General features: G+C 71.1%; 91 protein-coding genes and 2 pseudogenes (1 of these 93 running past the window's edge). 25 read left to right on the plus strand and 68 right to left on the minus strand.

The window, feature by feature from the left end:
• On the plus strand, positions 1–1,975 hold a 1,975-nt coding region (locus RM704_RS12305), incomplete at its 5' end, for a MinD/ParA family ATP-binding protein (protein WP_438828911.1).
• Positions 1,976–2,123: 148 nt separating this feature from the next.
• Here RM704_RS12305 and RM704_RS12310 read toward each other — a convergent pair.
• The 9 genes from RM704_RS12310 to rimP all read right to left on the minus strand — a co-directional run bounded on the left by RM704_RS12310 (position 2,124) and on the right by rimP (position 15,220).
• Positions 2,124–3,143: a bifunctional riboflavin kinase/FAD synthetase gene (locus RM704_RS12310; RefSeq protein WP_052146214.1), complete on the minus strand. Its 1,020-nt coding sequence runs from the start codon at positions 3,141–3,143 to the stop codon at positions 2,124–2,126.
• Positions 3,144–3,299: 156 nt separating this feature from the next.
• Positions 3,300–7,715, minus strand: a complete 4,416-nt coding sequence (locus RM704_RS12315; RefSeq protein WP_052146215.1) for a trypsin-like peptidase domain-containing protein — start codon at positions 7,713–7,715, stop codon at positions 3,300–3,302.
• Positions 7,716–8,067: 352 nt separating this feature from the next.
• Positions 8,068–8,982, minus strand: a complete 915-nt coding sequence (gene truB, locus RM704_RS12320; protein WP_033529290.1) for a tRNA pseudouridine(55) synthase TruB — start codon at positions 8,980–8,982, stop codon at positions 8,068–8,070.
• Entirely contained in the window at positions 8,979–9,437 is a 459-nt protein-coding gene (gene rbfA / locus RM704_RS12325) for a 30S ribosome-binding factor RbfA (protein ID WP_033529291.1), read from the minus strand. The genes truB and rbfA overlap by 4 nt, the downstream gene beginning before the upstream one ends.
• Positions 9,438–9,499: 62 nt before the next feature.
• Positions 9,500–9,793, minus strand: coding sequence for a DUF503 domain-containing protein (locus tag RM704_RS12330; RefSeq protein ID WP_013000329.1), 294 nt, complete (start codon positions 9,791–9,793; stop codon positions 9,500–9,502).
• 236 nt (positions 9,794–10,029) lie between these two features.
• The gene (gene infB, locus RM704_RS12335) at positions 10,030–13,164 is read right to left on the minus strand and encodes a translation initiation factor IF-2 (RefSeq protein ID WP_311590541.1); all 3,135 of its coding nucleotides are present in this window, start codon (positions 13,162–13,164) and stop codon (positions 10,030–10,032) included.
• Positions 13,165–13,311: 147 nt separating this feature from the next.
• On the minus strand, positions 13,312–13,608 hold the full coding sequence (locus RM704_RS12340) for a YlxR family protein (RefSeq protein ID WP_192829639.1): 297 nt from the start codon (positions 13,606–13,608) through the stop codon (positions 13,312–13,314).
• A 113-nt stretch (positions 13,609–13,721) separates the two neighbouring features.
• A complete protein-coding gene (nusA, locus tag RM704_RS12345; RefSeq protein ID WP_033527005.1) occupies positions 13,722–14,708 on the minus strand; it encodes a transcription termination factor NusA in 987 nt (328 codons plus the stop codon).
• A 2-nt stretch (positions 14,709–14,710) separates the two neighbouring features.
• A complete protein-coding gene (gene rimP, locus RM704_RS12350) occupies positions 14,711–15,220 on the minus strand; it encodes a ribosome maturation factor RimP (RefSeq protein ID WP_033527004.1) in 510 nt (169 codons plus the stop codon).
• A 275-nt stretch (positions 15,221–15,495) separates the two neighbouring features.
• Between rimP and RM704_RS12355 the strand changes: the two genes are divergently transcribed.
• The 3 genes from RM704_RS12355 to RM704_RS12365 are packed head-to-tail and all read left to right on the plus strand — an operon-like array spanning position 15,496 to position 17,448.
• On the plus strand, positions 15,496–16,035 hold the full coding sequence (locus tag RM704_RS12355) for a hypothetical protein (RefSeq protein ID WP_438828912.1): 540 nt from the start codon (positions 15,496–15,498) through the stop codon (positions 16,033–16,035).
• Positions 16,032–16,487: a ferritin-like domain-containing protein gene (locus tag RM704_RS12360; protein ID WP_033527002.1), complete on the plus strand. Its 456-nt coding sequence runs from the start codon at positions 16,032–16,034 to the stop codon at positions 16,485–16,487. The genes RM704_RS12355 and RM704_RS12360 overlap by 4 nt, the downstream gene beginning before the upstream one ends.
• A gap of 28 nt (positions 16,488–16,515) precedes the next feature.
• Entirely contained in the window at positions 16,516–17,448 is a 933-nt protein-coding gene (locus tag RM704_RS12365; RefSeq protein ID WP_033527001.1) for an aminoglycoside phosphotransferase family protein, read from the plus strand.
• Here RM704_RS12365 and RM704_RS12370 read toward each other — a convergent pair.
• The 8 genes from RM704_RS12370 to dxr form a co-directional block, all read right to left on the minus strand.
• Positions 17,445–18,326: an FAD:protein FMN transferase gene (locus tag RM704_RS12370; protein WP_311590543.1), complete on the minus strand. Its 882-nt coding sequence runs from the start codon at positions 18,324–18,326 to the stop codon at positions 17,445–17,447. The genes RM704_RS12365 and RM704_RS12370 overlap by 4 nt on opposite strands.
• Positions 18,327–18,536: 210 nt before the next feature.
• Positions 18,537–18,884 (minus strand): hypothetical protein, encoded by a 348-nt coding sequence (locus tag RM704_RS12375; RefSeq protein WP_157856681.1) that lies wholly within the window; start codon positions 18,882–18,884, stop codon positions 18,537–18,539.
• Between the two features lie 119 nt (positions 18,885–19,003).
• Positions 19,004–20,710 carry a proline--tRNA ligase gene (locus RM704_RS12380; protein WP_033526999.1) on the minus strand — a complete coding sequence of 569 codons (1,707 nt, stop codon included), beginning with the start codon at positions 20,708–20,710 and terminating at the stop codon, positions 19,004–19,006.
• 100 nt (positions 20,711–20,810) lie between these two features.
• The gene (locus RM704_RS12385) at positions 20,811–21,341 is read right to left on the minus strand and encodes a GNAT family N-acetyltransferase (protein ID WP_033526998.1); all 531 of its coding nucleotides are present in this window, start codon (positions 21,339–21,341) and stop codon (positions 20,811–20,813) included.
• 99 nt (positions 21,342–21,440) lie between these two features.
• Positions 21,441–22,295 (minus strand): GNAT family N-acetyltransferase, encoded by an 855-nt coding sequence (locus RM704_RS12390; RefSeq protein WP_033526997.1) that lies wholly within the window; start codon positions 22,293–22,295, stop codon positions 21,441–21,443.
• A 204-nt stretch (positions 22,296–22,499) separates the two neighbouring features.
• Complete coding sequence (gene ispG, locus RM704_RS12395; RefSeq protein ID WP_033526996.1) at positions 22,500–23,657, minus strand: flavodoxin-dependent (E)-4-hydroxy-3-methylbut-2-enyl-diphosphate synthase; 1,158 nt, start codon at positions 23,655–23,657, stop codon at positions 22,500–22,502.
• Between the two features lie 158 nt (positions 23,658–23,815).
• Positions 23,816–25,120: a M50 family metallopeptidase gene (locus RM704_RS12400; protein ID WP_033526995.1), complete on the minus strand. Its 1,305-nt coding sequence runs from the start codon at positions 25,118–25,120 to the stop codon at positions 23,816–23,818.
• The gene (gene dxr, locus RM704_RS12405) at positions 25,117–26,391 is read right to left on the minus strand and encodes a 1-deoxy-D-xylulose-5-phosphate reductoisomerase (protein WP_033526994.1); all 1,275 of its coding nucleotides are present in this window, start codon (positions 26,389–26,391) and stop codon (positions 25,117–25,119) included. Before dxr ends, RM704_RS12400 begins: the two co-directional genes overlap by 4 nt.
• A 191-nt stretch (positions 26,392–26,582) precedes the next feature.
• Between dxr and RM704_RS12410 the strand changes: the two genes are divergently transcribed.
• On the plus strand, positions 26,583–27,038 hold the full coding sequence (locus RM704_RS12410; protein WP_033526993.1) for a lamin tail domain-containing protein: 456 nt from the start codon (positions 26,583–26,585) through the stop codon (positions 27,036–27,038).
• 58 nt (positions 27,039–27,096) lie between these two features.
• On the opposite strand, the gene RM704_RS12415 is transcribed toward RM704_RS12410, so the two are convergent.
• Together RM704_RS12415 and RM704_RS12420 are read right to left on the minus strand one after the other, a co-directional pair.
• Positions 27,097–29,037, minus strand: a complete 1,941-nt coding sequence (locus tag RM704_RS12415; protein WP_033526992.1) for an acyl-CoA dehydrogenase family protein — start codon at positions 29,035–29,037, stop codon at positions 27,097–27,099.
• Between the two features lie 186 nt (positions 29,038–29,223).
• Positions 29,224–30,033, minus strand: a complete 810-nt coding sequence (locus tag RM704_RS12420; protein WP_033526991.1) for a GH12 family glycosyl hydrolase domain-containing protein — start codon at positions 30,031–30,033, stop codon at positions 29,224–29,226.
• Positions 30,034–30,342: 309 nt separating this feature from the next.
• Between RM704_RS12420 and RM704_RS12425 the strand changes: the two genes are divergently transcribed.
• The 4 genes from RM704_RS12425 (at position 30,343) to RM704_RS12440 (ending at position 36,235) form a co-directional block, all read left to right on the plus strand.
• Positions 30,343–31,356, plus strand: a complete 1,014-nt coding sequence (locus RM704_RS12425; RefSeq protein ID WP_033526990.1) for a LacI family DNA-binding transcriptional regulator — start codon at positions 30,343–30,345, stop codon at positions 31,354–31,356.
• 154 nt (positions 31,357–31,510) lie between these two features.
• The gene (locus tag RM704_RS12430) at positions 31,511–33,562 is read left to right on the plus strand and encodes a glycoside hydrolase family 31 protein (protein WP_033526989.1); all 2,052 of its coding nucleotides are present in this window, start codon (positions 31,511–31,513) and stop codon (positions 33,560–33,562) included.
• 230 nt (positions 33,563–33,792) lie between these two features.
• Positions 33,793–34,965, plus strand: coding sequence for an AI-2E family transporter (locus tag RM704_RS12435; protein WP_438828913.1), 1,173 nt, complete (start codon positions 33,793–33,795; stop codon positions 34,963–34,965).
• 64 nt (positions 34,966–35,029) lie between these two features.
• Positions 35,030–36,235, plus strand: a complete 1,206-nt coding sequence (locus RM704_RS12440) for a sulfotransferase family protein (protein ID WP_033526988.1) — start codon at positions 35,030–35,032, stop codon at positions 36,233–36,235.
• 74 nt (positions 36,236–36,309) lie between these two features.
• On the opposite strand, the gene RM704_RS12445 is transcribed toward RM704_RS12440, so the two are convergent.
• The 5 genes from RM704_RS12445 to RM704_RS12465 form a co-directional block, all read right to left on the minus strand.
• On the minus strand, positions 36,310–38,781 hold the full coding sequence (locus RM704_RS12445) for a CBM35 domain-containing protein (protein WP_033526987.1): 2,472 nt from the start codon (positions 38,779–38,781) through the stop codon (positions 36,310–36,312).
• A gap of 112 nt (positions 38,782–38,893) precedes the next feature.
• Positions 38,894–39,709 (minus strand): carbohydrate ABC transporter permease, encoded by an 816-nt coding sequence (locus tag RM704_RS12450; protein WP_052145991.1) that lies wholly within the window; start codon positions 39,707–39,709, stop codon positions 38,894–38,896.
• 8 nt (positions 39,710–39,717) lie between these two features.
• Entirely contained in the window at positions 39,718–40,641 is a 924-nt protein-coding gene (locus RM704_RS12455) for a carbohydrate ABC transporter permease (protein WP_033526985.1), read from the minus strand.
• A 25-nt stretch (positions 40,642–40,666) separates the two neighbouring features.
• On the minus strand, positions 40,667–41,995 hold the full coding sequence (locus tag RM704_RS12460; protein WP_033526984.1) for an ABC transporter substrate-binding protein: 1,329 nt from the start codon (positions 41,993–41,995) through the stop codon (positions 40,667–40,669).
• A 127-nt stretch (positions 41,996–42,122) separates the two neighbouring features.
• Positions 42,123–43,160 carry a LacI family DNA-binding transcriptional regulator gene (locus RM704_RS12465; protein WP_052145984.1) on the minus strand — a complete coding sequence of 346 codons (1,038 nt, stop codon included), beginning with the start codon at positions 43,158–43,160 and terminating at the stop codon, positions 42,123–42,125.
• A gap of 324 nt (positions 43,161–43,484) precedes the next feature.
• On the opposite strand from RM704_RS12465, the gene RM704_RS12470 reads away from it, so the two are divergent.
• Positions 43,485–45,854, plus strand: a complete 2,370-nt coding sequence (locus tag RM704_RS12470; protein ID WP_037657639.1) for a glycoside hydrolase family 36 protein — start codon at positions 43,485–43,487, stop codon at positions 45,852–45,854.
• Between the two features lie 375 nt (positions 45,855–46,229).
• Here RM704_RS12470 and RM704_RS12475 read toward each other — a convergent pair whose 3' ends face one another.
• The 6 genes from RM704_RS12475 to RM704_RS12500 all read right to left on the minus strand — a co-directional run bounded on the left by RM704_RS12475 (position 46,230) and on the right by RM704_RS12500 (position 55,297).
• Complete coding sequence (locus tag RM704_RS12475; RefSeq protein WP_033526982.1) at positions 46,230–46,964, minus strand: glycoside hydrolase family 12 protein; 735 nt, start codon at positions 46,962–46,964, stop codon at positions 46,230–46,232.
• Between the two features lie 147 nt (positions 46,965–47,111).
• Positions 47,112–49,112, minus strand: coding sequence for a beta-galactosidase (locus RM704_RS12480; RefSeq protein WP_033526981.1), 2,001 nt, complete (start codon positions 49,110–49,112; stop codon positions 47,112–47,114).
• Positions 49,112–51,343: an exo-alpha-sialidase gene (locus RM704_RS12485; RefSeq protein ID WP_033526980.1), complete on the minus strand. Its 2,232-nt coding sequence runs from the start codon at positions 51,341–51,343 to the stop codon at positions 49,112–49,114. Before RM704_RS12485 ends, RM704_RS12480 begins: the two co-directional genes overlap by 1 nt.
• 224 nt (positions 51,344–51,567) lie before the next feature.
• On the minus strand, positions 51,568–52,539 hold the full coding sequence (locus tag RM704_RS12490; RefSeq protein ID WP_033526979.1) for a carbohydrate ABC transporter permease: 972 nt from the start codon (positions 52,537–52,539) through the stop codon (positions 51,568–51,570).
• Complete coding sequence (locus RM704_RS12495) at positions 52,536–53,585, minus strand: ABC transporter permease (RefSeq protein ID WP_033526978.1); 1,050 nt, start codon at positions 53,583–53,585, stop codon at positions 52,536–52,538. The genes RM704_RS12490 and RM704_RS12495 overlap by 4 nt, the downstream gene beginning before the upstream one ends.
• Positions 53,586–53,611: 26 nt before the next feature.
• The gene (locus RM704_RS12500; RefSeq protein ID WP_033526977.1) at positions 53,612–55,297 is read right to left on the minus strand and encodes a twin-arginine translocation signal domain-containing protein; all 1,686 of its coding nucleotides are present in this window, start codon (positions 55,295–55,297) and stop codon (positions 53,612–53,614) included.
• A gap of 385 nt (positions 55,298–55,682) precedes the next feature.
• On the opposite strand from RM704_RS12500, the gene RM704_RS12505 reads away from it, so the two are divergent.
• Positions 55,683–58,535, plus strand: coding sequence for a glycoside hydrolase family 3 C-terminal domain-containing protein (locus RM704_RS12505; protein ID WP_033526976.1), 2,853 nt, complete (start codon positions 55,683–55,685; stop codon positions 58,533–58,535).
• A gap of 168 nt (positions 58,536–58,703) precedes the next feature.
• Here the strand turns inward: RM704_RS12505 and RM704_RS12510 are convergent, their stop codons facing one another.
• Together RM704_RS12510 and RM704_RS12515 are read right to left on the minus strand one after the other, a co-directional pair.
• Positions 58,704–60,200: an aldehyde dehydrogenase family protein gene (locus tag RM704_RS12510; RefSeq protein ID WP_033526975.1), complete on the minus strand. Its 1,497-nt coding sequence runs from the start codon at positions 60,198–60,200 to the stop codon at positions 58,704–58,706.
• 235 nt (positions 60,201–60,435) lie between these two features.
• Entirely contained in the window at positions 60,436–60,882 is a 447-nt protein-coding gene (locus RM704_RS12515; RefSeq protein ID WP_033526974.1) for an anthrone oxygenase family protein, read from the minus strand.
• Between the two features lie 90 nt (positions 60,883–60,972).
• Here RM704_RS12515 and RM704_RS12520 point away from each other — a divergent pair, with 90 nt between their 5' ends.
• Entirely contained in the window at positions 60,973–61,551 is a 579-nt protein-coding gene (locus RM704_RS12520; RefSeq protein WP_033526973.1) for a TetR/AcrR family transcriptional regulator, read from the plus strand.
• A gap of 193 nt (positions 61,552–61,744) precedes the next feature.
• Here the strand turns inward: RM704_RS12520 and RM704_RS12525 are convergent, their stop codons facing one another.
• A complete protein-coding gene (locus tag RM704_RS12525) occupies positions 61,745–63,640 on the minus strand; it encodes a PucR family transcriptional regulator (RefSeq protein ID WP_033526972.1) in 1,896 nt (631 codons plus the stop codon).
• 173 nt (positions 63,641–63,813) lie between these two features.
• Positions 63,814–65,961, minus strand: coding sequence for a hypothetical protein (locus RM704_RS12530; RefSeq protein ID WP_033526971.1), 2,148 nt, complete (start codon positions 65,959–65,961; stop codon positions 63,814–63,816).
• 272 nt (positions 65,962–66,233) lie between these two features.
• Between RM704_RS12530 and gabT the strand changes: the two genes are divergently transcribed.
• Positions 66,234–67,568, plus strand: a complete 1,335-nt coding sequence (gene gabT / locus RM704_RS12535) for a 4-aminobutyrate--2-oxoglutarate transaminase (protein WP_033526970.1) — start codon at positions 66,234–66,236, stop codon at positions 67,566–67,568.
• 233 nt (positions 67,569–67,801) lie between these two features.
• Positions 67,802–68,645 (plus strand): annotated as a pseudogene (locus RM704_RS12540) (phosphatase PAP2 family protein).
• Between the two features lie 111 nt (positions 68,646–68,756).
• Here RM704_RS12540 and RM704_RS12545 read toward each other — a convergent pair.
• The 7 genes from RM704_RS12545 to RM704_RS12575 form a co-directional block, all read right to left on the minus strand.
• Positions 68,757–69,209 carry a hypothetical protein gene (locus RM704_RS12545; protein WP_033526968.1) on the minus strand — a complete coding sequence of 151 codons (453 nt, stop codon included), beginning with the start codon at positions 69,207–69,209 and terminating at the stop codon, positions 68,757–68,759.
• A 198-nt stretch (positions 69,210–69,407) separates the two neighbouring features.
• Entirely contained in the window at positions 69,408–70,826 is a 1,419-nt protein-coding gene (locus tag RM704_RS12550; RefSeq protein WP_033526967.1) for an NAD(P)/FAD-dependent oxidoreductase, read from the minus strand.
• Between the two features lie 38 nt (positions 70,827–70,864).
• A complete protein-coding gene (locus RM704_RS12555) occupies positions 70,865–71,665 on the minus strand; it encodes an ABC transporter permease (RefSeq protein WP_033526966.1) in 801 nt (266 codons plus the stop codon).
• The gene (locus RM704_RS12560; RefSeq protein ID WP_033526965.1) at positions 71,666–72,601 is read right to left on the minus strand and encodes an ABC transporter permease; all 936 of its coding nucleotides are present in this window, start codon (positions 72,599–72,601) and stop codon (positions 71,666–71,668) included.
• A complete protein-coding gene (locus RM704_RS12565; protein ID WP_033526964.1) occupies positions 72,601–73,773 on the minus strand; it encodes an ABC transporter ATP-binding protein in 1,173 nt (390 codons plus the stop codon). The genes RM704_RS12560 and RM704_RS12565 overlap by 1 nt, the downstream gene beginning before the upstream one ends.
• Before the next feature lie 8 nt (positions 73,774–73,781).
• Positions 73,782–75,026, minus strand: a complete 1,245-nt coding sequence (locus RM704_RS12570) for a polyamine ABC transporter substrate-binding protein (RefSeq protein ID WP_033526963.1) — start codon at positions 75,024–75,026, stop codon at positions 73,782–73,784.
• Between the two features lie 83 nt (positions 75,027–75,109).
• On the minus strand, positions 75,110–76,645 hold the full coding sequence (locus RM704_RS12575; protein ID WP_033526962.1) for a gamma-aminobutyraldehyde dehydrogenase: 1,536 nt from the start codon (positions 76,643–76,645) through the stop codon (positions 75,110–75,112).
• A 211-nt stretch (positions 76,646–76,856) separates the two neighbouring features.
• Here RM704_RS12575 and ybiA point away from each other — a divergent pair, with 211 nt between their 5' ends.
• A complete protein-coding gene (gene ybiA / locus RM704_RS12580) occupies positions 76,857–77,423 on the plus strand; it encodes a riboflavin biosynthesis intermediates N-glycosidase (RefSeq protein ID WP_192829638.1) in 567 nt (188 codons plus the stop codon).
• Between the two features lie 66 nt (positions 77,424–77,489).
• On the opposite strand, the gene RM704_RS12585 is transcribed toward ybiA, so the two are convergent.
• Positions 77,490–78,890 (minus strand): DUF4190 domain-containing protein, encoded by a 1,401-nt coding sequence (locus RM704_RS12585; protein WP_311590550.1) that lies wholly within the window; start codon positions 78,888–78,890, stop codon positions 77,490–77,492.
• A 206-nt stretch (positions 78,891–79,096) separates the two neighbouring features.
• On the opposite strand from RM704_RS12585, the gene RM704_RS12590 reads away from it, so the two are divergent.
• Together RM704_RS12590 and RM704_RS12595 are read left to right on the plus strand one after the other, a co-directional pair.
• Positions 79,097–80,200, plus strand: coding sequence for an adenosine deaminase (locus tag RM704_RS12590; protein WP_033526960.1), 1,104 nt, complete (start codon positions 79,097–79,099; stop codon positions 80,198–80,200).
• Between the two features lie 26 nt (positions 80,201–80,226).
• Complete coding sequence (locus RM704_RS12595; RefSeq protein WP_033526959.1) at positions 80,227–80,931, plus strand: glycerophosphodiester phosphodiesterase; 705 nt, start codon at positions 80,227–80,229, stop codon at positions 80,929–80,931.
• Between the two features lie 71 nt (positions 80,932–81,002).
• Here the strand turns inward: RM704_RS12595 and RM704_RS12600 are convergent, their stop codons facing one another.
• The 4 genes from RM704_RS12600 to RM704_RS12615 form a co-directional block, all read right to left on the minus strand.
• Positions 81,003–82,700 carry a sigma-70 family RNA polymerase sigma factor gene (locus RM704_RS12600; RefSeq protein WP_033526958.1) on the minus strand — a complete coding sequence of 566 codons (1,698 nt, stop codon included), beginning with the start codon at positions 82,698–82,700 and terminating at the stop codon, positions 81,003–81,005.
• A 157-nt stretch (positions 82,701–82,857) separates the two neighbouring features.
• Complete coding sequence (locus RM704_RS12605) at positions 82,858–83,403, minus strand: hypothetical protein (protein ID WP_033526957.1); 546 nt, start codon at positions 83,401–83,403, stop codon at positions 82,858–82,860.
• Between the two features lie 83 nt (positions 83,404–83,486).
• Positions 83,487–84,146: a YceI family protein gene (locus RM704_RS12610; protein ID WP_033526956.1), complete on the minus strand. Its 660-nt coding sequence runs from the start codon at positions 84,144–84,146 to the stop codon at positions 83,487–83,489.
• A gap of 338 nt (positions 84,147–84,484) precedes the next feature.
• A complete protein-coding gene (locus RM704_RS12615; protein WP_033526955.1) occupies positions 84,485–85,921 on the minus strand; it encodes a gamma-aminobutyraldehyde dehydrogenase in 1,437 nt (478 codons plus the stop codon).
• A gap of 174 nt (positions 85,922–86,095) precedes the next feature.
• On the opposite strand from RM704_RS12615, the gene RM704_RS12620 reads away from it, so the two are divergent.
• The 7 genes and pseudogenes from RM704_RS12620 to RM704_RS12650 all read left to right on the plus strand — a co-directional run bounded on the left by RM704_RS12620 (position 86,096) and on the right by RM704_RS12650 (position 93,449).
• Positions 86,096–86,611, plus strand: coding sequence for an Lrp/AsnC family transcriptional regulator (locus RM704_RS12620; RefSeq protein ID WP_078937084.1), 516 nt, complete (start codon positions 86,096–86,098; stop codon positions 86,609–86,611).
• A gap of 19 nt (positions 86,612–86,630) precedes the next feature.
• Positions 86,631–87,995 carry an aspartate aminotransferase family protein gene (locus tag RM704_RS12625; protein WP_033526953.1) on the plus strand — a complete coding sequence of 455 codons (1,365 nt, stop codon included), beginning with the start codon at positions 86,631–86,633 and terminating at the stop codon, positions 87,993–87,995.
• A 215-nt stretch (positions 87,996–88,210) separates the two neighbouring features.
• Positions 88,211–88,924, plus strand: a pseudogene (locus RM704_RS12630) (ABC transporter ATP-binding protein); the annotation flags it as partial.
• Positions 88,925–89,544: 620 nt separating this feature from the next.
• On the plus strand, positions 89,545–90,834 hold the full coding sequence (locus tag RM704_RS12635) for a hypothetical protein (RefSeq protein WP_033526952.1): 1,290 nt from the start codon (positions 89,545–89,547) through the stop codon (positions 90,832–90,834).
• Between the two features lie 109 nt (positions 90,835–90,943).
• Positions 90,944–91,351, plus strand: a complete 408-nt coding sequence (locus RM704_RS12640; RefSeq protein WP_033526951.1) for a VOC family protein — start codon at positions 90,944–90,946, stop codon at positions 91,349–91,351.
• Between the two features lie 100 nt (positions 91,352–91,451).
• A complete protein-coding gene (locus tag RM704_RS12645; protein WP_033526950.1) occupies positions 91,452–92,597 on the plus strand; it encodes an LOG family protein in 1,146 nt (381 codons plus the stop codon).
• Between the two features lie 105 nt (positions 92,598–92,702).
• On the plus strand, positions 92,703–93,449 hold the full coding sequence (locus RM704_RS12650; RefSeq protein ID WP_033526949.1) for an LAETG motif-containing sortase-dependent surface protein: 747 nt from the start codon (positions 92,703–92,705) through the stop codon (positions 93,447–93,449).
• 72 nt (positions 93,450–93,521) lie between these two features.
• On the opposite strand, the gene RM704_RS12655 is transcribed toward RM704_RS12650, so the two are convergent.
• From RM704_RS12655 to rpsB, 10 genes are all read right to left on the minus strand, one after another.
• Entirely contained in the window at positions 93,522–94,337 is an 816-nt protein-coding gene (locus tag RM704_RS12655) for a maleylpyruvate isomerase family mycothiol-dependent enzyme (protein ID WP_033526948.1), read from the minus strand.
• An 11-nt stretch (positions 94,338–94,348) separates the two neighbouring features.
• A complete protein-coding gene (locus tag RM704_RS12660; protein WP_033526947.1) occupies positions 94,349–95,383 on the minus strand; it encodes an ABC transporter ATP-binding protein in 1,035 nt (344 codons plus the stop codon).
• Positions 95,383–96,981, minus strand: coding sequence for an ABC transporter permease (locus tag RM704_RS12665; RefSeq protein WP_033526946.1), 1,599 nt, complete (start codon positions 96,979–96,981; stop codon positions 95,383–95,385). Before RM704_RS12665 ends, RM704_RS12660 begins: the two co-directional genes overlap by 1 nt.
• A 116-nt stretch (positions 96,982–97,097) precedes the next feature.
• Positions 97,098–98,192, minus strand: a complete 1,095-nt coding sequence (locus RM704_RS12670) for a thiamine ABC transporter substrate-binding protein (protein WP_078937083.1) — start codon at positions 98,190–98,192, stop codon at positions 97,098–97,100.
• 214 nt (positions 98,193–98,406) lie between these two features.
• On the minus strand, positions 98,407–99,513 hold the full coding sequence (rlmN, locus tag RM704_RS12675; protein WP_033526944.1) for a dual-specificity RNA methyltransferase RlmN: 1,107 nt from the start codon (positions 99,511–99,513) through the stop codon (positions 98,407–98,409).
• Between the two features lie 194 nt (positions 99,514–99,707).
• A complete protein-coding gene (locus RM704_RS12680) occupies positions 99,708–100,826 on the minus strand; it encodes a phosphatidate cytidylyltransferase (protein WP_107072268.1) in 1,119 nt (372 codons plus the stop codon).
• Positions 100,826–101,383 (minus strand): ribosome recycling factor, encoded by a 558-nt coding sequence (gene frr, locus RM704_RS12685; protein ID WP_033526942.1) that lies wholly within the window; start codon positions 101,381–101,383, stop codon positions 100,826–100,828. Before frr ends, RM704_RS12680 begins: the two co-directional genes overlap by 1 nt.
• 155 nt (positions 101,384–101,538) lie before the next feature.
• Positions 101,539–102,297 carry a UMP kinase gene (gene pyrH / locus RM704_RS12690; RefSeq protein WP_033526941.1) on the minus strand — a complete coding sequence of 253 codons (759 nt, stop codon included), beginning with the start codon at positions 102,295–102,297 and terminating at the stop codon, positions 101,539–101,541.
• A gap of 195 nt (positions 102,298–102,492) precedes the next feature.
• Entirely contained in the window at positions 102,493–103,329 is an 837-nt protein-coding gene (gene tsf / locus RM704_RS12695) for a translation elongation factor Ts (protein ID WP_033526940.1), read from the minus strand.
• 159 nt (positions 103,330–103,488) lie between these two features.
• On the minus strand, positions 103,489–104,415 hold the full coding sequence (rpsB, locus tag RM704_RS12700; RefSeq protein ID WP_033526939.1) for a 30S ribosomal protein S2: 927 nt from the start codon (positions 104,413–104,415) through the stop codon (positions 103,489–103,491).
• A 283-nt stretch (positions 104,416–104,698) separates the two neighbouring features.
• On the opposite strand from rpsB, the gene RM704_RS12705 reads away from it, so the two are divergent.
• On the plus strand, positions 104,699–105,313 hold the full coding sequence (locus RM704_RS12705; protein ID WP_033526938.1) for a murein hydrolase activator EnvC family protein: 615 nt from the start codon (positions 104,699–104,701) through the stop codon (positions 105,311–105,313).
• Positions 105,314–105,383: 70 nt separating this feature from the next.
• Here RM704_RS12705 and RM704_RS12710 read toward each other — a convergent pair whose 3' ends face one another.
• From RM704_RS12710 to rplS, 12 genes are all read right to left on the minus strand, one after another.
• The gene (locus RM704_RS12710) at positions 105,384–105,941 is read right to left on the minus strand and encodes a TetR/AcrR family transcriptional regulator (protein ID WP_033526937.1); all 558 of its coding nucleotides are present in this window, start codon (positions 105,939–105,941) and stop codon (positions 105,384–105,386) included.
• Positions 105,942–106,106: 165 nt separating this feature from the next.
• Entirely contained in the window at positions 106,107–106,943 is an 837-nt protein-coding gene (whiG, locus tag RM704_RS12715) for an RNA polymerase sigma factor WhiG (RefSeq protein ID WP_033526936.1), read from the minus strand.
• Between the two features lie 272 nt (positions 106,944–107,215).
• Positions 107,216–108,379: a DNA-processing protein DprA gene (gene dprA / locus RM704_RS12720; RefSeq protein ID WP_033526935.1), complete on the minus strand. Its 1,164-nt coding sequence runs from the start codon at positions 108,377–108,379 to the stop codon at positions 107,216–107,218.
• 29 nt (positions 108,380–108,408) lie between these two features.
• Entirely contained in the window at positions 108,409–110,031 is a 1,623-nt protein-coding gene (locus RM704_RS12725; protein ID WP_033526934.1) for a YifB family Mg chelatase-like AAA ATPase, read from the minus strand.
• Entirely contained in the window at positions 110,031–110,456 is a 426-nt protein-coding gene (locus tag RM704_RS12730) for a YraN family protein (protein WP_033526933.1), read from the minus strand. The genes RM704_RS12725 and RM704_RS12730 overlap by 1 nt, the downstream gene beginning before the upstream one ends.
• 129 nt (positions 110,457–110,585) lie before the next feature.
• Positions 110,586–110,894, minus strand: coding sequence for a DUF2469 domain-containing protein (locus tag RM704_RS12735; protein ID WP_005311352.1), 309 nt, complete (start codon positions 110,892–110,894; stop codon positions 110,586–110,588).
• 56 nt (positions 110,895–110,950) lie between these two features.
• On the minus strand, positions 110,951–111,490 hold the full coding sequence (locus RM704_RS12740; RefSeq protein ID WP_033526932.1) for an NUDIX hydrolase: 540 nt from the start codon (positions 111,488–111,490) through the stop codon (positions 110,951–110,953).
• Positions 111,480–112,226, minus strand: a complete 747-nt coding sequence (lepB, locus tag RM704_RS12745) for a signal peptidase I (RefSeq protein WP_033526931.1) — start codon at positions 112,224–112,226, stop codon at positions 111,480–111,482. The genes RM704_RS12740 and lepB (RM704_RS12745) overlap by 11 nt, the downstream gene beginning before the upstream one ends.
• Before the next feature lie 80 nt (positions 112,227–112,306).
• Positions 112,307–113,203, minus strand: a complete 897-nt coding sequence (lepB, locus tag RM704_RS12750) for a signal peptidase I (protein ID WP_033526930.1) — start codon at positions 113,201–113,203, stop codon at positions 112,307–112,309.
• Positions 113,169–114,308, minus strand: coding sequence for a signal peptidase I (gene lepB / locus RM704_RS12755; RefSeq protein ID WP_033527026.1), 1,140 nt, complete (start codon positions 114,306–114,308; stop codon positions 113,169–113,171). The genes lepB (RM704_RS12750) and lepB (RM704_RS12755) overlap by 35 nt, the downstream gene beginning before the upstream one ends.
• Entirely contained in the window at positions 114,301–115,029 is a 729-nt protein-coding gene (gene lepB, locus RM704_RS12760) for a signal peptidase I (RefSeq protein WP_033526929.1), read from the minus strand. The genes lepB (RM704_RS12755) and lepB (RM704_RS12760) overlap by 8 nt, the downstream gene beginning before the upstream one ends.
• 57 nt (positions 115,030–115,086) lie before the next feature.
• Positions 115,087–115,343 carry the 3' portion of a 50S ribosomal protein L19 gene (gene rplS / locus RM704_RS12765; RefSeq protein ID WP_033526928.1) on the minus strand. The gene runs 94 nt beyond the window's last position, so 257 of the gene's 351 nt are visible here — the last part of the coding sequence; its start codon lies off the right edge, out of view — the gene reads right to left on this strand; its stop codon occupies positions 115,087–115,089.

Consider the following 115,343-nt stretch of genomic DNA (forward strand, 5'->3'; position numbering starts at 1 on the left):
CCCCCAACAGAGCGGCTACGGCTTCCCCCAACCCCCCGCTCAGCCGGCCCAGCCGGTACAGGGGGAGCACCAGGGACAGGCCGAGCACCCCGGCCACCCGGGTCAGCCGGTCACCCCCCATCCCGCCGCGGCGCCCCCGGCTCAGCCCACTCCCGGTTACGGCTTCCCGCCCACCGGCGCACCCGTCCCCCCGCAGGCACCCATCCCCCAACAGAGCGGCTACGGCTTCCCCCAACCCCCCGCCCAACCAGATCAGTCGGGACAGCCGGGGCAGCCGGGGCAGCCGGGGCAGCCGGGGCAGCCGGGGCAGCCGGCACCCCCCGGTGCCCCCGTGCCTCAGCAGCACGGCTACGGCTTTCCTCAAGGGGCGGCCCAGCCCGGCCCCCAGTACCCCCCGGCCCCCCAGACCGGCTACGGGTTCCCGCCCTCGGCCGCTCAGGCGCCGACTCCTCCGGGCCCGCCCAACTCCCCCGCGCCTCAGGGTGGTTATGGATTCCCCCAGCCCCCTGCTCAACCAGGTCAGCCGGGGCACCCGGGCCATCCCGGTCAACCCCAACCCCCCTTCCCCGGTCAGCCCGGAGACCCGGGGCAGCAGGCCCACTCCGGTCACCCGGGACACCCCGGTCAGCCCGGCCAGCCCGGTGGGCAGCCCCAGCCCCCCGCCCCCATCGACCCCCGCACCGGCACCGCCTGGCCGCAGCCCGTGCAGCACGACCACCGGCAGCCCACCAACCCGGGCGTGGCGCCCCTCGGTTACACGGCGGCCGTGGAGTTGTCGTCGGACCGGCTGCTGAACAGCAAGAAGCAGAAGCAGAAGAGCAGCCGTCCGTCCTCGGGGGGCGGGCTGTTCAAGCTGGGCGGCAAGAAGGAGGAGGCCGAGCGGCAGCGGAAGCTGGAGCTGATCAGGACGCCGGTGCTGTCCTGCTACCGCATCGCGGTCATCAGCCTCAAGGGCGGCGTGGGCAAGACGACGACCACCACGGCCCTCGGCTCGACCCTCGCCACCGAGCGGCAGGACAAGATCCTCGCGATCGACGCCAACCCGGACGCCGGCACGCTCGGCCGTCGTGTGCGGCGCGAGACCGGGGCGACCATCCGTGACCTCGTCCAGGCGATCCCGTACCTCCACTCGTACATGGACATCCGGCGGTTCACCTCGCAGGCGGCCTCCGGACTGGAGATCATCGCCAACGACGTGGACCCCGCCGTCTCCACGACGTTCAACGACGAGGACTACCGGCGTGCGATCGACATCCTCGGCAAGCAGTACCCGATCATCCTCACCGACTCGGGCACCGGTCTGCTCTACAGCGCGATGCGCGGGGTGCTCGACCTCGCCGACCAGCTGATCATCATCTCGACGCCGTCCGTGGACGGTGCGAGCAGCGCCAGTACGACACTGGACTGGCTCTCCGCGCACGGGTACCAGGATCTCGTGGCACGTTCCATCACGGTCATCTCGGGAGTGCGCGAGACCGGCAAGATGATCAAGGTGGAGGACATCGTCTCCCACTTCGAGACGCGCTGCCGGGGTGTCGTCGTCGTGCCGTTCGACGAACACCTCTCCGCGGGTGCCGAGTTGGATCTCGACATGATGCGGCCGAAGGTTCGGGAGGCGTACTTCACGCTCGCCGCGATGGTCGCCGAGGACATCGCCCGTCATCAGCAGTCGCACGGTCTGTGGACCTCGGACGGCAACCCGCCGCCGGTCGTCGCCCCGCCGATGCCGGGTCAGCAGGCTCCCGCTCAGCAGCCGTACCCGCCGCAGTATCAGCAACATCCGCAGCAAGGGCAGCCGGGCCAGCAGGGCCAGCAGCCGTATCCCGGTCAGCCCTACCCGGGGCAGCCGGCACCCGGGCAGGCCCCCCAGCCCTACGGTCACCCCGGCCAGCCCGCACCCGGGCAGCCGTATCCGCCGCACCAGGGGCAGCCGCAGCAGGGGCAGCCCCACCCGCCGGCACCGCCCCAGCAGTAGCCCGCACGACAGCCGGCTGCACGCGGAACACAGCACGGCGGCACGGCTGAGGCCCGTACCCTTCACCGATCGTGAAGGGTACGGGCCTCAGTCCATGCAGGGCTCGGGGCGGGCGGGCAGCCTCGGGGCGGGCGGGCAGGCCTCGGAGCTACCGAGGCTGCTTCCCCTCGTCGCCCCCATCGCCCCCGTCGCCTTCTTTGCCGCGCTCGCCGCGCTCGCCGCTCTCGTACGCGGCGATCAGCTCTCGACACCTCTTCACGTCCTCGCCCATCGCCACCAGGAGCGCCTCCAGCGACTCGAACTTCGCCTGGCCGCGCACGAAGGCGAGGAAGTCGACGGCGACGTGGAGGCCGTAGAGGTCGAGGCCGACGCGGTCGATGGCATAGGCCTCGACCGTGCGCTCGGTGCCGTCGAACTGCGGGTTGGTGCCGACGGAGATCGCGGCGGGCATGGCCTCGTCGGCGACGTGCAGCCAGCCGGCGTAGACACCGTCGGCGGGGATCGCGGTGTGCGGGAGGGTCTCGACGTTGGCCGTCGGGAAGCCCAGCTCACGGCCGCGCTGGGCGCCGCGTACGACGACGCCCTCGACACGGTGGGGACGGCCGAGGATCTCGCGCGCGCCCTCGACATCGCCCTCGCCGACCAGCCGTCGGGTCAGGGTCGAGGAGAACGGCTGACCGCCGCCCGCCTCGCCGGTGACGAACAGGTCGACCACCTCGACCTCGAAGTCGTACGTCTTGCCCTGCTCGGCCAGGAACGCCACGTCTCCGGCGGCCTTGTGGCCGAAGCGGAAGTTGGGGCCCTCGACGACGGCCTTGGCGCGGAGCTTGTCGACCAGCACCTTGACGACGAAGTCGGCCGGGGACAGCCGCGAGAACTCGGTCGTGAAGGGCAGGATCAGGACCGCGTCCACCCCCAGCTCGGCCATCAGTTCGGCACGACGGTGGTGCGGGGCGAGCAACGGAGGATGCGTACCGGGGCGCAACACCTCGCTGGGGTGCGGGTCGAAGGTGACGGCAACGGCGGGAACGCCCAGCTCACGCGCGCGTTCCACGGCGTGCCGGAGGATCAGCTGGTGCCCGCGGTGCACCCCGTCGAAGGAACCGATGGTGACGACGCTGCGCCCCCAGTCCTCGGGGATGTCCTCCAAACCACGCCAGCGCTGCACTGTGACCGCTCCTCGTCGAACCCGTGTCCGTATTGACGCCTAACCCTTGCGCAGGTCTAAGGGTGCCATGCCCGATGCTCTCCGCTCGCATCGGCATCCGGGCTGTGACCCTGAGCACGGGATCCGGCCCCTCGCCCCGGCACGCCTCGTCCCTCCTCACGCGGGCACCCGCACACCCGGCACCCCCGCCAGGTTCTCGATCATCCGACGGGTGCTGGGACCGACCACCGCCGCCCACTCCTGGGGCGTACCGCTGAGCCAGCCGGCCACCAGCTCCGCGAACCCGGGGACGTGGCGGGCCAGGTCGACGAGTGCCCAGTCGAATCGGGTGGCCCCGTCGGGCGTGCGGACCAGCAGCAGGCCGATGCGGTGAACCAGCACCCGGACGTCCGTGCCCGCGCTCGTACCCGCCATGCCCACGCTCGTACCCGCCGCGCCCGCGACGACCGCCCGCAGCAGCGCGTCCAGGACGGACGGGTCCCGCTCGGTCGCCGTCAGCAGATCGAGCAGTTCGCGGCGCAGCGGGCGGGAGACGGGGGTGCCCGGTTCGGCGAAGACAGCCGCGAGGGCCGCGCGCACCTGGACGGGGCCGTCGACGATGAGCCCGCTGACCAGGGGGAACAGTACGGCGCGGGTGCCCGGACCGTGTTCCAGTCTGCGGTCGACGTACACGGCGACATGCCCGGCCACCTCGGGGCGCAGGGCGACGACCTCCCGTACGAGCGTGGTGACGCGGCGCGCGAGGCCGGGCGTGGTGACCTCGGCGAGCGTGCGCAGGGCCTCCCCGTCCGAGCCCTCGGCGCCGGGCGTGCGCAGCCGCGCGCGGAAGGCGGCGAGGACCGGGTCCGGGTCGGTGGCGAGTGCGGTGACCACGGCGCTCGCGGGCAGCTGCGGGTCACCGGCCGCGAAGCGTTCCAGCGCCTGCGGCAGATACCGCGGCCTGGTCTGCGGATCCCGTACGAGCAGGGCCAGGGCGCCGCTGTGCAGGGTGACGTCGGCGGGGCGGCCCAGCAGGGCGAGTGCCGCGTAGCGCAGGAGTTCACGGTCGGCCTCCGTGCGCACGTGCGGAGCGGTCCGCAGCCCGTACGCGAGCCCCGCGACCCGCCGGGCCGGACGCTCGTCGTGCGCCCACCGGTCGACGGCCCGGCACACCGCCGAGGGCTCCTCCTCGGACAGCACGGCGAGGAGTTCGTCGCCACGCCGGTGCGCGCTGTCGACGAGTGCCTCGGTCAGGTCGTCCAGGGCGCACCGCCGATGGGTGTGCAGCAGCGCCTGCGCGGCCGTCGCCACGGTGGCGTCCGGGGTCGCGACCAACGGGGTGTCGTCGGCGAACCAGCGGGTGAGCAGCGGTTGTACGGCGACGGGGGCGGCCGACAACAGCCGGGAGACCGCGTCCAGATAGCGGGGCCCCTCGCCGGTGGCCGGGTCGGCGACGACCAGGCGTCGCAGCAGGTCGAACCGTTCCGCCTCGGGCAGGGGCAGCGAGGCCCAGAAGTCCGGCCCGAACTCGGCCGGCACCCCTCGGCCCTGGGCACGCCAGGCGCCGATCCGCTCGGTGAGGAACCGCAGCACCCTGGTGTACGGCGTCGCGTCGGGCACCCGGAGCAGGACCTCGGCCAGGAGACGGGTGGCCCACCAGGTGGGGTCGTCGGGGGCGGGGGCGCCCGGGGGCAGCAGGGCGTCCAGGGCGTCGAGCAACTCCTCCAGACGTCCGGCGAGTTCGGTGGGGCCCTGTTGTCGGCCGAGGAGGAGCAGGGCGTGGACGACGGGGCCGATGCGATGGCGCGGCACGGGGAGGTCGCGGGTGGCCCGGCGGGCCTGCCTGCGCACGCGCGCCTCCGGGGGCATCGTGCCCCAGCCCCGCCGTGACTCGGCCTGGGCGACCCAGCCGCGGTGGACGAGCGCGTGCAGGGCGGCGTCGAGGTCCAGGTGTGCGCCCTGGATCCAGTCGGCCAGCTCCTCGTGGGCGAAGCGGTAGCCGTCGCCGGCCGGGACGAGCAGGCCCTCGGTGAGCACGGCCGAGGCCCAGCCGGTGGTGCCACCGAGCCGCCGTCCCGGCACCGGCCCCCACGGGAACACGGCCTCGAACGCCGCCCGGTCCAACTCCCCCTGTCCGGGGCCGAGGCACCGCCGGGCCGCCTCGTGCACCTGTCCCGAAACCTGTGCCGCCAGCCGCCGCACGCCCGCCCCGCGCACCCCGTTCACCGCGGCGAGCCGCACGGCGATCCGCAGACACATCAGATCCAGGTAGGCGGCCAACACCTCGTCCCTGCCGGGGCGGCCCGAGGGGGTGGGGGATGCGGTGGGACCCGAGGTGTGCGGGGTCGGGCCGGGGGCGTAGGCGGTCGGGCCGGAGGAGGACGGTCCCGGGCCGGTGGGTCGCTTCGCCCGGCCGTGCGGGTGTCCGCCCGTGTCCGGTGCCCCGGGAGCGGACGGAGCGGAGGCGCCGCCGGGGGTGGCGGCGGTCGGGGTGGTGCGCCCGGTGGAAGGGATGTCGGCCCCGTCCTGCGGGGTGTCGGGCCCGCCGCATCGCGGTTCACTCGGTCCCCGGTCCTCCGGGCCCCGGTTTCCCGGGCCGCAGCGCCCCTGCTCCTGCGGTCCCCAGCCCTCCCGGCCCGCCGCCTGCGGTCCCCACCCGTCCCGGCCCCGGTCCTCCGGGCCCCGGTCGCCACGGCCCTGACCCTCCGGCCCGGGGCCGCCCGGCACCCGGCCCTCCGGCTCCTCGTCGGTCCGGCCCGCCCCAGTGGCCCCTGCCATGTGCCCGTCGGGCGGTCCGGCGGAGGCGCCATCCTCGCCGGGCCGGCCGTTCGAGGGGTCAGGCAGTGCCGCTCGGACCTCGGACAGGAGTCGCAGGGTGAGGGGGTGCCGGGCGTCCTCGGTGGTGAGCGTGTCCTCGGGGATCCCGTACCGCAGGCGGGCCCGCCGGGCCTCGCTCTCGGTCAGGTCGCCCAGGCGCACGCAGGCCGGCAGCGGCGGCCCCTGGGCGCCGGGAGCCTCCCCATGGAGCAGTTCGGCGGGGAAGTGCGCCCCGGCCCACTCCCAGTACTCGGCGCGGCAGGCCACCACGAGCCGAGCCCCGTTCGCCCGCAGCCACTCGACCGTCCCCGCGGTCCACTCGGCCAGCCGGTGCGCGAGCGTCGGCGGCATCTCCTCGGGCCCGTCGAGCAGCAACAGCAGCGGCCGTCCCTCCGCCCCCGCGAGCCGCGCGAGCCGTTCCGGCCGGATGTCCCCCAACTCGCCCTGGTAGCGACCCGGCAGCCACGCCCGCCCGCCCCCGGCTGCCCGATCGTCCGAAGCACCAGCACCGCCCGAGGAATCCTCACCGCCACAAGCACCCGCGGAGGCGGCGAAAGCGGCCGAGAAGTCCGTCGCGGCCCACGCAGCCGACGCGGCGCCCCCGTCCGCCGCCCCGGTCCCGTCCGCCACCCCGGCCCCGTCGGCGGCCGAGGCTCGTCCCGCGCCAGAGCCAGTGCTCCTGTCAGGCCCCCCGGATCCTCGCGCCGCCGCCTCCCGCTCCCCTGTGGAACCGCCCGCGTCCGCCCCCTCCGAGGAGGCCGACACGGACGCCGCCACGATCCGTCCCGCCCGTTCCAGGGCACGTCGGGCCGCGTCCGCCACGGAGGTGTCGTCGGAGAGGAGGTCGGCGCCGCGGAGCCAGAGGGTGGGGGCGGGGGCCGGGCCGCGGCCGCGTCGGGCGGCGAGGGCGGCCAGTTCCGTCGTACGGCCGCTGCCGGGCGGGCCGACCAGAGCGAGAACGGCGGCGGGGCCCTCGGAGAAGGCGCTGAACTCCCTGACGACATCGACCCGTTCGACCGGATCGGCGTCGGCCGCCGCCATGGCTCCGGCGCCCGCCCCCGGCCCGTCCGAGCCCACCGTCGTGGCCGTGAGCTCCAGCACCCCCGCCAGGTTCAGATCCGTTCGGTACGCCGGCACGGTCGCCGCGTTGCGTGCGAGCAGCTCGGCCAGCGGCTGCTCGGCCCGCCACCCCCGCAGGGGTACGGCGAAGCCCGTGGCCCGGTGCTGTGCCTCCAGGGCCGTGCCGAGGACGCCCACCACGGCCCCCGTGATCATGTCGAGCACGGGGCCCCCGGCCGCGCCCCCACCCAGCCGCAACGCGTCGCTCCCCGCAGTACCGATCGCCAACTCCAGGGCGCCGCGCAGCAGATGGAAACCGTCGGTCGCGGTGTACGTGACGTCCGCCGTACCCAGCACCCGTGCCTCGCGCCAGCCGCCGGCCGCGATACGGACGTACGCGCCCGTCTCGACCTCGTCCCGCAGGGCGAAGGGCAGCGGGTCCACGCACAGCCCCTGGGTGCGGATGAGCGCGAGATCGAGGGCGGGCAGCGGCGTGACCGCGTCGGACGTCACCACACAGACACGGTCGCCGGTGGCGCGCACCACGATCCGGGCCAGCCCGTCCACCGCCTCGTGGCTGGTGACGACCGTGCCGTGGTGGTCGGCGACGAACCCCGTACCGCGTGGTCGTCCCGCCAGATCGCCGACCCGCACCAGGACTTCGTCCCGCGCCGCCCGGCGGCCGTCGTCGGTTGCCCGACGGCCCCGTACCGCCATGTCCTGACCTCCCCGTCGTACCTGTGTTCCGACGGTAGGCACGTGAAGATCAGCGGAACAGATCGCGCGACGAACGCGCCCCCTTCCGCTCCCTCGGTTCACTCCGAGCGCCTGCACGAAGGGGTGAATAGCCCCGGGCAGATGGATACACCTCTGGGTGGGGGAACCGAGGGGGGACCGTGGAGCGGCGGGAACAGCGACCCCGTGACCGCCGCTCCACGCTCGACCGGGTGGACCATGTCGTGTCGGGTGCCCCTGCGGCACCGGCCGGGCCAAATGACCCCCGAGCCCCGGCCCCCCCCCCAGCCCTCGCCTGACGACGCGGGTCGGTGCTGCGGTGCCCGCCTCGGGGTCAGCCGAAGACGGCCAGGCTCTTCGCCTTGCCCTTCTGGCTTTCGACCAGGGCCAGGAAGCGGCCCGTGGGGTCGAAGACGGCCGTGGCGCCCCGGTCCGCGTACTCCTCGGGCATGTCCAGGCGGACCCCGTTCAGCAGGAGCCGGGCGCGCCTGTCGTCCACGTCCCAGCGGGGGAACGCGGCCGCGGCGGCTTCGGCGACCGGCATGACGGTCAGCTCCTGCTGGAGCTGGTCGAGGGTCCGCGCGGAGTCCAGCTTGTACGGGCCGACGCGGGTCCGGCGCAGCGCGGTGAGGTGGCCACCGACACCCAGTCCCGCACCCAGATCGCGGGCGAGGGCGCGGATGTAGGTCCCGGAGGAGCACACCACCGACACCACCAGGTCGACGACGGGGGTGCCGTCCTCGGCGACGGCCTCGCGGACGTCGTACACGGCGAAGGAGGAGATGGTGACGGGCCGGGCGGGAATCTCGAAGTCCTCACCGTCGCGGGCCCGCTTGTACGACCGCACGCCGTCGATCTTGATGGCGCTGACCTTGGACGGCACCTGCATGATCCGGCCGGTCAGCTCGGCCACACCGGCGTCGACCGCGTCCCGGGTGACCTTCGACGCGTCGACCGACGCCGTGATCTCGCCCTCGGCGTCGTCGGTGACCGTCGTCTGTCCGAGCCGGACGGTTCCGAGGTACTCCTTCTCCGTGAGCGCGAGGTGACCGAGCAGCTTGGTCGCCTTCTCCACCCCCAGGACGAGCACTCCGGTGGCCATGGGGTCCAGCGTCCCCGCGTGCCCGACCCGTCGGGTCCGGGCGATGCCCCGCATCTTGGCGACGACATCGTGCGAAGTGAAGCCCGACGGCTTGTCGACGATGACAAGGCCGTCGGGCGTGGTGTTCTTCTGGCGCTGCTGGGTCATTCGGCGGCGGCATCCTCGTCGGCGTCGTCCTCGTCGCCAGGCTTGCGGTAGGGGTCGGCCTCACCGGCGTACTTGGCCCCCGAGGCGCTCTCGCGCACCGCGGCGTCCGAGGCCCGCGCCTTGTCGAGGAGGTCGTCGATGGTCTTGGCGGTGTCCGGGAGGGCGTCGGCCACGAAGGTGAGGGTCGGCGTGAACTTCACACCGGCGGCACGGCCGACCTCGGAACGGAGGATGCCCTTGGCGCTCTCCAGCCCCGCGGCGGCGGCCGCCCGCTCCTCGTCGTCCCCGTACACCGTGTAGAAGACGGTCGCCTCCCGCAGGTCCCCGGTCACCCGGGTGTCCGTGATGGTGACGTGTGAGCCGAGCCGCGGGTCCTTGATCCCGCGCAGCAGCTTCTGGGCCACCACCTCTCGGATGAGGTCCGCCAGCCTCTTGGCACGCGCGTTGTCGGCCACTGGTCCGTCTCCTAGCTCGTTCTGCGTAACTACTGCTTTTCAACTGTCCCCGTGCCGTCGGTTCAGTCGTCGTCGCCGTGCAGGCGCCGCCGTACCGACAGCAGTTCCACCTCGGGGCGCCCGGCGACCAGCCGCTCGCACCGGTCCAGTACGTCGGTCAGGTGCCCCGTGTCGCCGGAGACCACCGCCAGGCCGATCACGGCCCTGCGGTGCAGATCCATATGGTCGACCTCCGCCACGCTCACCGCGAACTTGCGGTGCAGCTCGGCCACGATCGGGCGGACGACGGAGCGCTTCTCCTTCAGCGACCGTACGTCGCCGAGGAGGAGATCGAAGGACAGAGTCCCCACGTACATGTGTGTATCCGGTTCACCCGCCGGTACGGGATCGATGGCCCGCCTAGCCGGGCGGGAACATCAGAACCGTACATCGGCCGGACGGTGCGACTCGACGCAATATCGGCGCCCGGGGCCCGGGACCGTTCCCTCAGGCACAGGGAACCGCGCGAAGGAGGTCCGTGGGCCAAGACCCCAGGAACGACCACACCGGCCGAGGGCGCCCATGGCACCCCCGGCCGGCGTGAACCACCGTCCTACGACCGCGGCTTCTCGCGCATCTCGTACGTCGCGATGACGTCGTCGACCTTGATGTCGTTGAAGTTTCCGAGGTTGATACCACCCTCGAAGCCTTCGCGGATCTCGGTGACGTCGTCCTTGAAGCGACGCAGACCGGAGATGGTGAGGTTCTCCGCGATGACCTTGCCGTCGCGGACGAGGCGCGCCTTGGTGTTGCGCTTGACCTCGCCCGAGCGGACCAGGACACCGGCGATGTTGCCCAGCTTGGACGACTTGAAGACCTCGCGGATCTCCGCCGTGCCGAGCTCGACCTCCTCGTACTCCGGCTTGAGCATGCCCTTGAGGGCCGCCTCGATCTCCTCGATGGCCTGGTAGATCACCGAGTAGTACCGGACGTCGACGCCCTCGCGCTCCGCCATCTGCGCCGCGCGGCCCGCAGCACGGACGTTGAAGCCGATGACGATGGCGTCGGAGCCGGTCGCCAGGTCGATGTCCGACTCGGTGACCGCACCCACGCCGCGGTGCAGGACGCGGATGTCGACCTCTTCGCCGACGTCGAGCTGGAGCAGCGAGGACTCGAGAGCCTCCACCGAACCGGACGCGTCGCCCTTGATGATGAGGTTGAGTTCCTGCACCAGACCGGCCTTGAGGGCCTCGTCCAGGTTCTCCAGGGAGAACCGGACGCCACGCCGGGCGAAGTTGGCGTTGCGCTCACGCGCCGCGCGCTTCTCGGCGATCTGACGGGCCGTACGGTCCTCGTCGACGACGAGGAAGTTGTCGCCGGCACCCGGGACGTTGGTGAGACCGAGGACGAGGACCGGGGTCGAGGGACCCGCCTCTTCCACGTTCGCGCCCTTGTCGTCGAGCATCGCGCGGACACGGCCGTACGCGTCGCCGACCACCATGGTGTCGCCGACCCGCAGGGTGCCTCGCTGGACCAGGACGGTCGCGACGGCGCCGCGGCCGCGGTCGAGGTGGGACTCGATCGCGATGCCCTGCGCGTCCTGCTCCGGGTTGGCCCGCAGGTCGAGCGAGGCGTCCGCGGTCAGGACCACGGCCTCCAGCAGGGAGTCGATGTTCAGACCCTGCTTGGCGGAGATGTCGACGAACATCGTGTCGCCGCCGTACTCCTCGGCCACCAGACCGAACTCGGTGAGCTGACCGCGCACCTTGGTCGGGTCGGCACCTTCGACGTCGATCTTGTTGACCGCGACCACGATCGGCACACCGGCCGCCTTGGCGTGGTTCAACGCCTCGATCGTCTGGGGCATCACACCGTCGTTGGCCGCCACCACGAGGATCGCGATGTCGGTCGACTTGGCACCACGGGCACGCATGGCGGTGAACGCCTCGTGGCCCGGGGTGTCGATGAAGGTGATCCTGCGCTCTTCTTCGTTGACCTGGGTCGCGACCTGGTACGCACCGATGTGCTGCGTGATACCGCCGGCCTCGCCCGCGACGACGTTCGTCTTGCGGATCGTGTCCAGCAGTCGGGTCTTACCGTGGTCGACGTGACCCATGACGGTCACGACCGGCGGACGCGCGACGAGGAACTCCTCGCCGCCCTCGTCCTCGCCGAACTCGATGTCGAAGGACTCGAGCAGCTCACGGTCCTCCTCCTCCGGGCTGACGATCTCGACGACGTAGTTCATCTCGCCGGCGAGTAGCTGGAGGGTCTCGTCGGAGACGGACTGCGTGGCAGTGACCATCTCGCCGAGGTTCATCATCACGGCGACGAGCGACGCCGGGTTGGCGTTGATCTTCTCCGCGAAGTCGGTGAGGGACGCACCACGCGACAGGCGGACGGTCTGTCCATTGCCGCGAGGCAGCATCACGCCGCCGACCGACGGGGCCTGCATGGCCTCGTACTCCTGGCGCCTCTGCCGCTTCGACTTGCGACCACGACGCGCGGGACCGCCGGGGCGACCGAAGGCGCCCTGCGTGCCGCCACGGGCACCGGGACCACCGGGACGACCGCCGAAACCGGGACGGCCACCGCCGCCACCGGGACCACCGGGACGACCGGCGAAACCGCCACCACCGCCACCGGGACCACCGGGACGACCGGCGAAACCGCCACCACCGCCACCGGGACCACCGGGACGACCGGCGAAACCGCCACCGGGACGACCACCGCCGCCACCGGGGCCACCGGGACGACCACCGCCGCCGGGACCGCGGCCACCGGGGCCACCGCCGCCGGGACGCGGGCCGGCCGCCGGACGCTGCGGCATCATGCCCGGGTTCGGACGGTTGCCGCCGGGGCCACCGCCAGGACGAGGCGCCTGCGGACGGGGCATGCCACCCGGAGTGGGACGGGCACCGCCCGGACCGCCCTGGGGACGCGGCGCGCCACCGGGACCGCCCTGCGGACGGGGAGCCTGGCCGGGGGCCTGCGGACGCGGACCGCCGCCCTGGGCGCCACCGGGGCCGCCGGGACGCGGGGCACCACCGGGACGGGGCGCCTGCGGGCGTCCCATGCCGGTGGAGCCACCGGAGGTGAAGGGGTTGTTACCCGGACGCGGACCGGTCGGACGGGCACCGCCCGGCCGGGGCGCACCGGGGGCACCCGAACGCTCGGGACGCTGACCGCCGGGACGGGGCGCCTGACCGCGGTCGCCGCGGTCCTGGCCGGGACCGCCCGGACGCTGCTGCTGGCCGCTGGGACGCGGCGCACCCGGACCGGGACGGGCGCCCGGACGCGGGGTGGACGGGGCGGCCGGGGCGGCCGGGGCGGCCGGAGCCGACGGGGGCGCCTGGAACTCGGGCACGCTCGGGGCCGGGGAGGCCGGAGCGGGCTTCGGTGTCGGCGGCTTGGGACCGGGCGTCGGGCGCGGACCCGGGGCCGGGGCGGCTGCGGGCCGCTCGGCGGCGGGCGGCTTCGGCGCGGCCGGACCGGGACGAGGCGCGGCCGGACGTGCGGCCTGCGCGGGGGATGGGGCCGCCGGACGGGCCGGGGCGGCCTTGCGCGGGGCGGGCTTGCCGCCGCCGCTGCCCTGCTGGAGGGCGTCAGTCAGTTTGCGTACAACGGGGGCCTCGATGGTCGAGGACGCCGAACGGACGAATTCACCGAGCTCCTGGAGCTTGGCCATGACGACCTTGCTCTCAACCCCGAACTCCTTGGCGAGTTCGTATACCCGGACCTTAGCCACTTCGCTCCTTTTTAGGTCCGGGTGCGTCCGGACCGTCGCTACTTCATGGGCGTACTCATCGCGTGCTCATCGAGTGCTCATCGCAATCTCGACCTACTTCCAACTCGCGGGGTACCAGGGCCGCACGGAGGCTCCGTGCGACACGTCTTACGGTGTTGCCTGCTCGGCAACTGTTGTCTGCTCCACGTATCGGCGCAACGCCTTTGTGTCGAGCGCTCCCGGGGCACGCAGCGCCCGCGTGAACGCCCGGCGGCGTACGCCCAGGTCGAGACAGACCTGAACGGGGTGAACGTACGCACCCCGGCCGGGCAGCGTACCGCGAGGATCGGGGACGCATTCACCCTCGATCGCCACGACGCGCAGCAGTTCGGTCTTGGCCGTTCGCTGCCTGCACCCCACACAGGTGCGTTCAGGGCATGCGCGGGCACGCGTCCGGCCAGACACTGCTAAGTCTACCTCCCCGCGGCGACCTCACCCCTTTGGGGCAAGAATCGAACAGTTGCCGCGCATATAACTGACGTGATCTAAGCGACCTGCGGCTTGGATCTATTCCCCGCCTACTCCGACGGCTGCTCGGTGTCCGGCCGGATGTCGATCCGCCAGCCGGTGAGACGGGCGGCGAGGCGGGCGTTCTGGCCCTCCTTGCCGATCGCCAGCGACAGCTGGTAGTCGGGCACCGTCACCCGCGCGGAGCGGGCCGCGAGGTCGACCACGTCGACCTTGGAGACCCGGGCCGGGGAGAGCGCGTTCGCCACCATCTCCGCCGGGTCGTCCGACCAGTCGACGATGTCGATCTTCTCACCGTTCAGCTCGCCCATGACATTGCGCACCCGGCCGCCCATCGGGCCGATACAGGCGCCCTTGGCGTTCAGACCGCTGCGGGTGGAGCGGACGGCGATCTTCGTACGGTGTCCGGCCTCACGCGCGATGGCGGCGATCTCGACGGACCCGTCGGCGATCTCCGGCACCTCCAGCGCGAAGAGCTTCTTCACCAGATTGGGGTGCGTGCGGGAGAGCGTCACGGAGGGGCCGCGCACGCCCTTCGCCACCCGTACGACGTACGACCTGAGCCGCATGCCGTGCTGGTAGGTCTCGCCGGGGACCTGCTCCTGCACCGGCAGGATGGCCTCCAGCTTGCCGATGTCCACGAGCACGTTCTTCGGGTCGCGGCCCTGCTGGACCACACCGGTGACGATGTCGCCCTCGCGTCCGGCGTACTCACCGAGGGTGGCGTCGTCCTCGGCGTCCCGCAGTCGCTGCAGGATCACCTGTTTGGCGGTGGTGGCGGCGATGCGCCCGAAGTCCGACGGGGTGTCGTCGAACGCGCGTGCCTCCTGCCCCTCCTCCAGGTCCTCGGGGTCCTCCTTCGCCCACACGGTCACATGGCCGGTCTCCCGGTTGAGCTCCACGCGCGCGTGGCGGCGGCTTCCCTCGGTGCGGTGGTAGGCGATGAGGAGGGCCGCCTCGATCGCCTCGACGAGCAGGTCGAAGGAGATCTCCTTCTCCCGCACCAAGCCCCTGAGGGCACTCATGTCGATGTCCACGGCTACGCCTCCTCCTCTTCCTTCATGTCCTTCTTGTCCTTGCGGTTGAACTCGACCTGGACGCGGGCCCTGTCGATGTCCGCGAAGGCGAGCCGGCGGGTGGTGGCCTTGCGGCCCTTCACTCCGGGCACCTCGAGGTCGAGGCCGTCGTCGTCCACGGTCAGGATTCTGGCGATCAGTTCCCCGTCCTCGCGGAGCGTGAACTTCACCAGACGGTCCACGGCACGGCGGTAGTGACGGTGCTCGGTGAGGGCGCGCTCGGCACCCGGCGTACCGACTTCCAGGGTGTACTCCGCCTGGCCCATCGCGTCCGTCTCGTCCAGCTTGGCCGAGACGGCGCGGCTGACGTCGGCGACGGTGTCCAGGTCCGCGCCCTCGTCCGAGTCGACGACCACACGCAGCACCCGCTTGCGTCCGACCGAGTCCACTGCGATCTCTTCGAGATCCAGGCCCTGGGAGCGTACGAGCGGTTCCAGCAGTTCTCGCAGCCTCTCGCTCTGGGTGGTGCTCATCCGGGTGACTCCTCGGCCGCGTGTGCTGTTGTGGGTAGGGCGCGTGTCAGGTCAAAGGGTAGCCGCTCCGCTGGGGTGTTGCCGTCCATGCGGGGGCTGTGCGTGGGGGCGCCCACGGGGGCGCCCGACGGCTCGGTGGTGCTGGTATTCGCGCGACCGCGGGTCGCGGGGGCTCGCCGCGCGCTTCCTCGCGCCCCTAGCGAGACGCGGCGCGTTTCACGGGTACCGTGATCGCACCGCTTCTTTGTTCGTACGACCCCCCGAGGACGTCTGCTGTGTCGTTCAGCCTGTCGTCGCGTGCCCTGTCGGGGCCGCGCAGAAGGAGTTTGCTCGTCGGGGCCGCCGGTGCCGGGCTGCTCGCGGGGTGCTCGTCCGGGGGGCCGGGATCCGACGGCGGAGACGGTGCGTCGCAGGTGGAGCGGGCACGCGCGCGCGTGGCGCGGGACAGCGAGGGGCTCCTGGAGCGCTACGACCTCGTGATCGCCGCCCATCCGGATCTGGCCTCGCTGCTCGAACCCCTGCGGGCGGAGGTCGTTCGGCACGCCAAGGCGTTCGGGGGCGCGAAGGGGGCCGGTGGGCGGGGGGCGAGCGCTTCCCCGTCCGGTTCACCCTCCGCCTCCCCCACCACCTCGGCCTCCCCCGTACCCGAGGACCCCGGGGCCGCCCTCACCGAACTGGCCGCCGCCGAGCGGAAACTCGCCGACACGCGGGCCAAGGCGTTGCTCGGGGTGCCGGGTGAGCTGGCGCGGCTGATGGCGTCGGTGGCGGCGTCGGGTGCCGGGCACGCGTACGTGTTGACGGAGGGTGCGAAGTGAGCAGCGGGGAGCTGAAGGCGGTCCAGGCGGCACTCGGGGCCGAGCACGCCGCCGTGTACGGCTACGGCGTCGTCGGCGGGAAGATCGGCGAGGCGCGGCAGCGCGAGGCCCGGGAGGCGTACGACGCGCACCGGGCCCGCCGGGACGAGCTCACCCGGGCCGTACGGGATCTGGGCGGCAAGCCCGCCGTGGCGGCCGCCGGGTACGCGTTGCCCTTCCAGGTGGCCGATTCCGACTCCGCCGTGCGACTCGCCGTGGAGCTGGAGGAGCGGGTGGCCGGCGTGTACTCCGATCTCGTGCGGGCCGCCGAGGGTGACCGGCGCGCCGCCGCCGCAGAGGCGCTGCGGGAGGCGGCGGTGCGGGCGGTGCGGTGGCGGGGCGGAAGCGTAGCCTTCCCTGGTCTCGCCGAGCGGACGGCCGCCGCCGGCCCGTCGGCGACACCGCACACCTGATCACGCTCCGGAAGGGAACGACTCGCCCATGGCGCGCAAGGCTTTCGAGGACTTCGAACCGCCGCAGCGGCTGGTGCGAGCGCTCGCCGAGACCCGACGGCCGGACGGCGGTGACGGGATCGGCGAGTGGCTGGAAAGGCTCCCCGAACTGGCCCGACAGGCCGTGGATCTACGCGAGTTGACCGTCGAACGGGTGCAGGCACCGGGGGGCCGGAGCAGTCTGGTGCTCCTGGTGCGGCTCATCGACGGCACGCCCGCCGTGCTCAAGCTGGCCCCCGAGCGGGCCCGGCCGGAGAGCGAGCGGGCCGCGCTCGCGCACTGGGACGGGCGGGGCGCGGTCCAGTTGCTCAACCCCGGGGACAGTCATGGCGTGCTGCTGCTGGAGCGGCTGCATCCCGATCTGTCGGTGCGGTCGCTGCCCGAGGCGAAGGCGCTGCTGGAGGCCGCGGCGACCCTGCGACGGCTGTGGGTCGAGCCGCCGGTAGCGCATGTCTTCGAGACCGTGGCCGAGCGGACGGAGCGGCAGGCCGAGGCCATGCGGGCGGGCGCCGAGGCGGACGCCGAGGTGCGGGGGCTGGTCGACGCGGCTCTCGGGGCCCGTGCGGAGCTGCTGGCTTCCGCACCCGAGGAGCGCTTGCTGCACGGGACGTTTCGGCAGAGCAAGGTGCTGGCCGGGGAGCGGCTGCCGTGGCTGGCGGTGGGGCCGGATCCGGTGGTGGGCGAGTGCGCCTTCGATCTGGCCCGGCTGGTGCGGGATCGGGTGGAGGATCTGATCGCCTCACCCTCGGGAGCGGCGATCACCCGGCGGCGGGTGAAGAAGCTGGCCGAGTCGCTGGAGGTGGAGCAGGCCCGGTTGCGGGGGTGGACGCTGTTCCGGGCCGTGGAGTCGGGGGTTCGGGCTCGGCGGGTGGGGCGGCCCCGGGACGCGGAGCTGTTGCTGGAGTTCGCCGGGTGGCTCTAGCCCGCCGGAGGCGGGCCGGGGGAAGCCGCGTGTGGTGCGGCTGGTCGCGCGGTTTGGGCGTACGGCGCCGCCGAGGAGGAGGACGACGGTGAAGAGCAGCAGACAGCCGAAGCCGGTGGCGCTGTCGGCGTGGGGGCTGCCGCCGGTGTCGGAGAAGGCCAGCCCGGGGTCATGACGACCGTGCCCTCCTGGGTGGCCAGACGGGCCGGGAGGCCGAGGCGGGAGAGCCGGCGGATCGCGCTCTCGCCCTTCACCAGGGCCGCCGTGGTGGCGGCGTTGGCGTCGGCGCACGTGGCGGCGGCGACCGAGACGGTGCGCCACGGGGTGGTGGCGGGTCGGCCCGTGCGGGGGTCGACGATGTGGTGGAGGTGGTGGTCACGGCGGCGGGCGGTGGTGCCGGACGTGGCGAGGCCGCCGCTGCGGATGCCGACCGTGGCGTGGGAGCCGCGCTCGGGCAGCCGGTCGACCCGAGCCGTCTCGTCCTGGACGCGGATGTGCCAGCCGCCGGCCGGCGGTTCGCCCGTCACGGCCGTGTCGCCGCCGAGGCTGACCAGGCTGCCGCAGTCGGCCGTCCGGGCCGGCATCCGCGCCGCCCTGTCGGAAGCCCAGGCTTGCCGGTGGCGCCCAGGTCCAGGCTGACGCCGGGCGGAAGGGTCACCGTGTTCGTGACGCGGTCCAGGTCGACCCGGCTTCCAGCCCGGCACGCGCCGCACCGACAGACGTACGGGACGGCCGTCCTCCTGGTCCAGCGGGAAGTCCCGGTCGTCACCGAGGGGCTCCGTCGCCGAGCCGACCCTAGGGTCCACCGCGCCGTCCGTGGCGCGGGCGGCGCGCAGGGCCACCTCCAGGGCCTCGGCCAGCAGCGGGCTGACCCGCACGGGTCGGCCTTCGGCCGTAGTCAGCGCCGTCAGCTCCGAGTCCTCGCGGAAAACGGCTGCACGCGGCGTCGACCTCGGCCAGGTGCCGGGCCGGCAGCAGATCGCGGGAGTCGAGCAGGGCCGGGTCCGTGGTGACCAGGCGGACGCTCGTGCCGAGGGCGCGCCAGTCGGTGGCGGCCGTGGAGCGCGGGGTCGTCGTCGACGCGGTCATCACGACGCCGCCGAGGTCGAGTCCGGCGCGTCGTCGCCCGCGAAGGACGTCATGCCGTCGGAGGACGGCTGGAGGTCCGAGGAGGAGTCGCTCGAAGTCTGCATGAACGAAGACGAGTCCGACGACGTGTCCGTGCTGCCGCCGATGCCCGTGCCGGTGTCGCCGGTCGCGGTCGACGACGTCGAACTCGTGCCGCTGCCGCTCGCGGTGGTGTCCGCGGACGACTGCACCGTGCCGATCAGCGCGAACACGCCGGCTGCCGCCGCGAGCGTCACCGCCGCCGTGGCCGCCGTGCGCCGGGCGCCTCTGCGGATCCCCGCGACGGCACCTCGTCCCCTGGTCGTCATGACCGTTCCCCTCCGTAGTGACGTTCTGTCACGCCCTACGGTCGGGGAACGGTCCGAGAGGAACCTGTGAGGCGCCTACAGGCCTCGGAAGAAGCTCTGAGCGTTTCCTCGGGTGGTGGTCAGGCGGTGGTCAGGCGAGCGATCGCCTCGTCGACCGTCAGCTCCTCGCGCTCCCCGGTACGGCGGTCCTTCAGCTCCAGGACGCCCTCGGCGGAGCGGCGGCCGGCGACCAGGATCTTCGGTACGCCGATCAGCTCGGAGTCGGTGAACTTCACGCCCGGGGAGACACCCGCGCGGTCGTCGACCAGGACGCGGAGGCCGGCGGTCCGCAGCTTCTCGGAGACGTCGAGGGCCAGTTCGGTCTGCAGGGCCTTGCCCGCCGCGACGACGTGGACGTCGGCCGGGGCGACCTCGGCGGGCCAGCACAGACCCTTGTCGTCGGCGGACTGCTCGGCGAGGGCGGCGACCGCGCGGGAGACGCCGATGCCGTACGAGCCCATGGTGACGCGGACGGGCTTGCCGTTCTGACCGAGGACGTCGAGCTTCAGGGCGTCGGCGTACTTGCGGCCGAGCTGGAAGATGTGGCCGATCTCGATGGCGCGGTCCAGCTTGAGTCCGGTGCCGCAGTTCGGGCAGGGGTCGCCCTCCTGGACCACCACGACGTCGACGTACGCGCCGACCTCGAAGTCCCGGCCCGCGACGACGTTCCTGGCATGCGTGCCCGGCTTGTTGGCGCCGGTGATCCAGGCGGTGCCCGGGGCCACGCGCGGGTCGGCGATGTACGTGACCTTCTCGCCGAGGCCCTGCGGGCCGACATAGCCGCGGACCAGGTCGGGGCGGCCGGCGAAGTCCGCCTCGGTGACCATCTCGACGACCGCCGGGGCGAAGTGCGCCTCGACCTTGCCCATGTCGACCTCGCGGTCACCGGGGACACCGACGGCGACGATCTCGCCGTCGACCTTGACGAGGAGGTTCTTCAGGGTGGCGGAGGCCTCGACGCCGAGGTGCGCGGCGAGGGTCTCGATCGTCGGGGTGTCCGGGGTCGGGATCTCTTCGAGGGCGGCCACGTCGCCCGCGTCCACCGGCCGCAGCTCGAAGGTGATCGCCTCGGTGTTGGCCGCGAAGTCGCACGCGGGGCAGTCCGCGAAGGTGTCCTCGCCGGCGCCGGCCGGGGCGAGGAACTCCTCCGACTTCGAGCCGCCCATCGCGCCCGCCGTGGCGGCACAGATGCGGTAGTCGAGGCCCAGGCGCTCGAACACCCTCTGGTAGGCCTGGCGGTGCAGGGCGTACGACTGGGCCAGGCCCTCGTCCTCGGTGTCGAAGGAGTACGAGTCCTTCATCAGGAACTCACGGCCGCGCAGGATGCCGGCGCGGGGGCGGGCCTCGTCACGGAACTTGGTCTGGATCTGGTAGAGGATCACCGGCAGGTCCTTGTAGGAGGACGCCTGGTCCTTCACGATCAGCGTGAAGATCTCCTCGTGGGTGGGGCCGAGGAGGTAGTCGCCGCCCTTGCGGTCCTTCAGACGGAACAGCTCCGGGCCGTACTCGTCCCAGCGGCCGGTCGCCTCGTACGGCTCCTTCGGCAGCAGCGCGGGGAGCAGCACCTCCTGGGCGCCGATCGCGTCCATCTCCTCGCGGACGATCCGCTCCACGTTGGCGAGGACCTTCTTGCCGAGCGGCAGCCAGGTCCACACGCCGGCCGCCGTGCGGCGGACGTAACCGGCGCGGACGAGGAGCTTGTGGCTGAGGACCTCGGCGTCCGCGGGGTCGTCGCGCAGCGTCTTCGCCATCAACTGGGACATGCGCTGGACCGGTGCGTTCGCCATGGTTGTCGTACTCCTGCCGGGGTGGGTTGATGGCAGGAGGTTAGCCGGGGGGCGGGTGCCCGTGGAAATCCGGTGGTGGCGGTGGGGGCTGGCGGGTCGGCTACCTGCGGCGCAGGGGCAGGGGGGCGCCCATCACCGCGTACGGCTTGGGGGCGCTGGGGAAGACGACCCGTCGGGCCAGGTCGACGTAGCCGAGGGAGTGGTAGAGGCCGCGGGCCGGGCTGTCGACGTCGATCGCGGAGAGGATCGAACGGGGTTCGACGGCGCTGTCGGTGATCGTGGTGATGAGGGCGCGACCGACGCCGTGGTTCTGGTGGCGGGGGTGGACGTGCAGTTCGGTGATGACGAAGGAGTCGTCCAGCCAGTGGTCGTGGCCGAGGGCGCGGAGGTAGGGCTCGACGACGGTGGACCACCAGTGGGTGCGGTCGTTGGGCATGCCGTAGACGAATCCGACGAGGCGGCCTCCGACCGTGGCGCCGAGTGCCCTCGCCCCCGGGTAGGTCATGTGGCGGAGGACGATCTGGCGGCGGACCGCCACCTCGTCGGGGCCCAGGCCGAAGGCGACGGCTTGGACGGCCAGGGCCTCGTCCACGTGGGCGGAGAGGTCCAAGGGGCCGATGACAAGGTCCATGTCGCGGACTCTACAGGGGGGTTCGTGTGGTCTGTGGGGTGCGGGGAGTTTGTGGCCGATCACGCGGCTTCCCGCGCCCGGCGGGCCGACGGCGCGTGCTCAGAACAGCACGCTCATGAAGGCGCCCACCTCTTGGAAGCCCACCCGGTGGTAGGTGCGCCGCGCCGCCGTGTTGAAGTCGTTGACGTAGAGGCTGACCAAGGGGGCCACGTCGGCCAGTGCGTAGCGCAGGACCGCTGCCATGCCGGGGGCGGCGAGGCCCTGGCCCCGGTATTCGGGGGCGACCCAGACGCCCTGGATCTGGCAGGCATGGGGGGTGGCGGCACCGATCTCGGCCTTGAAGACGACGCGGCCGTCGGCGTCGAGGCGGGCGAAGGAGCGGCCGGAGCCCACGAGTTCGGCGACCCGCGCCTGGTAGAGGAGGCCGCCGTCGCCGGCCAGCGGGGAGACGCCCACCTCCTCGGTGAACATCGCGACGCACGCCGGCATGATCGTTTCCATCTCGTCCTTGCGGATCCGGCGGACGTACGGGTCGGGCGTGACCTCGGCGGGGTCGGGCAGCCGGTCGGTGACCATGAGGGGCTGGCGGGAGCGGACCTCGCGGGCCGGGCCCCAGCTCGGTTCGAGGAGGCGCCACAGCTGGGCGGTGGGTTCGGCGGGGCCGACGACCGAGGAGCAGCGGCGGCCGGCCCGGCGGGCGCGGTCGGCGAAGGCGCGCACGGCGCGGGGGGTGGCGCAGATGGGGACGAGGTTGGCGCCGGCGTAGCAGAGGGAGGTCAGGGCGCCGTCCTCGTACCAGCCCCACATCTCGCCGCCGAGCCGCCAGGGGTCCAGCCCGGCGACCTGGACGCGGGAGGTCACGAAGGCGTTCGCGACGGGGTCTCGGTCCAGGACGGCGAGTGCGGCGTCCAGGTCACTCGGTTCGAGGACCCTGGTGGTGGTCTGGGTCAACACGTGCGGGGGCCTCACCCTGGGGTCTGCGCTGGTCTCCGCACGATACCTTGCCAGGCTGTGCCGAGCGCCGCATAGCTCGGGGGCTGCTGAGCCTCGGCGGGTGCGCGTGCGTCGTGGCTCGGCGCGCCCACGCGGCGGAGCCGCAGGTCGAAACAGCCCCGCGCCCCTGGAGGGAGGCCTGCGGCCCCCTCCGAGGAGCAGGTCTCAGCCCGCCACCGCCACCGTCGGCTCGCCCGAGGCGATTCCGTCCGCCTCCATCTGCTCGGCGATCTTCATCGCTTCCTCGATGAGGGTCTCGACGATCTTGGACTCGGGGACGGTCTTGATGACCTCGCCCTTGACGAAGATCTGGCCCTTGCCGTTGCCGGAGGCGACGCCGAGGTCGGCCTCGCGGGCCTCGCCGGGGCCGTTGACGACACAGCCCATGACGGCCACGCGGAGGGGGACCTCCATGCCGGTGAGGCCGGCGGTGACTTCCTCGGCGAGCTTGTAGACGTCGACCTGGGCACGGCCGCAGGAAGGGCAGGAGACGATTTCGAGGCGGCGCGGCTTCAGGTTCAGCGACTCCAGGATCTGGTTGCCGACCTTGATCTCCTCGACCGGCGGGGCCGAGAGGGAGACGCGGATCGTGTCGCCGATGCCCTCGGAGAGGAGCGCGCCGAAGGCCACCGCGGACTTGATGGTGCCCTGGAAGGCGGGGCCCGCCTCCGTGACACCGAGGTGGAGGGGGTAGTCGCACTGGGCGGCCAGCTGGCGGTAGGCGTTGACCATGACGACCGGGTCGTTGTGCTTGACCGAGATCTTGATGTCGCGGAAGCCGTGCTCCTCGAAGAGGGATGCCTCCCAGAGGGCGGACTCGACGAGCGCCTCGGGGGTGGCCTTGCCGTACTTCTGGAGCAGGCGGCGGTCGAGGGAGCCGGCGTTGACGCCGATGCGGATCGGGGTGCCGTGGTCGCTCGCCGCCTTGGCGATCTCCTTGACCTTGTCGTCGAACTGCTTGATGTTGCCCGGGTTGACGCGGACGGCGGCGCAGCCGGCCTCGATCGCGGCGAAGACGTACTTCGGCTGGAAGTGGATGTCGGCGATGACCGGGATCTGCGACTTGCGGGCGATCACCGGGAGGGCGTCGGCGTCGTCCTGCGTGGGGCAGGCGACGCGGACGATCTGGCAGCCGGAGGCCGTCAGCTCGGCGATCTGCTGCAGCGTGGCGCCGATGTCCGACGTGCGGGTGGTGGTCATGGACTGGACCGACACCGGGGCGTCTCCACCGACGGCCACGGACCCTACCTGGATCTGCCGGCTCTTCCGGCGCTCGGCGAGCTTGGTCGGAACGGACGGCATGCCGAGAGAAATCGCAGTCATCTGCTGTGCAACCCCAAGTTGTGGATCAGGATCGGGTCCCGGTACGGGCGGGCTCCAGGCTTCGAGATTACGGCACAGGCCGGCTCCCGGGCACATCACCGTCCCGACGGCCGGGCTCCACCGCGTGAGTGTGCCCGGCCGTCGTGAACGTCGGGTGTCTACGAGATGCGCACCGGGTTCACGAGGTCCGCGATCAGCACCAGGAGGGTGAAGCAGACGAAGATCCCGGCCACGACGTAGGCGACGGGCATCAGCTTCGCCACGTCGAACGGGCCGGGGTCGGGCCGGCGGAGCACCTTCGCCGCGTTCCGGCGCAGCGACTCCCACAGGGCGCCCGCGATGTGGCCGCCGTCGAGCGGCAGGAGCGGGAGCATGTTGAACAGGAAGAGGGAGAGGTTGAAGCCGGCCAGCAGGATGAGGAAGCTGGCGAGCTGCTGGGTGGCGGGGATGTCCATGGTGAAGATCTCGCCGCCGACGCGGGCCGCGCCGACCACGCCCATGGGAGAGTCCGCCTCGCGTTCGCCGTCGCCGAAGGTGGCGTCCCACAGGGCGGGGACCTTGGCGGGCAGGGAGAGCAGGGACTCGACGCCGTTCTCCATCATGTCGCCCATGCGGTCGACCGACTCCCCGAAGGAGAGCGGGACGATGCCGGAGGCGGGCGTGAAGCCGAACCAGCCGGCGGAGACGTACTTGTCCGCGACGTAGCCGCCGTTGCCGTCGGTCTTGCTGACCTGGTTCCTCACCAGGGTGGCGGTCAGGTCGAGCTCCTTGCCGTCGCGGTCGACGGTGACGGTGACCTGCTCGCCGGGGTTGGAGCGGATGTCGGACTGCAGGGCGGCCCAGTCGTCGACGGGCTCGCCGTTGAAGGCGACGATCTTGTCGCCGGGCTTCAGGCCCGCGACCTTGGCGGGGGCCTCCTCGTCGCCGGACCGGCACTTGGAGCGGTTCTCGCTGGCCTCGATGACGCAGTCCGAGACCTTGCTGACGGTGGTGGTCTGGGTCTGGGCGCCGAAGGTCATCATCACGCCGACGAAGATCACGACGGCCAGGACGAGGTTCATGAACGGGCCGGCGAACATCACGATGACGCGCTTCCAGGGCTTGCGCGTGTAGAACAGGCGCTTCTCGTCGCCGGGCTGGAGCTCCTCGAAGGAGGCCGCGCGGGCGTCCTCGATCATCACCCGCCACGGGGAGGTCGAGCGGCTCTCGAGCCGGCCGTCCTCGCCGGGCGGGATCATGCCGATCATGCGGATGTAGCCGCCGAGGGGGATCGCCTTGACGCCGTACTCGGTCTCGCCCTTCTTCTTCGACCAGAGGGTGGGACCGAAGCCCACCATGAACTGGGGCACGCGGACGCCGAAGAGCTTGGCGGTCGAGAAGTGGCCCAGCTCGTGCCACGCGATCGAGAACGCCAGGCCGATCACGAAGACCACTATGCCGAGGATGAACATCAGGGTCGTCATGCACGGGCCTCCGCGGTCGTCCGCTCGGTGGGTTTGCCTGTCGAGGTGGTCAGTTCACGGGCTCTGGCGCGCGCCCAGGTCTCCGCTTCGAGGACGTCCGCCACGGTCAGGGAAGTTCCCGCCCCGGGCGTGCCATGCTCCTCGACGACCCGCGTGACGGTCTCCATGATCGCGTCGAACCGGAGACCGCCGTGCAGGAACGCGTCGACGCACTCCTCGTTCGCCGCATTGAACACCGCCGGGGCGGTGCCCGCGAGCTCTCCCACGTGCCGGGCGAGCCCGACCGAGGGGAACGCTTCGGTGTCGAGGGGGAAGAACTCCCAGGTGGACGCCTTGGTCCAGTCGAAGGCGGGCGCCGCGTCGGGGACGCGCTGCGGCCAGCCGAGGCCGATGGCGATGGGCCCGCGCATGTCGGGGGGCGTCGCCTGGGCCATCGTCGATCCGTCCGTGAACTCAACCATCGAGTGGACATACGACTGGGGGTGCACGACGACCTCAATGCGGTCGAAGGGAATGTCGTAGAGGAGGTGCGCCTCGATGACCTCCAGGCCCTTGTTGACGAGGGTCGCGGAGTTCACGGTGATGACCGGGCCCATGGCCCAGGTGGGGTGCGCGAGCGCGTCGGCGGGCGTCACATCGGCCAGCTCCGCCTTCGTACGGCCGCGGAAGGGACCCCCGGAGGCGGTGACGACGAGCTTGCGCACATCGGCGCGGGTGCCGGAGGCGAGGGCCTGGAAGAGGGCGGCGTGCTCGGAGTCGACCGGGATGATCTGGCCCGGCTTCGCCACCGCCTTCACCAGCGGGCCGCCGACGATGAGCGACTCCTTGTTGGCGAGCGCGAGGGTACGGCCCGCCTCCAGGGCGGCGAGGGTCGGGGCGAGGCCGATGGAGCCGGTGATGCCGTTGAGCACGGTGTGGCAGTCGGAGGCGGCGACGTGGGTGGCGGCGTCCGGGCCGGCGAGGATCTCGGGCAGCGGCTCCCCGGCGCCGTACGCCGTGGCCAGGGCCTCGCGCAGCGCAGGTACGACGTCCTCGCGGGCGACGGCGACGGTCCGCACCCGCAGGCGGTGCGCCTGCTCGGCCAGCAGCTCCACCCTCCCTCCGGCGGCGGAGAGCCCGGTGACGCGGAAGCGGTCCGGGTTGCGCAGGACGAGGTCGATGGCCTGGGTGCCGATCGAGCCGGTCGATCCGAGGATCACTACGTCCCGTACGCCGTCGACAGGGTCGTAGACGAGATGCGGATCGGCGAGAGGGGCTGGACTGTCGCTCATCCCCCCATTGTGGCCGCATCCGGTGTCCGCCAGGACCGCGCGTCCCCCTGATGACCCGCTTCGTGCCGTCTGTGGTTGACGGGGCCGTTTCTCCGTTTGTGAAGCACGCGTGAAGACGGGGTGATTGAATTCTGGCCTGTTGATCCGATTGTCGGATCAATCGACCGTGAACGAGGACCCTGGGGGGATCCATGCACAAGCGCGTACGCGCTGCCCTGCCCGCGCTCGCCGGAGCGGTGGCGCTGACCGGCACGCTGCTGAGCGGTCCGGCGGAGGCGGCCGGGGGTGTGGTCATCTACCGCGTGTACTTCGACAGCCCGGGCAAGGACACGCGGACGAACGCGCAGTACAACGGCGAGTGGGTGCAGATCAAGAACACGAGCTCGTCGGCGATCTCGCTGAAGGGCTGGGTGCTGAAGGACCTCGACAACCACAAGTACACGTTCCCGAACGTCAAGATCGGGGCGAAGAAGTACATCAAGGTCCGTACGGGGTCGGGCACCGACACCACCGCGACGAAGTACCAGAACCGCAAGGCCTACGTCTGGAACAACACCAGCGACACCGCGAAGCTGTCGAAGGCGAACGGTTCGAAGGTGGATTCCTGTTCGTGGACCACGCGGGACGCCGGCGACAAGTACTGCTAGGCGGTCGCGCAGTTCCCCGCGCCCCTGGAGCGGGGCGCGGGGAAGCTCGGGCGACGAGTCAGCGGATGCGGCGGTGGACGTTCTCCTTCTCGCTCTCGCCCGGTGTCGCGTCCGCGATCCACGGGCCCTCGCCCGAGGGGTCGATCACGCCCTGCTCCAGCCATGCGTAGGCGCCGCCGAGGACGCCCTTGACCACCTTGTGGTCGATGTCGTCGGTGTTGGTCCACAGGCGGCCGAAGAGTTCCTCGACGCGGATGCGGGACTGGCGGCAGAAGGTGTCGGCCAGTTGGTAGGCCTCGCGGCCGTGGTCGGTCGTGGTGCGCAGCAGTTCGGCGCGGACGACGGCCGCGCTCATCGCGAAGAGTTCGGCGCCGATGTCGACGATCCGGCCCAGGAAGCCCTGCTTGGTCTCCATCCGGCCCTGCCAGCGCGACATGGCGTAGAAGGTGGAGCGGGCCAGCTTGCGGGCGCCCCGCTCGACGTAGCGCAGGTGGGTGGCCAGGTCGGGGTGGCCCGCCGGGTGGAACTCACCGTAGGTGCGCGGCAGTTGGCCCGGTCCGGCGACCAGTTTGGGCAGCCACTTGGCGTAGAAGACGCCCGCGTTGGCGCCCGCCTTCGCCTTGTCGGAGAGGGACTTCTCCGGGTCGATGAGGTCACCGGCCACGGTGAGGTGGGCGTCCACGGCCTCACGGGCGATCAGCAGGTGCATGATCTCCGTGGAGCCCTCGAAGATCCGGTTGATGCGCAGGTCGCGCAGGATCTGCTCGGCGGGGACGGCCCGTTCGCCGCGGGCCCGGAGGGAGTCGGCGGTCTCGAAGCCCCGGCCGCCGCGGATCTGGACCAGCTCGTCGGCGATCTTCCAGCCCATCTCGGAGGCGAAGAGCTTCGCGAGGGCGCCCTCGATGCGGATGTCGTTGCGGTCCTCGTCGGCCATCTGGGACGAGAGGTCCAGCACCGCTTCCAGGGCGAAGGTGGTCGCCGCGATGAAGGAGATCTTGTGACCGACCGCCTCGTGATGCGCGACCGGCTTGCCCCACTGCTCACGGGCCGTCGACCACTCGCGGGCGATCTTGAGGCACCACTTGCCGGCGGCCACGCAGGACGCGGGCAGGGAGAGACGGCCCGTGTTGAGGGTGGTCAGCGCGATCTTCAGGCCCGCGCCCTCGGGGCCGATGCGGTTCGCGGCGGGGACCCGGACCTGGTGGAAGCGGGTGACGCCGTTCTCGATGCCGCGCAGGCCCATGAAGGCGTTGCGGTTCTCGACGGTGACTCCGGGCGAGTCGGTCTCCACGACGAAGGCGGTGATGCCGCCCTTGTGCCCCTCGGACTTGGGCACGCGTGCCATGACGACCAGGAGGTCGGCGACCACGCCGTTCGTCGTCCACAGCTTCACGCCGTCGAGGATGTAGTCGTCGCCGTCGGGGACCGCCGAGGTGGCCAGCCGGGCGGGGTCGGAGCCGACGTCGGGTTCGGTGAGGAGGAAGGCGCTGATGTCGGTGCGGGCGCAGCGCGGGAGGAACTTCTCCTTCTGCTCGGGGGTGCCGAAGAGTTTCAGCGGCTGCGGTACGCCGATCGACTGATGCGCCGAGAGCAGCACGCCGATGGCCGGGCTGGCCGAGCCGGCCAGGGCCAGGGCCTTGTTGTAGTACACCTGGGTGAGGCCGAGACCGCCGTACTTGGGGTCGATCTTCATGCCGAGGGCGCCGAGTTCCTTGAGGCCGTTGATCACCTCGTCGGGGATCCGGGCCTCGCGCTCGATCAGCGCCCCGTCGACCTTCGTCCCGCAGAAGGCGCGGAGCTTGGTCAGGAACTGCTCGCCGCGCCGAACGGCCTCGTCGGTGGGGAGCGGGTGGGGGTGGATGAGGTCGAGGCGGAACCGGCCCAGGAACAGTTCCTTGGCGAAGCTGGGCTTGCGCCAGGCCTGCTCACGGGCGGCCTCCGCCACCTGGCGGGCCTCACGTTCGGTGACGACGGGCTTCTTGAGGGGTGGGGCGGACATGAGGCTCACCTCGCCGCGAATCGGGATCTTGTACCGGATGGGTACCTGATTGGTTACCGATGGGTGCTACTCGATCGTTGGTACCCGATCCGGAGCGACCCCGCCACCCCTCGCGTGCGCGATCGGCCCCCTTCCGCCCCCTTCCGCGCCCCCTCCGCCCCCTTCGGCGGCCGAGCGCCGGGCCGCTCAGCCGATGTTCACCGAGTACGCCTTCGTGTCGAGGCGACCCGTGCCTTTGAAGACCTCGGTGCCCGCCTCGATGCCGGACACGTACTTGTCGTCGCTCAGCAGCTTGCGGCGGACCAGGGCCTGGGTGAAGTCGTCCAGGTTCAGGGTCGCCTTGGTGGTGTTGGCGCGGCGGACGAAGGAGAACACCTTCCAGCCGATGTCGCCGGTGTAGATGTCCCACATGGCCCCGCCGAGGCTGACGCTCCCGTACTTGGTGCCGAGCGGGCCCGCTCCGCCCTGGCGGTTGAGCCAGATCATGACCTCGTCGGTGGGCTGGTCCTGCCAGTCGGCGGTGCTCTTGGAGTGCAGCCACAGGTCGTAGGCGACGTTCATGGTGCCGGGGTTCGAGCTGACCGAGAACTCCCAGGCGGTCCGCACCGGCTTGCGGTCACCGACCCGGACGGGCAGTTGGGTGGCCGTCCTGTCGACCTTCCAGCCCCAGTGCCAGCCGAGCACGCTGCTCGCGTACGACTTCACGTCGTGGTCCTTGCCCGTGGCGCTGTTGGCCAGGCTGTAGCTGGTGCCCCACGAGATGGTCGAGCCCGATCGGGAGTTGTCCCAGACGCACTGGGTGCCGGTGGCCTTCTCGCGGTTCCAGACGTTGTTGTTCACGTAGTACTTGCCGAGCGTGATCGTGTCGAAGTCCGTGCACTTCTTGGCCTCCTCCCCCGCCATCGCCACGGTCACGGAGGCCCCGACGGCGAGTGCGGTGACGACGGCCGCGCCGATCTTGGCGGTACGGGTCAGGCGGGGGCGACGGTGCTGCATGCGGTTCCTTCCGGGGGCGGTGCGTACGGGTCCTGGTCGCCGCAGCCCCCTCCCGAAGTTGCCGTCGGTTCTAAACTGAACGTGACAGGGGCGCCCGGAAGGGCGCGGGAAAGCGCGCGAGAAGCCCCCACGGACCCGCAGCCGCCACCACACACCCTCACCACCCGCTTGCGCGCCGGGCGAATTATCGAAGCGCTTCGACAACCTATGGACACCCACCCACCACCGAGCTACTGTCGAGCCATCCTCACTCGCCCTTGTTCAGAGACAGCGCGCTGTCGAAGCGCTTAAACACGCTTGGAGAGCTGGATGGTCACCCTCGCCGAGGTCGCCCAGCACGCCGGAGTCTCGGCGAGCACGGTGAGCTATGTCCTCAGCGGCAAGCGGTCCATCTCCGTCGGCACCCGGCAGCGGGTCGAGCGGAGCATCCAGGAGCTCGGCTACCACCCGAACGCGGGGGCCCGCGCCCTGGCGAGCAACAAGTCGAACATCGTCGCCCTGATGGTCCCGCTGCGTACCGACATGTACGTCCCGGTGATGATGGAGATCGCCATCGCGGTGGCCACCACCGCCCGTACGTACGGCTACGACGTGCTGCTGCTCACCGGTGAGGAGGGCCCGGACGCGGTGCGCCGGGTCACGGGCAGTGGACTCGCCGACGCGATGATCCTGATGGACGTGGAGCTCGACGACGAGCGGCTGCCGCTGCTGCGCGGCACCGACCAGCCGTCGGTGCTCATCGGACTACCGGCCGACACCAGCGGCCTGACCTGTGTCGACCTCGACTTCGGCGCGACGGGCGCGTTGTGCGTGGAGCATCTGGCGATGCTCGGCCACCGCGACATCGCGGTCATCGGCGAGGCACCCGCGGTGTACGAACGGCACACCGGTTTCGCCGAGCGCACCCTCGACGGACTGCGGTCCCGCGCGCGGGAGTTGGGTTTGCGCGTGCTGCACCGCCCCTGTGAGGGCGGCTACGACGCGATGTCCGCGACCCTGGCCCGGATCTTCGACGAACGGCCCGGCACCACCGGGTTTGTCGTGCAGAACGAGTCCGCGGTGGAACCGCTCCTCGCGCTGCTGCGGCAGCAGGGACGCGCGGTGCCGGAGGACGTCTCGGTGATCGCGGTCTGCCCGGACCAGGTCGCCGTACAGGCCTCGGTGCGACTGACGTCCGTGGCGATCCCCGCCCAGGAGATGGGCCGCCGCGCCGTGGAGCAGCTGATCGCCAAGCTGGAGGGCCGGGACACCGACGAAGTGGTGCTTCTCGCCCCCGAGTTGACGGTCCGCGCGAGCACCGGACCGCTGTCCCACACCGGCTGAGCCGACGCCGTACGCGAGCCGAGCTCGCACGCAAGCCATCGCCCACCGACCGCGCCGTACGAAAAGCCGCCGTACGGCCTCCCCCTCCGCTGCCCCTTCGTTCCCGCCGCTCTCCTCCCGCCCTCCTTCACCCCTCCCTTCCAGGAGACCTCTCGTGAATCAGCCTGCCGAGAACCAGACCCCGACGGGTGCGGTCAGCCTCGCCCAGTCCTCCCCCACCGTCGGCACGTTCCGTGAGCGGGACGGTGCCCTGGAGTGGAGCGGACGTCAGGAGACCCTGCGGATCGAGCCCTGGGGCCCGGACGCCGTACGGGTCCGCGCCCGCCTCGGCGGTCCGGTGCTCGACGGGCTGCCGGGTGCCCTGCTCGACGAGGCCGAGTACACCGAGAGCAGCGTCAAGATCGAGGAGGGGCTGGGGAGGCTGATCGTCGGCGCGCTCACCGTCGAGGTGAACGCGGAGGGCCTGATCCGCTACAGCCGCACGGCCGACGGAAGCGAGCTGCTGTCGGAGGCCCGCGCCCACTTCTGGTGGCCCGGCCCGCGCCTCTACACGGCCGTCGGCAACGGCCACCACCGTCTGGAGCAACGCTTCGCCGCGTACGACGACGAGAAGCTGTACGGCCTCGGGCAGCATCAGCACGGGCGGCTCGACCAGAAGGGGCTGGTGCTGGACCTGGTGCAGCGCAACGCGGAGGTCGGCATCCCGGTGCTGACCTCCAGCCGTGGCTACACCCTGCTGTGGAACAACCCGGCGATCGGCCGCGTCGAGCTGGCCGGCAACGGCACCCGCTGGGTCGCGGACTCGGCCCGGCAGATCGACTACTGGATCACCGCGGGCGATCCGGCCGACGCGCAGCGCCGCTACAGCGCGGCGACGGGCCGTACGCCGATGCTGCCGGAGTGGGCGGCCGGGTTCTGGCAGTGCAAGCTGCGCTACCGCACCCAGGACGAACTCCTCGCCGTGGCACGGGAGTACAAGCGGCGGGGCCTGCCCATCGACGTCATCGTGTGCGACTTCTTCCACTGGACGCATCTGGGCGAGTGGAAGTTCGACCTGAACGAGTGGCCCGATCCGGCGGCCATGGTCCGGGAGCTGGACGAGCTGGGCATCAAGCTGGTGGTGTCCGTGTGGCCGTCGGTGTCGCCGCTGAGCGAGAACCACCCTGTGATGGAGCAGCGCGGGTACTTCATCGGCACCCAGTACGGCCCGATGGCGCACGCCGACTGGCCGGACAAGGGGGTCGCCTCGACGGTCCAGGTGGCCTTCTACGACGCGACGAACCCGGAGGCCCGGGAGTTCGTCTGGTCGCGGGTGAGGGAGAACTACCTGGAGCCGTACGGCATCAAGGCGTTCTGGCTGGACGCCTGCGAGCCGGAGCTCAAGCCGGGCTTCCAGGAGAACCTGCGCTACTGGGCGGGGCCCGGTCTGGAGGTCGGCAACGTCTACCCGGCCGAGAGCGCGCGCACCTTCTACGAGGGGCTGCGGGCGGCCGGTGAGGAGGAGATCGTCTCCCTCAACCGTTCGGCGTGGGCGGGCAGTCAGCGGTGGGGGGCCGCGCTGTGGTCCGGTGACATCGGCACCGACTTCCCGACCCTGCGGCGGCAGATCGCGGCGGGGCTCAACACGGCGCTGTCCGGCATCCCGTGGTGGAACACGGACATCGGCGGCTTCCACGGCGGCGACCCCGACGATCCGGCGTACCGCGAGGTGATGGTCCGCTGGTTCCAGTTCGGGGCGTTCTCCCCGCTGATGCGGCTGCACGGGTTCCGTGAGCCCGGGATGCCGCTCGGGCCGGCCATGACCGGCGGGCCCAACGAGGTCTGGTCGTACGGGGAGGAGGCCGGGGCGATCCTGGAGGCCTATCTGCGGCTGCGGGAGCGGTTGAAGCCGTATGTGCTGCGGGTGATGCGGGAGGCCCATGAGGAGGGGCTGCCGGTGATGCGGCCGCTGTTCCTGGAGTTCCCCGACGACGAGCGGGCCTGGTCCGTGGACGACGCGTACCTGTTCGGGCGGGATGTGCTGGTGGCGCCGGTGCTGGAGGCGGGGGCGCGGAGCTGGACGGTCTACCTTCCGGCGGGAGCGCGGTGGGCCGACGCGTGGAGCGGGGAGTCGTACGAGGGGGGCGCGTCCGTGACCGTGGATGCCCCGCTCGACCGCATTCCGCTGTTCCTGCGGGACGGGGCTTCCCTGCCGATCGCCGAGTAGTCGCCCATGGTCCGGGGAGACCACCTCCCGGAGACAGCGCCTCGGCGACCCGGTCTACGCTGTTCCGCCACGGCCATCCCATGATCCTCAGGGGGTGTGCGCGACCTCTGAGTGAGTGGAGATGACAGGGGATGAACAGCCGTACGGGAGACTCTCGCGCAGTACGCGGGGGACGGCCTGGTCGCGGGGGAGGGCCCGCGCGCAGACCGGTTCATCGGACGCGGACGACGATACGTACCACCGGCGGACACGGCGGACACGGGGGCTACGGGGAGGCGCCGAGGGCGGTGGCGGCGCCGTCGGCCGAGCCGATCGCTCCCCGTGGTTTCCTGCCGGGGCCCGCGCGGCACGTCGCCGTGTGGAGCGCGCTCACGCTGCTGGTGACGGGTGTCGTCTACGTGGGCGTGTGGATCTGTGTGACGTTCCAGACGGCGGTCACGCCGGTGCTGATCGCGTTGCTCGGTACGGCGCTGCTCGGCCCGCTGTACCGGCGGCTGGTGGCGATGCGGTTCAACAGGTCCCTGGCGGCCGGGCTGACCTGCGCGGCCGTGATCGTGGTGATGGGCGGGGCCGCGTACATCGTGGTGGCCGCGCTGATCGACACCGGTGACCAGATCATCTCGTCGCTCAGGGACGCGGCGAAGTCGCTCAGCGAGGAGTTCGGGCTGGCGGGGACGTCGTTGGACGACCTCGCGAAGAACGCCAGGCAGCTGCTGTCGAAGTTCGGCGGTACCGCGGCCTCCGGGGTGCTCACCGGGGTCAGCGCGGTCAGTGGGTTCGTGGCCAGCGCGGTGCTGGCGATGCTGTTGATGTTCTTCTTCCTGCGGGACTCCGACAAGGCGGTCGCCTCCCTGCACTCGCTCGCGCCGCGTGGCACCGGTGACACCCTGGAGGTGATGGCCCGGCGCGCGTTCCGGGCCATAGAGGGCTATATGCGCGGGACGACGCTCATCGCCTTCATCGACGGGGCGCTGATCGCCGTCGGCCTGCTGATCCTGCAGGTGCCGGGAGCCGTGGGGCTCGGCGCGCTGGTGTTCGTCGGCGCGTACATCCCGTATCTCGGCGCCTTCCTCTCCGGCGCGGTGGCCATCCTCGTCGCGTTCGCGGACCGCGGCCTGGTGACGGCGCTGTGGGCGGTGGGGGTCGTCTTCGCGGTGCAGCTGATCGAAGGGAACGTGCTGCAGCCGATGATCCACAGCCGGACCGTGCAGATGCACCCGGCGGCCATCCTGCTGGCCCTGACGGCGGGCGCCTCCATCGCCGGCATCCTCGGCATGCTCCTGGCGGTGCCGCTCACGGCGGCGGTCTCCGGTGTGCTGTCGGAGCTGCGGACGCGGTACGGCGACGGGGCGGGCGCGACCGCACCCCCAGGGACGCCGGAAGTGGCCGGGGCGACAGGATGATCAGTGGCGGTCCGCCCACCCCGGCGGACCGCCCGCTCCTGACCCGCCGTGAAGGGAAACCTCGATGTCCTCCACCCCCGTCCCGCTGAAGCTGGCCAACCTGTTACTCGGGCCCACGCTCGCCTCCCGTCGCGATCCGGACCGTGTGTTCGACCGGATCGTCGCCAGGGCCGGCCGGGTCGGCGGCGACCGGGGGTGGGACGGGGACGAGGAACTCGTCGAGAGCTTCCGGTTCCTGCTGCGGGAGTGGGCGAAGGACGAGGATCTCGCCCCGGTCGGCTGGCAGTCCGCGCAGGCGCACGTCCGCAGGCATCTCACCAACCGGGCCCGCGTCCGGCGCCTGATCGCCGAGAACCCCGCCATCGAGGAGGAGCCCGTCGACAGGCCCGTGTTCGTGGTGGGTCTGCCGCGCACCGCGACCACGCTCACCCACGGGGTGCTCTCCCTCTCGGACGACCACCGCTGCCCCCTGCTGTGGGAGCTGCTGGCGCCCGACCTCGAACCGTCGCCCCGGGAGCGGCGCAAGCGGATCACCGCGGCCCGGCGGGTGCTCGACGGCAGCCATCTGCTGAACCCGCGTTTCCGCGACATCCACCCCATGACCGCCGAGGGCCCGGAGGAGTGCACGTTCCTCCTGCCGCACGCCCCGGTACCGCTGTCCCAGGCCCGCATACCCGCGTACCACGCCTGGCACTTCGAGCGTGACTTCGTGCCCGACTACCGCCGTCTCAAGCAGGCGTTCCAGGTCCTGCAGTACGGCCGCCCGCGCCGCCGCTGGATCCTCAAGTCCCCCTTCCACACGGCGAATCTCGACGCGCTGACGAAGGTGTTCCCCGACGCCACGCTGGTGTGGACCCACCGCGATCCGGCAGCCGCGGTCGCGTCCTTCTGCAGCCTGGTCGAGGTCGGCATGGTCATCTCCCAGCGCGAGGTCGACCTGCGTCGGCTCGGCGCCACCTGGCTGGACCTGCTGAGCCGGTCGGTACGGCGAGGCCTCGCGGCCCGTGCCGACCTGCCCCGCGAGGCCGTGGTGGACGTGCCGTACTCCTCGCTCGGCACCGACCCGGCCGCGGGCGCCCCGAAGCTGTACGAGGCGATCGGCGCCCGCTGGACCGAGGCCGACGCCGCCCGGCTGCCGGAGGCGGCGACCCGCTCCAAGGGCAGCCGGCCGCACCGCTACGACCTGGCCCGCTACGGGCTGACCCCGGCCGACGTCGAGTCCGCGTTCGCCGACTACAACGCGCTGCGGGCCGAGGTCGACCGGGCCTGAGGACCCGGAACGCGCCGGACCTCGGCCACCGGGCGGGGGCGCTCCCCCACCGGCGGCCGAGGTCCGGTGTTGTCCTAGCCCACGACCCGGCCCACCTCGATCCGGTCGATGTTCGGCGCCCAGGCACCCGGGTTGCCGAAGGTCACCTTGTTGGCTCCCTTCCGCAGGTCGACGGGAACGCCCACGGTCCAGTAGTCGTCCCAGCCCCAGGTGTTCTTGAAGGTGACCGTGCGCGGTTCACCGTCCCCGACCGTGATGTCCGCCGTGCGGGACATGATGTCGGTGTTGTAGGCGTGGCCGTTGTCGCGGCGGTCGTTGTGCGCGTAGTGGACGACCAGGACGTAGCGGCCGGAGGTGGGGGCGTTCACCGTGAACTCGGCGGTGGAGTCCGCGCCGTTGCCGAGCCAGCCGATGTACGAACCGGCCGAGGCGTGGCGGGAGTCGACGAGCTTGGCGCCGCCGGCGAGGGTGGCCGTGGCGCCCTCGTACGTCAGGGTCCCGGTGGTCGAGCCGGCGCCCGTGACGTCGAGCGAGCGGACGGCGGTGTGCTTGGCGGTGGCGGTGATCCGGTTGTTGCCCGCCACGAGGTACAGCCGCAGCGGCCGGTCGGGCACCGCCGCCACCGACTGACCGTGCAGGGCGAGCCTCACCGGCGCGGACGCCCGGGGCACCACCCGGTAGTAGCCGTCGCGCGGGGCGTACACGTCGAAGACCGCCTTGTCGCCGGAGCGCAGGCCGAGCGCGCCGGTGCCGACACCCGCCGACGAGGAGTAGTCGTACGACGGCTTCCCGCTGATGTCGGCGAGCGTGGCCTCGTAGGAGGCGGAGGGCTCGGCGGTGCGGGCGGTGAGGTCGATCCGGTCGAGGGTGACCTCGGTGTCGCCCTTGGCCAGGGTCAACTGGTGGGTGCCCGCCGTGAGTCGGACGGTGAGGTCCTTCTTGGCGCGGTAGGTCCAGTTCTCGGTGGAGGGGTAGGTGACGGTGACCGGGTCGCCGCCGTCGACGATCAGCTTCTGGGTGGCCGGGGTCCCGGACTGGTTGCCGTACAGGATCGCCAGGTCGTACGTGCCGTCCTTCGGCACCGACACGGTGAAGTCGACCTTGCTGCCGGGCTGGTTGAGCGAGCCGACGTCCTTGGTGCCGGAGGCCGCGTAGCCGTTGGCGTTGGAGACGGTGCCCTGGGTGTAGACCTTGCCGTCGGTGAGGGCGGCGTCCTCGGCCTCGTAGGAGGCGCTCCACGGCACGGAGGGGGTGGTGGGGCTGCCGGAGCCGCCCGGGGTGAGGACGACGCGGTAGGCCGACATCTTGTGCAGGCCGCGCAGCGGGACGGTCACCGTGCCGTCGTCGGCGACCCTCACCTTCGTACGGGTCAGGACGCGCGGGGCGGCGTGCTGTCCCTCGTAGCCGGACCAGGCGGCCTCGGCGACGGTCGCGGTGACCGTGCGCCCGAAGAGGGACCGGGGGACCTTCCGGACCACGACGTCCGCGTCGCCGGCGGAGCCGCCGAGCAGGACCTGGGCCTGGCGGCGGGAGCTGTCGAGGGAGGCGAGGCCCTGGAGGGTGTCGATGGTGTCGGCCTGCGGCGGGGTGACCTTGACGGTGTTCCCGGTCAGGCCCGCGTACCAGCGGAAGAACCACCAGCCGCCGTTGGGGATGTTGGAGCGGACGACGTTGCCGTCCATGTTGCCGGCCGCGTCCCAGTAGGCCTGGTTGGCGTACACCTTGTTGCGCTCGAACATCGAGACCCACTGGACGAGTTGGCCCGGGACGGAGAGGTCACGGCGGTTGGCGTACTCGTCGATGTTGATCTTCAGGGGCTCGATGTCCAACTGCCGCTCGATGGAACGGTAGTCGTCGTAGTGGCCCTGGAAGTCGCGCAGCGAGCCGGAGCCCAGCTCGTGCCAGGTCATGATCTGGGGCAGGACGTTCTCGCGCTTGGCGAAGGTGAGGAAGTCGGTGATCAGACGCGAGTGGTAGCCGGACTCGTTGGGGCCGGCGATGGTCGCGTCGGGGTCGATGGCGCGGATGCGCTGGTAGACCGTCTTCCAGTCGCGGAGGAACCGGTCGCGGTTGGCCTCGTACTGCGCCGGGTCGGAGGCGTTCAGGCCGTACCAGATCAGGTCCGGTTCGTTGAAGGGGATGTAGACGAAGCGCTCGCTGTTCGGGTCCGCCGACACCTCCTTGGTGATCTTGTCGACCTTGGGGAGGTAGTCGTCGATGCCGAGGTCGTCGTAGGGCCACTTGGGATAGATGTCCTGCATCATCACCAGGACCTCGCCGCCGCCGTTGCGGAAGAAGGACCGGGAGACGGTGAGCGCGTCGCCGTTGGGGTGCTGGGCGCCGCCCTCCGGCTTCTGCGAGATGCTGGTGATCTTCAGCGGTGCGAGGGCCGCGTCACTGGGCACCCCGTCGTCGCTGAGCCCGTACAGCGCGCCGTTGGCGCCGCGCATCACCGGGCCCTCGGAGGCCGAGAGATCGACGGTGAGGCGCTGCGGATCGGCGGCCGCCGCCGCGGACGATCCGGTGGCGGGGAGGGTGCCTGCCATGACGGTGACTCCAAGTAGTGCTGTGACCAGGGCGGTTCTCGTTCGGGACCTGGTCCGGTTCCGGGCGCGGGCTCTCGTGCGGGTGGGGGTGATCACGCGGCTGGACCTCCGGTCATTTGACGGCTCCACTGGTGATTCCGGACACGATCTTTCGCTGGCCGACGAGGAAGACGGCGACCATCGGCAGGCTCATCACCACGACGTACGCGAAGACGAGATGCCAGTTGTTGAGGTAGAGCTGGGCGCTCGCGACCTTGTAGAGGTTGAGCGGGAGGGTCGCCCGGTCGCCGCTGCCGAGGACGAAGAAGGCGTAGAAGATGTCGCTCCAGGCGTAGAGCATCACCATGATCGTCGCGGTGGCGATGACGGGCCGGAGCAGGGGAAGGACGATCCGGGTGAAGATCCGGAACGGCTTCGCGCCGTCGATGCGGGCCGCTTCCTCCAGTTCCATCGGGATGGCGCGGATGAAGCCCGTCATGAAGAAGATCGACGTGGAGAGGTACATCCCGGTGTACACGGCGATCATCCCGGGCCGGGTGCCCGCCAGGCCGAGCTGCCGCAGCTCCATCACGATGGTGATGACGGCGGGCGGCAGCAGCAGGCCGCTGATGCACAGCGCGTACGCCGCCGAGACGAGCCTCGACTTCCGGCGGGCGAAGACCCAGGCGGCGCCCGCGCCGAGGATCAGCACGAGGACCACCGAAGGGACCACGACCAGCAGCGAGTTGAGGAGGCCGCGCAGCATCTCCCCCTGGGCCACGGCGTCCTCGTAGTTGGCGCCGGGCTGCCAGTGCGCCGGCGGGTCCAGGTTCGGCCGGATGGCCTCGGCCTGCGGCTTGGCCGAGGTGACGAGGACCAGCCACAGGGGGACACCGACGGCGAGCCCGGCGAGGAGGAGGACGAGAGCCGGGCGGCCGTAGCGCCACATCACCGTGCTCACAGCAGCTGCTCCCTTCGGCGCAACCCGATGACCAGCGGAATCGCGACGGCCACCACCACCAGGAAGAGCACCAGACTCATGGCCGAGGCCTGCGCGTACAGGCCCTGTCCGAAGATCCGGAACATGTAGATGTTGAAGACCTCGGTGGAGGCGGCCGGCCCGCCGCCGGTGGTGGCCTGCACGATGTCGAAGGTGTTCATCGAGCCGATGAGCGCCGTGGTGACGTTGAAGGTGAGGGCCGGGGCGAGCATCGGCCAGCGCACCGACCAGAAGGTCCGCCAGGGCCCCGCCCCGTCCATCCGCGCGGCTTCGAGCATGTCGCCCGGGATGCCCTTCAGCCCCGCCAGATAGATCAGCATCGACAGGCCCATCCACTTCCAGCCGTGGATGAGCGTGACCACGACGAGGGTCCAGGTCGTCGAGCCCAGCCAGGGGATGTCGGTGCCCAGGACCGCGTTGACGGCGCCGTCCTGGTCGAGGAGCGCCTGGAAGACGTACCCCGTGGCGAGTGCCGAGATGAGCACCGGCAGGAAGAAGACGGCACGGAAGAACCGGTTGAAGCGGGTGTCGTCCTCCAGCAGCAGCGCCAGCACCAGCCCGAAGACGTTCTGGAAGACGGCCGCGAGCAGCGCGTACAGCAGGGTGGTGCGGATCGCCCGGACGAGGCTGCCGTCGTCGGCGATGGTCGTGAAGTTGTCGAGGCCGGTGAAGGCGATGTCCGCGTGGTACGAGGACCAGTTGGTGAACGGGTAGTAGAAGTTGAGCAGGTTGGGCACCAGGAAGAAGCCCGCGAAGACGACGATCGCGGGGAGCGCGAACCACCAGGGGTGGTGCACGGCGGCCCGGGGCAGCCGCCCCACCCGCCGGGGTTCGCCTCTCCTGGGTGCCTGCTTGCGTGTACGTACGGCCGTGTCCGCCATCGAAGAGCCCTGTCTCTCGCCCCGGCTAGAAACCGGGCGCGCCCTGGGCCTTGGCCACCTGCGCGAACTGGTCCTGGATGGCCTGGGCGACCTGCCGCGGGCTCTTCTTGTCGAAGAGCATGTCGGCGAGATAGAGGTGGGTGTCCGGGGCGACGATCGCCTTGGCCTGGAAGACGCCGATGGCCGTGGGAAGAACCTCGACCTGGGCCTTCGATGCCTCGGGCAGGCCGCCCGGGGTCGGCACGGACGGCTGCACGGACGGGATCTTCATCGCCTTGATGTAGTCGGCGTAGTCGGGGCCGAGCCAGAACGCGAGGAACTGCCGGGCCGCGTTCTGCCGCTTGTCGTCACCCGTTTGGAAGGCGACCACACCGTTGGTCTGGTCGGGCGAATACAGGCCGGTGGCGGCGGAGTTGGCGATCGGGAACCAGCCGATCCTCTTGTCGATCTCCGCCGTGGAGTACTTGGCCTGCAACTGGCTCTGGAAGGACGTGACGTTGAGGACCATGCCCGCCTCGCCCTTCCACAGGGCGTCGGCCTGCCCGGTGAAGGTGCCCGTCCGGTAGTTCTTCTGGGCGAGTCCGGCGTCGAGCAGCTTCTCCTTGTACTTCTTGATCGCGTCGACGACGACGGGGTCGGTCCACTTCTCCTTGTTGGCGTTCAGGTCCGTCCACCACTGCTGGTCGAGGTCGGTGAGCTGCACCTGCATCTGCCACTGGAGGGGCCACTTGTCGCCGCCGGCCTCGTAGAAGGCGGCCGCGTCCGTGTCGTCGACCACTCGGTGACCGAGGGCGAGGAGTTCGTCGTACGACTTCGGGAAGTCCTTCTCGGCGATGCCGGCCTGCTCGAAGACGTCCTTGTTGTAGTAGACGCCGAGCATGGCGGGGCTGGTGACGATGGCCGCGTACCGCTTGCCGTCGATGACCCCGAGCGACTTCTCCGTGTCGCCGAGCTTGGAGACCCACTCCTCGCCGTCGAGGGTGAGCAGGTTCCGCTGCGGCTGGATGAAGGGCAGCGTGGAGACGGAGGGCTGCCAGAACATCAGGTCGGGGCGGTCGCCCGAGGCCAGTTTGGTCGGCACGTTCGACTCGTAGGGGTCGGGGACCGCCTGGGTCTCCACCTCGGCGCCGGTGGCCTTCTCGAAGGCGTCGATGACCTGCCGGGGCGCGGTGACCGTGTTCTGCGCGGTCCACATGGTCAGCTTCACGCCGTCGAGCCGGGCGGTGGGATCGACGGCCGTCCGCTTCGTGTCCGAGTCCGCGCCCGACGCCCCGGCCGTGGGATCGCTGCACGCGGTGGCGGCCAGGCCGAGGGCACATATGAGGGCCAGCGTCGGGAGAGCTCTTGTTTTCATCACGTGCCTTTCGAGAACAACAGGTGGTTCAGGGCAGGGCAGGATGCGGAACAGCTGTGCGCGGGCGGGGCGTTCGGGCGAAGTGCCAGTGGACTTTCGGGGGCGACTCGGGAGGCGACTGAGGAGGTCAGGGCTTCGCGGGCGGCGGCCCGACGCTCTCCCGCACCACCAGTTCCGGTACGGAGACGGGGTGCGGGGCGATCTGCGCGGACTCCTCGACCACCCCGTGCAGCAGGGCGAACGCGGCCCGGCCGAGGCCGGTGAAGTCCAGGCGCACCGTCGTGAGGGACGGGGTCAGAAAGGCGGAGTGCGGGGCGTCGTCGAAACCGGCGACGCTGACCTCCCCGGGTACGGACCGCCCGGCTTCGTGGAGCGCGCGCAGCACACCGAGCGCGAGGTCGTCGTTGCCGCAGAGGATCGCGGTCACCGCCGGGTCCCCGGCCAGTCGGAGGCCGGCCGCGTGACCGCCCGCCGGGCCCCAACTCCCCTGCACCGGACGGGGTTCGGGGGCTCCGGCCTCCTTGAGCGCCTGCCGCCAGCCGGTGGTACGGGCACTGGTCCGCCGGGTGCTGGACGGGATCGCGACGTAGTGCACGGTCTCGTGGCCGAGCGAGAGGAGGTGGCGGGTCGCCTCGTGGGCGGCCTCGCGGTCGTCGGTCCACACCCAGGGGCGGTCGCCACCGGGCGGGGCCGCGGGTGTCTCCACCACGCCCACGACCGGCAGTTCGGCGGGCACGGCCGCGAGGGCGGCGACCCCGGCCGGATCGTAGGCGATCACGATGAGACCGCCGCCCGCGTCCGCCGCCCGCTGCACCTCGGCGGCGACCGCGGCCTCGTCCGCGGACTCCAGTACTCCGATGCCGACCGCGTACGACGCCGCCCGAGCCGCCTCCTCGATGCCCTGGAGGATCGAGGCGTAGCCGTAGTGCGTGGTGTTCGCGGTCAGCACGGTCACGGCCCGGGTGCGCCCGCTGGCCAGCGCGAGCGCGGTGGCGTTGCGCCGGAAGCCCAGCTCGTCGATGGCCGCCAGCACGCGGTCCCGCGTCGACGGCTTGACGCTGGGGTGGTCGTTGATCACCCGCGAGACCGTCTGGTACGAGACTCCGGCGGCGGTCGCGACGTCCCGGATGCTCGCCGGGCGCCTTGTGTGACCGGTCACATTCATGCCAGGATTGTGACCGGTCACACAGCAGGCGTCAAGAGAACGTAACGACGGATTCACGCGGGCGCCTCCGGCTGCGGAGGACGCGCGGAGGGACGGTTCGGGACGACTCGGGATGGCTCAGGACGGCTGGAAACACCTCGGACGGCTCAAGACGGCTCGGGCGGATCAGGACGGCTCAGGAGGGGAAGCGACGTGGACGCGGGTGCGAGCGACTTCGGCGAAAGCGGTCAGACGGGCGGTCCGGCAGACGGTTCGACGGGCGGTCCGGGGGGCGGTTCGGCAGGCGGTCCGGGGGGCGGTTCGACAGGCGGTCCGGCGGTCGGCATGGCAGGCGGTCCGGCGGTCGGCACGACAGGCGGTTCGACCGGTTCCGAGCACACGGGCACGACCTTCACCTGGGGGCACCCGGCCATCGAGAGCGTGTTCGCGACGGCCGCGGACGGGACACTGCGGCTGATCCGGCTCGGTCCCTCCGGTGACACCGTGGATCCTGAGATCGCGCTTCCGCTCGTCGAGTTGACCGCCTTCGGGCACGGCAGCGGGTGGTCCGGGCCACGGTTCACGGGGACGGCGTTCGGGGCGGGGCTCCAGTACCGGGGACACCGTGCGAACGTGGGTGTAGGTGGCGGGGACGGCGACGGCGACTGGGCGCGGCTGACCGTCGAACTCCACGACCCCGCGACCGGGTTGACCGCGTTCGTCGAGCTGTCCTCCCCCGCCGGCGTCGCCGTCCTGCGCTCCCGGGTGCGGCTGCGCAACGACGGGGCCGAGCCTCTCGTCGTGCAGTCCGTCAGCAGCCTTGTCCTCGGCGGGCTGCCCTCCCCCGACCTCCTGGAGGTGCACCGGGCTCGCAACGACTGGCTCGCCGAGTGCCGTTGGTACGCCGAGCCGCTTCGGGCGACGGTCGCCGACATCAGCGTCGAGGCCCATCAGCACGACAGCCGGGCGGCGCTCGCCCTCACCGGACGCGGGAGTTGGCCCAGTGACGGGCATCTGGCGATGGGGGCGCTCACGGAGCGAGGAGGGGGCCACGAAGGGAACGCGGTCGCAGAGGGGGGCGCAGGCCGGAGCGAAGGCCAGGGCCGGGCCTGGGTCTGGCAGGTGGAGTCACCGGCCGGTTGGCGCTGGGACCTGGGGGAACGCGCGCACGGCACGTATCTCGCGCTGAACGGGCCGACGGACGCGGAGCACCAGTGGCGGGTGCGGCTCGCGCCCGGCGACACGTTCACGACCGTGGCGGCGGCGCTCGCGCTCGGGGCGCGGGACAGCGGCTCGGGGCTCGATGACGCGTGGGCGGCGCTGACCGCGTACCGCCGTGCCGTTCGCCGTCCCCATCCCGACCACGCCACGCTCCCCGTCGTCTTCAACGACTACATGAACACGCTGATGGGCGACCCGACCACCGCGAAGCTGCTGCCGCTGATCGACGCGGCGGCGGACGCGGGCGCGGAGTACTTCTGCATCGACTCCGGCTGGTACGACGACACGGTGGACGGGGGCTGGTGGGACGGCGTCGGCGCATGGCTGCCGTCGTCACGCCGGTTTCCCGCGGAGGGTCTGGACGGCGGAGGGACGACGGAGTCCGGCGTCTCCGCGACCGGGGACGGCGCCGGAGCCGGGGCCGGAACCGGGGCCGGAGCGCGCACCCTCTCCGACGGCGGGATCCGGGCGGTGCTGGACCGGATCCGGGAGCGCGGCATGGTTCCCGGGCTCTGGCTGGAGCCCGAGGTCGTCGGCGTCCGCAGCGCGGTCGCGGCGGAGCTGCCGCCGGAGGCGTTCTTCCAGCGGGACGGGGTGCGGCTGACCGAGCAGGGTCGTCACCAGCTCGACCTGCGCCACCCGGCGGCCCGTGCCCACCTCGACAAGACGGTGGACCGTCTCGTCGGGGACTGGGGCGTGGGCTATCTCAAGCTCGACTACAACATCGTGATCGACCCCGGCACCACCGGCCCGGGCGACCTCTCCCCCGGCGCCGGCCTCCTGGGGCACGCCCACGCGTACCTGGACTGGCTCTCCGACGTCCTCGACCGCTACCCGCACCTCGTCGTCGAGAACTGCGCCTCCGGCGGTATGCGCATGGACGGCGCCACTCTGGCCGTGGCCCAGCTCCAGTCCACCAGCGACCAGCAGGACCCCTTGCGCTACCCCCCGATCGCCGCCGCCGCGCCCACCGCGGTCCCCCCGGAACAGGGCGCCGTCTGGGCCTACCCGCAGCCCGAGTACGAGGACGATCTGATCGCCTTCACCCTCGGCGGCGCCCTCCTCGGGCGCATCCACCTGTCGGGACACCTGGACCGCATGACGGAACACCAGCTCACCCTCGTGCGCGAGGCGGTGGACACGTACAAGTCGATCCGCGGCGACCTGGCCGGGGCCGTGCCGTTCTGGCCGCTCGGCCTGCCGGGCTGGACGGACGAGTGGCTGGCCCTGGGGCTGCGGATCCCGGGCGGACACGGACCGACGTACCTGTCCGTGTGGCGCAGAGGCGGTGCGGCCGAAGTACGCCTGCCGGTACGGCACTTGGCGGGTACGGGCCTCCACGTACGCACGGAGATCCTGCACCCGTCCGCGGCACGGGCGGACTCGCCGACGTCCTGGGACCCCCGCACCGGCGAACTGCGGGTGGCGGTGCCGCGCACCCCCGGCGTGTTGCTGATCCGTCTGACGCCGGAGGACGGAACGGAGGCCTCGTAGGACTCCGTCGGGCCTGTCTCGGTCTTGAGGGTCGGCCAGGCAGAGGCCGGTGGGGTGCGCCCCTGTCGGTCAGGAGCCTCTGCCAGGGCGGCGAGGAGGTCGCGGGTGCCGCGGGCATCGTCGCCATGGACACCCGCCCCGACACCGCCGGGCCGCAGGCGGGGATGGCGGCGATGGCGGCGGTGACGCGTTCCCGGGTGGCCGGCGTGGCGAGCCGTACTGATGCCCAGCCGGCGCGCAGCGTCTCGGCCCCGACGGAGTCGTACCGGTGGGGTGCCCGAGGCCCGGAAGGTGTCCGGGCCGGTGCCGCGTGGGGGCACGGCACCGGCTCGGACTCGCCCGCGGGCCTACCTACGGCTCACGGCCCACCGCACGTCAACTGCTGCTGACTGTCAGGTTGTTGGTGGCGAAGTCCAGGCCTCCCGAGGACGAGGTGACCTCGAAGCCGAACTGCACGTCGCCGATGGTCTCGTTGCCCATCCAGCCCTTGGTGTCCTTGATCCACTTGAGGACGGGGAGGATCTGGACCGTGCCGGAGGTGGAGTCCGAGGTGCGCAGGAAGGAGAACACGTCCCAGTACGTGCCGTCGGACCGGTAGGCGCGGCCCTTGTAGACGTTCCAGCTGTGGCCGCCGAGCGTCACGCTCTGCTGGAAGGTGCCGAGGGCACCGACGGCGCCGTTGTAGTTGACCCAGAGCATGATCTCGTAGTCGTAGTCCGTGTCCCAGACGTCGTACGAGGTGTTGTACGCGCCCGAGGACGGGACGGTGACGTTGTAGCTGCTGTTGAGGGAGCCGAGCGAGGTGATCGTCTTGTTGATCACCTTCTTGGAGTTGGGGTACGACTTGATGCCGCCGGTGTTGGGGTGGTTGGCCCAGACGCCCCAGTTGGTACCGGAGTTGGCCCAGATGCACTGACTGCCGGCGCCGGAGCCCCAGATGTTGTTGTAGAGCGTGTAGCCGTTCAGGCTGGTGTTGCCCCACTGGTCGCACGAGTTCCAGACGGCGGCCGAGGCGGGGGCGGAGGCGAGACCGATCGTGGCGCCGAGCGCCAGTGCGGGGGCGAGAAGGGCTTTGCCGATCCGGCCCAGGGTGCGGGTGCGTGTTGCCATGGGTGTCGGTTCCTTCCATGGGTGGGGGGAGGTGCGCTGTGGGGAGCTACCGCGGCCTCGCGATGAGGACGCGGTCTTCTCCGGCGACGAGGGCGTTCTCGACGAACGTGCTGCCGATCGACGCGAACGCTTCGGCGCCGGGGGAAGTCATGGTGACGGCTTCAGTACCGCCACGCCGTGCCGGCCGAGCGGCAGCGATCCGGTGACGGTGGCCCCCGTCAGCAGGTCGCGATGGGTGCCGGGCACATCGACGGTGACCTCGTCGCGGCCGTGGTTGAGCACGAACAGCACCTCACCGCGCCGTACCGCCTCGACCCCGTCGGGCACTCCGGCCATGACCGGCCGGACCCCCGCGTCGGCCGCGACCCGCCCCAACAGCGCGCGCAGTTCGGCCGGTTCGGGCAGCGTGGAGACGTACCAGGCGCGCCCCTTCCGCAACACCGCCGGAAGGCCGTCGAGCTCGCCGCCCTTGTAGGGGACGACCACCTCCGCGTCGGCTGTCTCGATCTCCTCGGACCACAGCGTCCCCCGGAAGACGCCCCGGGCGCCGTCGCACTCGACCTCCTCCCCCGCGTCCAGCGGCCACCACTCGTGCAGGGTGCGGATACCGAAGAGGTCACGGAGCCGGGCGTCCATGCCACCGGGGCGTACCCGGTCGTCCTCGTCGGCGACGCCGGTCAGGAAGCCGCTGACGAGGGTGCCGCCGCCCCGTACGTACGCGAGCAGGTTGTCCACGGCCGCGTCCGTGAGCAGGTAGAGCTGCGGTACGACGACGAGTCGGTAGGCGGAGAGATCGTGTTCGGGGTGGGCGAAGGCGGTGGTGAGGTTCTCCTCCCAGAGGGCACGGTGCCAGGAGCGTACGACCTGGGGGAGATCGATCTCGGACGACAGCCGGCCGTCCTGGGCACCGGCCCACCAGGAGTTCCAGTCGAACAGCACGGCGATGTCGGCGTCGATGTGCCGCCCTGCCACCTCATGGCCGACGGCGGCCAGTTCCCGGCCGAGTCGCCGCACCTCCTGGTAGGTACGACCCTGCTCACCCGCGTGGGTGACCATGCCGGAGTGGAACTTCTCGGCGCCCTGCCGGGACTGCCGCCACTGGAAGTAGCAGACGGCGTCCGCACCCCGGGCGACGGCCTGGAAGGACCACAGTCGGTTGAGTCCACGGGGCTTGGGGTGGTTGACGCCGCGCCAGTTGACGGGGCCCGCCGCCTGCTCCATCAGCATCCAGGGGCCGCCGCCCGCCTGCGAGCGGGTCATGTCCTGGACCAGGGCGCCGTGCTGCGCGCCGAGCGGGTCACGCGGGTCCGGGTAGAGGTCGACCGAGACGACGTCCTCCTCCTCGGCCCACCGCCACGCGTCCTGGCCCACCCACATCGGCATGAAGTTGGTGGTGACCGGCAGGTGCGGGGTGTGCCGGCGGACGATGTCGCGCTCCATGACGTAGCACTCCAGGAGCATGTCGCTCGTGAAGCGTTTGAAGTCGAGCACCTGGGTGGGGTTCCTCATGTAGTGGGCGCGGCGCGGCGGGAGGATCTCGTGCCAGCCGTCATAGCCCTGGCTCCAGAAGGCCGTGCCCCAGGCCTCGTTGAGCGCGTCGAGCGTCCCGTACCTCCGCTGGAGCCACCCCCGGAAGGTCCTCGCCGCCTCGTCGCCCCAGTCGTAGGTGCAGTACTCGTTGTTGATGTGCCACATGGTGAGGGCCGGATGGTCGCCGTAGCGGGCGGCGAGATCCTCGGTGATGGCGGCGGCGTGACGGCGGTAGGTGTCGCTGGAGTGCGAGAAGTGCTGCCGGGAGCCCCACCACTCGATCCGGCCGTCCTCGTCGCGCGGGAGGGTCTCGGGGTGCAGACGCCCCATCCACGGCGGCGGGGAGGAGGTGGGGGTGGCGAGGACGACGCCGATACCGCCTGCGTGCATCAGGTCCATCAACCGGTCCAGCCAGCCGAACTCCCTTGCCCCGGACCGGGGTTCGAGCTTCGCCCAGGAGAAGACGCCGAGGGTGACGGAGTTGACGCCCGCCTCCTTCATCAGCCGTACGTCCTCGTGCCACGTCGCCTCGGGCCACTGCTCCGGGTTGTAGTCGCCTCCGAAGAGGACGCGGCCGCGGGTGGCGTCGGCCAGGGACGGGCCGGTCGGCTCGCGCATCAGACCGGCTCCCCGTACTGGATGCCCCGCCCGTTCGTGGCCAGGTACACACGGCCGTACACGCGCGGATCGCCGACGACGACCTCGCCGGTCCAGCCCCACTGGTGGGCGTCGTCGTTGATACGGGTCCAGGTCTTCGCACCGTCGTCGGAGCGGTAGACGGCGGTGATGGTCTCCGTCGAGCCGACCTGGTAGATCGCCGGGTAGTCGGCGCCGTCGGCGGCCTTGCCGAAGCCGAGGGTGTGCGAGGCCCAGCAGCTGTCCACCTTCGAGAAGGTCACTCCCGCGTCGGTGGACCGGTACAGCCCGTTCGTCTTGACGCTCAGCCACAGGTCTCCGCTGCGTCCGGGGGCCGCGACCAGCTTGAACTGGCTGTCGCCCCGCGGCAGTCCGGCCGCTCGGGCCGTGAAGGAGACGCCGCTGTCCGTGCTGGCGTACAGCGTTCCCGTGTCGGTGTCGTAGGCGAAGAAGCGCGTCGGGTCGGCCGGGTCGGCGACCGGAGTGGCGCCCTTCGGGAAGGAGGAGATCTCGGTCCAGGTCGCCCCGTGGTCGGCGGAGCGGTGGGCCGCGTACTTCGTGCCGTCCCAGTGCACGAAGGACCACAGCAGCACACTGCCGTCGGCGTTGACGGCGATCGGTCCCGGGGCGTTCCTGGCGATGTCCGGCTGGGCCGCGAAGGGTGCCCAGGTCCGGCCCCCGTCCTGCGAGTGGGCGCCGTTGCCGTGGTCGCCCCAGCCGGTGCGGACCACGTACGAGGGCTTCGCCGAGGCCTGTGCGAGTCCCGTAGCCGATCCGAATACCGGGTTCGACGCCATGCCGCGCGACGGGGACGCCGTGAGCCGCTCGTGGTACATCGTGCCGATGTCCCGGGAGCCGCTGAGCAGGTGTGCCTCCCCGGCCGGGGGCGACACCAGCTGCACCACGGACGCCTCCTCCAGGCCCCGTGTCCGCGGAGCCCAGTTCTTCAGGTCCCGGGTGCCGTACAGCGTCGCGCCGGTGCCGTACACGAGGTGCTTCGAGTCGAACGGGTCGAGGGCGAGCGCCTGGATCCACCAGCCGAACTTCGGCTTGTCGGCGCCCCACTTGAGATAGGGGGTCTCGGACACGTCCAGGACGGCGGAGTCCTTGAGGGACGTCCAGGTGCGGCCGCCGTCCGTGGACCGGAACAGGGTGTCGATCTCGGCCCAGCGGTTGTTGGTGGACACGACCACCGTGCCCGGGCGGCGCGCGTCGACGGCGACGCCGCCGTAGCCGAAGGTGTCGGCGCCACCGTCGCTCGTGGTACCGCCCGGCTTCACCGGGGTCACCTCGGTCCACGTGCCGGTGGTGGTGCGGAGCTTGTGCACACTGCCGTTCGCCTGACCGTTGGGGCCGGGAGCGTCGGCGTACGTCACGTACAGCTCGCGGGTGTGGCGGTCGTACGCGGCACGGATCGGGACCTTCGCGGCGGTGCCGGTCGGGCGGCCCGGGACGGCTTCCCAGGTGGTGCCGTCGGTGGTGCGGTACAGGTTCGCCGTCGCGGAGGTGCCGTCCGCGTCTCCCCAGCCGGCGTACACGGTGCGGCCTGCGGCCACGAGCAGGATGACGCCCTGGCCGGAGCCGCTCGGGGTCGCCGGGAAGCCGGTCGCGGACGCCCAGGTGGCACCCCGGTCCGTCGACCTGAGCAGGCCGTCGTGCCTGGTGCCCAGCCACAGGGTGTCGCTGTCGCGCGGGTCGACGAGGAGCCGCTCGCCCGCGCCCCGGCCGTCCTCGTTGGCGCCGAGCTTCACGGGGAGGTCGGTGCGGGTCCAGGTGGCGCCGCGGTCGTCGGAGCGCAGGACGGCGCCGTTGCCGGCCCAGGACTGGGCGTAGGTGCCGAGGGCGAGGTAGACGCGGTCCGGGTGGGCGGGGTCGAGGGCGATGGCCTCCACGCCGAGGAGGTTCCAGTCGTCCCAGCCGAGGTGGTCGGTCAGCGGGGTCCAGCGGGCCTTGTGGTCGTCCCAGCGGTAGGCGCCGCCGATGTCGGTGCGGGCGTACGCGAGGCCGCGTCTCGCCGGGTGGAAGAGGACGCCGGTGATGAAGCCGGTGCCGCCGATCACGGCGTTGCGCCAGCGGTAGGTGGTACCGCCGGCCGAGCCGGTCCGGGCTCCGGCGGCGTGGGCCGGGGTGCCCAGGGCGGGGAGAGCTGTGAGGGCTGCGGCGGCCGTGCTCGCGGCGAGTACGGTGCGGCGACTTGGCTGGGGCGTGCGCATGACATACCTCGTTGTGTACGGAGGGGGGTGCGGGGTGGGCGCCTATGAGCGCGGGGGGTCTGTTCGTGGGCGACTGCGGTTGGGGCGTGGCTGGTCGCGCAGTTCCCCGCGCCCCTTGAAGGCATGGGTCGCGCCCGGGGCTCTTCAGGGGCGCGGGGCGCGAGCGACCACAGACCACCCGCAGTCGCCCACGAACAGAACCCCGCGGGCCCTTGGACACTCGGTCAACCCTTGACCGCGCCGGTCAGCATGCCCTTCTTGAAGTGCTTCTGGACGAAGGGGGAGAGCACGGCGACGGGGAGGAGGGCCATGACCATGACCGCCATCTGGATGGCCAGCGGCGAGAGTTGGCCGGTGTTGATCTGGGCGGAGAGGCCCACCGGGCGTTCCTGTTTCTGGACGAGCTGGATCATGACATTCTGCAGCGGCATCATGTCCTGGTCGGTGAGGTAGATGGAGGCGTTGAACCAGGCGCTCCAGTAGCCGACCGCGTAGAAGAGGGCGATGACCGCGAGGACCGCGCGGGAGAGCGGCATCACGATCTGCCACAGGATGCGCCAGTCGCCGGCCCCGTCGATGCGGGCGCTGTCGATGAGTTCCGGCGAGATGCCCATGAAGAACGCGCGCAGGACCAGGATGTTGAAGACGCTCACCGCGCTGGGGAGGATCAGAGCGAGGTAGGTGTCGGTGAGGCCGAGGCCCTGGACCAGGAGGTACGTGGGGATGAGGCCCGCGCCGAAGAACATCGTCGCGAGCAGGGTCATCAGGATCCAACGGTGGCCGAGTGAGCCGACGCGGGAGAGACCGTAGGCGCACAGGACCGACACGGTCATGCTGAACAGGGTGCCGACGAGGGTGACGCCGACACTGACCAGGGCGGCCCGCTGGACCTGGCCGCCGCTGAGGAGTTCCTGGTAGGCGATGAAGGTGATGCCTTTGGGGACGACGACCAGACCGCCCGCGTCGTCGATGGTCTTCTTCGTCTGAAGGCTGGTGACGATGACGATCCACAGGGGGAAGAGGATCGCGAAGCAGGCGAAACCCAGGGCGATGCCCTTGCCCGCGAGTCCCGCCTTCGCGGGTTCCTCCTCCCAGACCGGGCGGGGCGGCGCGGCCCAGCGGCTCGGCTTCGGCGTCGTCGGGCGCCGGTCGGCCTGCTCTGCCGTCGTGACCGTCTCGTCGACGAGTGCGCTCATTTCTTGTACACCCCCTGCTCACCCATGAGATGGGCGACCTTGTTGGCGGTCAGGACCAGCGCGAGGCCGACCACGCCCTTGATCAGTCCCGCAGCGGCGGCGTAGCTGAAGTCCTGGTTGCGGATGCCGTTCCACCACACATAGGTGTCGAGGACGTCGGAGGCGTCGACGCCCACCGCCTGCCGTTGCAGCAGCAGTTGTTCGAATCCGACAGTGAGGGCGTCGCCGACCCGCAGCACCAGCAGCAGGGCGATCACCGGGCGCAGGGCGGGCAGGGTGATGTGCCACATGCGCCGCCAGCGGCCGGCGCCGTCCATCGCGGCGGCCTCGTACAGGTCGTGGGAGACGGAGGAGAGCGCGGCGAGGAAGACGATGATGCCCCAGCCGGCGTCCTTCCAGATCATCTCGACCGTGACCAGGTACTTGAAGATCTCCGGGTTGGTCATCAGGTCGAATCCGTCGTAGCCGTGCCGGCGGAGCGTCTGCGCGATGACGCCTGCCCCGCCGAAGATCTGCATGAACACGGTGACGACGAGGACCCAGGAGAAGAAGTGCGGCAGGTACATGATCGCCTGGGCGACCGCCCGGATCCGGGGCCTGACGATGCTGTTGATGAGCAGCGCCAGCAGGATCGGGATGGGGAAGAACAGCACGAGCTGGAGGAAGAACAGCACGAAGGTGTTCTGCACCGCGTGCCAGAAGGCCGAGTCCGCGAAGATCCGTTCGAACTGCTCGACGCCGACCCAGGGGCTCTGGAAGATGGCGATGAAGCCGTTCTCGCTGAGGTACGGGTCGTAGTCCTGGAAGGCGACCACATTGCCGAGAATCGGTATGTAGTTGAAGACCAGGATCAGCAGGACGGCCGGCAGCGTCATCAGGATCAGCGTGCGGTCGCGCCGGAATCTGAGGCGAAGGCCCAGCTTGCCCGCGCGTCCGTCTCCCCCGGACGGAGGCCGGGCGCTGGATCCGGCGTCGTCGGACGCCACCGGGGTCGTCTCGGGGGTCTTGGCCCCGGCCCTCGACCGGGGCACCGTGCTGTGGGACACGGCCTTCTCCTCGCCTCGGCCCCGGGTCAGTTCGCCGAACCGGTGTCGTCGAGCAGCTTCATGTACCAGTCGCGCAGACCGTCGCCGCCCTTGCTCTTCCAGTCGGAGACCGCCTGCTGGACGTCGCTGATCTTCTTGCGCCCGCGTACCACGTCGTCCTCCAACTGCTCGAAGTTGTCGGCGAGGTTGGCCCAGCGGTTGGGCTCGGTGACGGTCAGCCCGAAGAACGAGGTCTTCTTGGTGAAGGCGCCCATGCGCTGCATCCACTCGACCATGCCCTTGGTGACCTCGGGGAAGTCGGGGTAGGCGGTGTACGGCGCCGGGTTGCCGGTGTAGTCGTAGGCGCCGTTGACCTCGTTGACACCCTGGGTGCTCTTGACCGGCAGGCCCTTCTTCATGTCGTAGTCCGTGCCCTCGACGCCGTAGGCGGTGAGCATGAACTCCTTGGTGCCGTAGGGCGCGGCACAGTAGTTGCAGAGGGCGAGGAAGTCCTTGATCTGCTGCTCGGTCGCCTTCTTGCTGACGAAGGTGAAGATGTTGGCGGGCTGCACCGCCCACAGGGCGGGGTCGCCGCCGTCGGGGCCGAAGATGTCGAACGCGGCCATGTCGAAGTCGGAGTTCTGGGTGGCCTGTTCGGAGACCGAGCCCCACCAGGCGGAGATGTTGCCGTTGAAGACGAGGGACTGGCCGGCGGTGAACCGGTTCCTGGCGTCGCCGCCCGCCTTGCCGGAGACCGCGTCCGGGTGGACCACGTCGGCCGCGTAGAGCTTGCGCGTCCACTCCAGCGCTTCGAGGTACTCCTCGGTCTCGACGCGGTTGACCAGTTTGCCGTCGACCATGTTCCACCACAGCGCCTTGTCGCTGCCGGGGAAGACGCCGAAGACGTTGAACGCCGTCCACTTCATGTCGTCACAGGCCCACACCTTCGCCTTGGCGTCGGTGGCCTCCTTCGCCCAGGAGAGGAACTCGTCCGGGCTCGTCGGGACGCTGTAGCCCTTCTTCTCGAAGACGTCCTTGCGGTACATCGGCGCGATGTCCGTGACGTACGGGGCGGGCATCGGGACCGCGCGCAACTGGCCCCCGAAGATGCCGCGCTGCCAGGCCTCGGAGGGGACGGCCGCGAGGTTCGGGTAGTCCTTGACCTTGTCGCCGGAGAGGTAGGGGCCGAGATCGGCGAACTTGGCGTTGATGGCGCTCGGTATCTTGCCCATCAGGTTCCAGCCGGGGACGACCACGACGTCCGGGATGTCGCTGGAGGCGAGGACCGCGCCGAGTTTCTGGTCGTAGGTGACGCCGTCCTGGTTCTGCCAGGTCACGTCGACGCCGACGGCCTCGTTCATCGCCGTGTAGTACGGGTTGTCGCCCTTGGGCGGGGTGCCCCAGAACGGGGACATGACCTTGAGCTTGCCGCCGCTGCCGAGCTTCTTCGGGACCGAGGTCTTCAGGTCGGCGGTCGCGATCGCCTTGGTGAAGCCGGCGGGCGCGCCGTTCTTCGCCGGGATGTCGGGCGCCACCACGTTCGACGCGACGAACGCGGGAAGGATCTTCTTCGCGTCCTTGCCCGACGTCGTGCCCTCCTTGCGGCCCTCCTGCGAGCCGCCGCAGGCGGACAGCAGCGGCACACCCCCCGCCACTGCGGCGGCGGCGACCGCCGTGGAGGCGAGGAAGCTTCTCCGGCTGGGCGCGGCGGAGGTGGCGGAGTTCGGCGTCATTGCGTCAACCCTTCATGGCGCACACCAGGACACCCGGCGGTGGCCGTCGGCTGCGGTGTCTGAGTGGAACTGGCTGTGCTGAAGCGGTGAACCGTCGAGCAGCGGAGGGAGGTGAGCACGCGAAGCGTTTCCCTCCGCAGTCGAAGCGCTTCGATGTTGCTGCGAGGTTAAGTGAACGACCGGGGGTGCACAAGGGTCGATTCCCAGATTCCTCGGCGGTGTGGGCGACTGGAACGACCCCCTCCGACCTTCGATATCTCGGCCTGTATGACGGTGAGGAAACGGATCTGTTGCGCCTTGGTCTCTTGACACCCACCCCACGGTCGAATGAGCATCGAAGCGCTTCGAAAGCGCCTCGTCGCTCCACCGCAAAGGGATCCCCAACGTGACCGCACAGACGACGCCCCCGCCGCCTTTCCGCGATCCGCAGCTGCCGCTCGCGAAGCGCATCGACGATCTGCTCCAGCGGCTCACCCTGGACGAGAGGATCGCGTTCCTGCACCAGTTCGCCCCCGCCGTCGACCGTCTGGGGGTGGCCGCGTTCCGCACCGGACAGGAGGCCCTGCACGGCGTGGCCTGGATGGGCCCCGCGACGGTGTTCCCGCAGGCCGTGGGCCTCGGCGCGACCTGGAACGAGGACCTCGTCCGCCGCGTCGGCGAGGCCGTCTCGACCGAGACCCGCGCGATGCGTGCCCGCGACGACCGCGTCGGCCTCAACGTCTGGTCCCCCACCGTCAACCTGCTGCGCCACCCGCTCTGGGGCCGGAACGAGGAGGGCTACTCCGAGGACCCGAAGCTGACCTCGGCGATCGCCACCGCCTACACCCGCGGCCTGCGCGGCGACCACCCCACGTTCTGGCGCACGGCCCCCGTGCTCAAGCACTGGCTGGCGCACAACAACGAGACCGACCGCTCCACCACCTCCTCCTCGGTCCGCCCGCGCGTCCTGCACGAGTACGACCTGCGCGCCTTCCGCGAGACCGTCGAGGCGGGCGCGGTCGCCGGCGTCATGCCCGCGTACAACCTGGTCAACGGCCGCCCCAACCACGTCTCGCCCCATCTGGCCGAGCACCTGCGCCGCTGGACCGCCGAGCATCTGCTGGTCTGCTCGGACGCGGGCGCGCCGTCGAACCTCGTCGACTCCGAGCACTACTACGCCACCCACGAGGAGGCCACCGCCGCCTCGCTGCGCGCCGGGGTCGACAGCTTCACCGACCACGGCACGGAGAGTTCCACGATGATCGGGCGCATCCGGGGCGCCCTGGACAAGGGCCTGCTGACCGAGGACGACATCGACCGAGCGGTCCGCCGCCAGCTCTCGGTCCGCTTCCGCCTCGGTGAGTTCGACGCCGACGACGACCCGTACGCCGGCCTCACGGACTTCGACACCCCGGCCCACCGGGCCCTCGCCCGGGAGGCCGCCGAGCAGGCGGTCGTCCTGCTGAAGAACGAGGGCGACCTGCTGCCGCTCGCGGCCGACACCCGGATCGCCGTCGTCGGGCTGCTCGCCGACGAGTGCAAACTCGACTGGTACAGCGGCACCCTGCTGCACCGCTCCACGCCGCTCGAAGGGCTGTACGACCGCTTCGGCGCCGAGCGCGTGACGTTCGCGGAGGGCGTGGACCGCGTACGCCTGCGGGCGCTGTCCACCGGCGCGTTCGTCTCCGTGCCCCAGGCCGCCGAGGTTGCCGACGAGGTGCGCGGCGCGGAGGGCGCCCTCGACCCGGCGCTCCTGGCCGGCCGCACCGACCTTCCGCCGCTCACCACGGACACGGAGGGCACCGAACTGGCCCTCGTCGACTGGGGCGAGGGCGTCCTCACCTTCCGCGCCCCCGACGGCCGCTATCTCTCGGTCGCCGACGACGGATACCTGCGCGCCTCGGCGGATCAGCCGGGCGGCTGGGTCGTCCAGGAGACGTTCCGCCTGGAGCCCTCCGGATCCCACGCGAACGGTCACCTCCTCAAGCACACAGGGACAGGCCGGTACGTCACTGTCGGCGCCGACGGCGTGAAGGTTGCCGACGAGAATCCGGAAACCTTCGAACTCATGGTCGTCCAGCCCGGTGAGGAGGCCGTGGCCAGGGTCGCCGCCGAGGCCGACGTGGTCCTCGTCGTCGCGGGCAACGACCCGCACATCAACGGCCGCGAGACCGAGGACCGCACCGGCCTCGCGCTCCCCGCCCACCAGGAGCGCCTGCTGCGCGCGGCCCGCGCCGCCAACCCGAACACCGCGCTGGTCCTGGTCTCGGCCTACCCGTACGCGGTGGACCCCGCCGACCTGCCCGCCGTCCTGTGGACCGCGCACGGCGGCCAGGCCGCCGGCACCGCCCTGGCCCGCGTCCTCGCCGGCGACGTCTCCCCCGCCGGCCGCCTCCCGCAGACCTGGTACGCCTCCGACGCCGACCTGCCCGACCTCCTCGACTACGACGTGATCGGCGGCCGTCAGACGTATCTCTACTTCGAGGGCACCCCGCTCTTCCCGTTCGGCCACGGCCTGTCGTACGCGGAGTTCGCGTACGGAAACCTGGTCGCCCATGTGGGCGTCGACGCGCTGACGGTCTCCTTCACCGTCACCAACACGGGCGCGGTGACCGCCGACGAGGTGGCCCAGCTGTACGCCCGCGCCGCGGACCCGTCGGTCCCCCGCCCCCGCCGCGAGCTGCTCGGCCATCGCCGGGTGACCCTCGCCCCCGGCGCCTCGACGGAACTGACCTTCCGGCTCCCGCTGTCCGTCCTGGAGTTCTGGGACGTGGCCCACGGCACCTGGCATCTGGAGACCGGCGCGTACGAACTCCTGGCCGGCGCGTCGAGCGAGGACATCCGTCTCCGTACGTCCGTCACCGTCGAGGGCGCACCCGTGGCTCCGCGCCCGGTCGTCACGCACGGCCTGGACGCGGCGGACTTCGACGAACAGCGCGGCACGGAGATCGTCGACCGCACCAAGGTGTCGGGCGACGCGGTGACACCGGCGGACGGCGGCTCCGGTCAACTGCTCTTCCAGAACTGCGACTTCGGCGCGGGGGCCACCGGGATCGAGGCGGAGGTGTCCGGGGAGGGCACCGTCGAGTTCTCCCTGATCGGCGGTCCGGTCCTCGCGACACTGACGCTGGAGGGCCCCACCGGCGACCCGTACGCGTACACCACGCTGCGCACGGGCGTGGCGGTCGCCGGCGTGCACGACGTCCACCTGAAGCTGCGCGGCCCACTGCGGCTGGCGCACGTCGGCTTCTCCGGTTGAGGGTCCGGAAGCAGGCCGACACACACAGAAGGGGCCCGGCACCGGAAGGCATCGGTGCCGGGCCCCTTCATCCCGGGATCTGACCCCAGGCTACCTGAAAACGATTGTCAGAAGCTAGGGGGTCGGGGACCCCTCTTCATCCTTCGCGCCCCACCTGGCCGTGGCAGGTCAGAGGGCGATACCGGTGAGCACCAGCACCCGCTCGTACGTGTAGTCGTCCATCGCGAACTTCACGCCCTCACGCCCCACTCCGGACTGCTTCACGCCGCCGTAGGGCATCTGGTCGGCGCGGTAGGACGGCACGTCACCGATGACCACGCCGCCGACCTCCAGTGCGCGGTGGGCGCGGAAGGCGGTCTGCAGGTCATGGGTGAAGACGCCCGCCTGGAGGCCGTACTTGGAGTCGTTGACGGCGGCGAAGGCCTCGGCCTCCCCGTCCACCTTGCGTACGGTGAGGACGGGCCCGAAGACCTCCTCGCAGGAGACGGTCACGTCGGCGGGTACGTCGGCCAGGACCGTCGGCGCGTACGTGGCGCCGTCGCGCTTGCCGCCGGTGAGGAGGGTGGCCCCGGCGTCGACCGCCTCCTGGACCCAGGTCTCGACGCGCTTGGCCGCGGTCTCGTCGACCAGCGGTCCGACGTCGGTGGCGCCGTCGGACGGGTCGCCCGTCACCTGGGCCTCGACCGCGGCGACGATGCGCGGCAGCAGCCGCTCGTACACGGACGCGTCCGCGATCACCCGCTGCACGGAGATGCAGGACTGGCCGCCCTGGTAGTTCGAGAAGGTCGCGATACGGGTCGCGGCCCAGTCGAGGTCCTCGTCGCTCGCGTAGTCGGCCAGCACGACCGCCGCGCCGTTTCCGCCGAGCTCCAGGGTGCAGTGCTTGCGCGGAACCGAGTCCATGATCGCGTAGCCGACCTTCTCGGAACCGGTGAAGGAGATCACGGGCAGCCGCTCGTCCTGGACGAGGGCGGGCATGCGGTCGTTGGCGACGGGGAGGATGCTCCAGGAGCCGACCGGAAGGACGGTCCCCGCTCCCGCGCCGGCCGTACCGGCCGCGCCCGCCGCGTGGGCCTCGGCCTCGGCGAGCAGTTCTCCGATGATCAGCCCGGAGAGGGGGGTGGCCGGGGCGGGCTTCAGGATGATCGGCACACCGGCCGCGATCGCCGGGGCGATCTTGTGGGCGCAGAGGTTGAGCGGGAAGTTGAACGGCGCGATACCGAGGACGGCGCCCTTGGGGAAGCGGCGCGTGAGGGCCAGTCGCCCCTGACCGCCGAGGTCGGTGTCGAGCCGCTGCGCCTCGCCGCCGTTGAACCGGCGGGCCTCCTCGGCCGCGAACCGGAACACGGACACGGCCCGGCCGACCTCGCCGCGCGCCCACTTGATCGGCTTGCCGTTCTCGGCGGAGATCAGTTGCGCGATCTCCTCGGTCCGCTCGGCCAGACGCCTGCTGACCCGGTCCAGCACACCGGCCCGTACATGCGCCGGGGTCGCCGCGAACTCGTCCCGCACGGCGTGCGCGGCGGCCACGGCCTCTTCGACCTGCTCGTCCGTCGGCACACTCACCCTGCCGACCAACCGGCCGTCCCAGGGCGACGTCACATCGAACGTGGTCTCACCGCTGGCCTGACGGCCGGCGAGCCAGAAGGCGTGAGTGGCGGTCATAGTCGTTCCCGGCCCTTCGGTAAGTGACACTTCGACTTCCGCTCCACCGTAGGGCCGGTGGGGCGAGGGGTCGCTTGTCCGGCACGTATGAGTACGACAGGGGCTTGCGCCAGATTGGACGGGTGAGGGTGAGCGGACCACCTCACCCCCGTCCCGCCGCCTCGCGTGAGAAGCGCGCCCGGGGAGCCGTGCCCGGCGGTGACGAATGAGCGCTTCGCGCGCCACCGGCGCGGGCTCAGGCGAGAGCGGCGACCAGCAGGGTGAAGGCGGCGACGATGACGGCGACGCGGACGTAGTGGAAGCGGTCCCAGCGGTTCGCCTGCTCCTTCCAGTCCTCGGGTCGGTTCTCGGGCGTCCATGTCCTGCCCCGGTTGTTGATCGGGACGAGCAGCAGGAGCGACATGATCACGCTGATGACCAGCAGCACCCCGGCGATGACCACGAGGCCGGTGCCGCGGTGCTGCCATCCGGCGACGGCCCAGACCGCGACGAGCACGAGGGAGGTGAGGTACCAGACCGGCATCACGGAGCCGAGCATCCGGCCCCCGCGGGCGCGGCCGAGCACGACGCTCTCCTCGGGCAGTCCGTTGAGGATCGGGTTGATGACGAAGGCGACGGAGAACTCCACCCCCACCATCAGGCCGATGACCACGGTGGTGAACACCTCAAGTGCGTCGAGCATGATGACCCTCCAGGGATCTAGCGCCGCTAGCTGATGGGTCAACGCTAGACCTACTGCCGCTCGATTGTCTAGCGGTGCTAGGATCGCGTCATGTCGGTACAGGAACGCAAGGAGCGCGAACGGGCGGTCCGCGAGCGCCTCATCGTGGCCACGGCCCGTGAACTCGCCGAGCAGCAGGGCTGGGAGGCGGTCACCACCCGTCGGCTCGCCGAGCGCATCGAATACAGCCAGCCCGTCCTCTACAGCCATTTCCGCGGCAAGCGCGAGATCATCGGAGCCGTCGCCCTGGAGGGTGCCGCCGAGATGGCCACGGCGCTGCGGGCCGCGACCTCCGCCGCGGACGGCCCCCGCACCCGGGTCACCGCTCTGGCCCGCGTCTACCTCGACTTCGCCGAACGCCACCCGGCGGTCTACGACGCCATGTTCCGGCTCGACGGCGGCCTGGCGTTCGCGCACGAGGACACCCCCGAGCCGCTGAAGGACGCCTTCGCCGCCCTGCTGGAGAACCTCGACGAGGTCGCCGGGGAGGGCGTCCACCCGGGACTGTTCACCGAGGTGTTCTGGGCGGCCCTGCACGGACTGGCGACCCTGACCCGGGCACGACGCCTCCCGCCCGAGGACACCGAACGAAGAGTGGAACTGCTGGTGGACCGGCTCGCCGTCGTCTGACCCACTTGCCCAGCGGGCACCTGGCCGGGGCCCCCGAACCCCGCTACCCGCTTCCGGCGTCGCTCCCGGTCCCTACGGCGGCGCCCATGCCGACCCGCTGCCTCCCGGGGGCGGACCTCCACAGGGCCCGCTCGCCAGGGACGACGTCCACGAGCCCGTCACCCGCGGGGCGGCGGGGCGAGGGGGACGCGACCTACTCCCCTGCCGCGGCCGTGGCCTTCAGCGCCAGCCACAGCTCCATCCGCACGTCCGGATCGTCCAGCGACCGGCCGAGGATCTCCTCCACCCTGCGCATCCGGTAGCGCAGCGTGTGCCGGTGCACCCCCAGGTCCGCGGCGGCCGCGTCCCACTGTCCGTGGCGCGACAACCAGGCCCGCAGCGAAGCGACCAGATCCCCCCGCCCCGTCGCGTCGTGCTCACGCAGCGGACGGAGCAGGCTGTCGGCGAAGGCCCGCACGGCGTCGTCCCCGAGCAGCGGCAGCACGGACCCCGCCGCCAGCTCCTCGTGCTCGACAAGACAACGCCCCCGGCGCCGGGCCACGGACAGCGCCTGCTCGGCCTGCTTGTACGCCGCGGCGGCCGCGATCGGCCCGGCGGGCGCGGACAACCCGACGACGAGTTCCTCGTCCTCGACGCAACCACCGACGCCGCCGGGGGCGGACACGCCGGCGGACGACGCACCGGCGGCGACCGGATCCGGCCCCGCCGCCCGAGCCGTCTCCAACGCCACCGCGAACTCCCCGCACGCGGCGACCGCCGCGCCCCCGTCCACGGCGAGCACGACGAGCCGCTCCCCGTCGGGCACCACGAGCACCGGCTCGCCGGCGCGCGCCGCAGCGCCCTCCACCACCTCGACGAGCTGTCCGAGCAGTTCCCCTCCCGAGTCGCCACCGACCACCCCGCCCGCGGCGGCCCGTACGACGTCGACGGCCACCCCCGCAGCCACGGCCCCTGGCCCGGCGGCCCCCTGCACACCCCCGCGCCCGGACCGACGAGTCCCTTCCCCGGCTCCACGCCCCCCTCCGGAGGCACGCGCGCCCGCCGCCCCGGACGGGCTCACCGGCACGGCCTCGGCCCCGGTCGGCTCCTCCACGGCACCCGCCGCACTGACCGCGCCGACTGCCCCCTCCATCCGCGCCCGCGCGGCCGAAGCCGACGCCGCCTCCGCGAGGATCAGCCGGAACGGGGCGTCCAGAAGGCCGCCGTAGAGATCCCCGGCCACGGCGCGCGCGTGGTCGCACTCCCCCGCCAGCAGCATCCGCAGCACCGCCGCGCCGATCCGCTGCTCGGCGGCGTACAACGGGCGCGATCGTTCCGTCGTGAGGGTGAGGAGGGCGATCGCGGAGTGGACGGCGTAGCGCTCGGCCGTACCGAGGGCCGCCGCCGTGCCGACGGCGAGGGCGGCGCGGGCCCGGCGGCCGGTGCCGAGGGAGTGCAGTTCGACGCGGTCCTCGCCGCCGACGACCGCGCTGGCCGGAGTGGGCCGGTCCCGCAGCCGTTCGACGTCGGCGACGAGTCGTCCGGCCCGCCGCTCCGCCCACTCGGGCGCCACCGCGACGACCGCGCCGGAGGCGTCGTACAGGGCCGCCCACCCGTCGACCTGCCCGGCGAGCGCGCCCAGCAGCCCTTCGGGTCCGGCGGTCAACGCCTGCCTGGTGAGTTCCCGCTGTGCGGCGAACCCCGCCGTCACCGCCCGGTACTGCTCGGCGGCGATCGCGGCCGACACCGCCTTGCTGATGGCGAGGAAGGGCGTACGCCGGGGCACTTCCAGGAGGGGCAGCCCCTCCCCCTCGGCCGCGTCGACGAGCGCCTCGGGGATGTCCTCGTAGTGCACCCCGACGGCGAACCCGAGCCCGACGACCCCGGCCCCCACCAGCCTCCGCACATAGCGCCGCATCGCCTCCGGATCCTCCGCGTCCAGCTTCAACGCGGTGATCAGCAGCAGCTCCCCGCCCTCCATGTACGGCACGGGGTCGGCGAGCTCACTGGCGTGCGCCCAGCGCACCGGCACGTCCAGGCGGTCCTCACCCGCCCGCACGGTCAGCTTGAGCGCCGAGTGGTGGACGAGCGAGGCGAGCGTCGGAGGCATGAGACCTTCAGGTCGACATCGGAAGGGGAGACAGAGAGCGTGTCAGGGAAGGCAACGCCTTTTTGGCCGTCGCGTATGAACGGCCTGTGACGATTCTGCCTCACCGTACGATCACAAGTCCCACGCACCGCACACCGAATGGCTCAAATCGAACGGCACCCCGGCCCGCCCGCTCAGCCCCGCAGGTCCACCAGCAACGGCGGCGCGTGTTCACCCCGCACGTTCGTCAGCGACAGCACCGCGTGCCCCGGCGGCACTCCGTGCGCCAGTTCGGAGGCGGACCACCGCTCCCGCTCCACCTGCCGTACGGTCACGGCCCGAGCGGTGGGCGCGTGGCCGGTCATGACCCGGCGCAGCGCGTGCCAGGCCTTGCCCGCCGGGGAGTCGGCGATGATCTGCCGGTCGGTGACGTCCCGGGCCTCGGTCCACTCCTTGCCCCACACCTCGGCGAAGTCCTGACCGTCCCACGGGGTGAGCCCGGACAGCGCCATCCGGCAGCCGATGGCGCCGAGGAGCGGGCCGCGCAACGGCCGAGGCACGTCGTCGAGGGTACGCAGCGTGAGGACCGTCCCCGCGTTGGTGGACCGCAGCCGCTGGATGCCGCGTACGGCATCCGGCGTGATGACGCCCGTGGCGTCGTCCAGCACCAGGCAGGCGAACAGCGACCGGTCCTCCCGTACCGCGACGCTCGCGGCGAACTGCGCGAGCACCAGCCGCGCCAGGATGCGCGAGGCGTCGGCGTGACCGCGTTCGGGGAGGTCGATCCGGACCCGTACGGGGTGGTCGAGGGCCCGCAGGGAGAAGGGCCGGGACTGTCCGGAGGTGTCGAAGAACCCGGCGAAGGCGGGCCGGTCGAGAAGGGCGAGCCGGTCCGCCAGGACACCCGCGAGGTCCCCGGGGTGCCCGAGCTGACGTTCCCGCGCGTCCAGCTCCCGCAGCAGCGACTCCTGCCCGGCGTCCTGGAGGGCCTCGCGCAGCTCGCCCAGCAGACCGGGGGCGCCGTCCAGCAGCTGGCGCAACTGCGGCACCGACGGGAACCGCCCGTGCACCGCCCGGAACGGGCCGAGGAGCTGCGCGAGGACCGTGGTGGAGCGCCTGCTGTCACCGCCGGGGTGCGGGTCGGCGAGATCGCCGACGAGCGCCTCGGCGAGGACGGCCGCCGCCTCGTCGGGATCGGTGGTCCCGCCGTAGAGGTCGAGGTCGTACACGGACTCCGGGTTGCCGATCCGCACGACGACGTCGTACGCGTCGGCCGGACCGAGCCCCGCACCCGCCGCCCCCACGACCACCACGGCGGCCCGCCCGGCGAGCGCGTGCAGACACAGCGACTCGGCGACGGGCCACACGACGCTGCCGGTCTTCCCCGACCCGGCGGGCCCGACGGCCAGCAGGGACGTGCCGAGCAACTCGGGGCCCAGGGCCAGACCGGTGCCCCGGTAGGCGTACGGGTTGCGCGGGTCGTCGACGGTGCCGCCCAGGCGGACCTGCCCGGTGACCAGGTCGTGCTTGGCGAGCCGGGTGGGCAGATCCCGCTCTCCGGAGGGGTGCAGGCAGGCAGCCGCCCCGTCCTTCAGCACGGCTCCGGTGAACGTCGCCAGACTGTGCCGGCCACTGCGCACGCCCTGCCACGCCCGCATGATCCGCGCATGGTCCACGTCCCGCATCAGCCCGGCCCCCGCCTCGGCCACCAGCCGCTCGGCAGCCTCTCCGGCACCGGCCTCGCGCAGCTGGTTCCACTGGGCGGGGTCGTCCTCGGGCGGCGGTACGACCTGCCGCTCCCGCGGCTGCCGGAAGCGCGGGGCCCCGTACCGGCGCCAGACCTCGCCCCAGCGGCCGAGCCGCCCCACACCGATCATGATCGCCAGGGCGACGACCGTGTACCAGACGTAGCTGAGGACCACGGCGGAGTAGGAGTGGGCCGGTGCCCAGGAGTCCGGGATCATCGCGTAGAGCGGGACCAGCCACCAGCCGCCGAGGTAGCCGTTCCAGAGCAGGGACCAGATCAGCCAGCCGACGAGGAAGGCGATCAGGGCGCCGCCCAGCAACTGCCGGGCGGGGACGGTCTCCGGCTCCTCCTCCGGCCGCGGCCGGTGCCCGAACCGCCACACTCCGGGCGCCGCGTCGGGCCGGGGCGTCCGCAGCCAGGACAGGAAGGCGTTGCCGTCCGGCCTGGGCGGTACGCCCGGCACACCCGGCGCGCCCGGAGCCCCCGCGGGCATCGGCGGCACGGGAGGTGCCGCGGGCATCTCCGGCGACCCCGCCGGACGCGGCACAGAATTCGCATGCGTGCCCCGCGCGTCCCGCGTCCCGTCGCTGTTCATCCCGCTTGCCCCCTGACCAGCCGTTCCGTCCACCATCAGCGAGCCAATCTAACGCTCCCGCAAGGGGAGTTCACCGTTTACGCGGCCGGGTGGACCCGTGTGCTCACCGTATTACGCGGCCGGGCGCACATCCGTGCCCACCGTTCCTCCATGTCCACCCCGGACAAGACGAACACCCGACAACGCCCACATGGAGCATGCCCACCCACCGGCCGTCGCCCTAGCCTGCGAGAAAAGAAGGCAAGCCGTCCGCACCACTCCAGGAGCCCCACATGAGCGCACTTCCCCAGGAGCGCCGCGTAGTCACCGCCATCCCCGGACCGAAGTCCCAGGAACTGCAGGCTCGTCGTGTCGCCGCCGTCGCGGCGGGCGTGGGGTCGGTGCTGCCCGTGTTCACCGCGCGCGCGGGCGGCGGCATCGTCGAGGACGTCGACGGCAACCGGCTGATCGACTTCGGCTCGGGCATCGCCGTCACGAGCGTCGGCGCGAGCGCGGAGGCCGTGGTCCGCCGGGCGACCGCCCAGCTCCAGGACTTCACGCACACCTGTTTCATGGTCACCCCGTACGAGGGCTACGTCGCGGTCGCCGAGGCCCTCGCCGAGCTCACCCCGGGTGACCACGCCAAGAAGTCCGCGCTGTTCAACAGCGGCGCCGAGGCCGTCGAGAACGCCGTCAAGATCGCCCGCTCGTACACCAAGCGCCAGGCGGTGGTCGTGTTCGACCACGGCTACCACGGCCGCACCAACCTCACGATGGCGCTGACCGCGAAGAACATGCCGTACAAGCACGGCTTCGGCCCGTTCGCGCCCGAGGTGTACCGCGTGCCCGTGGCGTACGGCTACCGCTGGCCGACCGGCCCGGAGAACGCGGGCCCGGAGGCCGCCGCGCAGGCGATCGACCAGATCGCCAAGCAGGTCGGCGCCGAGAACGTGGCCGCCATCGTCATCGAGCCGGTGCTCGGCGAGGGCGGCTTCATCGAGCCGGCCAAGGGCTTCCTGCCGGCGATCAGCAAGTTCGCCTCCGACAACGGCATCGTCTTCGTCGCCGACGAGATCCAGTCCGGTTTCTGCCGCACCGGCCAGTGGTTCGCGTGCGAGGACGAGGGCATCGTCCCGGACCTGATCACCACCGCCAAGGGGATCGCCGGCGGTCTCCCGCTCGCCGCCGTCACCGGCCGCGCGGAGATCATGGACGCGGCGCACGCGGGCGGCCTGGGCGGCACGTACGGCGGCAACCCCGTCGCCTGCGCCGGCGCCCTCGGCTCGATCGAGACGATGAAGGAGCTCGACCTCAACTCCCGCGCGAAGAGCATCGAGGCGACGATGAAGGCGCGTCTCACCGCCATGGCCGAGAAGTTCGACGTCATCGGCGACATCCGCGGTCGCGGTGCCATGATCGCCATCGAGCTGGTCAAGGACCGTACGACGAAGGAGCCGAACCCGGAGGCGACCGCCGCGCTGGCCAAGGCCTGCCACCAGGAGGGGCTGCTGGTCCTGACCTGTGGCACCTACGGCAACGTGCTGCGCTTCCTGCCGCCGCTCGTCATCGGCGACGACCTCCTCGACGAGGGCCTCGACATCATCGAGCAGGCGTTCACCCGTATCTAGACACCCGTCCGGAGCCGCCGGACGCGTGTGCGAGGGCCCCGTTCCGCAGGGCGCTCGCATACGGAATCCCCCATCCGTCCCCGACGTCCCACGCTTCCCGGAACCGGAATCCGACGCCGGATTCCGGTCCCTGTCGACAAGCGTCAGAGGGCGTGAAGAAGGTGTGCAAGGTGCATGTCGGGTCCCGATTCCGCCTGTCGTCGCCGCCCTCCCTGTCGTAGGTTTTGACGCAGATGAGAGATACACCCCGCCCACAGGGGACTGTGGGCGACACCGGGTCGGGGCCTCCCCAGCTTCGCCCTGGTCGTGCCCTCGCGCACACACTCGGAGCTTCCGGCTCCGGATCTCCTCACCGATCGGATGGCCGCTCGTCCCAAACCCCCCGGGGCGGGCGGCACACCGATCCGGACGGCCGTCCTCGAACCACCCCCCCCTGTTCGAGGACGGCCGACCACCCCCTTCGGCCGCAGCGCCGCTCTCCTCCTTCTCGGCGGCGCCCCGGTCCTTCTCTTCGCGCTGATCACCTGGCAGGTCCTCACGCGCGGCCCGCTGGCCCGCCTGGACGAACGCCTCAGCGATGCCCTCGTCCACCGGGGCGCCCCCACCCAGTTCCTCGCCGACCTCGGCAACATCGCGGTCGCCGTCCCGATTCTCGCCCTGGTGCTCCTCTTCGTCGCACGGCGAACGCGTGCCACCGGTCGGGACCACTGGTGGCGGCCGTCCGCGGCCGCGGCCCTCCTCATGGCCGCGGTACCTCTCTGGGTCGTCCCGCTGAAGGAGCTCATCGCCCGGACCGGCCCACCGGTCATGGGCCCGGGTACGGGTTTCTACCCCTCCGGCCACACCGCGACCGCCTCCATCGCCTACGGCACCGCCGTCCTGCTCCTGCTGCCCTGGCTGCGCGGCACCCTCGCGCGCCGCGCGGTCGTCGTCCTGGCGGTCGTCCTGAACATCGGGGTCGGCTTCGGCCTGGTGCGCCAGGGCTATCACTGGCCGCTCGACGTGGTGGCGAGCTGGTGCGTGTGCGCGCTGCTGCTCTCCTCGCTGTGGTTCCGGGTGCGGCCCCGTCCGGGATGACGTGCGCGGTCAGGTCCGTTCGACGTCCGCGTCGGCCGCACGGGCGGCCGACGAGAGCGCGGTGCGGCCGGGGGACGGCCGCTCGTCACGACACGGGGCGGTCGGCCCCGGTCACCGGTCCTCGTCCCTCGCCAGGTTCGCCGCCGCCTCGTGCATCGCCAGTTCGAGGAGGGCCGGGTCGGTGAGGGTGCCGTTGCCGTCCGGCGGGATCAGCCACCGGACGCCGCCGGTCTGCCGGCCCGGGTACGGCACCACGATCCAGGTGCCGCCGCCCGCGCTGCGCACCCCCGTGCCCAGCCATCGCGACGCCGTGCCGGGCGGTACGAAGAACCCCATGCGGTCGTCGCCGAAGTCGACGAGCACGGGCCCGGGTTGATCGATGATGCGGGTGAGGACGTCGAGCGTGGGATAGCCGAGTTCCCCCGGCAGGATCAGCACGTCCCAGGCCCTGCCGGCCGGAAGCAGGGCGACCCCCAGGGGGTTGCGCTCCCACTCCCAGCGGCAGGCCTCGGGATCCGGTGACACGGATGCCAGCCACTCGACCGCCGTCTTGGCCCCAGTCATGACAGGGACCTTCCTCTCTGTAGAGCTCCTGCGGACACGGTTTCGCGTCAGGAGCACAGACAGAGGTTCCGGCCGGGCATTACGCGGGTTCCGACCACTTCTTGGTGGTGAATGGCGTAACACCGTCGGAGAGGCGTACGCCTGTTGATCACGAGTGCGCCCGCACGCCCCGCCGACCACGGTTCGGGGTGGGCGTCCTCAGCTGTCGAAGCCCAGCCCCAGCCGGTCCATGGCCTTCAGCCACAGGTTGCGGCGGCCCGCGCGGGAGTCGGCCCGGGCCAGGGACCACTTGGTGAGGGCGATGCCCGTCCAGGCGAACGGCTCCGGCGGGAAGGGCAGCGGCTTCTTGCGCACCATCTCCAGTTCGGTGCGCTCCGTGCGCTCCCCCGCGAGGAGGTCCAGCATGACGTCCGCGCCGAAGCGGGTGGCGCCCACCCCCAGCCCCGTATAGCCGGCCGCGTAGGCGACTCTGCCCTGATGGGCGGTGCCGAAGAACGCGGAGAAGCGGGAGCAGGTGTCGATGGCGCCGCCCCAGGCGTGAGTGAACCGGACGCCCTCCAGCTGCGGGAAGCAGGTGAAGAAGTGGCCGGCGAGCTTGGCGTACGTCTCCGGCCGGTCGTCGTACTCGGAGCGCACCCGGCCGCCGTACGGGTAGACCGCGTCGTAGCCGCCCCAGAGGATCCGGTTGTCGGCGCTGAGCCGGAAGTAGTGGAACTGGTTGGCCGAGTCCCCGAGCCCCTGTCGGTTCTTCCAGCCGATCGACGCCAGCTGGTCGGCGGTGAGCGGCTCGGTCATCAGGGCGTAGTCGTAGACGGGGACGGTGTACGCGCGGACGCGCCTGACCAGGCTGGGGAAGATGTTGGTGCCGAGCGCCACCTGCCGGGTACGGACCTGGCCGTAGGGGGTCCGGACGGCCATGCCGGTGCCGTACGCCTTCAGGTTCAGCGCGGGCGTGTGCTCGTAGACCCGGACGCCGAGGTTCAGACAGGCCCGCTTGAGGCCCCAGGCGAGTTTGGCGGGGTGCAGCATGGCCACGCCCCGGCGGTCGTGCAGGCCGGCCTCGAAGGTGGGTGAGGCGACCTGCTCGCGGACCGCGTCGGCGTCCAGGAACTCGATGCCTTCGGCGAGGCCCTTGCGGGCGATCTCGTCGTACCAGTCGCGCAGTTCCCAGGCCTGGTACGTCTCGGTGGCGACGTCGATCTCGCCGGTGCGTTCGAAGTCGCAGTCCAGGCCGTGACGGGCGACCGCCGCCTCGATCTCGTCGAGGTTGCGGGCGCCCAGTTCCTCCAGCTTGTGGATCTCGTCGGGCCACCGGGCGAGGCCGTTGGCCAGGCCGTGGGTGAGCGAGGCGGCGCAGAAGCCGCCGTTGCGGCCGGAGGCGGCCCAGCCCACCTCACGGCCTTCCAGCAGGACGACATCCCGGCCCGGGTCGCGCTCCTTGGCGTTCAGCGCGGTCCACAGTCCGCTGTAACCACCGCCGACGACCAGCAGGTCGCAGGTCTCGGCGCCGGTGAGCGCGGGCTCGGGGTGGGGCTTGCCGGGGTCTTCGAGCCAGTACGGGACCGGCTGTGCGTCGGAGAGGGACTTTGTCCAACGGTTCATGGCGCTTGGGGCCATGATTTCAACTCCCTACTGATTCATCGAACGAGCGGCGTTCATGCCTTCTGCCGCTTTCTGCGATTTCCGATGACCATTCCGGCCACCACGAACAGTACGGCGACCAGGAACATGGCCGTACCGATGACATTGATCTGGACGGGTGTGCCGCGTTGTGCCGAACCCCAGACGAACATGGGGAAGGTGACGGTCGAGCCCGCGTTGAAATTGGTGATGATGAAATCGTCGAAGGAGAGCGCGAAGGCGAGCAGCGCGCCCGCCGCGATACCGGGTGCGGCGATCGGCAGGGTGACCCGGACGAAGGTCTGGACGGGCCCGGCGTAGAGATCGCGCGCGGCCTCCTCCAGTTTCGGGTCCATCGACATCACCCGTGCCTTGACGGCGACCACGACGAAGCTGAGGCAGAACATGATGTGCGCGATGAGGATCGTCCAGAATCCCAACTGCGCACCCAGGTTGAGGAACAGGGTGAGCAGCGAGGCGGCCATCACGACCTCGGGCATCGCCATCGGGAGGAAGATCAGCGAGTTGACGGCGCCCCGCGCGCGGAAGCGGTAGCGCACCAGGGCGAAGGCGATCATCGTGCCGAGGGCGGTGGCGCCGAGGGTCGCCCAGGCGGCCAGCTGGAGGCTGAGCGAGAGCGAGCCGCACAGGTCGGCGACGCCGCACGGGTCGGTCCAGGCGGCGGTGGAGAATTCCTGCCACTCGTAGTTGAAGCGGCCCTTCGGCTGGTTGAAGGAGAAGACCGTGACGACGATGTTCGGCAGGAGGAGATATCCGAGCGTCAGCAGTCCCGCGATGACGACGAGTCGGCGCTTGAGCCATGCGACGAAGGCCATTTAAACCAGGTCCTCCGTCCCGGACTTGCGAATGTAGACCGTGACCATGAGGAGGATCGCGGCCATCAGAATGAAGGAGAGCGCCGCCGCCGTCGGATAGTCGAGGATCCGCAGGAACTGGCTCTGGATGACGTTGCCGATCATCTGGGTGTTGGTGGAGCCGAGGAGTTCGGCGTTCACGTAGTCGCCGCTGGCCGGGATGAAGGTCAGCAGGGTTCCGGAGACGACGCCCGGCATGGAGAGCGGGAAGGTGACCTTGCGGAACGTGGTGAACGGTCTGGCGTACAGGTCGCCGGCCGCCTCGTGCAGCCGTCCGTCGATGCGTTCGAGGGAGGTGTAGAGCGGCAGGATCATGAACGGCAGGAAGTTGTACGTGAGGCCGCAGACCACGGCGAGCGGAGTGGCCAGCACCCGGTCCCCGGCGGTGAGGCCGAGCCAGCTGGTGACGTCCAGGACGTGCAGCGAGTTGAGGGCGCCGACGACCGGGCCGCCGTCCGACAGGATCGTCTTCCAGGCGAGGGTGCGGATCAGGAAGCTGGTGAAGAAGGGGGCGATCACCAGGATCAGGATCAGATTGCGCCAGCGGCCGGCCCGGAAGGCGATCAGATACGCCAGCGGGTAGCCGAGGAGCAGACACAGGATCGTCGCGGAGCCCGCGTAGAGCACCGAGCGCAGGAACTGCGGGTAGTACTCGCTCAGCGCGTCCCAGTAGGTCGCGACGTGCCAGGTGACCCGGTAGCCCTCCTCCAGGGAGCCCGTCTGCACGGAGGTGGAGGCCTGGTAGACCATCGGCATCGCGAAGAAGACCAGCAGCCAGATCAGACCGGGCGCGAGCAGCAGGTACGGCGTCCAGCGCCCCCTCTTGCGAGGGGGCTTCCCGGTGGCCGGGGCGGGTGCGAGGGGTGGGGGCGCCTCGGCTTCGGCGAGGGTCGACATCAGGCGGCCGCCCCTTCGTCCACGCCCGCGTCGATGTCCTGGGCGGCATCCAGTCCGAACGTGTGCGCGGGGCTCCAGTGCAGGACGACATCGGCGCCGGCGACGAGCCGGGTGTCCCGGTCGATGTTCTGGACGTAGACCTCGAACTCGGGGCAGACCGAGCTGTCGATCACGTACTGCGTGGAGACGCCGATGAAGCTGGTGGCGGTGATCCTGCCGGTGACGCGGTTGCGGCCGACCGGGATCTCCCCGGCGTCGTCGGCGTGGCTGAGGGTGATCTTCTCGGGGCGTACGCCGACGAGGACCTTGCCGCCGGTCCGGGTGGGCGCGGCACATCGCGCCTCGGGCAGGACCAGCTTGCCGTCACCCGCCGTCACGATTATCTCGTCGCCGCTCTTGGAGTCGACCTCGGCCTCGATGAGGTTGGAGGTGCCGAGGAAGTTGGCGACGAAGGTGGTGCGCGGGTTCTCGTACAGGTCGGTGGGAGAGCCGAGTTGCTCGACCCGGCCGCCGTTCATCACGGCGACCGTGTCGGCCATGGTCATGGCCTCCTCCTGGTCGTGCGTGACATGGATGAACGTGATGCCGACCTCGGTCTGGATGCGCTTCAGCTCCAGCTGCATCTGGCGGCGCAGCTTGAGGTCGAGGGCGCCGAGGGGCTCGTCGAGGAGGAGCACCTTGGGGTGGTTGATGAGGGCACGGGCGACGGCGACGCGCTGCTGCTGGCCGCCCGAGAGCTGGTGCGGTTTCTTGCGGGCCTGCTCGCCGAGCTGGACCAGTTCCAGCATCTCCTCGACCTGCTTCTTCACGCTCTTGATGCCACGTCGGCGCAGACCGAAGGCGACGTTCTCGAAGATGTCGAGGTGCGGGAAGAGGGCGTACGACTGGAAGACCGTGTTCACCGGCCGCTTGTACGGGGGCAGGTGCGTCACGTCCTGGTCGCCGAGCCGGACACTTCCGCAGGAAGGTTCCTCCAGGCCGGCGATCATGCGCAGCGTGGTGGTCTTGCCACAGCCGGAGGCACCGAGCAGGGCGAAGAAGGAACCTTCCGGCACGGTCAGGTCCAGCGGGTGCACGGCGGTGAAGGAACCGTAGGTCTTGCCGATGCCGGAGAGACGGACGTCACCGCTGCCGCCGTCCGCGGCGTTCTTGCTGCTCTTCTTGCTGGTCATCGTCCTCGTCACGCCCCTGTCAGCTTCGCGAACTTCTCTTCGTACGCCGTCTCTTCCTTCTGGCTGAGGGAGCGGAAGGCGCGGGACTTGGCTGCCATGGCCGCGTCGGGAATGATCAGCGGGTTGTTCGCCGCGTCCGGATCGATCCTGGCCAGCTCCGCCTTCACACCGTCGACGGGGCACACGTAGTTGATGTACGCGGCGAGTTCGGCGGCCGGCTTCGGCTCGTAGTAGTAGTCGATGAGCCGTTCGGCGTTGGTCTTGTGCCGGGCCTTGTTCGGGATCAGCAGGTTGTCGGTCGAGGTCATGTAGCCGCTGTCCGGGATGACGAAGTCGACATCCGGGGTGTCGGCCTTGAGCTGGACGACGTCACCGGCCCACGCGATACAGGCCGCCAGGTCGCCCTTGGTGAGGTCGGAGGTGTAGTCGTTGCCGGTGAAGCGGCGGATCTGGCCCTTGTCGACGGCCTTCTGGAGGCGGGCTATCGCCGCGTCGTAGTCGTCGTCGCCGAACTTCGCCGGGTCCTTGCCCATGTCGAGCAGGGTCATCCCGATGCTGTCGCGCATCTCGGAGAGGAAGCCGATGCGCCCCTTCAGCTTCGGGTTGTCCAGCATGTCGGAGACGGACTTCACCTCCTCGCCGTCCAGGGCCTTCCGGTTGAAGGCGATGACGGTCGAGATGCCCTGCCAGGGATACGAGTAGGCCCGCCCCGGGTCCCAGTCCGGGCTGCGGAACTGCTGCGAGAGGTTCATGAAGGCGTGCGGCAGATTGGACGCGTCCAGTTTCTGGACCCACCCGAAGCGGATCAGCCGGGCGGCGAGCCAGTCGGTGACGCAGATGAGGTCGCGTCCGGTGTCCTGGCCGGCGGCGAGCTGCGGCTTGATCTTGCCGAAGAACTCGACGTTGTCGTTGATGTCCTCGGTGTAGTCGACCTTGATGCCGGTGCGCCCGGTGAACTGGTCCAGGCTGGGATGGCGCTTGCCGCTGTCGTCGACGTCCATGTACTCGGTCCAGTTGGAGAAGTTGACCTCCTTCTCCTTGGCCGAGTGGTCCTCGGACGAGCCGCCCGAGGTGCTCTTCGCCGCGGGGATGCCGCAGGCGCTCAGCGCCCCGAGCCCGCCGACCGCGAGTGCGCCGCCCGTTCCGGCGCGCAGCAGTGAACGGCGGCTGAGCGCGGCCCTTCCGCCGGTGAGGCTGCGCCGCACGGCGGCCGTCTGGGCCGGTGAGAGGCGTTCGGGCTCGTACTGCTCCATGCGCGTGGTGCCCTTTCGGACGTGCCCTTTCGGGAGGGTGGGCGGGGACCGGCCGGGGGTCGGGCGGCCGGTCCCCGGGCTGACTAGCGGTCCCCGAAGATCGTGCGGTGCCAGTCCTTCCTGGCGATCGCCGTATTGTCGAACATGACGTGCTTGATCTGCGTGTACTCCTCGAACGAGTACGCGGACATGTCCTTGCCGAAGCCGGACGCCTTGTAGCCGCCGTGCGGCATCTCGCTGATGATCGGAATGTGGTCGTTGACCCACACGCACCCGGCCTTGATCTCCCGGGTGGCGCGGCCCGTCCGGTACACGTCCCGGCTCCAGGCGGAGGCGGCGAGGCCGTACGGGGTGTCGTTGGCGAGGCGGATGCCCTCGTCGTCGCTGTCGAAGGGCAGGACCACGAGCACCGGGCCGAAGATCTCCGACTGGACGATCTCGCTGTCCTGCGCGGCGTCCGCGATCAGCGTGGGCCGGTAGTACGCGCCGTTCGCCAGCTCGCCCCGGGACGCTTCACCGCCGGTGACCACGCGCGCGTACGCGCGCGCCCGCTCGACGAAGGCGGCGACCCGGTCGCGCTGGACGTGGGTGATCAGCGGACCGAGGTCGGTGCCCGGGGCGAAGGGGTCGCCGAGCCTGACGGTCTCCATGAGGGCGGCCGTCCGTGCGACGAACTCCTCGTAGAGGGGCCGCTGCACGTACGCGCGCGTGGCGGCCGTGCAGTCCTGGCCGGTGTTGATGAGGGAACCCGCCACCGCGCCGTGGACGGCGGCCTCCAGGTCGGCGTCGTCGAAGACCACGAAGGGTGCCTTGCCGCCGAGCTCCAGATGGATGCGCTTGACGGTGGCGGTGGCGATCTCGGCGACGCGCCTGCCGACGGCCGTGGACCCGGTGAAGGAGGTCATGACCACATCGGGATGGCCGACGAGGTGCTCGCCGGCCTCCTTGCCCGTGCCGGTGACGATGTTGATCACACCGTCGGGGATGCCCGCGTCCGTGGCGGCCTGGGCGAAGAGCAACGACGTGAGCGGGGTCGGCTCGGCGGGCTTCAGCACGATCGTGTTGCCCGCGGCGATCGCCGGGAGGATCTTCCAGGCGGCCATCTGGAGCGGATAGTTCCAGGGCGCGACGGAGCCGACGACCCCGATGGGCTCCCGGCGTACGTACGAGGTGTGGTCCCCGGAGTACTCGCCGGCCGACTGGCCCTGGAGGTGGCGGGCGGCGCCCGCGAAGAAGGCGGTGTTGTCGATGGTGCCGGGCACGTCGAACTCGCGCGTCAGCTTGAGCGGCTTGCCGCACTGCAGGGACTCGGCGCGCGCGAACTCCTCAGCCCGGTCGGCCAGGACGGCGGCGAAGCGGTGCAGCGCGTCCGACCGTTCGCCGGGCGTGGTGGCCGCCCAGCCGGGGAACGCCGCGCGGGCGGCGGCGACGGCCGCGTCCACGTCGTCGGGGCCGGCCAGCTCGTAGGTGAGGACCTCGTCGCCGGTCGCGGGGTCGACGACCGCGTGGGTGCGGCCCGACGTGCCCTTGGTCAGGCGGCCGGCGATGAACTGCGCGCCGACCGCGAAGCGATCCTGTGCGGGGAATCGGTCCGGGGTGTCGGTGCCCGGGTTCTGCATGTCGCTCTCCTCCGCCGGTGCCCCTCTGTCCTCGAGGGCGGGTGGCGTAGCTCCAGCTCGATTTGAGTGCCGATCCTGACAGAGCCATGCGGCACCAACAAGGGATTCCGTTGTTGCCTTTTGGTTACGCGACGGAATCTGTCGACCAGGTGTCCAGTCGACACAGGAAATCGAGGACGGTGTGTCAGTGGTTCCTGCCAGACTCGTCGGCATGGAGAAGATCGATTCCTGGGACACACTGACGGAAGCGGTCCGCACGGGGGCGAGGGTCAAGTATCTGCACTTCTGGGGGCACCGCCCCCTGCCGGACGGCCGGATCGGCGCGAGCTGTCTGAGCCAGTGGTGGCCGTCGCCGTTCACGGTGGACGGCGTGGAGTACGCGACGGCCGAGCACTGGATGATGGCCTCGAAGGCGCGGCTGTTCGGGGATTTGGAGGCGGAGCGCCGGGCCGTGGCCGCGTCGAGCCCCGCGCAGGCCAAGAAGGCCGGGCGGCTGGTGCGCGGTTTCGACGACGCCCTGTGGGAGCGGGAGCGCTTCGGCATCGTCGTCGAGGGCAGCTTCCACAAGTTCGCCGCCCACGCCGACCTGCGGGCGTTCCTCCTGGGCACGGGCCGCCGGGTGCTCGTCGAGGCCAGCCCCCTCGACCGGATCTGGGGCATCGGCCTCGCGGCGGACGACGAACGCGCCATGGACCCCGCGCGCTGGCGGGGCCCCAATCTGCTGGGCTTCGCGCTGATGGCGGCCCGGGAGAGACTGTCGAGCGGGGTCGAGGTGTGAGCGTCCGCTGAGGGCCGACGGCGCCGGCCGTGGCGGGCGCCGTCCTTCCGCGCGCTCCTCCCAGCGCTACACGCCGGCTTCTCCCTTCGGCAGCACCAGGGACAGAGACGTGGAGTAGCTGTCGTCGAAGGGGTCGGTCTCCGAGTCGTAGCCGTCGTTCTCGGACGCCAGGACGATGAGCACGATGAAGCCGATGCCGAGCAGGATGCCGACGACACCGCAGATGATCCCGGCCAGGGCGTGCCCCGGGTTCGTCGCCTCGCCCCGGCGCGCCTTGGCCCGGCCGATGACGCCGAAGATCATGGCCATGATCCCGAGCAGGATCGCGAGCGGCCACAGACAGAACAGCACGGCGGCGCAGATGCCGAGCACCATCGCCGCGATCCCCATCCCGTTGCTCGGCGGCGGCGCCGGCAGGGGCCAGGCATGGGCCGCGCCCGGACCGGGGTAGCCGACGCCGGGGTGGGCGTGGGCGCCCGGGTACTGGGGGTAGCCGTACGGGGCCTGCCCGGGCCCTTCGGGGCCGATGGGCGGGGGAGGTACGGCCGCGCCGGGGGCGGGATAGGGCGCGGAGGCCGCGTGCGGCGGATAGGACGCGTGGGGTGCGTGGGGTGCGCCGGGTGCGGGCGGGGCGAACGGATTGGGGGGGGGGGCGGGGGCGGGCGACATCGCGGGCGGGCGGTTCCCCGGGGCCGCGTACGCGCCGGGACCCGCCCAGGGCTGCGGCGCGGAGGCCTGGGTGGACGTCGCCCCACCGGTGTCGGCCGGCGCGGGGCCGCCCGTCTGCGCACCCGGCATGGCCAGAACCGTCATCTGGTCGTGCACCGAGGGCGAGGTGGGAGTCGGAGGGGGAGAGTGCGTGGCGCTGCCCTGAGCCGGGGTGTCGGCCGGGGCGGCCCAGGGGTCGTAGGGAGCCTGGGGCGCGGGCGCGGCGGACGTGGTCGGCGCCGACCACGCGGGCGGAACCGGGGCCGCGGTCTCGGCGGAGCCGGAGGGCGCGACCGGAGCGCTTGCCTGGACGGCCCCGGGACCCTCGGTGGACCCGCCCGGCTCGCCGAAGCCGGGCAACCCCGTCGGCGCGCTCGGCTTGTCGAGGGCGACCGTCGGGGTCGGGGCCGGTATCGCGTCCTCGGGCCGGGGGACGGCGCCCGGCGTGGTCGGCAGGGCCACGCCGTCGGCCACCGTCAGCAGCTCGGCACCTCCGCTCGACGCCGGCGGAACGGCGTCCTCGGTCACCGTCGGGAGGGTGGCGCCGTCCACCACCGTCGGCGGCACGGCGTCGTCGGTCACCGTCGGCAGAGCGGCGCCGTCCACCACCGTCAGCGGAGCGGCGTCGTCGGTCATCGTCGGGAGGGTGGCGCCGTCGACCACCGTCGGCGGCAGCGCGGCGTCGCCCTGTGGGGGTGCCCACGGGCCGGGCCGAGGAGCGGTCGGTGTTTCCGGAGTCGATGCCTCGTCGGCTGCCATGAGCGGGTCCCCCTGTGACGTTCCGTGCCGTTCCGCGTCGTCTTTTCCGTCGTACGCGATCAGCTGTACGTTCGGTCATGCTAAGGCCCGGGGATCGCAGTGGGCACGGCCGCCTACGATGATCCCGGAGTCACCGATCAGCCGATCACCCGCGTCCCCCCGCAGCAGACCACGGTCCGGGCGGACGTCGTTCCCGGGGAGGAACCTTGACCGACCACCGCACCGCGCAGGGCGTGCCCTTGAGCCCCGCCGTCGCCGACACCGCCGCCGCTTCCGGCAGCCGCGACCTGCACGCCTTCATCGCCGGTCTGCCGAAGGCCGAACTTCATGTGCACCACGTCGGCTCCGCCTCCCCTCGTATCGTCTCGGAACTGGCCGCCCGCCACCCCGACTCCCAGGTGCCCACGGACCCCGAAGCGCTCGCGGACTACTTCTCGTTCACGGACTTCGCCCACTTCATCCAGGTGTACCTGTCCGTCGTCGACCTGATCCGCACCCCTGAGGACGTCCGTCTGCTGACGTTCGAGGTGGCGCGGGACCTCGCCCGGCAGCAGGTGCGGTACGCCGAGCTGACCATCACGCCGTACTCCTCCACCCGCCGCGGTGTCGAGGAGCGAGCCTTCATGGACGCGATCGAGGACGCCCGCAAGGCGGCGGAGGCCGAGTTCGGGACCGTCCTGCGGTGGTGCTTCGACATTCCCGGCGAGGCGGGGCTGGTCTCGGCCGAGGAGACCGTGCGGCTCGCCACCGACGACCGGCTGCGGCCGGAGGGGCTGGTGTCGTTCGGCCTCGGCGGGCCCGAGGTCGGCGTGCCGAGGCCGCAGTTCAAGCCCTACTTCGACCGGGCGATCGCGGCCGGGCTGCACTCCGTGCCGCACGCCGGCGAGACCACCGGCCCCGAGACGATCTGGGACGCGCTGAACGAGCTGCGCGCGGAGCGGATCGGACACGGCACCAGCGCGGCCCGCGATCCGAAGCTGCTGGCCCATCTCGCCGAGCGGCGGATCGCCCTGGAGGTCTGCCCGACCTCGAACATAGCCACCCGAGCGGTCCGCACCCTCGACGAGCACCCCATCAAGGAGTTCGTGCGAGCCGGTGTGCTGGTCACCGTCAACTCCGACGACCCGCCGATGTTCGGCACCGACCTGAACACCGAGTACGCGGTCGCCGCACGCCTGCTCGACCTCGACGAGCAGGGCGTGGCCGCGCTCGCGAAGAACGCCGTGGAGGCGTCCTTCCTCGACGAGCCCGGCAAGGCCCGGGTGAACGCCGAGATCGACACCTACACCTCGGCCTGGCTGACCCCCTGATCCGATCGGGACCGGAAACCACCACCATGCGCACCGTGACAGCCGTCGCCCACCGCGGCGCCCCCTACCGCCACCGCGAGAACACGCTCGACTCCCTGCGGGCCGGGCTCGAACTGGGTGCGGACGCCGTCGAGTTCGATGTGCGGACGACCCGTGACGGGGTGCCGGTCCTGCTCCACGACTCGACGCTGAACCGGCTCTGGGAGGTGGACCGGCCGCTGGCCGCGCTCTCCGCCGCGGAGCTGCGCGGGCTGACGGCCGACGGGGTCCCGACGCTGGCCGACGCGCTGGGCGCCACCGGGGGCAGCCGCGTCATGGTGGACCTGCCGGGCGCGGTGAATCCCCGGGCGGTGCGGCAGATCCTCGGCGTCGTACGGGAGTGCGACGCCGAGGACCGCGTCTACTACAGCGCCGACCCGCGGACCGTGCTCGCCGTCCGCGCCGCCGCCCCCACGGCCGAACTCGCCCTCACCTGGAAGACCTCCGCACCACCGCGTCCCGCCCTCCTCGACGCCATCCGTCCGCGCTGGCTGAACTACCGCTTCGGCCTCCTCACCCGCTCCTTGGCGGACCGCGTCCACCGGGACGGCTACCTCCTCTCCGCCTGGACCCCGGACACCCGGCGCTCCATGCGCCGTCTGCTGTCCTGGGGGGTCGACTCGATCACCACCAATCGCGTCGACGCCCTGTGCTCACTCAGGGCCACCGGCGAGGCGCGCCCGACCCCTTGAGGGCATGTGCGTGGACGGGGGGCTGACCGCGTGCGGTCAGCCCCCCGTCCCCACGCACGCGCCCGCCACCGCTACACCTCGGACCGCTGAGCCACGCTCGCCGCGTCAACCGGCTTCGCCCGGGTGACGTACTGCGGCACCGGCGCCGAGTCCTTGCCGTCGTCGCGGACGAGGCCGTAGCGGATGGCTCCCCGTTCGGGGCCGAAGGCGAGGTCGTCGGTGACGGCGTCCCAGGTGGAGGGGGCGACGGTGATGCCGTAGTCGGCGCCGCGTTCGTTCTGGGTGAGCGTGACCGTGCCGTCGAGGTAGAAGTACTCGTTCTGCCACATCTGTTGGGTGCCGTCGGGCAGGACGGTGTAGCCGGTGTCGGGGCCGCCCATGCCCGAGGTCCTGCCGTCGGCGGAGGTCGGGTCGTCCATACGGCGGCCGCCGCCCGAGGCGACGTGGAAGAGCTTGCCCTCCAGGCCTGTCCAGGTGGGCATGACCAGACCGCCCGCCCGGTACTGGGGCGAGATCTGCCAGCGGACCAGGACATAGCCCTGCCCCGTGAAGGTCACATGGTCGCCGCGGTGGTTCATCACGGTCCGCGCGCCACCGCTGCTCGTGACACCGGCCTCGGGCCGCCGGGGGAGGGCGGCGGGCGGGGTGTCCGGGTCCGGCGCCTCGTCCACCGCGTCGACGACGGTGCCGTACAGGTCCTTCGGTTGCTTCTTCTTCGTCGGCGACGCGGAGGCCGAGGGGGACGGCGAGGACGACGGCGCCGAGGAGGGCGACGGGGCGCGGAGCGCCGGAGCCGCAGGTCCACGGGCCGTGCTCATCGCGGACGGCGCGGCCTGCGCGGGCCGGTCCTGCGGGGGTTGCGTCACGACGTAGGCGCCCCCGGCGGCGATCGTCGCGCCCGCCGTCACCGCGACGGCGGGCTTGGCGAGGGCGCCGATCACCTTGGCGGACCAGCCCACGGAGGCGGTCGCGGCGGTCGCCGCCACGGCCGTCTTGCCACCGAACGCCAGGGACAGGGTGAAGCCGACGGGGACGGGGACGAGGGCGAGCCCGACGAGGAGGCGTTCGGCGGGGACGACGACCTCACCGGGGCGGCCGTGACCGTCGCAGCGGGCGCAGCCGCGGATGTGCCGGGCGATGCGCTTGCGCCACACCGAGTCGGGCTGCCCGCTCCAGCGTGCGGTGACCCGGCCCAGGTCGGAGCAGGAGGAGTCGAGGGCACGGACGATGCCGCGCGCGGTCTCCAGCCGGGCCTTCATCCGCTGGACGCGTACGGCGGCGTGCTGTCGGCTGATGCCGACGGCGGCGGCGAGTTCGCGCCGGGTGAGTTCGCCCGCGACCTCCAGCCACCACAGCGACAGAAGTTGCCGGTCCTCGTCGTCGAGCCAGCGGACCGCCTCCGCGACCTCCTTGCGCTGCCCCTCCAACTGCAGCCGCAGCACGGTCAGTTCGGCGAAGTCGGTGGCGCCGTGGGCGTCGTGGTCGTCGAGCTGGTCGGCTGTGCGGCGGCGCGCCCGGTCCCGTATCTGCCGCATCGCGATCGCGACCAGCCAGGAACGGAAGCTGTCCGGATCGCGCAGCGTGTCGAGGTTGCCGACGGCGCGCAGCATGGTCTCCTGCACGACGTCGTCGACGTCGGCGTGGCCGTTGAGGGCCCGGCCGACGATGTTGTAGACGAGCGGCAACCAGCCCTCGACCAGCTCGTCGAGGGCACGCCGGTCCCCCGCCTGCGCGGCCGCGATGGTGGAACGCCACTGCCGCCCGTCCACGTACGCCCCCTTCGATCCCGCTGGGCTCACCCTGATCACTCGGCTGTGTTCCGTACCTTCTCAGCCATCGCTCCGGCATGGGGAACCACCGAGGCGGAGATCACACCGCGCACACTGCTCATACGGCTCGCTCCTGTATGTGGGGAGACAGGGGTGCCTACGGAGACGGTGTGGAGGCGGCCGGGATAACAGTTTTCCGGTCCCACCCTCCGGTGAGGGCCTCCAGCCGCTTGATCCGCCGCCGCACGACGTAGAGCGGGATCACCCCGAGGACCCCGAACGACATGTCGATCACGGTCCACCAGAAGGGGATGTCCCGGATCGGCCCGCAGATCAGGGCCAGCGGGATGATCCCCGCGCAGGCGATCATGCCGAACTCGATGATCCAGATGTTGCGGACCGGGTCACGGTAGGGGCCGTAGAAGGACACGGCGATCACCAGGTGCGCGAAGGCCAGCCAGTCCGTGCCGTACAGGAGGAACGGGTACTCGGCGTCGGCTTCGTCGAGCCCCGCCCGCACCCGCTCGATCCACTCGACGAGCGCCGGCAGGTACTCCCCGACGGACCACGACCGCAACAACTCCTCGGTCCAGCGCAGCTCGTGGACCAGCGGGAAGGCTGTGGCGCCGCTCAGCACCAGACAGACGACGAAGAAGACCAGCCACGCGCGGATGCCCTTGAGCAGGGCGGCTCTGTCGCTCATGCGGTGAGCGTACGCCCCTGCTTGAACGCGTTCAAAAGTGGGGGGCCCGACACCTGTCGGGCCCCCCGGGAACGCGGCGGCGGTCAGCCGCCGGGGATCGAGCGGATCGCGGCGATGTCGAACTGCAGGCGCACCTTCTCGCTGACCATGGCGCCGCCTTCCGCGAGCCGCTGGTTGTAGGTGAGGCCCCATTCGGAACGATTGATGGTGGTGGTCCCGTCGAATCCGACCCGCTCGTATCCGAAGGGGTCCATGACGTGTCCTATATAGGTGAGTTCCAGATCGACGGGACGGGTGATGCTCTTGATCGTGAGTTCACCGGCCATGCGATAGACATCGTTGCCCACGAGACGCACCGCCGTACTGACGAAGCGCATCCGCGGATGGTTCGCGGCATCCAGGAAGTCGCGACCCATCAGATGGGCGTCACGTTGTTCCACTCCGGTGTCGACGGACGTGGTGGACAGCACTATCTCGGCCCGTGAGCGCGATGGATCACGGCCGTCGAAATAGAGCCGGCTCTGATACTCGGTGAATGCCCCGCGCACGGTCGTGACCAGGGCGTGCCGGACGGAGAAACCGATACGACTGTGCGCCGCGTCGATCATCCATTCGCCGGTCAGCATGGCGAGGGAGGGGTCGGACGGGCCGTCGGTGGTGAATGCCGCTGACTCGTGGGGGAGTTGTGAGGCTGTGGGGGCTGCCGGGCGGCGCAGGGACGCAGCACGGGTGAACAGGTTCATGATTCACGTAACTACGGCACGACGGGATGTGCCGCAACCCTTCGTCGGCGGATCCGTCGGGTCCGAATCGACCCCGAAAGGCTGATAAAACGCCACCGCGCGGCAGACGGTTGCATTATCTCCACAGGGCCGTCACGAATTTCCCGCCACGCAATTCACCCCGGAATGGCCTGAAGAGAAACCCGACGGTCCGGTCCCACCGCCGGGCGAACTCACGGCTGCGCGCCCGCCGCAGAGGGCGCGCAGGAGGGAACGGCGGCGGCATGTGCGATCGGCCTCGCGTGGACGCAACCGGCCGCCGCACTCAACCCTCTCCCGTCGACGAACCCTCAGTCACCTCAGTCCAACGACGTCATCACGTGCTTGATCCGCGTGTAGTCGTCGAACCCGTAGCCCGACAGGTCCTTGCCGTAGCCGGACTTCTTGAACCCGCCGTGCGGCATCTCCGCGACCAGCGGAATGTGCGTGTTGATCCACACACACCCGAAGTCGAGGGCCTTCGACATCCGCATGGCCCGCCCGTGGTCCTTCGTCCACACCGACGAGGCCAGCGCGTACTCCACGCCGTTCGCCCACTCGACGGCCTGTCCCTCGTCCGAGAAGGACTGCACGGTGATGACCGGCCCGAAGACCTCCCGCTGGACGATCTCGTCGTCCTGCTTGAGCCCGGAGACGACGGTCGGCGCGTAGAAGTACCCCTTCTCGCCGACCTGGTGGCCACCGGCCTCGACCTTGGCGTGGGCCGGCAGCCGCTCGATGAACCCGGCGACCTGCTTGAGCTGGTTGGGGTTGTTGAGCGGGCCGTACAGCACGTCCTCGTCGTCCGGCTGCCCGGTCTTCGTGTCGGCCGCCGCCTTGGCGAGCGCGGCCACGAACTCGTCGTGGATGCCCTCCTGGACGAGGACACGGGTCGCGGCCGTACAGTCCTGCCCCGCGTTGAAGAAGCCCGCCACCGAGATGTCCTCGACGGCCTTGGCGATGTCGGTGTCGGCGAAGACGACGACCGGCGCCTTGCCGCCCAGCTCCAGGTGGACCCGCTTGAGGTCCTTGGACGCGGACTCGGCGACCGACATGCCGGCCCGCACGGACCCGGTGATCGACGCCATCGCCGGGATCGGGTGCTCGACCATCAGCCGGCCGGTGTCACGGTCACCGGTGATGACGTTGAAGACGCCCTTGGGCAGGATCGACCCGATGATCTCGGCGATCAGGACGGTCGACGCGGGCGTGGTGTCCGACGGCTTCAGCACGACGGTGTTGCCCGCGGCGATCGCCGGCGCGAACTTCCACACGGCCATCATCATCGGGTAGTTCCACGGTGCGACCTGGGCGCAGACGCCGACGGGCTCACGGCGGACGATCGAGGTCATGCCCTCCATGTACTCGCCGGCCGAGCGCCCCTCCAGCATCCGCGCGGCGCCCGCGAAGAAGCGGATCTGGTCCACCATCGGCGGGATCTCCTCGGAGCGGGTCAGGCCGATCGGCTTGCCCGTGTTCTCCACCTCCGCCGCGATCAGTTCCTCGGCCCGCTCCTCGAACGCATCGGCGATCTTCAGCAGGGCCTTCTGGCGTTCGGCCGGGGTCGTGTCCCGCCAGGCCGGGAACGCGGCCTCGGCGGCGGCCATCGCCGCGTCGACGTCGGCCTGGCCGGACAGGGGCGCTGTCGCGTAGGCCTCGCCCGTCGCGGGGTTGACCACCTCCGTGGTCCGTCCGTCGACGGCGTCACGGAATTCCCCGTCGATGTAGTTGCGCAGACGACGCAGCTCGGTGCTCACTGCCGGCCCTCCAGATGGGTCCAGATTGGGGTGTCCATTCCTTGAGACACCACCCTAATCCGCCTGCCCACGTTTTCAACACCCCTGACACCTCAGTGACTGCGAAATCCGCAAGCTACGAGCCCGTAAACAACGAATTTCATCGGTTCAGCCTTGCGGAACTGTCGAGACGTCGTGCACAGTGAGCCCGTGGCCAGTCGAAGCGCAGACCAGAAGGACTCCAGGGAGCCCAGGAACGGCACTCCTCAGTTGGACGCCGTCTCCCTCGCCATCGTGGAGCAGCTGCAGGAGGACGGCCGACGGCCGTACGCCGCCATCGGCAAGGCCGTCGGCCTCTCCGAGGCGGCCGTGCGCCAGCGCGTCCAGAAGCTGCTCGACCAGGGCGTGATGCAGATCGTCGCCGTCACCGACCCGCTCACCGTGGGCTTCCGGCGGCAGGCGATGCTCGGCATCAACGTGGACGGCGACCTGGATCCCGTGGCGGACGCCCTGACGGCCATGTCGGAGGTCGAGTACATCGTCATCACCGCCGGCTCCTTCGACCTGATGGCGGAGGTCGTGTGCGAGGACGACGACCACCTCCTGGACGTCATCAACAAGCGCATCCGGACCCTGCCCGGCGTGCGCTCCACCGAGAGCTTCGTCTACCTCAAGCTCAAGAAGCAGACCTATATGTGGGGAACCCGATGACCGTGAGGACGGATAAGCCGTGAGCCCCAAGGACCTCAGCCAGACCGCGTACGACCACCTGTGGATGCACTTCACCCGCATGTCCTCGTACGAGAACTCCCCGGTCCCCACCATCGTCCGGGGCGAGGGCACGTACATCTACGACGACAAGGGCAAGCGGTACCTCGACGGTCTCGCCGGTCTCTTCGTGGTCCAGGCGGGCCACGGCCGCACCGAACTGGCGGAGACCGCGTTCAAGCAGGCGCAGGAGCTGGCCTTCTTCCCGGTGTGGTCGTACGCCCACCCGAAGGCCGTCGAACTGGCGGAACGTATCGCCTCCCACGCCCCCGGCGATCTCAACAAGGTCTTCTTCACCACCGGCGGCGGCGAGGCGGTCGAGACGGCCTGGAAGCTCGCCAAGCAGTACTTCAAGCTGCAGGGCAAGCCGACCAAGTACAAGGTCATCTCCCGCGCCGTCGCCTACCACGGCACGCCGCAGGGCGCCCTGTCCATCACCGGCCTGCCGGCCCTCAAGGCCCCCTTCGAGCCGCTGGTGCCGGGTGCGCACAAGGTCCCGAACACCAACATCTACCGCGCCCCGATCTTCGGTGACGACCCGGAGGCGTTCGGCCGCTGGGCCGCCGACCAGATCGAGCAGCAGATCCTCTTCGAGGGCCCCGAGACGGTCGCGGCCGTCTTCCTGGAGCCGGTGCAGAACGCGGGCGGCTGCTTCCCGCCGCCGCCCGGCTACTTCCGGCGGGTCCGCGAGATCTGCGACCAGTACGACGTCCTGCTGGTGTCCGACGAGGTCATCTGCGCCTTCGGCCGGCTCGGCACGATGTTCGCCTGCGACAAGTTCGGCTACGTCCCGGACATGATCACCTGCGCCAAGGGCATGACCTCGGGCTACTCCCCGATCGGCGCCTGCGTCGTCTCGGACCGCATAGCCGAGCCCTTCTACAAGGGTGACAACACCTTCCTGCACGGCTACACCTTCGGCGGCCACCCCGTCTCCGCGGCCGTCGGCCTGGCCAACCTCGACCTGTTCGAGCGCGAGAAGCTCAACCAGCACGTCCTCGACAACGAGTCGGCCTTCCGGTCCACGCTGGAGAAGCTCTACGACCTGCCGATCGTCGGCGACGTCCGCGGCAACGGCTACTTCTACGGAATCGAGCTGGTCAAGGACAAGGCGACGAAGGAGAGCTTCGACGACGACGAGACCGAGCGGATCCTCTACGGCTTCCTGTCCAAGAAGCTGTTCGAGAACGGCCTGTACTGCCGTGCCGACGACCGCGGCGACCCGGTCGTCCAGCTCGCCCCGCCGCTGATCTCCGACCAGTCGACCTTCGACGAGATCGAACAGATCCTGCGCGCGACGCTGTCGGAGGCCTGGACGCTGCTGTAGCCCCGCGGCGGAGCGGCCCCGCATCCCGCGGTGCCGCTCCGCGAACGGCCCGGGACGCCCCCATCCGAGTGAGATGGGGGCGTCCCGGGCCGTGTGCTGTCCGCCCCCTGCCGCCCCGACTCCCTAGCGTGCCCCTGTAACCGATCGGCCCTGCCTTCGTTCCCCCGGACGGGGGGCTCCCCCGGCAATCCTGATCCGAACCGAGGTGTACTCCCATGGTGGCCCCGCCGGACAACGACGTGCTCTGGGCACGTGGTCTGACCTACGCGCACGACGGCTCGCCCGCCCTGCACGGTGTGTCGATGAACGTCCGGGAGGGCGAGATCGTCGCCGTCACCGGCCCGCGAGGCAGCGGCAAGACCACGCTCCTGCGGTGCCTGTCCGGACAGCTGCGGGCCCAGCGGGGAGAGGTGTGGTTCAACAGCGTCCCCGTCCACACGATGGGCGCGCTCGCCCGCGAGCGGCTGCGCCTCGACCGCTTCGGGTGGATCGACCCCGAGCCGGTCCTCGTGCCCGAGCTGAACGCCTGGGAGAACACCGCCCTGCCGCTGATGCTGCGCGGCACCGGGCGCCGGGCCGCGAAGGCCGCCGCCCTGGAGTGGCTGGAGCGCCTCGACATCCGTGACACGGCCCGCAAGCGCCCCCACGCCCTCCTCCAGTCGGAGCGCCAGCGCGTGGTGGTGGCCCGCGCCCTGGTCTGCGCCCCCACCGTCCTCTTCGCCGACGAACCGACCGCCCCCCTCCACCGCGCCGAACACGCCCACGTCCTGCGCACCCTGACCACGGCGGCCCGTTCCCACCACATCACGGTCGTCCTCGCCACCCACGACCCCGAGACGGCGGCCCTCGCGGACCGCACGGTGTCCCTGCTGGACGGCCGCCACGTGAGGACGGTCCACCTGCCCACCGCCGCACAGGGCGAGAGCCGCGTCCCCACCGACCGGGACAGGCGCACCGCCGCCGACGACGCTCTCCCGGACGCCCTGCCGCCCCGCACCGACGAGGCGGGCCGTCCGACCCCCGGGCCGGGCGGGCGACCCGCCGCCGAAGGGACGGGACGGTCCACCACGACGGCAGCCGGAGCCGAGCCCGAAAAAACGGCCCGCCCCACCGCCACGGCGGAGGCGAGTCACCCTTCGCCCCGCGAAACCCGGCCGACCACCGCCACGGAAGCCGAACAACCCGCCCACCCGACGGCCCGGGGAACGCGAGCAACGCCCACCGCGCCGAACCGGCCCACAACCCAGCGACACCGGCCGACCACCGCAGCGGAACCGGCCGACCCCACGACGCAGGCGGACCGGACCTCCGCCACCGTGGAGGTGGGCCGCCCCGCAACCGAGGGAGAAGCCCGACCACCCGCCGAGCGGCAGACCCGGCAACCCACCGAAGCCGACGAACGACCGGCCGCCACCACGGACGTGGGTCGCCCCGCAACCGAGGGAGAAGCCCGACCACCCGCCGAAGGGCAGACCCGGCAACCCGCCGACGCCGACGGACGACCGGCCGGAACGCGCTCCTCCGCAGCCGACGGGGAAGGCCGGGCAGCGTGCTCGCTCTCCGCCTAGCCCGCCGGGCCCACCCCGTGGTCCAGCTCCGTCGGCTCCTGGTGGCCGCCGCCACCGGCGGCACGGGCTTCCTGCTGCTCTGCGCCCTCGGGCACGCCCTGGCCCACCCGCACGCACCGGCCGGCTCGGTGCTCCGCCTGGCCTGGTGCGTGGCGCCGGCCGCCGCCACCGTCTACTTCGCGGTGACCGTGGCCCGCACCGATCCCGGCACCCGACCCCGCCCCGGCCTCTCGGCCATCGGCCTCGGTCCCGGCCGGCTCATGGCCATCTCCGCGGTCACCACGGCCCTGTCCACCGTCCTCGGCTCCCTGCTCGCCCTCTTCTTCTTCCTCCACCTGCGCGGCGACCTCACGGGCATGCCCTTCGACGGCGCGGCCGCCGACGCCCTCGCCGCCGGGCGGCCCCTGCCCCTCCCGGCCGCCCTCACCCTCCTGGCCCTCGTACCGGCCGTCGCCTCCGCCACCACCGCGCTCGTCCTGCGCCCCAAGGACACGGGCGCCCGGCCCACCGGCCCCCGGACCCGCTTCATGGCGTACGACACCTTCGCGATCGGCCGGCGCACCGCGCCCCCGGCCGGCGCCACGAGGTACGAGGAGGAGGCCGACGAGGAGGGAGCGACCGCCTCCGAGGCCGGGCGGACGCCGCCGGAACCACCGGCTCCGCGCCCCGCCCCCGGCGGCCTCCCCTGGGGCATCGCCGTACTCGCCGTGGGTCTCGCCCTGGAGAGCTACGCCGACCAGTCCGCCGACGGTTCCGGCCTCACCCTCCCCGGCGGCTTCGCCGACAGCCCCGCGGGTGTGCTGGGCGGCTGGCTCCTCACCGCACTCGGGTTGATCGTCACCGGGCCCGGCCTCACCCACCTCACCGGACGCCTGCTCCAGTCCGTACGCCCCGGCGCGCTGCGCCTCCTCGCCGGGCGCGTACTCCAGGAGGAGGCCCGGCGCATCGGACGCCCACTCGGCGTGGTGTGCGCCGTGGCCTCCGGCGCGTACGCCATGGTGACGCTGTCCTCAGGCGTGCGCCCCACGGTCGGCCCGCTCACCCTGCTGGGCGCGCTCGTGGTGGCCGGCTGTGCCGTGCTGACCCTCGCGACAGCCGTCGTCGAGGCCCGGCGGGCGCACGCCGACACCACGGCCGCGCTGGTGCGGCTGGGGGCGCCCCGCGCACTGCCCCGGCAGGCGGCCCTGCTCCGCGCGGCCGCCCTGCTCGCCGTGTTCGGCCCCCTGACCTGGACGATCGCCCAGCTGGCGGCGCTCCCGCTGGCCGCCTGAAAACTCGTACGAAAAAAGTTCACGCGCGGCGATGAGTTTCACTGGGACCCTCGGTCTACCCCTGCGAACAGACCGAAACGCATACGACGGATACGGGAGAGACCTCGCCATGTACCAGCAGATGATCTTCGTGAACCTGCCCGTGAACGACCTCGACGCCTCGAAGAAGTTCTTCACGGAGCTCGGCTACGCGCTCAACCCCCAGTTCAGCGACGAGAACGCGGCCTCCGTCGTGATCAGCGACACCATCGTGGCGATGCTGCTCACCAAGCCGTTCTACGCGACCTTCACCAAGAAGGAGATCTCGGACGCCACGAAGACCAGCGAGGTGATGCTCTGTCTGAGCGCCGAGAGCCGCGCGAAGGTCGACGAGCTGGTCGAGAAGGCGGCCGCCGCCGGCGGCACCGTCTCGGAGAAGGTCCAGGAGATGGACTTCATGTACGGCCGCGCCTTCGACGACCTGGACGGCCACACCTGGGAGGTCGTATGGATGGACCCGTCCGCGATCGAGGGCTGACAGCCCCGCTCGCCCACGGCCGTGTACCCCCCGCGCCGCAAGGGGCGCGGGGAACCGCGCGGCCGACGGCCCGGCCGGCGGAGCGCCCTAGCATGGGCGGGTGCAGACGATGCCCGCCCACGCGGCCCACCACGACGACCACGAGATCGAGACGATCGAGGAGTTCGACGCGATCGTCTCGGCGCGCGGCACCCTCGCCGGATTCCGGATCCAGGCCGTCGATCTGACGGACCGTACGCGTGAACTGCTCGCCACCGACACGGCGGAGGCCGTCTTCCTGGGCTGCCCGATGCGACCGGAGGCGGCGGCGAAGATACGCACGGACGGCGCCCTGGTCTTCCCGCCCGTCCCCGGCCTGCCCTTCGACCCGTACCGGGGCCTGCTCTACACCCCCGACGAACTCTTCGCGTCCCTGTCCGACGGCGGTTACGAGGCCACGCCCGACGCCGTCGCCTACGCCTGGTTCCAGCGCACCAAGGCCGACCGGGACGTCTACGCCTCCATGCTGCGCGCCGTCCACGACGACTCCGTCTCGGACGCCCTCGACGAACTCCTCGCCGGTGCCCGGGTGGTGGGCGTGATGGGCGGCCACGCGATGGCACGTGGCACCGAGGCGTACGAGGGCGCCGCCCGCCTCGGCCGCACTCTGGCCCGCTCGGGTCTCAAGGTCGCCACCGGCGGAGGTCCGGGCGCGATGGAGGCGGCGAACCTGGGCGCCTACGCGGCCCCGTACGACGACGAGATGCTCGCCGAGTCGCTGCAACTGCTGGCGAAGGCACCGAAGTTCACCCCGTCGATCACCGACTGGGCGAGCGCCGCCTTCGAGGTGCGCACCCGCTGGCCGAGGGGCGGCCCCTCCGTCGGCATCCCCACCTGGTTCTACGGCCACGAGCCGCCGAACCCGTTCGCCTCGCACATCGCCAAGTACTTCGCCAACGCCACCCGCGAGGACGGCCTCCTCGCCCGCTGCGGCGCCGGCGTCGTCTTCCTGCCCGGAGCCGCCGGAACCGTGCAGGAGATCTTCGACAACGCGACCCCCAACTACTACGAGTCGCGCGGCGAACCGACCCCCATGGTCCTCGTCGACCGGGCCCATTGGACGGAGAGGCTACCGACCTGGCCGCTGCTGCGATCGCTGGCGCGGGGCCGTTCGATGGAGGCCCGGATCGCCCTGGTCGACCGGATCGAGGAGGCACCGGAGGCTCTGGCACGTCTCGGGGACCGCTCAAACACTTCTTCGGATTGACATGACTTATGGCGCGCTTATAAACCTGTGAGGCACATGGGGAAGCCGCTCCCCCAGCGGCCCTCCGTCACCCCCACTCCCCTGTGCTTCCCGTGAAGGGCAAACGTGTCCATATCTCCCCGTAGCGCGCGGACTTCGCGCTCCATCGGTGTCGCTTTCGCGTCCGCCGCACTCGTGCTCGGTGTCGCGGGCAACGCCATGGCCTGCAGCATCAAGGACTTCTCCGCCGTCGCCGAGTGCGACGGCGACAAGGGCGTCATCCGGGTGACCGACGTGGACCCGCTGGGCGTCAAGGCCGAGATCACGGTCTACCTGGAGAACAACGGGGCCGACCTGCGTATGGTCGGCAGCCGGACGATCGAGGACTCGACCGCCCAGGGTGTCACCGTCACCTTCGACGAGGACTGGGAGCCGAACGCCGAGTACCGCATCCACGTCGAGGCGAAGGACTACGTCGACGAGGACCTGCCGATCCTGGTGGCCCCCGCCGACGCCTGCACGGCCGAGGCCATCACCCCACCGGCCGCGTCCAAGGCCCCGGGGAAGTCGGCGAACAGCAACAAGGACAAGGACAACAAGGACAAGGACAAGGAGGAGAAGGAGGCGAAGGGGCAGGACGAGGGCGAGCCGTCCCAGGCCGAGACCTCCGCCACACCGTCCGGGTCCGAGGGCACCGTGCCCGCGGGTTCGAACGGTGACAACGCCCCCTCCCCCGAGGGCGACTCCAACCTCGCCGAGACCGGTGGCGACTCCAACACCGGCACGATCGCCGCTGCCGCGGCGGCCCTGGTGGCTCTCGGCGCCGGTGCCGTGTACTACAGCATGCGGCGGCGTGGGGCCTCCACACGCTGATCCCTGTTCGTCAGGGCCGTGGCCCGTACCCCTTCACCACGGGGTACGGGCCACTCGCCGCTCCGGGCCCACTCAGCCGAACGTGGCCCGCTTGAGCCAGAATTCCAGCAGCTCCCGGTCCCCCAGCACCTGCAACTCACCACTGTCCAAAGGCAGTCGGCGATAGAAGGCCAGCAGCACTTCGGTGAGCGGGCCACGCAGCGCCACCGTCGCCTTCTCATGACCGCGCCGCCAACGCACCACGTCCTCGGTCAACTCGACCACCCACTCGGCGTCGAACTCGGCGGCCGTGTCGGTGGCATGAAGGTGGATGCTGCGCCCCGGACCACGCAGTTCGGCCGCCTCGTCGTGCGGGACGGTCCGCTGCACGAACTCGACGATCTCCAGCCACTCGTCGATCGCGTCGGCGGCGATCTCCGGCGCCACCTCGACCGCCCGTCCGACGGTGAGCGCGGCATCGGCTCCGTGGACGACCAGTTCGAGGGCCACCCGGCGGGCCCAGAAGCCCGCGCTGTGCTCCCACCCCCACGACCACACGGGCGCCTCGGGGCCCGCCTCGCGCAGGGTGGCCACGGCCATCTCACCGCACTCCGCGAGCCAGGCGTCCAGCGCCGCCGGGTCCCCCTGCGGCTCCGGCCCCTCGTACAGCGGGACGTCCGCCTCGGGGACCTCCTCCTTCGCCCGGGTCCGTACGTTCAGTTCGACCCAGCGCATGGCACCGCCGGTGTGCCGCAGCAGCTGCTCCAGCGACCAGTCGGGGCAGGTCGGCACGGTCGCCGACAGATCGGCGCCGGAGGTCACCAGGCCCCGCAACTTCCGTACCTGCAGCTCGATCTCGGCACAGTAGCGCTCATGCCGCGCCCGGGGTTCTTGCGTACGCATCGCCATGATGCCGCACCTTATGCGGCGGGACCGGCTCCCAGCACGACAATTTCGTCCCCGTCGAAGCTCACGCCGACCTCGTCCCCGGGCTCCGGAGCGTCCCGCAGCGCGCACGCCGCCTCCAGTCGCGGGGCGCCCTCCGGCTGGAGGTGCAGCGCGACATGCGTGCCCCGGAACGTGCGCGCGGCCACCGTGCAGCGCAGCCCGTCGGCCGCGCCCACCAGTCGTACGCCGGCGGGCCGCACGAGCAGCGCGCACGCCCCCTGCGGTGACCCCTCCGGCACCGGCACCTTGCCCCACACCGTGTCCGCCGCCTGCCCGGTCACCGTCGCCTCGACCACGTTGTCGAAGCCGAGGAAACGAGCCACGAACTCGTCCACCGGCCGACACCACACCTCAAGGGGCGTACCGGACTGGGCGATCCGCCCGTCACGCATCACCACGACCCGGTCGGCCAGCGCGAAAGCCTCGCCCTGGTCGTGCGTGACCGCCAGCACGGTCGTGCCCAACTCCCCGAACAGCTCACGGAGTTCGACGACCAGGCGCTCCCGCAGCGACCGGTCCAGCTGGCCGAGGGGCTCGTCGAGCATCAGCAGCCGGGGGCGCGGCGCGAGGGCCCGGGCCAGCGCCACCCGCTGCTGCTCACCGCCGGACAGCTCCCCGACGCGCCGGCGCGCGGCCCCGTGCAGTCCCACCAGCTCCAGCAACTCCTCCACGCGAGCGGCCCGTTCGCTCTTCGCCGCGCCGTGCATACGGGGCCCGAAGGCGACGTTGCCGGCGACGTCGCGCTGGGGGAAGAGCTGGTGGTCCTGGAACATCAGGCCGACACCACGTTTGTGGGCGGGCACGCCTCGCTGGTCCAGCCCGTCGAGCGACACCCGCCCGCCGTCGAGGGGTTGGAGCCCGGCCACCACCCGCAACAGCGTCGACTTGCCGCTGCCGCTGGGCCCCAGCACACAGACGATCTCGTGCTCGGCGACCTCCAGGTCGACCCGGTCGAGCACGGGCCGTCCGTCGAATCGTACGGTCGCGTCCTCAAGCCTGAGCAACATCAGAACTCCCCCGTGCGATCGGTGCGCAGGCGTTCCAGCACCAGCAGGGACACCGCGCACACCACCATCAGAATCGTCGAAAGGGCCATCGCCTGGCCGTAGTTGAGTTCACCGGGCCGTCCGAGCAGCCGCGCCACGGCGACCGGCAGCGTCGGATTGTCGGCGCGCGCGATGAACACGGTCGCCCCGAACTCCCCGAGCGACACGGCGAAGGCGAACCCGGCCGCGACGAGCGACGCCCGTCGCACCATGGGCAGATCGACCTCGCGCCACACCCGCCACGGCGACGCGCCGAGCACGGCCGCGGCCTCCCGCAGCCGTTCGTCCACCGCGCGGAGCACGGGCAGCATGGTCCGCACGACGAAGGGGACGCCGACCAGGGCCTGCGCGAGCGGTACGAGGATCCACGACGACCGCAGGTCCAGCGGCGGCTCGTCCAGAGCGATCAGGAACCCGAAACCGACGGTCACCGCGGACACCCCGAGCGGCAGCATCAGCAACGCGTCGAAGCCCCGCACGAGTCGGCCCGCCCGCCGGGTGAGCGCGGCGGCGGCGAGTCCGCCGACGAGCAGGGCGATGGCGGTCGCGGCAGCCGCGTAGCGCAGCGAGTTCCCGATCGCCTCGATCGGCGCGACCAGGAAGATCCCGCTCTCGTCACTGGTCAGCGCCTTGTACGAGCCGAAGCCGGGGGCGTCGAACGACCGCTCCACCAGCACGCCCAACGGCAGCAGGATCAGCACGACGACGGTCGCCAGGACCGTGCCCAGCAGTGCCCACTGCCCCGCCCCGCGCGGTCGACGGGCGGTGAGCGAGGCGTCCACCAGGCGCAGGGCGGTCTCCCGCCGCCGTACGGTCGCGGCGTGCACGGCGAGGATCAGCCCGACCGCGACGAACTGCACCAGCGTCAGTACGGCGGCGGTGGACAGGTCGAAGATCTCCGAGGTCTGGCGGTAGATCTCGACTTCGAGCGTGGAGAAGGTCGGCCCGCCGAGGATCTGCACGACCCCGAACGAGGTGAAGGTGAAGAGGAAGACCATCAGCGCCGCGGCGGCCACGGCGGGCGCGAGCGCCGGGAGGGTCACCTTGCGCCAGGCCGCGAGCGGGGAGGCGCCGAGCATCCGCGCGGCCTCCTCCTGCCGGGGATCGAGCTGTGCCCAGAGGCCGCCGACCGTCCGTACGACGACCGCATAGTTGAAGAACACATGAGCGAGGAGAATCGCCCAGACCGTCGTGTCCAGCCGTACGCCCCACAGCTCGTCGAAGAGCCCGCCGCGCCCGACCAGTGCCAGGAACGCCGTTCCGACGACCACGGTGGGCAGGACGAACGGCACGGTCACGACCGCCCGCAGAAAATCCTTGCCCTTGAAATCGAAGCGCGCGAACACATACGCGCCGGGGAGCGCGATCACCAGCGTGAGCGCGGTCGAGACGAACGCCTGCCAGGTGGTGAACCACAGCACGTGCCGGATCCCCGGGTCCCCCAGCACCTCCCCGATCCGCCCGAGGTCCCAGCTCCCGCCTGCCTTCAGCCCCCGGGCGACGATCGCCGCGACGGGATAGGCGAAGAACACCCCGAAGAACGCGACGGGCACCGCCATGAGCCCGAGCCGCGCCGCGCCCCCCGGCCGACCGGAACCCGGTCGGCGAGGTCGAGGCGGCGCGGCCACGACGGGCTCGTCCGACGCGGCTGCCGCGGCCGGCTCGGCTGACTCGGTTACTTCAGTACGAGTGAGGTCCACGACTTGACCCACTGGTCACGGTTCTCGGCGATCTTCTTCGGCGCCATGGTCTCGGGGTCCTTCGCCGCGGGCCCGTACTCGGTGAACTCTGGGGGTACGGACGCCCCCTCGACCACCGGGTACACGAACATGTTGAGCGGCATGTCCTCCTGGAACCGCTTCGAGATCAGGAAGTCGATCAGCGCCTTGCCGCCCTCGGCGTTCCTCGCGTTGCTCAGCAGCCCCGCGAACTCGATCTGCCGGAAGCAGGTGCCCTCGGCGACCCCGGTGGGCGCGGTCTTCGGCCGCGGGTCCGCGTAGACGACCTCGGCGGGCGGCGAGGAGGCGTACGACACGACGAGAGGCCGGTCGCCGCCCGCCTTCTTGCCGTCCGTCGACCCGGAGAACTCCTGGTAGTACGCCTGCTCCCAGCCGTCGACGACCTTCACGCCGTTGGCCTTGAGCTTCTCCCAGTAGCCCTCCCAGCCGCCGTCGCCGTACTTCGCGGCCGTGCCGAGGACGAAGCCGAGCCCCGGTGAGGAGGTGGAGGCGTTCTCGGTGACCAGCAGGTCCTTGTACTCGGGCTTGATCAGATCGTCGAACGACCGCGGCGGCTCGATCTTCTTCTCGCTGAAGTAGGCCTTGTCGTAGTTGACGCAGATGTCACCGGAGTCGATGGGCGTGACCCGGTGCTCGTCCTTGTCCAACTGGTACTCGGCACCGACCTTGTCGAGCCCCTTCGCCTCGTACGGCTGGAAGAGGCCGTTGTCGAGCGCGCGCGAGAGCAGTGTGTTGTCGACGCCGAAGAAGACGTCGCCCTGCGGGTTGTCCTTGGTCAGGATCGCCTGGTTGACGGCCTGCCCCGCGTCCCCGCTCTTGAGGACCTTGACCTTGTACCCGGACTCCTTCTCGAACGCCTTCAGCACGTCCTTGGAGTAGGCGAAGGAGCCGTGGCTGACGAGGGTGACGGTCTTGGAGCCGCCGGAGCCGGAGCCGGTGTCGTCCGAGGACGAGCCGCACGCGGACAGCGTGACGAGCCCGAGGCCGACGACGAGAACCGTTGCTCTCCTGGTGATGCCCACTGGTTTCATTCCTCCTGGAAGTGACCAGGAAGAGACGCGGCCCCGCCCGGGTCCTTCGTCGCTTCGAAGGCTCCCGGGCAGGGCGCAACAGCTTGAGTGATGACCGAACTTCCTACCCAGAATGACCTGGGCGAGGTTCAGAGGGTCTGCGGCCCGGATGCCGCACTCTCAGCGCTGTGGCGCTCCCCTGTCGGAATATGAATATGTACGTACGGGTCTCAGACTACCTCTCGGTCGCCGCGAGCTGACCGCACGCCCCGTCGATCTCCTGCCCCCGGGTGTCCCGGATGGTCACCGGCACACCATGGGCGGCGATGGCCTCGACGAACGCCTTCTCGTCCTCGGGCCGGGAGGCGGTCCACTTGGAGCCCGGAGTCGGGTTGAGCGGAATCAGGTTCACATGCACCGGCTTGCCCTTGAGCAGCCGGCCCAGCCGGTCGCCGCGCCACGCCTGGTCGTTGATGTCCCGGATCAGCGCGTACTCGATGGACAGCCGACGCCCGGACCTGGCCGCGTACTCCCACCCGGCGTCCAGCACCTCGCGCACCTGCCACCGGGTGTTCACGGGGACGAGCGTGTCACGCAGCTCGTCGTCCGGGGCGTGCAGGGAGATGGCGAGCCGACACTTGAACCCCTCGTCGGCGAACCGGTGGATGGCGGGCACCAGCCCGACCGTCGACACGGTGATCCCGCGCTGCGACAGCCCCAGTCCGTCCGGCTCCGGATCGGTGAGCCGGCGAATGGCCCCGACGACCCGGTTGTAGTTGGCGAGCGGCTCGCCCATCCCCATGAAGACGATGTTGGAGAGCCGCGCGGGCCCGCCGGGAATCTCCCCGTCCCGCAGCGCCCGCATCCCGTCGACGATCTGATGGACGATCTCGGCGGTGGACAGATTTCGGTCGAGACCCGCCTGCCCCGTGGCACAGAACGGACAGTTCATTCCACACCCGGCCTGCGAACTGATGCACATGGTGACCCGGTCCGGGTACCGCATCAGCACCGACTCGACGAGCGTCCCGTCGAACAGCCGCCACAGCGTCTTGCGCGTGGTCTCCTGGTCGGTCGACAGATGCCGCACGACCGTCATCAGCTCGGGAAGCAGCGCCTCCTGGAGCTTCGCCCGCGCACCCGCGGGGATGTCGGTCCACTGCTCCGGGTCGTGCGCGTACCGCGCGAAGTAGTGCTGCGAGAGCTGCTTGGCGCGAAACGGCTTCTCCCCGATCGCGGCCACAGCCTCCTTCCGCTCCACAGGCGAAAGATCAGCAAGATGCCGCGGCGGCTTCTTGGCTCCGCGGGGGGCGACGAATGTGAGTTCTCCGGGTGCAGGCATAACCCTCCCAGTGTCGCAGATCGAATCGTGTGACCCGTCCCCGTCAGAAGGCCGGCCTCAAAGCCGGTCCCAACGCCGTTCCCAGCGCCATCCCCAGGGCCGGTCGGAAGCCCGACGTTCCCGCACGCGTGGGGCCCCCGCCCCGGAGAACCAGGACGAGGGCCCGCGCACAGCACGTGGTCGCGACCGGCCGGTCAGCCGGAGCCCACGAAGAGCACCAGCAGGAGCCAGACCACAGGGGCGGTCGGGAGGAGGGAGTCCAGGCGGTCCATGATGCCGCCGTGGCCCGGCAGGAGCGTGCCCATGTCCTTGATGCCGAGGTCCCGCTTGATCATGGACTCGCCGAGGTCGCCCAGCGTGGCGCTGGCCGCGACGGCGAGGCCGAGGAGCAGGCCCTGCCACCAGGCCCCGTCGTCGATGACGAACTCCATGAGCAGCGCGCCCGCGACCATGGCGAAGGCGATCGCGCCGAGCAGCCCCTCGCGGGTCTTGCCGGGGCTGATGCGCGGCGCGAGCTTGTGCGTGCCGAACCGCCAGCCGACGGCGTACGCGCCCGTGTCGCTGACGACGGTCAGCACCAGGAACACCAGGACCCGCTGCGGCCCGTCGTCGGCGGTGAGCATGAGCGCGACGAAGGTGGCCAGGAACGGCACGTAGAAGGCCGCGAAGACCCCCGCCGTGACGTCCTTCAGGTAGTTCTCCGGCGGTTCGGTCATCCGCCAGACCAGAACGGCGAGCGCGGTGAGCGCCATCGCCACCCACGCGCCCTCGGGCCCGCGGACGTACCCGGCGACGACCATGGCGGCCCCGCCGACCGCGAGCGGCACGAGGGGCGCCTTGATGCCCTTGCGTTCCTGCAGGCGCGAGGTGAGCTCCCACAGACCGACGACGACGGCGACTGCTATCACGCCGACGAACGCGGCCTTGACGATGAACAGCGACGCGACGATGACCGCACCCAGCGCGACGCCGACACCTATGGCGGCGCCCAGGTCACGGCCCGCGCTCTTCTTCTGCGGGGCGGGCTGCGGGGCGTCGGGCATGGGCTCCGGCTTCTGCGGCGCCGCCCCGTGGGGCCGCGCCGACGGCGTCTCGTCACCGAACGGGGGACCGGCCTGCCGAGCGGCCCCCCGATCGTCGTCCTGGTTCCCGCCATGCGCGGGTACGTCGGGCACGATGGGCATGGGGCGAGTCTGCTGGGCCTCAGGCGCATCGTACGTGGGACCCGCCGGGGCATGCCCCTGGACAGGTCCCCGGTCGGTCGGCGCCCAGTACCCGGCTTGTGGCGGCGCCCCCCAGGAAGAGTCGTTCATCAGACCTCGAGGAGCTCCGCTTCCTTGTGCTTGAGCAGCTCGTCCACCTGGGCGACGTACTTCGCGGTGGTGTCGTCGAGCTCCTTCTCCGCACGGCGGCCCTCGTCCTCGCCGACCTCGCCGTCCTTGACGAGCTTGTCGATCGCGTCCTTGGCCTTGCGACGGACCGAGCGGATGGACACCTTGGAGTCCTCCGCCTTGCTCTTGGCGACCTTGATGTACTCGCGGCGGCGCTCCTCGGTCAGCTCGGGGAACACCACTCGGATGATGTTGCCGTCGTTGCTCGGGTTGACGCCGAGGTCGGAGTCGCGGATCGCCTGCTCGATGTTGCGCAGGGCGGTCTTGTCGAACGGGGTCACCACGGCCATGCGCGGCTCCGGCACCGAGAACGAGGCGAGCTGGTTGATCGGCGTCAGTGCGCCGTAGTAGTCAGCCACGATCTTGTTGAACATCGCCGGGTGCGCACGACCGGTGCGGATCGCGGCGAAGTCGTCCTTGGCGACCACGACGGCCTTCTCCATCTTCTCCTCGGCCTCGAGGAGGGTCTCTTCGATCACCACTTGCTCCTGCGTGTCTTGAGTAGGCCCGGCAGCTGTACTTGGTCACGTCGGCGGCCGGCTGCGTCGCGTCTTGTTCCTGCACGGTTCCCGACCGGCAGGACATTGTCCATCCTCCGGTCAGGCTCCGTCCCCCGGGCAGGGGAAGGACCCGGTCAGGCCCGGCTTCCCTGATCACCCACGAGAGTGCCGATCTTCTCACCCTTGACGGCCCGCGCGATATTGCCCTCCTTGAGAAGCTCGAACACGACGATCGGGAGCTTGTTGTCACGGCAGAGCGTGATCGCGGTGGCGTCGGCGACCTTCAGCTCGCGGGTGATGACCTCGCCGTAGCCGAGGGAGTCGAACTTGACCGCGTCCGGGTTGGTCTTGGGGTCGGAGTCGTAGACCCCGTCCACGCCGTTCTTGCCCATCAGCAGCGCCTCGGCGTCGATCTCCAGGGCGCGCTGGGCGGCGGTGGTGTCGGTGGAGAAGTACGGCATGCCCATGCCGGCGCCGAAGATGACCACACGGCCCTTCTCCAGGTGGCGCACGGCACGCAGCGGGATGTACGGCTCGGCGACCTGACCCATGGTGATGGCGGTCTGGACGCGGCTGTCGATCCCTTCCTTCTCCAGGAAGTCCTGGAGGGCGAGGCAGTTCATGACCGTGCCGAGCATGCCCATGTAGTCGGAGCGGGCCCGGTCCATGCCACGCTGCTGGAGTTCGGCGCCGCGGAAGAAGTTGCCGCCGCCGATGACTACGGCGATCTCCGCGCCGTCGCGTACGACGGCCGCGATCTCACGGGCGATCGCGTGCACCACGTCGGGGTCGACGCCGAGGCCACCGCCCCCGGAGAACGCTTCTCCGGACAGCTTCAGCAGAAACCGGCCGCTCAATTTGCCGTCGTCGCTCTTCTGGGGCTTGGTGGTCATGGGGATCTCGCCTCTTTACGTGTCGCACATACGAAGAAGGCCATTGCCGGTGGGGTGGTGTTCGCATCCCATGCGCGGCAATGGCCTCCTCGTCAGATCTGCTGTCGTCCGTATCGCGTCACGCGCGCACGGGGCGGCGTACGCGAACGACTGCACTCGACCCTATCGGGGCCGGGCGCTGGTCGCGTAACGGACTCAGATGCCGACCTTGATACGCGTGAAGCGCTTCAGGGTGACACCGGCCTCGTCCAGCACCTTCTGGACCGACTTCTTGTTGTCCAGCGCGTAGGGCTGGCCGAGCAGCGTGGCGTCCTTGAAGAAGCCGTTGAGGCGACCCTCGACGATCTTCGGCAGGGCGGCCTCGGGCTTGCCCTCGGCGCGGGTGGTCTCCTCGGCGACGCGGCGCTCGGACTCGACGACCTCGGCCGGCACGTCCTCCTTGGAGAGGTACTTCGGCGCGAAGGCGGCGATGTGCTGGGCGACACCCTTGGCGAGGTCGGCGTCGGCCTTGTCCAGCTCGACCAGGACACCGATCTGCGGGGGCAGGTCGGGCATGGTGCGGTGCATGTAGGCGTAGACGAAGCCGTCGGCGAACTGCGCGAAGCGGTCGAGAACGATCTTCTCGCCGAGGTTGGCGTTGGCCTCGTCGACGTACGCCTGGACGGTCTTGCCGGCCTCGATCTCGGAGGCGAGCAGGGCGTCGAGGTCGGCCGGGGAGGTCGCGGCGACGTGCGCGGCGATGGCGTTCGCGGCGGCCTGGAACTTCTCGCCCTTGGCGACGAAGTCCGTCTCGCACTTCAGCTCGACGAGGACACCGGAGGTGTTGTCGTCGGCGATGATGGAGACCACGGCGCCGTTCTCGGCGGAGCGGCCCTCGCGCTTGGCGACGCCCTTCTGGCCCTTGATGCGCAGGGCCTCGACGGCCTTGTCGACGTTGCCCTCGGCCTCGTCCAGCGCCTTCTTGCAGTCCATCATGCCGGCGCCGGTGAGCTCGCGGAGCTTCTTGACGTCGGCGGCGGTGTAGTTCGCCATGATCTGTGAATCTCTTCTCGGAGTTCGAAGTCTCGAAGTCGGCGTCCGCCGCCGCTCGTAGGGCGGGCGCCCGCCGAAGATCTACGGGCTGTGGGTGAACGGCGGGTGGCGCGCTCGGCGCCACCCGCCGTCATGTCGACAGCCCTACGACCGTGAAGGTCAGGCCTGCTCGGCGTCCGCGGCCGGAGCCTCGGCGGCGGGGGCCTCGGCAGCGGCCTCGGCCGGAGCCTCGGCGGGGGCGTCGGCAGGAGCCTCGGCCGGGGCCTCGGCGGCAGCCGGAGCCTCAGCGGCGGCCGGAGCCTCGTCGGCCTTCTTCTCGCCCTCGAGCAGGTCGCGCTCCCACGCGGCCAGCGGCTCGCCCGCGGCCTTGTCACCCTTGCCCTCGGTGGCGACACGCGAGCGGGAGATGAGGCCCTCGGCGACCGCGTCGGCGATCACACGGGTGAGCAGCGTGACGGAGCGGATCGCGTCGTCGTTGCCGGGGATCTTGTAGTCGACCTCGTCGGGGTCGCAGTTGGTGTCGAGGATGGCGACGACCGGGATGTTGAGCTTCCGGGCCTCGCCGACCGCGATGTGCTCCTTCTTGGTGTCCACGATCCAGACGGCGCTGGGCACCTTCTGCATCTCGCGGATACCACCGAGGGTCTTCTCCAGCTTGGCCTTCTCGCGCGAGAGCACGAGGAGCTCCTTCTTGGTGAGACCCGACGCGGCGACGTCCTCGAAGTCGATCTGCTCGAGCTCCTTGAGGCGCTGCAGACGCTTGTAGACGGTCGAGAAGTTGGTGAGCATGCCGCCCAGCCAGCGCTGGTTGACGTAGGGCATGCCGACGCGGGTGGCCTGCTCGGCGATGGCCTCCTGCGCCTGCTTCTTCGTGCCGACGAACATGACCGTGCCGCCGTGGGCGACGGTCTCCTTGACGAACTCGTAGGCGCGGTCGATGTACGACAGCGACTGGAGCAGGTCGATGATGTAGATGCCGTTGCGCTCGGTGAAGATGAAGCGCTTCATCTTCGGGTTCCAGCGACGGGTCTGGTGACCGAAGTGGACGCCGCTCTCCAGCAGCTCCCGCATCGTGACGACGGCCATGGCCGTTCTCCTTGTGTTTCTCGGTTGTGCCGCGAGAACCGGACGGCTCCCGCGCCTGACGCCCGCGATGCGCCGTTGCCACGAAGGACCGAGGGGCGCTGATACGGACCGTCCGACGAATCTGACGGACCTCGTACCGGGGCGTGCGAAGTCGACCCGGTGACCCGGATCGCCACCAGAAGTGTACGGGACCCAGGAGGCCCCGGGTGACGCCGATATCCACAACCGACGAGTACTCCACAGATCCCGGCCATGATCGCGCCACTCGCGGGACGCTTCCCCCATGTCCGACGAAATGCCCGATGGGCCCACACCCGCACGACGTACCGGCACGTGGCCGACCCTGCTGCTGTGCCTGATGTCGGCGCTCCTGCTGACGGCCTGGACCACGGCACCCCGCGCGGCCCCGGGACAGGACGCCGCCCCGGCGCCACCAGCCGCCGAGGAACCCGTCCCCGCCGTGGCCCGCGCCTGGCCCGTCGGTCTGCGGCCCCTGGTGACACGGGCCTGGGAGCCCCCGCCGACCCCCTACGCCCGAGGTCACCGGGGCGTCGATCTTGCCGCGCGGCCCGGTTCCCCGGTCCGCGCGGTGGCCCCGGGCCGCGTCTCGTTCGCGGGCCGGGTGGCGGGCCGAGGAGTCGTCTCGGTCGAACTGACCGGCACCGGCGACCCGCCCCTGCGCACGACCTACGAACCGGTCCGGACCTCGGTGAAGAAGGGCGCCGAGGTGACGGCGGGCACCCCCCTGGGCACTGTGGAGGCCAGCCCTTCGCACTGCCCGACGGCATGCCTCCACTGGGGCCTGCGCAGAGGGGACACCTACCTGGACCCACTCACGCTGCTACCGCCCTCGCTGCTGCGAATGGGCCCGTCACGCCTGCTGCCGGTGCCCGAGTAGCCAGGCCGTCGCAGGTCGCCGCCCTGGGCACCCTCCACGAGACGCTGCCTCGCCCCCGGGCGCCGCGGCCTCAGCCCCGCACACCGCGCAGCGCCATGGCCACAGCCGCCTCGGTGATCGCGGAGGGGTCCTCGGCCGCTCCCAGCTCGATACGCCGCACAGCCGCGTCCACGACCCCCTGCAACAGCATCGCCCCCAACCGGGGTTCCGCCTGCCCGAGGTCCGCCAGAGCTTCCACGATCATCGCGACGAGCCCCCCGTGCGCCGCCCGGATCTTCTCCCGCGCGCCGGCGTCCAACTCGCTCGCCGAGATCGCCACCACGGCCCGATGCCGCCGGTCCCCGACCAGCTCCAACTGCTTGCGGACGTACGCCTCGACCTTGCCCTCGGGCCGCTCGACCGCGGCCATCGCCGCCTCGACCTCCGCCGCCCACACGGGAAAGTCGACCTCGCACAGCTCCTCGACGACGGCGGCCCGCGACCGGAAGTACTCGTACACGGACGACCGCGCCAGCCCCGTGCGCTCGGCGAGGGCGGGGAACGTCAACGCCTCCGTCCCACCCTCGGACAACAGCGAGCGAGCCGCGTCCAGCAGGGCGGCTCGCTGCATCGACCGGTGCTCGGCCACGGAGGCCGCTCGAATCCTTGGCACGTCATCCACTTTACGGACGTACCGCCACCCACGGGAGTGCCTTCCCCGACGCGCCCTCGCCGCAGGCCGCCCTGCACCCCTTCGGCCCGCACCCGCCCCCATCGCCGGCCACCCGTCGACATCCGGCCGGATCCGAGCGGGTCAACGGCCGAAACTCGCCAGCTTCGCCCGCAGCTGCAGCACCGATTTCGTGTGGATCTGACTCACCCGGCTCTCGGTGACCCCCAGCACGTTCCCGATCTCCGCGAGGGTGAGCCCCTCGTAGTAGTAGAGCGTGACGACGGTCTTCTCCCGCTCGGGCAGCGTGTTGATGGCCCGAGCCAGGAAACGGCGCAGCTCCCGGTCCTCGGCGACCTCGACCGGATTGTCCGCGGCGGTGTCCTCCAGCGTGTCCATCAGGCTCAGCCGGTCGCCGCCCTCGCCCCCGACATGCAGCAGCTCCTCCAGCGCCACCACGTTGGCCAGCGACAACTGACTGAAGACCGCGTGGAGTTCGTCGACCGCGATGCCCATCTCGGCGGCGACCTCGCCCTCGCTCGGGGTGCGTCTGAGCCGTGACTCCAGCGTGGCGTAGGCCCGCTCGACATTGCGGGCCTTCTGCCGGACCGACCGGGGGATCCAGTCCAGCGCGCGCAGTTCGTCGATCATGGCACCGCGGATCCGGGTGATCGCGTACGTCTCGAACTTGATCTCCCGGTCGATGTCGAACTTCTCGATCGCGTCGATGAGCCCGAAGACCCCGGACGAGACGAAGTCCGCCTGCTCGACGTTGGTCGGCAGGCCGACGCTCACCCGGCCCGCCACGTACTTCACCAGCGGTGAGTAGTGCAGGATCAGCTGCTCGCGCAGCCGGTCGTCGCCCGTCGTCTTGTACGTCCGCCACAGCTCGTCGAGTGTCGAGGGGGCGGGTGGGCGCACGGTGCCGCGAGCGGCGGAGGGTAGCGCCGCCCGGTCAGACCCGGAGGTGTGCTGGGGCATTCGTCGCCTTGTGCCGTTCTGCCGTGAACTGGGGGTGCCTGGGTGAGCTGTCGGTCTGATGTCGAGTTGCCTGTCCTGAGTCGGAATCCTCGTGAGCGTAGCGTGACTGGGGAGTCGCAGTGCGCGAAGGCCGAGGGATCGCCGGTGCGCAGATACGTTCCGCTGGACGCCCCACCGGGTCACGACAATCGCGCTGCGCGGACTCTCCGACGCACCAACTGCCAGAAACCGCAAGGCCGTCGGCGTTCCCCCGGACGGCCGAACACGCTCCGTCAACCCGACCTCCGATCGGGCGAGACGGAGATCATCGCCTGGCGTGTCAACTTCCAGCCGTCGCCGTGTCGTTCGACGTAACCGAGTGCGCGCAGTTCGTACAGCCTCCCGACCGCGTCGTCGACGGTCGTCCCCGCCTCTCGGGCGATGTCGTCGGGCACCGCGCCACCCTGCCCCGGCAAGGCGGCCAGCACCTGCCGCGCTCCGGGTTCCAGCAGGTCACGGGGGAGTACGGGACCCCGGCGGTCGGGCGCGAGCTCTCCCATGTCACCCACCAGCTCCACGACTTCGGCGGCGTCGGACACGAGGGCGGCGCCGCCCCGCAGCAGGTCGTGCACGCCGGCCGAGAGCGCCGAGGTGGCGGGTCCCGGCACCCCCATGGTGAACCGGCCCAACCGCTGTGCCGCCCGCGCCGTGACCAGCGCACCGCTGCGGTAGGCGGCCTCCACGACCACGGTTCCCCTGGTGAGCGCGGCGATGACCCGGTTGCGCAGAATGAACCGGCTCGGCGTCGGGTGCTCCCCCGGCGGCAACTCCCCCACCACCAGCCCCTGTTCCGCGATCCTGCTGATCAGCTGGACATGCCCCCGGGGATACGGCCGGTCCACCCCGCAGGCCAGCACGGCGACGGTCGCGCCGCCGGCCCCGAGCACGCCCCGGTGCGCGGCGCCGTCCACGCCGTACGCGCCCCCGGACACCACCACCCACCCCCGCTCGGCCAGCCCCGCGCCCAGTGCCGACGCCATGTGCGCCCCGTACTCCGTACAGGCCCGCGCCCCCACGACGGCCACCGACCGCAGCGCCCACATCCGTACGTTCGCCGCCCCTCGCACCCACAACCCCACCGGCCGGCCGTCCCCGAGGTCGTCGAGCTGGCGGGGCCACTCCCCGTCACCGGGGACGAGGAACCGGACTCCGGCGTCCCGCGCCTGTGCCAGGTCGCCTGCGGGATCGGCCCGTCCGGCTCGGGCGCACAGGCCCGCCCACCGCTTCTCGGAGGCCTGTGGCAGCGGTCGCCCGCCCCCGGAGACCCTCCGCACCACTTCCCGGGCCCCGAACTCCCGCAGCCATCGCCCGCCGAGTTCGTCGCCGGGTTCGAGGACGCGGGCCAGGAAGGCCCGGTCGAGCCGCTCGCCGTCCGGCACCCCTCCGCCGCCCGTCATGGCACGCCCACCCATGAACGTCTCGGGCCTCACGTCAGCGCGCCGATCGCCATCGGCACCCCGCGCGGCACTCCGGTGCGCAGTTGCAGAGCCAGATCGACGTCCGTCGCGTCGGGGCGGTCATGGCCGACGAGGTCGGCGATGGTCCAGGCGACCCGGAGCACCCGGTCCAGTCCGCGCGCGGTCAGTACGCCCCGCTCCAGGCAGCGCTCGGCCTCGTCCATGGCGCCTGGGGCCGCATGCCACCGGCTGCGCAGTTCGCGCCCCGGTACTTCGCTGTTCGTCCGCCAGGGCGTGCCCATCAGTCGTTCGGCCGCTCGTTCCCTCGCCGAGCGCACACGGTCGGCCACCGTCGCCGTGGACTCGCCCCGGGCCCCCCGCCCGGTGAGTTCGGTCCGGGTGACCCGGTCGACCTCGACCCTCAGGTCGACCCTGTCCAGCAGCGGCCCGGAGAGCCGGGCCTGATAGCGGCGGATCGCCGCGGACGGGCACTCGCACAGGTCGTCCGTCCGCGAGAACCGACCACAGGGGCAGGGATTGGCGGCGAGGACCATCAGGAACTTCGCCGGGAACCGGACCACTCCCGCGCTGCGCGCGATCACGACGTGCCCCGCCTCCAGCGGCTGCCGAAGGGCATCCAGGGCATGGCTGCTGAACTCAGGGGTCTCGTCGAGGAAGAGCACCCCGCGGTGGGCGAGAGAGACCGCTCCGGGGCGGGCGATGCCCTGCCCGCCGCCGACCAGGGACTGCATCGTGGCCGAGTGGTGGGGGGCGCAGTAGGGCGCGTCGTCGACCAGGGGCTTGCCGGGAGGCAGCAGACCGGCGATCGAGTGGACCGCCGTGACCTCCAGCGACTCCTCCCTGGCCAGCTTCGGCAGGATGGCCGGCAGCCGCTCCGCGAGCATGGTCTTGCCCGCCCCGGGTGGCCCTTCGAGGAAGAGGTGGTGTCCACCGGCTGCGGCGACCTCCACCGCGGTCCGGGCCGCGAGCTGACCGACGACATCGGCGAGATCATGGCCATGGTCCTGTTGTGCGGCTCCTGCCGTGTGCACGCCCGTGGCCGCCCCCGCGCCCGGCAGGCGGAGTCCCGCCATGAGCGGGTCCGGGCGTCCCTCGTCGGGCTCCTCGTCCGGCACGGGTTCGTCCGCGAGCACGGCGATCAGTTGCCGCAGGGTGCGCACCCCCAGTACCGAGACACCAGGCACCAGCGAGGCCTCTGCCGCCGCGCACTCCGGCACCACCACCTGCTCGTATCCGGCCTCGGCGGCCGCCAGCACGGCGGGCAGGATGCCCCGCACCGGCCGGACCCGGCCGTCGAGCCCCAGCTCTCCGATCATCACGATGTCGGAGAGCACCCGCGGATCGATCCGCTCGGAGGCCCCCAGTACCGCGCAGGCAACCGCCAGATCGAAGCCACTGCCGGCCTTCGGCACCGACGCCGGACTGAGCCCCACCGTCAACTTCTTCTGCGGCCATTCGGCGCCCGAGTTGACCAGGGCCGCCCTGACCCGGTCCTTGCTCTCCGTCAGGCTCTTGTCCGGCAGTCCTACCAGCGTGAAGGCCGCCACGCCCGGTTCCAGATCGGCCTGGACCTCGACGACGACTCCCTCGACGCCGACGAGGGCCACGGAGCACGTGCGGGCGAATCCCATCAGGCCACCCCCCGCACGTGCTCCACGACGGGGGCCCCGCGGTCGGGGAGGACGACACCGACCACGTCGATGCGGACGCCGCCCGGTGGGCTCCCTCCGTGCTCCTGGAGCCAGCGTTCGGCGAGGCCGCGCAGCCGTTCGGCCTTGGTCGTCGTGACGGCCGCCATGGGATGTCCGAAGGGGCCTGCCCTGCGGGTCTTCACCTCGCAGACGACCAGCGCGTCCCCGTCGCGGGCCACGATGTCGATCTCGCCGGTCCTGCCGCCGCGCCAGTTGCGCTCCAGGACCGTCATCCCGGCCGCGACCAGCCGCCGCGCGGCCAGCTCCTCGCCGTACCTGCCGAGCGCGCCCCGGGCGTTGTCGCCGCGGTTCCCGCCGCCTCGTGCCTCGCTCCGGCGCGCGTCGTCGCCTCGTGCCTTGCTCATGTCGGCACCACCTCCGGCGCCAACACTGAGGGCGGCTCAGCCCGCTATTGGATCTTGGTGGACAAGTAGCCGGTTGTGGACAACTTCATCACCCACACGAAGGACGACCGCCTCGGCGTCGAGTCGGCCTCAGCTGCCCGGCAACTCCAGATCGCTCTTGTTCAGCTCCTCGATGTTCACGTCCTTGAACGTGAGCACCCGCACCTGCTTCACGAACCGAGCCGGCCGGTACATGTCCCACACCCAGGCGTCCGCCATCGACACCTCGAAGAACACCTCGCCCTGGACCGAGTGCACCTGCATCTCATAGTCATTGGTGAGATAGAAGCGTCGCTCGGTCTCGATCACGTATTTGAACAGACCGACGACATCGCGGTACTCCCGGTAGAGCTTCAGCTCCATCTCGGTCTCGTACTTCTCGAGGTCCTCGGCGCTCATGGCATGTTCCCCTTCAGCCGTGCGATCCCACCATTGTGCGCCAGTCCCGCGAGCCCCTAGACAATTTCGGTGTCGAGGACCACGGGTCTGGCAGGGGGACCCTCGTCGAGCAGTGTGCGAAGCAGTTCGGCGAGTCTGGTCGGGTACACCGTCTCATGCGTCCGGGCCAGTTCCCCGCACGTCCACCAGCGTGCTCCGGCCACACTGCGCCGTTCCAGCTCCGTGAGACCCGCCGCGACGGGCGCCACCTGAAGCGTTTCGGGGGTCCGGGCGAGGTAGTACCACTCGTCCTGGTCCCAGCGGCGTCCGGCGAAAGGGAAGGAGCACATCCGCCGCCAGAGCACGGGGCCGAGCTCCACGTCCGTGATCCCGGTCTCCTCCACCAGTTCCCGCAGGGCGGCCTCCTCGCGGGTCTCCGTGCCCTCCACGCCGCCGCCGGGCGTGAACCACCAGTCGTCGGCAGGATCGTCCGGCTCGTGCCCGTGCAGCAGCAGGATGCGCTCCTGCGGATCCAGCAGGATCACCCGGGCCACCCTGCGCAGTCCGCCCTCGTACGTGTCCGCGGACGGGTCCCCGTTCGTGTCCTCAGGCGACACCGGCCGGCTCCGCCTGCGTCGTACGGCCGCGTCCGCCGACGCGCTTGGCGACGGGCCCGTAGGCCGCGCCGCCCAGTACGAGCACCATGCCCACGACCAGCGCGGCGGTGATCAGCCGCAGCGGGCCGGGAGAGGAGAGCGCGCCCAGCTCCTCGAAACCGGTGGGGCGGGCCAGCATGCCGTCCATGGGCCAGACGACGGCGTCCACGCGCGCGTCCACATGGGTGCGCGGCACCGTTCCGTTGCCGGCCTCCGTGAGGTGGGCGGTGGAGTCCAGGGAGCCGCTGCGCTCGTCACCGAGGAGGAACAGCCGGCCCTGGGGAACGGTGATCTCCGGGATGCCGGTCAGCTCGGCCTGCTGGCCCTCGGGGAGGTACCCCTCGTCGATCTGCTTGCCGTTGACGGTCAGCTTGCCGTCGGTGCAGCAGGCGACCGTGTCCCCGCCCACCGCGACGACCCGCTTGACCATGGGGGCGTTGCCCCAGCTCTCCTGCCGGAAGACCACGACGTCACCACGCTTGATCTCGGAGCCGTCCACCCGCTCGGCGAGTATGCGGTCCCCGGAGGTGATGGTGGGGGACATCGAGTCGGTCGGCACGGTGTAGGGCGCGTAGGCGACCGCGCCCCAGAGGAAGCCGCCCAGGAAGAGCACACAGCCGAGGGCCACGGCCAGTCCCGACAGCTTGCTGCCGAGCCGTCCGCGGCCCTCGTCCGTACGACTTGTCGTCCCGCTCATCCCAGTGCTCCCCCAGGTCGGAGAATCGACCGTCCGGGCCCCGAGCGGGCCGCGGAAGATCGGCGATCTGGGACGGCACCCTACCCGGCGGTACCCGTGCCAGAAACCCTCGGGCTTTCGGTGGCCAGAAGGCGGCGTCGGCGCCACAGCACCAACGGCACCGCGCCCGCGAGGCCGAGCGCGCCGGGGGCGGCGGCGCTCAGGTTCTGGTCGAACGTGTCGGGAACCGGCAGCGTGGACCAGCGGGTGGGAGGCCAGGCGACCACGATGGCGCGGCCCACGACCTGGCTCACGGGGACCATGCCCTTGTTCTTGTCGTTCTGGTGGTAGCGGGAGTCCAGCGAGTTCTGCCGGTGGTCACCCATGACCCAGATTTTGCCCTCGGGCACCTTCACCTTGAACTGGCCGCCGGTGTCGTCGACCGTGCAGGGGGTGTTGCCCGGGTACACGTACGGCTCGTTCAGCGCCTTGCCGTTGACCCTGAGCGGGCCGGTGCCCTTGCACTCCACGGTGTCGCCGGCCACACCGACGACCCGCTTGATGAGGTCCTTCTCCTCGGCGGACGGCATCAGGCCGATCCAGCCGAGGACGCGCTGCACGGCGTTGGGCTCCAGGGTGGGCTCGCCGTCCAGCCAGCCGGCCGGGTCGTGGAAGACGACGACCTCGCCGCGCTCGGGCTCCGAGCCGAACCACGGGGTGAGCTTGTCGACCAGGACCCGGTCGCCCTCCTGCAGGGTGTTCTGCATCGAGTCGGAGGGGATGGAGAACGCCTGCACCAGGAACGTCTTGATCAGCAGCGCGAGCACCAGCGCGATACCGATCAGGATCGGCAGTTCCTTCCAGAAGGAACGCTGCTTCTTCCTGGGTCGCTCGTCCTGGTCGCCGTCGCCGGCCGAGGTCCGGGCGCCGTTCTCGCCGTCCGTCGCGTCGCCGTCCGGGGAGTCACTCCCGGAGCCGGCGGGACCCTCGGAATTCACGGCGCTCTCCACGTCCTCCACGTTCTCCGCGGCCGGGGAAGCCGCCTCGTCGGATCGCTCCGGCCGTTCTTCGGAACCACCGTGTCCGGACCGTGCGCCGACCGCCAAATCCCCCACATCCACTCCTCACTCCGTACCGCCGCCCGCGCCACAGCCGGTGCAGGCCCACCACTCCCATAACGAGCGGGAGTTCCGCAGGGGTCGGGAGAGGGATCAATCCGTTTCGATCCGCCGAGGCCACCCTATGCGAACCGCCGAGAGCGGTGGTCGACCCGCTCGGCACGGCGGAGAACGTGTCAGGCTCCTCCAACTGCCCCCAGTGGCCGACCGGCCAGGCGATGACGACGGCCCGGCCGACGACGGAGGCCTCCGGCACCGTACCGCCGAACTGAGCGGTCTTCGAATCGTCGGACTGATGGGCGCGCGAGTCGGCGGAGTTCTCCCGGTGGTCGCCCATCACCCAGAGGCGGCCCTGTGGCACGGTCACCTCGAACCGCTGGGTCGAGGGCTGGTTGCCGGGGTGGATGTACGCCGTCTCGTCCAGGGGCATGCCGTTGACGGTGACGCGGCCCTGGGTGTCGCAGCACTTGACGGTGTCACCGCCGACCGCGACGACCCGCTTGATCAGGTCCTTCTCGTCGTCGGAGGGGAGAAGGCCGATGAACTGCAGACCTTCCTTTATCTGCTTGATGACGATCGGGTCCTCGGTGACGGCCGTCGTCTGCTCGTCCTCCAGCCAACCGCCCGGGTCCTTGAAGACGACGACGTCACCCCGGGTGGGCTTGGAGCCGAACCAGGGCGTGAGCTTGTCGACCAGGACCCGGTCGCCGATCTGGATCGTCTGCTCCATGGAGCCCGACGGGATCACGAACGCCTGGACGAGGAAGGTCTTCAGGACCAGGGCTATCAGGACGGCGACACCGACGAGGAGCGGGATCTCCTTGACCGCGGAGCGACGTCTGCGCCGCTTGATCTTGCGGGCCAGCTTGCGCCGCTCGACCCGGCTCGGCCGGGCGGCACCCCCGGACCGCCGGGTGCCGGTGGGCAGCAGATTGTCGGCCGCGGTGCTGGCAGGGGCACCGCGGGGTTTGCCGCGGTTACCCATGCGCACCGCCGGCGGCGGGCACACGCGCGTACGCGTCGGGGCGGTCCAGCCGCGTCCAGTGGTCTGCGGGCCAGGCGATCCACTCGGCCCTGCCGATCACGGAGACGAGAGGGACCATGCCGCCGCCGGGGGACCCGAGATGGTCACGGGAGTCACTGGAGTCACTGCGGTGGTCGCCGAGGAGGAACAGTCTGCCCTCGGGGACGACCACGTCGAAGGGTACGTTCGACGGGCTGTCGCCCGGGTACAGAAACGACGACTCGTCGACCCACCGGCCGTTCACCTCAAGCCTCCCCTCCTGGTCGCAGCAGACCACCCGGTCTCCCCCCACGCCGACAACGCGCTTGACGTAGTCGGCGTTCCCGAAATAGCCGGTGCCGTCGAACACGACGACGTCACCGCGCTGCGGCTCAGATCCGAAACGGTACGCCAACTTATTTACGAGAACGCGGTCCCCGATCCTCAATGAGTCGGCCATGGAGCTGCTGGGAATCTGGAACGGCTGCATCACGAAGTTGCTGAAGAGCGCCAGAAAAAGCAGGCAGATCAGCACGGTCAGGGTGTATCTGCCGCCCGGCACCGACGCGGTGGTCCGGTCCACCCACGCGAAACGCGACCGCTCCTCCGACCCTCCTGTGTCGGAGATCTCCTCGGAGACCTCGACGCCGGAAGGGCGGGGGGAACGGTCGCGCTCCATGTGCTGCTGTGCTTCGGTGTCCATCGGGGCCAGATCGTATCCGGCCCCGGTGTGACGACCTCTTGTGACTCGAACGCGCGATCAGTTGTCGCGCTTCTCCTTGATCTTCGCCGCCTTGCCGCGCAGCTCGCGCAGGTAGTACAGCTTGGCGCGACGGACGTCACCGCGGGTCACGAGCTCGATCTTCTCGACGATCGGGGTGTGCACCGGGAAGGTGCGCTCGACGCCGACGGAGAACGAGACCTTGCGGACCGTGAAGGTCTCGCGGACACCGGCGCCCTGGCGACGGATCACCACGCCCTTGAACTGCTGCACACGGGAGCGGTTGCCCTCGATGA

Source organism: Streptomyces gottesmaniae, from assembly GCF_031845845.1.
Classification (GTDB): domain Bacteria; phylum Actinomycetota; class Actinomycetes; order Streptomycetales; family Streptomycetaceae; genus Streptomyces; species Streptomyces akebiae.

Bases quoted from the DNA above. Each gene is read 5' to 3' on its own strand.
- RM704_RS12705 (WP_033526938.1), top strand. From the start codon at position 104,699: ATGTCCGACGAAATGCCCGATGGGCCCACACCCGCACGACGTACCGGC.
- RM704_RS12610 (WP_033526956.1), bottom strand. From the start codon at position 84,146: ATGAACCTGTTCACCCGTGCTGCGTCCCTGCGCCGCCCGGCAGCCCCC.
- dprA (WP_033526935.1), bottom strand. From the start codon at position 108,379: ATGACGGGCGGCGGAGGGGTGCCGGACGGCGAGCGGCTCGACCGGGCC.
- RM704_RS12425 (WP_033526990.1), top strand. From the start codon at position 30,343: ATGGTCACCCTCGCCGAGGTCGCCCAGCACGCCGGAGTCTCGGCGAGC.
- ybiA (WP_192829638.1), top strand. From the start codon at position 76,857: ATGGAGAAGATCGATTCCTGGGACACACTGACGGAAGCGGTCCGCACG.
- RM704_RS12575 (WP_033526962.1), bottom strand. From the start codon at position 76,645: ATGCAGAACCCGGGCACCGACACCCCGGACCGATTCCCCGCACAGGAT.
- RM704_RS12385 (WP_033526998.1), bottom strand. From the start codon at position 21,341: ATGGACCTTGTCATCGGCCCCTTGGACCTCTCCGCCCACGTGGACGAG.
- RM704_RS12365 (WP_033527001.1), top strand. From the start codon at position 16,516: ATGGCGCGCAAGGCTTTCGAGGACTTCGAACCGCCGCAGCGGCTGGTG.
- RM704_RS12660 (WP_033526947.1), bottom strand. From the start codon at position 95,383: ATGTTGCTCAGGCTTGAGGACGCGACCGTACGATTCGACGGACGGCCC.
- RM704_RS12480 (WP_033526981.1), bottom strand. From the start codon at position 49,112: ATGCGCGAGCCGACCGGCCCGTCCCTGGCCGACGCCACCCGCGGCCGC.
- RM704_RS12595 (WP_033526959.1), top strand. From the start codon at position 80,227: ATGCGCACCGTGACAGCCGTCGCCCACCGCGGCGCCCCCTACCGCCAC.
- RM704_RS12470 (WP_037657639.1), top strand. From the start codon at position 43,485: ATGGCAGGCGGTCCGGCGGTCGGCACGACAGGCGGTTCGACCGGTTCC.
- rimP (WP_033527004.1), bottom strand. From the start codon at position 15,220: ATGAGCACCACCCAGAGCGAGAGGCTGCGAGAACTGCTGGAACCGCTC.
- pyrH (WP_033526941.1), bottom strand. From the start codon at position 102,297: ATGACCACCAAGCCCCAGAAGAGCGACGACGGCAAATTGAGCGGCCGG.
- RM704_RS12500 (WP_033526977.1), bottom strand. From the start codon at position 55,297: ATGACGCCGAACTCCGCCACCTCCGCCGCGCCCAGCCGGAGAAGCTTC.
- RM704_RS12380 (WP_033526999.1), bottom strand. From the start codon at position 20,710: ATGGCGAACGCACCGGTCCAGCGCATGTCCCAGTTGATGGCGAAGACG.
- RM704_RS12680 (WP_107072268.1), bottom strand. From the start codon at position 100,826: ATGAACGACTCTTCCTGGGGGGCGCCGCCACAAGCCGGGTACTGGGCG.
- RM704_RS12420 (WP_033526991.1), bottom strand. From the start codon at position 30,033: ATGCAGCACCGTCGCCCCCGCCTGACCCGTACCGCCAAGATCGGCGCG.
- RM704_RS12670 (WP_078937083.1), bottom strand. From the start codon at position 98,192: ATGAAACCAGTGGGCATCACCAGGAGAGCAACGGTTCTCGTCGTCGGC.
- RM704_RS12375 (WP_157856681.1), bottom strand. From the start codon at position 18,884: ATGACGACCAGGGGACGAGGTGCCGTCGCGGGGATCCGCAGAGGCGCC.
- ispG (WP_033526996.1), bottom strand. From the start codon at position 23,657: ATGACTGCGATTTCTCTCGGCATGCCGTCCGTTCCGACCAAGCTCGCC.
- RM704_RS12455 (WP_033526985.1), bottom strand. From the start codon at position 40,641: ATGGCGGACACGGCCGTACGTACACGCAAGCAGGCACCCAGGAGAGGC.
- RM704_RS12605 (WP_033526957.1), bottom strand. From the start codon at position 83,403: ATGAGCGACAGAGCCGCCCTGCTCAAGGGCATCCGCGCGTGGCTGGTC.
- RM704_RS12315 (WP_052146215.1), bottom strand. From the start codon at position 7,715: ATGGCGGTACGGGGCCGTCGGGCAACCGACGACGGCCGCCGGGCGGCG.
- RM704_RS12725 (WP_033526934.1), bottom strand. From the start codon at position 110,031: ATGGGATTCGCCCGCACGTGCTCCGTGGCCCTCGTCGGCGTCGAGGGA.
- RM704_RS12485 (WP_033526980.1), bottom strand. From the start codon at position 51,343: ATGCGCACGCCCCAGCCAAGTCGCCGCACCGTACTCGCCGCGAGCACG.
- RM704_RS12550 (WP_033526967.1), bottom strand. From the start codon at position 70,826: ATGGCCCCAAGCGCCATGAACCGTTGGACAAAGTCCCTCTCCGACGCA.
- RM704_RS12525 (WP_033526972.1), bottom strand. From the start codon at position 63,640: ATGCCTCCGACGCTCGCCTCGCTCGTCCACCACTCGGCGCTCAAGCTG.
- gabT (WP_033526970.1), top strand. From the start codon at position 66,234: ATGAGCGCACTTCCCCAGGAGCGCCGCGTAGTCACCGCCATCCCCGGA.
- RM704_RS12475 (WP_033526982.1), bottom strand. From the start codon at position 46,964: ATGGCAACACGCACCCGCACCCTGGGCCGGATCGGCAAAGCCCTTCTC.
- RM704_RS12585 (WP_311590550.1), bottom strand. From the start codon at position 78,890: ATGGCAGCCGACGAGGCATCGACTCCGGAAACACCGACCGCTCCTCGG.
- RM704_RS12415 (WP_033526992.1), bottom strand. From the start codon at position 29,037: ATGTCCGCCCCACCCCTCAAGAAGCCCGTCGTCACCGAACGTGAGGCC.
- RM704_RS12570 (WP_033526963.1), bottom strand. From the start codon at position 75,026: ATGGAGCAGTACGAGCCCGAACGCCTCTCACCGGCCCAGACGGCCGCC.
- RM704_RS12465 (WP_052145984.1), bottom strand. From the start codon at position 43,160: ATGAATGTGACCGGTCACACAAGGCGCCCGGCGAGCATCCGGGACGTC.
- RM704_RS12440 (WP_033526988.1), top strand. From the start codon at position 35,030: ATGTCCTCCACCCCCGTCCCGCTGAAGCTGGCCAACCTGTTACTCGGG.
- RM704_RS12510 (WP_033526975.1), bottom strand. From the start codon at position 60,200: ATGACCGCCACTCACGCCTTCTGGCTCGCCGGCCGTCAGGCCAGCGGT.
- RM704_RS12735 (WP_005311352.1), bottom strand. From the start codon at position 110,894: ATGAGCGCCGAGGACCTCGAGAAGTACGAGACCGAGATGGAGCTGAAG.
- RM704_RS12400 (WP_033526995.1), bottom strand. From the start codon at position 25,120: ATGACGACCCTGATGTTCATCCTCGGCATAGTGGTCTTCGTGATCGGC.
- RM704_RS12730 (WP_033526933.1), bottom strand. From the start codon at position 110,456: ATGAGCAAGGCACGAGGCGACGACGCGCGCCGGAGCGAGGCACGAGGC.
- RM704_RS12450 (WP_052145991.1), bottom strand. From the start codon at position 39,709: ATGTGGCGCTACGGCCGCCCGGCTCTCGTCCTCCTCCTCGCCGGGCTC.
- rlmN (WP_033526944.1), bottom strand. From the start codon at position 99,513: ATGCCTGCACCCGGAGAACTCACATTCGTCGCCCCCCGCGGAGCCAAG.
- RM704_RS12665 (WP_033526946.1), bottom strand. From the start codon at position 96,981: ATGGCGGTGCCCGTCGCGTTCTTCGGGGTGTTCTTCGCCTATCCCGTC.
- RM704_RS12445 (WP_033526987.1), bottom strand. From the start codon at position 38,781: ATGGCAGGCACCCTCCCCGCCACCGGATCGTCCGCGGCGGCGGCCGCC.
- rpsB (WP_033526939.1), bottom strand. From the start codon at position 104,415: ATGGCCGTCGTCACGATGCGGGAGCTGCTGGAGAGCGGCGTCCACTTC.
- RM704_RS12530 (WP_033526971.1), bottom strand. From the start codon at position 65,961: ATGAACAGCGACGGGACGCGGGACGCGCGGGGCACGCATGCGAATTCT.
- RM704_RS12565 (WP_033526964.1), bottom strand. From the start codon at position 73,773: ATGACCAGCAAGAAGAGCAGCAAGAACGCCGCGGACGGCGGCAGCGGT.
- RM704_RS12545 (WP_033526968.1), bottom strand. From the start codon at position 69,209: ATGACTGGGGCCAAGACGGCGGTCGAGTGGCTGGCATCCGTGTCACCG.
- truB (WP_033529290.1), bottom strand. From the start codon at position 8,982: ATGACCCAGCAGCGCCAGAAGAACACCACGCCCGACGGCCTTGTCATC.
- dxr (WP_033526994.1), bottom strand. From the start codon at position 26,391: ATGAGCGACAGTCCAGCCCCTCTCGCCGATCCGCATCTCGTCTACGAC.
- RM704_RS12555 (WP_033526966.1), bottom strand. From the start codon at position 71,665: ATGGCCTTCGTCGCATGGCTCAAGCGCCGACTCGTCGTCATCGCGGGA.
- whiG (WP_033526936.1), bottom strand. From the start codon at position 106,943: ATGCCCCAGCACACCTCCGGGTCTGACCGGGCGGCGCTACCCTCCGCC.
- tsf (WP_033526940.1), bottom strand. From the start codon at position 103,329: ATGGCGAACTACACCGCCGCCGACGTCAAGAAGCTCCGCGAGCTCACC.
- RM704_RS12460 (WP_033526984.1), bottom strand. From the start codon at position 41,995: ATGAAAACAAGAGCTCTCCCGACGCTGGCCCTCATATGTGCCCTCGGC.
- RM704_RS12330 (WP_013000329.1), bottom strand. From the start codon at position 9,793: ATGTACGTGGGGACTCTGTCCTTCGATCTCCTCCTCGGCGACGTACGG.
- RM704_RS12515 (WP_033526974.1), bottom strand. From the start codon at position 60,882: ATGCTCGACGCACTTGAGGTGTTCACCACCGTGGTCATCGGCCTGATG.
- lepB (WP_033526929.1), bottom strand. From the start codon at position 115,029: ATGGACACCGAAGCACAGCAGCACATGGAGCGCGACCGTTCCCCCCGC.
- RM704_RS12655 (WP_033526948.1), bottom strand. From the start codon at position 94,337: ATGGCGATGCGTACGCAAGAACCCCGGGCGCGGCATGAGCGCTACTGT.
- RM704_RS12640 (WP_033526951.1), top strand. From the start codon at position 90,944: ATGTACCAGCAGATGATCTTCGTGAACCTGCCCGTGAACGACCTCGAC.
- RM704_RS12560 (WP_033526965.1), bottom strand. From the start codon at position 72,601: ATGTCGACCCTCGCCGAAGCCGAGGCGCCCCCACCCCTCGCACCCGCC.
- lepB (WP_033527026.1), bottom strand. From the start codon at position 114,308: ATGGGTAACCGCGGCAAACCCCGCGGTGCCCCTGCCAGCACCGCGGCC.
- lepB (WP_033526931.1), bottom strand. From the start codon at position 112,226: ATGAGCGGGACGACAAGTCGTACGGACGAGGGCCGCGGACGGCTCGGC.
- RM704_RS12410 (WP_033526993.1), top strand. From the start codon at position 26,583: ATGCACAAGCGCGTACGCGCTGCCCTGCCCGCGCTCGCCGGAGCGGTG.
- RM704_RS12520 (WP_033526973.1), top strand. From the start codon at position 60,973: ATGTCGGTACAGGAACGCAAGGAGCGCGAACGGGCGGTCCGCGAGCGC.
- RM704_RS12490 (WP_033526979.1), bottom strand. From the start codon at position 52,539: ATGAGCGCACTCGTCGACGAGACGGTCACGACGGCAGAGCAGGCCGAC.